At 39.2% G+C, this 115,343-nt stretch carries 116 protein-coding genes, 4 tRNA genes and 4 pseudogenes; 39 read left to right on the top strand and 85 right to left on the bottom strand.

All coding sequences use genetic code 11. The features are described from left to right. Positions 1–199: 199 nt before the first annotated feature. From ACLBWE_RS02270 to ACLBWE_RS02280, 3 genes and pseudogenes are all read right to left on the bottom strand, one after another. Positions 200–1,277: pseudogene (locus tag ACLBWE_RS02270) on the bottom strand (DUF6670 family protein). Between the two features lie 17 nt (positions 1,278–1,294). After that, the gene (gene pssA / locus ACLBWE_RS02275) at positions 1,295–2,128 is read right to left on the bottom strand and encodes a CDP-diacylglycerol--serine O-phosphatidyltransferase (RefSeq protein ID WP_005043810.1); all 834 of its coding nucleotides are present in this window, start codon (positions 2,126–2,128) and stop codon (positions 1,295–1,297) included. A 41-nt stretch (positions 2,129–2,169) separates the two neighbouring features. After that, positions 2,170–3,027, bottom strand: coding sequence for a 23S rRNA (adenine(2030)-N(6))-methyltransferase RlmJ (locus ACLBWE_RS02280; RefSeq protein ID WP_003653584.1), 858 nt, complete (start codon positions 3,025–3,027; stop codon positions 2,170–2,172). A gap of 117 nt (positions 3,028–3,144) precedes the next feature. Between ACLBWE_RS02280 and ACLBWE_RS02285 the strand changes: the two genes are divergently transcribed. After that, on the top strand, positions 3,145–3,750 hold the full coding sequence (locus ACLBWE_RS02285) for a 2OG-Fe(II) oxygenase (protein WP_017388328.1): 606 nt from the start codon (positions 3,145–3,147) through the stop codon (positions 3,748–3,750). Between the two features lie 67 nt (positions 3,751–3,817). Further along, on the top strand, positions 3,818–4,345 hold the full coding sequence (locus ACLBWE_RS02290; RefSeq protein ID WP_026057113.1) for a hypothetical protein: 528 nt from the start codon (positions 3,818–3,820) through the stop codon (positions 4,343–4,345). Between the two features lie 58 nt (positions 4,346–4,403). Here the strand turns inward: ACLBWE_RS02290 and ACLBWE_RS02295 are convergent, their stop codons facing one another. The 4 genes from ACLBWE_RS02295 to ACLBWE_RS02310 all read right to left on the bottom strand — a co-directional run bounded on the left by ACLBWE_RS02295 (position 4,404) and on the right by ACLBWE_RS02310 (position 8,687). Beyond that, positions 4,404–4,649, bottom strand: coding sequence for a DUF2789 family protein (locus tag ACLBWE_RS02295; RefSeq protein WP_003653589.1), 246 nt, complete (start codon positions 4,647–4,649; stop codon positions 4,404–4,406). Between the two features lie 176 nt (positions 4,650–4,825). Beyond that, complete coding sequence (locus ACLBWE_RS02300) at positions 4,826–5,812, bottom strand: malate dehydrogenase (RefSeq protein WP_004639466.1); 987 nt, start codon at positions 5,810–5,812, stop codon at positions 4,826–4,828. Positions 5,813–6,023: 211 nt separating this feature from the next. After that, entirely contained in the window at positions 6,024–6,686 is a 663-nt protein-coding gene (locus ACLBWE_RS02305; RefSeq protein WP_045433029.1) for a ribonuclease T2 family protein, read from the bottom strand. A 57-nt stretch (positions 6,687–6,743) separates the two neighbouring features. Beyond that, positions 6,744–8,687 (bottom strand): transglycosylase SLT domain-containing protein, encoded by a 1,944-nt coding sequence (locus ACLBWE_RS02310; RefSeq protein WP_446090740.1) that lies wholly within the window; start codon positions 8,685–8,687, stop codon positions 6,744–6,746. A 287-nt stretch (positions 8,688–8,974) separates the two neighbouring features. On the opposite strand from ACLBWE_RS02310, the gene miaB reads away from it, so the two are divergent. From miaB to ybeY, 3 genes are read left to right on the top strand one after another with little or no spacing between them, the layout of a single operon-like run. Continuing rightward, positions 8,975–10,426: a tRNA (N6-isopentenyl adenosine(37)-C2)-methylthiotransferase MiaB gene (gene miaB / locus ACLBWE_RS02315; protein WP_199989512.1), complete on the top strand. Its 1,452-nt coding sequence runs from the start codon at positions 8,975–8,977 to the stop codon at positions 10,424–10,426. A 37-nt stretch (positions 10,427–10,463) separates the two neighbouring features. Then, positions 10,464–11,552, top strand: a complete 1,089-nt coding sequence (locus ACLBWE_RS02320) for a PhoH family protein (protein ID WP_017388325.1) — start codon at positions 10,464–10,466, stop codon at positions 11,550–11,552. A gap of 9 nt (positions 11,553–11,561) precedes the next feature. Continuing rightward, positions 11,562–12,044, top strand: a complete 483-nt coding sequence (gene ybeY / locus ACLBWE_RS02325) for an rRNA maturation RNase YbeY (RefSeq protein ID WP_003653597.1) — start codon at positions 11,562–11,564, stop codon at positions 12,042–12,044. Between the two features lie 101 nt (positions 12,045–12,145). Here the strand turns inward: ybeY and ACLBWE_RS02330 are convergent, their stop codons facing one another. Beyond that, positions 12,146–13,030: a TonB family protein gene (locus tag ACLBWE_RS02330; protein ID WP_447600984.1), complete on the bottom strand. Its 885-nt coding sequence runs from the start codon at positions 13,028–13,030 to the stop codon at positions 12,146–12,148. A 232-nt stretch (positions 13,031–13,262) separates the two neighbouring features. Between ACLBWE_RS02330 and ACLBWE_RS02335 the strand changes: the two genes are divergently transcribed. The 3 genes from ACLBWE_RS02335 (at position 13,263) to ACLBWE_RS02345 (ending at position 15,453) form a co-directional block, all read left to right on the top strand. Beyond that, entirely contained in the window at positions 13,263–13,934 is a 672-nt protein-coding gene (locus ACLBWE_RS02335) for a hypothetical protein (RefSeq protein WP_080027817.1), read from the top strand. 158 nt (positions 13,935–14,092) lie between these two features. After that, entirely contained in the window at positions 14,093–14,806 is a 714-nt protein-coding gene (locus ACLBWE_RS02340; RefSeq protein ID WP_199989508.1) for a DUF3108 domain-containing protein, read from the top strand. A gap of 71 nt (positions 14,807–14,877) precedes the next feature. Then, positions 14,878–15,453, top strand: coding sequence for a xanthine phosphoribosyltransferase (locus tag ACLBWE_RS02345; protein WP_004639480.1), 576 nt, complete (start codon positions 14,878–14,880; stop codon positions 15,451–15,453). Positions 15,454–15,502: 49 nt separating this feature from the next. Here the strand turns inward: ACLBWE_RS02345 and wrbA are convergent, their stop codons facing one another. Continuing rightward, positions 15,503–16,111 carry an NAD(P)H:quinone oxidoreductase gene (gene wrbA / locus ACLBWE_RS02350; protein ID WP_447600987.1) on the bottom strand — a complete coding sequence of 203 codons (609 nt, stop codon included), beginning with the start codon at positions 16,109–16,111 and terminating at the stop codon, positions 15,503–15,505. A 360-nt stretch (positions 16,112–16,471) separates the two neighbouring features. Here wrbA and ACLBWE_RS02355 point away from each other — a divergent pair, with 360 nt between their 5' ends. Continuing rightward, on the top strand, positions 16,472–17,719 hold the full coding sequence (locus tag ACLBWE_RS02355) for a YihY family inner membrane protein (protein WP_045433045.1): 1,248 nt from the start codon (positions 16,472–16,474) through the stop codon (positions 17,717–17,719). A gap of 108 nt (positions 17,720–17,827) precedes the next feature. On the opposite strand, the gene ACLBWE_RS02360 is transcribed toward ACLBWE_RS02355, so the two are convergent. Both ACLBWE_RS02360 and ACLBWE_RS02365 read right to left on the bottom strand, forming a co-directional pair. Further along, positions 17,828–18,469, bottom strand: coding sequence for a fumarylacetoacetate hydrolase family protein (locus ACLBWE_RS02360; protein ID WP_447600989.1), 642 nt, complete (start codon positions 18,467–18,469; stop codon positions 17,828–17,830). 39 nt (positions 18,470–18,508) lie between these two features. Then, positions 18,509–19,006 (bottom strand): YcxB family protein, encoded by a 498-nt coding sequence (locus tag ACLBWE_RS02365; RefSeq protein ID WP_003653610.1) that lies wholly within the window; start codon positions 19,004–19,006, stop codon positions 18,509–18,511. Positions 19,007–19,228: 222 nt separating this feature from the next. On the opposite strand from ACLBWE_RS02365, the gene ACLBWE_RS02370 reads away from it, so the two are divergent. Further along, positions 19,229–19,921 carry a nitroreductase family protein gene (locus tag ACLBWE_RS02370; protein WP_447600992.1) on the top strand — a complete coding sequence of 231 codons (693 nt, stop codon included), beginning with the start codon at positions 19,229–19,231 and terminating at the stop codon, positions 19,919–19,921. Positions 19,922–20,036: 115 nt separating this feature from the next. Here the strand turns inward: ACLBWE_RS02370 and ACLBWE_RS02375 are convergent. Next, a tRNA-Arg gene (locus ACLBWE_RS02375) sits at positions 20,037–20,113 on the bottom strand. 141 nt (positions 20,114–20,254) lie between these two features. After that, a pseudogene (locus ACLBWE_RS02380) lies at positions 20,255–20,353 on the bottom strand (hypothetical protein); the annotation flags it as partial. Between the two features lie 339 nt (positions 20,354–20,692). Here ACLBWE_RS02380 and ACLBWE_RS02385 point away from each other — a divergent pair. Further along, positions 20,693–22,930: a beta strand repeat-containing protein gene (locus ACLBWE_RS02385; protein ID WP_447600994.1), complete on the top strand. Its 2,238-nt coding sequence runs from the start codon at positions 20,693–20,695 to the stop codon at positions 22,928–22,930. A gap of 69 nt (positions 22,931–22,999) precedes the next feature. Here the strand turns inward: ACLBWE_RS02385 and ACLBWE_RS02390 are convergent, their stop codons facing one another. The 4 genes from ACLBWE_RS02390 to ACLBWE_RS02405 all read right to left on the bottom strand — a co-directional run bounded on the left by ACLBWE_RS02390 (position 23,000) and on the right by ACLBWE_RS02405 (position 23,993). Then, positions 23,000–23,593: an HAD-IB family hydrolase gene (locus ACLBWE_RS02390; protein ID WP_198496974.1), complete on the bottom strand. Its 594-nt coding sequence runs from the start codon at positions 23,591–23,593 to the stop codon at positions 23,000–23,002. Positions 23,594–23,700: 107 nt separating this feature from the next. Then, positions 23,701–23,777, bottom strand: a tRNA-Arg gene (locus ACLBWE_RS02395). A gap of 39 nt (positions 23,778–23,816) precedes the next feature. Beyond that, positions 23,817–23,893, bottom strand: a tRNA-Arg gene (locus ACLBWE_RS02400). Positions 23,894–23,902: 9 nt separating this feature from the next. After that, positions 23,903–23,993: transfer RNA gene (locus ACLBWE_RS02405), tRNA-Ser, on the bottom strand. 261 nt (positions 23,994–24,254) lie between these two features. Here ACLBWE_RS02405 and rnr point away from each other — a divergent pair. From rnr to ACLBWE_RS02425, 4 genes are all read left to right on the top strand, one after another. Then, the gene (gene rnr / locus ACLBWE_RS02410) at positions 24,255–26,669 is read left to right on the top strand and encodes a ribonuclease R (protein ID WP_447600996.1); all 2,415 of its coding nucleotides are present in this window, start codon (positions 24,255–24,257) and stop codon (positions 26,667–26,669) included. Positions 26,670–26,803: 134 nt separating this feature from the next. Then, positions 26,804–28,858 carry a M3 family metallopeptidase gene (locus ACLBWE_RS02415; protein ID WP_447600998.1) on the top strand — a complete coding sequence of 685 codons (2,055 nt, stop codon included), beginning with the start codon at positions 26,804–26,806 and terminating at the stop codon, positions 28,856–28,858. Positions 28,859–28,898: 40 nt separating this feature from the next. Next, the gene (locus ACLBWE_RS02420; protein ID WP_004639498.1) at positions 28,899–29,108 is read left to right on the top strand and encodes a YheV family putative zinc ribbon protein; all 210 of its coding nucleotides are present in this window, start codon (positions 28,899–28,901) and stop codon (positions 29,106–29,108) included. Positions 29,109–29,119: 11 nt separating this feature from the next. Next, the gene (locus ACLBWE_RS02425; RefSeq protein WP_447601001.1) at positions 29,120–29,545 is read left to right on the top strand and encodes a hypothetical protein; all 426 of its coding nucleotides are present in this window, start codon (positions 29,120–29,122) and stop codon (positions 29,543–29,545) included. A 162-nt stretch (positions 29,546–29,707) separates the two neighbouring features. Here ACLBWE_RS02425 and ACLBWE_RS02430 read toward each other — a convergent pair whose 3' ends face one another. The 5 genes from ACLBWE_RS02430 to ACLBWE_RS02450 form a co-directional block, all read right to left on the bottom strand. Then, complete coding sequence (locus tag ACLBWE_RS02430) at positions 29,708–31,903, bottom strand: TRAP transporter large permease subunit (protein WP_348948809.1); 2,196 nt, start codon at positions 31,901–31,903, stop codon at positions 29,708–29,710. A 178-nt stretch (positions 31,904–32,081) separates the two neighbouring features. Next, positions 32,082–32,657, bottom strand: a complete 576-nt coding sequence (gene rrtA, locus ACLBWE_RS02435) for a rhombosortase (RefSeq protein ID WP_004639503.1) — start codon at positions 32,655–32,657, stop codon at positions 32,082–32,084. A gap of 83 nt (positions 32,658–32,740) precedes the next feature. After that, the gene (locus tag ACLBWE_RS02440) at positions 32,741–33,829 is read right to left on the bottom strand and encodes a hypothetical protein (RefSeq protein ID WP_003653630.1); all 1,089 of its coding nucleotides are present in this window, start codon (positions 33,827–33,829) and stop codon (positions 32,741–32,743) included. A gap of 770 nt (positions 33,830–34,599) precedes the next feature. Then, the gene (locus tag ACLBWE_RS02445) at positions 34,600–34,989 is read right to left on the bottom strand and encodes a hypothetical protein (RefSeq protein ID WP_348948805.1); all 390 of its coding nucleotides are present in this window, start codon (positions 34,987–34,989) and stop codon (positions 34,600–34,602) included. A gap of 6 nt (positions 34,990–34,995) precedes the next feature. Then, the gene (locus ACLBWE_RS02450; RefSeq protein ID WP_017388310.1) at positions 34,996–35,253 is read right to left on the bottom strand and encodes an FAD assembly factor SdhE; all 258 of its coding nucleotides are present in this window, start codon (positions 35,251–35,253) and stop codon (positions 34,996–34,998) included. A gap of 189 nt (positions 35,254–35,442) precedes the next feature. On the opposite strand from ACLBWE_RS02450, the gene ACLBWE_RS02455 reads away from it, so the two are divergent. Further along, positions 35,443–36,615, top strand: coding sequence for an acyl-CoA dehydrogenase family protein (locus ACLBWE_RS02455; protein WP_017388309.1), 1,173 nt, complete (start codon positions 35,443–35,445; stop codon positions 36,613–36,615). Positions 36,616–36,666: 51 nt separating this feature from the next. Here ACLBWE_RS02455 and ACLBWE_RS02460 read toward each other — a convergent pair whose 3' ends face one another. The 30 genes and pseudogenes from ACLBWE_RS02460 to ACLBWE_RS02605 all read right to left on the bottom strand — a co-directional run bounded on the left by ACLBWE_RS02460 (position 36,667) and on the right by ACLBWE_RS02605 (position 52,878). Then, complete coding sequence (locus tag ACLBWE_RS02460; RefSeq protein WP_348948802.1) at positions 36,667–38,157, bottom strand: flavin-containing monooxygenase; 1,491 nt, start codon at positions 38,155–38,157, stop codon at positions 36,667–36,669. A 181-nt stretch (positions 38,158–38,338) separates the two neighbouring features. Continuing rightward, the gene (gene rplQ / locus ACLBWE_RS02465) at positions 38,339–38,716 is read right to left on the bottom strand and encodes a 50S ribosomal protein L17 (RefSeq protein ID WP_004934563.1); all 378 of its coding nucleotides are present in this window, start codon (positions 38,714–38,716) and stop codon (positions 38,339–38,341) included. A gap of 18 nt (positions 38,717–38,734) precedes the next feature. Further along, positions 38,735–39,742 carry a DNA-directed RNA polymerase subunit alpha gene (locus tag ACLBWE_RS02470; RefSeq protein WP_003653641.1) on the bottom strand — a complete coding sequence of 336 codons (1,008 nt, stop codon included), beginning with the start codon at positions 39,740–39,742 and terminating at the stop codon, positions 38,735–38,737. A gap of 17 nt (positions 39,743–39,759) precedes the next feature. Beyond that, a complete protein-coding gene (gene rpsD, locus ACLBWE_RS02475) occupies positions 39,760–40,386 on the bottom strand; it encodes a 30S ribosomal protein S4 (RefSeq protein ID WP_003653643.1) in 627 nt (208 codons plus the stop codon). 12 nt (positions 40,387–40,398) lie between these two features. Further along, positions 40,399–40,785 carry a 30S ribosomal protein S11 gene (gene rpsK / locus ACLBWE_RS02480; protein WP_001040166.1) on the bottom strand — a complete coding sequence of 129 codons (387 nt, stop codon included), beginning with the start codon at positions 40,783–40,785 and terminating at the stop codon, positions 40,399–40,401. A gap of 19 nt (positions 40,786–40,804) precedes the next feature. Beyond that, the gene (gene rpsM, locus ACLBWE_RS02485; RefSeq protein ID WP_003653646.1) at positions 40,805–41,161 is read right to left on the bottom strand and encodes a 30S ribosomal protein S13; all 357 of its coding nucleotides are present in this window, start codon (positions 41,159–41,161) and stop codon (positions 40,805–40,807) included. Between the two features lie 105 nt (positions 41,162–41,266). Continuing rightward, complete coding sequence (rpmJ, locus tag ACLBWE_RS02490) at positions 41,267–41,383, bottom strand: 50S ribosomal protein L36 (protein ID WP_000867907.1); 117 nt, start codon at positions 41,381–41,383, stop codon at positions 41,267–41,269. 20 nt (positions 41,384–41,403) lie between these two features. Continuing rightward, entirely contained in the window at positions 41,404–42,723 is a 1,320-nt protein-coding gene (gene secY / locus ACLBWE_RS02495; protein WP_170834093.1) for a preprotein translocase subunit SecY, read from the bottom strand. A gap of 45 nt (positions 42,724–42,768) precedes the next feature. Next, positions 42,769–43,209, bottom strand: coding sequence for a 50S ribosomal protein L15 (rplO, locus tag ACLBWE_RS02500; protein ID WP_348948798.1), 441 nt, complete (start codon positions 43,207–43,209; stop codon positions 42,769–42,771). 3 nt (positions 43,210–43,212) lie between these two features. Beyond that, positions 43,213–43,389 carry a 50S ribosomal protein L30 gene (gene rpmD, locus ACLBWE_RS02505; protein WP_003653652.1) on the bottom strand — a complete coding sequence of 59 codons (177 nt, stop codon included), beginning with the start codon at positions 43,387–43,389 and terminating at the stop codon, positions 43,213–43,215. 6 nt (positions 43,390–43,395) lie between these two features. Continuing rightward, on the bottom strand, positions 43,396–43,893 hold the full coding sequence (rpsE, locus tag ACLBWE_RS02510; RefSeq protein WP_003653653.1) for a 30S ribosomal protein S5: 498 nt from the start codon (positions 43,891–43,893) through the stop codon (positions 43,396–43,398). A 2-nt stretch (positions 43,894–43,895) separates the two neighbouring features. Further along, positions 43,896–44,246, bottom strand: a complete 351-nt coding sequence (gene rplR, locus ACLBWE_RS02515; RefSeq protein ID WP_003653654.1) for a 50S ribosomal protein L18 — start codon at positions 44,244–44,246, stop codon at positions 43,896–43,898. A 14-nt stretch (positions 44,247–44,260) separates the two neighbouring features. Beyond that, positions 44,261–44,794: a 50S ribosomal protein L6 gene (rplF, locus tag ACLBWE_RS02520; RefSeq protein WP_003653655.1), complete on the bottom strand. Its 534-nt coding sequence runs from the start codon at positions 44,792–44,794 to the stop codon at positions 44,261–44,263. A 13-nt stretch (positions 44,795–44,807) separates the two neighbouring features. Continuing rightward, positions 44,808–45,203 carry a 30S ribosomal protein S8 gene (gene rpsH / locus ACLBWE_RS02525; protein WP_003653656.1) on the bottom strand — a complete coding sequence of 132 codons (396 nt, stop codon included), beginning with the start codon at positions 45,201–45,203 and terminating at the stop codon, positions 44,808–44,810. Between the two features lie 11 nt (positions 45,204–45,214). After that, positions 45,215–45,520 (bottom strand): 30S ribosomal protein S14, encoded by a 306-nt coding sequence (rpsN, locus tag ACLBWE_RS02530; protein WP_003653657.1) that lies wholly within the window; start codon positions 45,518–45,520, stop codon positions 45,215–45,217. Positions 45,521–45,529: 9 nt separating this feature from the next. Next, positions 45,530–46,066, bottom strand: a complete 537-nt coding sequence (gene rplE, locus ACLBWE_RS02535; RefSeq protein WP_003653658.1) for a 50S ribosomal protein L5 — start codon at positions 46,064–46,066, stop codon at positions 45,530–45,532. Between the two features lie 15 nt (positions 46,067–46,081). Continuing rightward, entirely contained in the window at positions 46,082–46,399 is a 318-nt protein-coding gene (gene rplX, locus ACLBWE_RS02540; RefSeq protein ID WP_002116820.1) for a 50S ribosomal protein L24, read from the bottom strand. A gap of 9 nt (positions 46,400–46,408) precedes the next feature. Continuing rightward, on the bottom strand, positions 46,409–46,777 hold the full coding sequence (rplN, locus tag ACLBWE_RS02545; protein WP_001982634.1) for a 50S ribosomal protein L14: 369 nt from the start codon (positions 46,775–46,777) through the stop codon (positions 46,409–46,411). Positions 46,778–46,869: 92 nt separating this feature from the next. Then, positions 46,870–47,127 (bottom strand): 30S ribosomal protein S17, encoded by a 258-nt coding sequence (rpsQ, locus tag ACLBWE_RS02550; protein WP_001291845.1) that lies wholly within the window; start codon positions 47,125–47,127, stop codon positions 46,870–46,872. Next, the gene (gene rpmC / locus ACLBWE_RS02555) at positions 47,124–47,321 is read right to left on the bottom strand and encodes a 50S ribosomal protein L29 (protein ID WP_000849928.1); all 198 of its coding nucleotides are present in this window, start codon (positions 47,319–47,321) and stop codon (positions 47,124–47,126) included. The genes rpsQ and rpmC overlap by 4 nt, the downstream gene beginning before the upstream one ends. Next, positions 47,321–47,734 carry a 50S ribosomal protein L16 gene (gene rplP / locus ACLBWE_RS02560; protein WP_002049688.1) on the bottom strand — a complete coding sequence of 138 codons (414 nt, stop codon included), beginning with the start codon at positions 47,732–47,734 and terminating at the stop codon, positions 47,321–47,323. Before rplP ends, rpmC begins: the two co-directional genes overlap by 1 nt. Then, a pseudogene (gene rpsC, locus ACLBWE_RS02565) lies at positions 47,674–48,490 on the bottom strand (30S ribosomal protein S3). The gene rplP and the pseudogene rpsC overlap by 61 nt, the downstream one beginning before the upstream one ends. Position 48,491: 1 nt before the next feature. After that, the gene (gene rplV, locus ACLBWE_RS02570; RefSeq protein ID WP_004639524.1) at positions 48,492–48,821 is read right to left on the bottom strand and encodes a 50S ribosomal protein L22; all 330 of its coding nucleotides are present in this window, start codon (positions 48,819–48,821) and stop codon (positions 48,492–48,494) included. An 11-nt stretch (positions 48,822–48,832) separates the two neighbouring features. Beyond that, positions 48,833–49,108 (bottom strand): 30S ribosomal protein S19, encoded by a 276-nt coding sequence (gene rpsS / locus ACLBWE_RS02575; RefSeq protein ID WP_001138119.1) that lies wholly within the window; start codon positions 49,106–49,108, stop codon positions 48,833–48,835. A gap of 13 nt (positions 49,109–49,121) precedes the next feature. After that, positions 49,122–49,946: a 50S ribosomal protein L2 gene (gene rplB / locus ACLBWE_RS02580; protein ID WP_004789629.1), complete on the bottom strand. Its 825-nt coding sequence runs from the start codon at positions 49,944–49,946 to the stop codon at positions 49,122–49,124. An 11-nt stretch (positions 49,947–49,957) separates the two neighbouring features. Further along, on the bottom strand, positions 49,958–50,278 hold the full coding sequence (rplW, locus tag ACLBWE_RS02585) for a 50S ribosomal protein L23 (RefSeq protein ID WP_003653662.1): 321 nt from the start codon (positions 50,276–50,278) through the stop codon (positions 49,958–49,960). Then, positions 50,275–50,877, bottom strand: a complete 603-nt coding sequence (rplD, locus tag ACLBWE_RS02590) for a 50S ribosomal protein L4 (RefSeq protein WP_003653663.1) — start codon at positions 50,875–50,877, stop codon at positions 50,275–50,277. Before rplD ends, rplW begins: the two co-directional genes overlap by 4 nt. Positions 50,878–50,888: 11 nt before the next feature. Continuing rightward, positions 50,889–51,527 (bottom strand): 50S ribosomal protein L3, encoded by a 639-nt coding sequence (rplC, locus tag ACLBWE_RS02595; RefSeq protein WP_004639526.1) that lies wholly within the window; start codon positions 51,525–51,527, stop codon positions 50,889–50,891. A 58-nt stretch (positions 51,528–51,585) separates the two neighbouring features. Then, positions 51,586–51,897, bottom strand: a complete 312-nt coding sequence (gene rpsJ / locus ACLBWE_RS02600; protein WP_000070912.1) for a 30S ribosomal protein S10 — start codon at positions 51,895–51,897, stop codon at positions 51,586–51,588. Positions 51,898–52,149: 252 nt separating this feature from the next. Continuing rightward, entirely contained in the window at positions 52,150–52,878 is a 729-nt protein-coding gene (locus tag ACLBWE_RS02605) for a type 1 glutamine amidotransferase (protein WP_005038489.1), read from the bottom strand. A gap of 168 nt (positions 52,879–53,046) precedes the next feature. Here ACLBWE_RS02605 and ACLBWE_RS02610 point away from each other — a divergent pair, with 168 nt between their 5' ends. From ACLBWE_RS02610 to ACLBWE_RS02640, 7 genes and pseudogenes are all read left to right on the top strand, one after another. After that, positions 53,047–54,237 (top strand): PLP-dependent transferase, encoded by a 1,191-nt coding sequence (locus ACLBWE_RS02610; RefSeq protein WP_447601021.1) that lies wholly within the window; start codon positions 53,047–53,049, stop codon positions 54,235–54,237. A 43-nt stretch (positions 54,238–54,280) separates the two neighbouring features. After that, entirely contained in the window at positions 54,281–55,828 is a 1,548-nt protein-coding gene (locus ACLBWE_RS02615) for a helicase HerA-like domain-containing protein (RefSeq protein WP_348948788.1), read from the top strand. Beyond that, positions 55,818–55,969 (top strand): annotated as a pseudogene (locus tag ACLBWE_RS02620) (hypothetical protein). Before ACLBWE_RS02615 ends, ACLBWE_RS02620 begins: the two are co-directional and overlap by 11 nt. 2 nt (positions 55,970–55,971) lie before the next feature. Further along, positions 55,972–56,736, top strand: a complete 765-nt coding sequence (locus ACLBWE_RS02625) for a globin domain-containing protein (RefSeq protein ID WP_447601023.1) — start codon at positions 55,972–55,974, stop codon at positions 56,734–56,736. Between the two features lie 87 nt (positions 56,737–56,823). Then, positions 56,824–57,261, top strand: a complete 438-nt coding sequence (locus ACLBWE_RS02630) for an RrF2 family transcriptional regulator (protein WP_004639536.1) — start codon at positions 56,824–56,826, stop codon at positions 57,259–57,261. Between the two features lie 100 nt (positions 57,262–57,361). Continuing rightward, complete coding sequence (yihA, locus tag ACLBWE_RS02635; RefSeq protein ID WP_003653671.1) at positions 57,362–58,138, top strand: ribosome biogenesis GTP-binding protein YihA/YsxC; 777 nt, start codon at positions 57,362–57,364, stop codon at positions 58,136–58,138. A 123-nt stretch (positions 58,139–58,261) separates the two neighbouring features. Further along, complete coding sequence (locus ACLBWE_RS02640) at positions 58,262–59,212, top strand: metal-dependent hydrolase (RefSeq protein WP_092710358.1); 951 nt, start codon at positions 58,262–58,264, stop codon at positions 59,210–59,212. A gap of 48 nt (positions 59,213–59,260) precedes the next feature. Here ACLBWE_RS02640 and ACLBWE_RS02645 read toward each other — a convergent pair whose 3' ends face one another. Then, positions 59,261–60,526 carry a dicarboxylate/amino acid:cation symporter gene (locus ACLBWE_RS02645; RefSeq protein ID WP_005038480.1) on the bottom strand — a complete coding sequence of 422 codons (1,266 nt, stop codon included), beginning with the start codon at positions 60,524–60,526 and terminating at the stop codon, positions 59,261–59,263. Positions 60,527–60,635: 109 nt separating this feature from the next. After that, positions 60,636–61,508, bottom strand: a complete 873-nt coding sequence (locus ACLBWE_RS02650) for an acyl-CoA thioesterase (protein ID WP_003653674.1) — start codon at positions 61,506–61,508, stop codon at positions 60,636–60,638. A 276-nt stretch (positions 61,509–61,784) separates the two neighbouring features. Between ACLBWE_RS02650 and plsB the strand changes: the two genes are divergently transcribed. Further along, complete coding sequence (gene plsB / locus ACLBWE_RS02655) at positions 61,785–64,349, top strand: glycerol-3-phosphate 1-O-acyltransferase PlsB (RefSeq protein ID WP_045433169.1); 2,565 nt, start codon at positions 61,785–61,787, stop codon at positions 64,347–64,349. 46 nt (positions 64,350–64,395) lie between these two features. Here the strand turns inward: plsB and ACLBWE_RS02660 are convergent, their stop codons facing one another. Together ACLBWE_RS02660 and ACLBWE_RS02665 are read right to left on the bottom strand one after the other, a co-directional pair. Continuing rightward, a complete protein-coding gene (locus ACLBWE_RS02660; RefSeq protein WP_447601028.1) occupies positions 64,396–65,379 on the bottom strand; it encodes a putative solute-binding protein in 984 nt (327 codons plus the stop codon). A 79-nt stretch (positions 65,380–65,458) separates the two neighbouring features. Further along, entirely contained in the window at positions 65,459–66,274 is an 816-nt protein-coding gene (locus ACLBWE_RS02665) for an NAD-dependent epimerase/dehydratase family protein (protein ID WP_447601030.1), read from the bottom strand. Positions 66,275–66,294: 20 nt separating this feature from the next. Between ACLBWE_RS02665 and recG the strand changes: the two genes are divergently transcribed. Continuing rightward, on the top strand, positions 66,295–68,340 hold the full coding sequence (gene recG, locus ACLBWE_RS02670) for an ATP-dependent DNA helicase RecG (RefSeq protein ID WP_311085644.1): 2,046 nt from the start codon (positions 66,295–66,297) through the stop codon (positions 68,338–68,340). Beyond that, positions 68,333–68,962 carry a ComF family protein gene (locus tag ACLBWE_RS02675; RefSeq protein ID WP_447601437.1) on the top strand — a complete coding sequence of 210 codons (630 nt, stop codon included), beginning with the start codon at positions 68,333–68,335 and terminating at the stop codon, positions 68,960–68,962. Before recG ends, ACLBWE_RS02675 begins: the two co-directional genes overlap by 8 nt. A 5-nt stretch (positions 68,963–68,967) precedes the next feature. Here the strand turns inward: ACLBWE_RS02675 and ACLBWE_RS02680 are convergent, their stop codons facing one another. Both ACLBWE_RS02680 and ACLBWE_RS02685 read right to left on the bottom strand, forming a co-directional pair. Beyond that, on the bottom strand, positions 68,968–69,366 hold the full coding sequence (locus tag ACLBWE_RS02680; RefSeq protein WP_005038468.1) for an NUDIX hydrolase: 399 nt from the start codon (positions 69,364–69,366) through the stop codon (positions 68,968–68,970). A 13-nt stretch (positions 69,367–69,379) separates the two neighbouring features. Next, on the bottom strand, positions 69,380–69,961 hold the full coding sequence (locus ACLBWE_RS02685; RefSeq protein WP_005038465.1) for an LOG family protein: 582 nt from the start codon (positions 69,959–69,961) through the stop codon (positions 69,380–69,382). A 158-nt stretch (positions 69,962–70,119) separates the two neighbouring features. Between ACLBWE_RS02685 and ACLBWE_RS02690 the strand changes: the two genes are divergently transcribed. After that, positions 70,120–71,133 carry a magnesium and cobalt transport protein CorA gene (locus ACLBWE_RS02690; protein ID WP_004639553.1) on the top strand — a complete coding sequence of 338 codons (1,014 nt, stop codon included), beginning with the start codon at positions 70,120–70,122 and terminating at the stop codon, positions 71,131–71,133. Positions 71,134–71,205: 72 nt separating this feature from the next. Here ACLBWE_RS02690 and ACLBWE_RS02695 read toward each other — a convergent pair whose 3' ends face one another. The 9 genes from ACLBWE_RS02695 to dxs all read right to left on the bottom strand — a co-directional run bounded on the left by ACLBWE_RS02695 (position 71,206) and on the right by dxs (position 80,101). Further along, on the bottom strand, positions 71,206–71,493 hold the full coding sequence (locus ACLBWE_RS02695; RefSeq protein ID WP_003653685.1) for an STAS domain-containing protein: 288 nt from the start codon (positions 71,491–71,493) through the stop codon (positions 71,206–71,208). An 11-nt stretch (positions 71,494–71,504) separates the two neighbouring features. Further along, complete coding sequence (locus ACLBWE_RS02700) at positions 71,505–72,146, bottom strand: MlaC/ttg2D family ABC transporter substrate-binding protein (RefSeq protein WP_004639556.1); 642 nt, start codon at positions 72,144–72,146, stop codon at positions 71,505–71,507. Between the two features lie 26 nt (positions 72,147–72,172). Next, positions 72,173–72,856, bottom strand: coding sequence for an outer membrane lipid asymmetry maintenance protein MlaD (mlaD, locus tag ACLBWE_RS02705; RefSeq protein WP_447601035.1), 684 nt, complete (start codon positions 72,854–72,856; stop codon positions 72,173–72,175). After that, positions 72,856–73,632 carry a lipid asymmetry maintenance ABC transporter permease subunit MlaE gene (mlaE, locus tag ACLBWE_RS02710; protein WP_045433193.1) on the bottom strand — a complete coding sequence of 259 codons (777 nt, stop codon included), beginning with the start codon at positions 73,630–73,632 and terminating at the stop codon, positions 72,856–72,858. Before mlaE ends, mlaD begins: the two co-directional genes overlap by 1 nt. Next, positions 73,629–74,447 carry an ABC transporter ATP-binding protein gene (locus tag ACLBWE_RS02715; protein ID WP_447601038.1) on the bottom strand — a complete coding sequence of 273 codons (819 nt, stop codon included), beginning with the start codon at positions 74,445–74,447 and terminating at the stop codon, positions 73,629–73,631. Before ACLBWE_RS02715 ends, mlaE begins: the two co-directional genes overlap by 4 nt. A 90-nt stretch (positions 74,448–74,537) precedes the next feature. Beyond that, a complete protein-coding gene (locus tag ACLBWE_RS02720; RefSeq protein ID WP_026055540.1) occupies positions 74,538–74,747 on the bottom strand; it encodes a hypothetical protein in 210 nt (69 codons plus the stop codon). Between the two features lie 108 nt (positions 74,748–74,855). Continuing rightward, positions 74,856–76,841, bottom strand: coding sequence for a DEAD/DEAH box helicase (locus ACLBWE_RS02725; RefSeq protein WP_132070377.1), 1,986 nt, complete (start codon positions 76,839–76,841; stop codon positions 74,856–74,858). Between the two features lie 406 nt (positions 76,842–77,247). Further along, a complete protein-coding gene (locus ACLBWE_RS02730) occupies positions 77,248–78,078 on the bottom strand; it encodes an inositol monophosphatase family protein (protein WP_003653693.1) in 831 nt (276 codons plus the stop codon). A gap of 118 nt (positions 78,079–78,196) precedes the next feature. Further along, complete coding sequence (dxs, locus tag ACLBWE_RS02735) at positions 78,197–80,101, bottom strand: 1-deoxy-D-xylulose-5-phosphate synthase (protein WP_092710761.1); 1,905 nt, start codon at positions 80,099–80,101, stop codon at positions 78,197–78,199. A gap of 303 nt (positions 80,102–80,404) precedes the next feature. Here dxs and ribA point away from each other — a divergent pair, with 303 nt between their 5' ends. From ribA to aroE, 3 genes are all read left to right on the top strand, one after another. Further along, positions 80,405–81,007: a GTP cyclohydrolase II gene (gene ribA, locus ACLBWE_RS02740; RefSeq protein ID WP_003653698.1), complete on the top strand. Its 603-nt coding sequence runs from the start codon at positions 80,405–80,407 to the stop codon at positions 81,005–81,007. A 128-nt stretch (positions 81,008–81,135) separates the two neighbouring features. Then, positions 81,136–82,086 carry an oxygen-dependent coproporphyrinogen oxidase gene (hemF, locus tag ACLBWE_RS02745; RefSeq protein WP_447601042.1) on the top strand — a complete coding sequence of 317 codons (951 nt, stop codon included), beginning with the start codon at positions 81,136–81,138 and terminating at the stop codon, positions 82,084–82,086. 180 nt (positions 82,087–82,266) lie between these two features. Then, positions 82,267–83,055 carry a shikimate dehydrogenase gene (gene aroE / locus ACLBWE_RS02750; RefSeq protein ID WP_005038442.1) on the top strand — a complete coding sequence of 263 codons (789 nt, stop codon included), beginning with the start codon at positions 82,267–82,269 and terminating at the stop codon, positions 83,053–83,055. A gap of 49 nt (positions 83,056–83,104) precedes the next feature. Here the strand turns inward: aroE and ACLBWE_RS02755 are convergent, their stop codons facing one another. Next, entirely contained in the window at positions 83,105–85,459 is a 2,355-nt protein-coding gene (locus ACLBWE_RS02755; protein ID WP_447601045.1) for a hypothetical protein, read from the bottom strand. Between the two features lie 256 nt (positions 85,460–85,715). Here ACLBWE_RS02755 and ACLBWE_RS02760 point away from each other — a divergent pair, with 256 nt between their 5' ends. Next, on the top strand, positions 85,716–87,539 hold the full coding sequence (locus ACLBWE_RS02760; RefSeq protein WP_003653705.1) for an acyl-CoA dehydrogenase C-terminal domain-containing protein: 1,824 nt from the start codon (positions 85,716–85,718) through the stop codon (positions 87,537–87,539). Between the two features lie 74 nt (positions 87,540–87,613). On the opposite strand, the gene ACLBWE_RS02765 is transcribed toward ACLBWE_RS02760, so the two are convergent. Beyond that, positions 87,614–88,261: a hypothetical protein gene (locus ACLBWE_RS02765; RefSeq protein WP_348948766.1), complete on the bottom strand. Its 648-nt coding sequence runs from the start codon at positions 88,259–88,261 to the stop codon at positions 87,614–87,616. A 251-nt stretch (positions 88,262–88,512) separates the two neighbouring features. On the opposite strand from ACLBWE_RS02765, the gene ACLBWE_RS02770 reads away from it, so the two are divergent. Then, a complete protein-coding gene (locus ACLBWE_RS02770) occupies positions 88,513–88,767 on the top strand; it encodes a PspC domain-containing protein (protein WP_004639576.1) in 255 nt (84 codons plus the stop codon). A gap of 65 nt (positions 88,768–88,832) precedes the next feature. On the opposite strand, the gene ACLBWE_RS02775 is transcribed toward ACLBWE_RS02770, so the two are convergent. The 4 genes from ACLBWE_RS02775 to ACLBWE_RS02790 all read right to left on the bottom strand — a co-directional run bounded on the left by ACLBWE_RS02775 (position 88,833) and on the right by ACLBWE_RS02790 (position 92,654). After that, on the bottom strand, positions 88,833–89,933 hold the full coding sequence (locus tag ACLBWE_RS02775; RefSeq protein ID WP_348948764.1) for an HPP family protein: 1,101 nt from the start codon (positions 89,931–89,933) through the stop codon (positions 88,833–88,835). 132 nt (positions 89,934–90,065) lie between these two features. Further along, positions 90,066–90,863, bottom strand: coding sequence for a TIGR03915 family putative DNA repair protein (locus tag ACLBWE_RS02780; RefSeq protein WP_447601048.1), 798 nt, complete (start codon positions 90,861–90,863; stop codon positions 90,066–90,068). Between the two features lie 2 nt (positions 90,864–90,865). Beyond that, complete coding sequence (locus ACLBWE_RS02785; protein WP_348948760.1) at positions 90,866–92,128, bottom strand: putative DNA modification/repair radical SAM protein; 1,263 nt, start codon at positions 92,126–92,128, stop codon at positions 90,866–90,868. A gap of 109 nt (positions 92,129–92,237) precedes the next feature. Beyond that, positions 92,238–92,654 carry a lysozyme inhibitor LprI family protein gene (locus ACLBWE_RS02790; RefSeq protein ID WP_447601051.1) on the bottom strand — a complete coding sequence of 139 codons (417 nt, stop codon included), beginning with the start codon at positions 92,652–92,654 and terminating at the stop codon, positions 92,238–92,240. A gap of 805 nt (positions 92,655–93,459) precedes the next feature. Here ACLBWE_RS02790 and glyQ point away from each other — a divergent pair. Both glyQ and glyS read left to right on the top strand, forming a co-directional pair. Then, positions 93,460–94,437, top strand: coding sequence for a glycine--tRNA ligase subunit alpha (gene glyQ / locus ACLBWE_RS02795; RefSeq protein ID WP_002044989.1), 978 nt, complete (start codon positions 93,460–93,462; stop codon positions 94,435–94,437). After that, complete coding sequence (gene glyS / locus ACLBWE_RS02800; protein WP_447601053.1) at positions 94,437–96,506, top strand: glycine--tRNA ligase subunit beta; 2,070 nt, start codon at positions 94,437–94,439, stop codon at positions 96,504–96,506. The genes glyQ and glyS overlap by 1 nt, the downstream gene beginning before the upstream one ends. A gap of 45 nt (positions 96,507–96,551) precedes the next feature. Here glyS and ACLBWE_RS02805 read toward each other — a convergent pair whose 3' ends face one another. The 3 genes from ACLBWE_RS02805 to ACLBWE_RS02815 all read right to left on the bottom strand — a co-directional run bounded on the left by ACLBWE_RS02805 (position 96,552) and on the right by ACLBWE_RS02815 (position 99,863). After that, positions 96,552–98,351, bottom strand: coding sequence for an AAA family ATPase (locus ACLBWE_RS02805; protein ID WP_447601055.1), 1,800 nt, complete (start codon positions 98,349–98,351; stop codon positions 96,552–96,554). Between the two features lie 269 nt (positions 98,352–98,620). Further along, positions 98,621–98,905 (bottom strand): YciI family protein, encoded by a 285-nt coding sequence (locus ACLBWE_RS02810; RefSeq protein ID WP_003653718.1) that lies wholly within the window; start codon positions 98,903–98,905, stop codon positions 98,621–98,623. 55 nt (positions 98,906–98,960) lie between these two features. Further along, the gene (locus tag ACLBWE_RS02815) at positions 98,961–99,863 is read right to left on the bottom strand and encodes a DMT family transporter (RefSeq protein ID WP_447601058.1); all 903 of its coding nucleotides are present in this window, start codon (positions 99,861–99,863) and stop codon (positions 98,961–98,963) included. 108 nt (positions 99,864–99,971) lie between these two features. Here ACLBWE_RS02815 and ACLBWE_RS02820 point away from each other — a divergent pair, with 108 nt between their 5' ends. Together ACLBWE_RS02820 and ACLBWE_RS02825 are read left to right on the top strand one after the other, a co-directional pair. Then, entirely contained in the window at positions 99,972–100,838 is an 867-nt protein-coding gene (locus ACLBWE_RS02820; RefSeq protein ID WP_447601060.1) for a LysR family transcriptional regulator, read from the top strand. Between the two features lie 237 nt (positions 100,839–101,075). Beyond that, on the top strand, positions 101,076–101,786 hold the full coding sequence (locus ACLBWE_RS02825) for an aspartate/glutamate racemase family protein (protein ID WP_447601062.1): 711 nt from the start codon (positions 101,076–101,078) through the stop codon (positions 101,784–101,786). Between the two features lie 37 nt (positions 101,787–101,823). Here the strand turns inward: ACLBWE_RS02825 and ACLBWE_RS02830 are convergent, their stop codons facing one another. After that, the gene (locus ACLBWE_RS02830; protein WP_447601064.1) at positions 101,824–102,720 is read right to left on the bottom strand and encodes a LysR substrate-binding domain-containing protein; all 897 of its coding nucleotides are present in this window, start codon (positions 102,718–102,720) and stop codon (positions 101,824–101,826) included. A gap of 171 nt (positions 102,721–102,891) precedes the next feature. Between ACLBWE_RS02830 and ACLBWE_RS02835 the strand changes: the two genes are divergently transcribed. Further along, on the top strand, positions 102,892–103,311 hold the full coding sequence (locus tag ACLBWE_RS02835; protein WP_003653724.1) for a hypothetical protein: 420 nt from the start codon (positions 102,892–102,894) through the stop codon (positions 103,309–103,311). 98 nt (positions 103,312–103,409) lie between these two features. Beyond that, positions 103,410–103,841, top strand: coding sequence for a hypothetical protein (locus ACLBWE_RS02840; RefSeq protein WP_447601067.1), 432 nt, complete (start codon positions 103,410–103,412; stop codon positions 103,839–103,841). Between the two features lie 102 nt (positions 103,842–103,943). Here ACLBWE_RS02840 and ACLBWE_RS02845 read toward each other — a convergent pair whose 3' ends face one another. Together ACLBWE_RS02845 and ACLBWE_RS02850 are read right to left on the bottom strand one after the other, a co-directional pair. After that, on the bottom strand, positions 103,944–105,299 hold the full coding sequence (locus tag ACLBWE_RS02845) for a S8 family peptidase (RefSeq protein WP_447601069.1): 1,356 nt from the start codon (positions 105,297–105,299) through the stop codon (positions 103,944–103,946). A gap of 36 nt (positions 105,300–105,335) precedes the next feature. Next, complete coding sequence (locus ACLBWE_RS02850; protein WP_447601071.1) at positions 105,336–105,644, bottom strand: hypothetical protein; 309 nt, start codon at positions 105,642–105,644, stop codon at positions 105,336–105,338. A 594-nt stretch (positions 105,645–106,238) separates the two neighbouring features. Between ACLBWE_RS02850 and ACLBWE_RS02855 the strand changes: the two genes are divergently transcribed. Further along, the gene (locus tag ACLBWE_RS02855; RefSeq protein WP_447601073.1) at positions 106,239–107,063 is read left to right on the top strand and encodes a hypothetical protein; all 825 of its coding nucleotides are present in this window, start codon (positions 106,239–106,241) and stop codon (positions 107,061–107,063) included. 60 nt (positions 107,064–107,123) lie between these two features. Here ACLBWE_RS02855 and astE read toward each other — a convergent pair whose 3' ends face one another. The 6 genes from astE to ACLBWE_RS02885 all read right to left on the bottom strand — a co-directional run bounded on the left by astE (position 107,124) and on the right by ACLBWE_RS02885 (position 114,612). Beyond that, a complete protein-coding gene (astE, locus tag ACLBWE_RS02860) occupies positions 107,124–108,098 on the bottom strand; it encodes a succinylglutamate desuccinylase (protein ID WP_447601075.1) in 975 nt (324 codons plus the stop codon). 12 nt (positions 108,099–108,110) lie between these two features. Beyond that, complete coding sequence (astB, locus tag ACLBWE_RS02865) at positions 108,111–109,454, bottom strand: N-succinylarginine dihydrolase (RefSeq protein ID WP_447601077.1); 1,344 nt, start codon at positions 109,452–109,454, stop codon at positions 108,111–108,113. 17 nt (positions 109,455–109,471) lie between these two features. Further along, the gene (gene astD, locus ACLBWE_RS02870; RefSeq protein ID WP_133747443.1) at positions 109,472–110,941 is read right to left on the bottom strand and encodes a succinylglutamate-semialdehyde dehydrogenase; all 1,470 of its coding nucleotides are present in this window, start codon (positions 110,939–110,941) and stop codon (positions 109,472–109,474) included. After that, entirely contained in the window at positions 110,941–111,972 is a 1,032-nt protein-coding gene (astA, locus tag ACLBWE_RS02875; protein WP_003653733.1) for an arginine N-succinyltransferase, read from the bottom strand. The genes astD and astA overlap by 1 nt, the downstream gene beginning before the upstream one ends. A gap of 17 nt (positions 111,973–111,989) precedes the next feature. Beyond that, complete coding sequence (locus ACLBWE_RS02880) at positions 111,990–113,204, bottom strand: aspartate aminotransferase family protein (RefSeq protein ID WP_281836117.1); 1,215 nt, start codon at positions 113,202–113,204, stop codon at positions 111,990–111,992. A gap of 136 nt (positions 113,205–113,340) precedes the next feature. Then, a complete protein-coding gene (locus ACLBWE_RS02885) occupies positions 113,341–114,612 on the bottom strand; it encodes a Glu/Leu/Phe/Val family dehydrogenase (protein ID WP_004639628.1) in 1,272 nt (423 codons plus the stop codon). Between the last annotated feature and the right edge of the window lie 731 nt (positions 114,613–115,343).

The raw sequence follows: 115,343 nt of genomic DNA on the forward strand, positions 1-115,343 counted from the left end.
ATTTTTAAAACTTATTCTCAAAACCAACTCCTCATCAAATTCATCACTTAAAGTAATCAACTCAATTCCAAGTAACTGTTTTTCAACAAGTTCTTATCTGCATCACCGCCGATGGATGTGCATTATAGACCATTAAATCCTCTTGGCAATACCTTTTTTAACATTAGTAAAACAACAGTTCACTTTTTAATCAAAAATACTAAAAATAGTCATTTTTTATATAAACATGGTTGTAAAAGCATCAATTTATCTAATATTTTTTCGTCTTGGTTCTTTTCCTGCCACCTAAGTGGGCGACAATCAATATATTCACAATATCCACCTTCACCTTGTAGACATTGTTCATTCCAACTTAATTGATATTGAAAGCTTCCCACATATCCAGCAGCCAATCCAAACTTGTAGTCACCACGGCTTTGTGCATAAAGTTCAAAAATAATTTTTCCATTTTTTTTACACTGCCAAGAAAATTCTCTGGGCAAATACATCTCTTTATCATTGGGTGTTCTAACTTTTGGATAAACGCGATGAATATGTAAATTTACATCTTCAGTAAAGCTTTCAACAGGCTTACCAAATTCTTGAATATCTAACCGTGAACATAAAATGATATTCCACTGATTTCTTATTTGTGTAAATGTAAGCTGAGTCGTTTCATTTAAATTAATAATTTGGCACGTATAGAAACATAAAGATAAAAACGGTAAATGTAGAGCCCTTGCGTGTTTAAATCTTCCTAATCCTTCAACTTTATACTTTTGTCCTTTATAAAAAACTTCACCTTCACATAAACATAGTGTTGACCAATAGTCCGAAACTCCCCACTGCAATGCAGAGGTATTAGAGATATTTTCTGAAATCTGAATAGTAAGATCACACCCCATTTCAGAGTCTAGTCGCTGAAGATGGATCTTTGGGATTTTCCACTCAATCAAATCTGTTTTATCAAACTGATATTGTTTTGAGTCAAACTGGCATTGCCGCCGAATAGAATAAGTTTTTAAATGTCCCACACTATGTTGGCTATTACTTACAAGTACAGTTGCAGTATCGATTGCCGAAGTCGTAATTGAGTGAGTGTTATAGCAAAGAGGAATGCGCGGCTGTCCAACCATACTAATGTAATTAAAATAGCGCAGTGGAGCCGGTAGATTTGGAAGGATTAAGCCTTGATAAACAATTTTAAAGAAGCCGCGAGAAGGTTGATAAACAACCCCCTCTTTGGCATTAAGGCCCAGCTGCTGTAATTGATTAATTTGATTCATCAACATAGGCATACCGAACCTCTTCTATTTTATGTTTTTATTGTTTCGTTACTCTTACGTGCAAATAATGTAGTAACAAAACCAGATAGAGCATAGATTATTGAAACGGTCAAAATGCCCATTGGAATATTATAAGTGATTGCTGCAAAAATCAGTACTACTGGCAACATAACTACAAAAGGAACTCTTTTACGGTCCATTTGTTTGAAAGAGTAATATTTGATATTGGAGATCATGAGTAATCCCACAACAACCATAAGAACAGCATTAATGGTTTTAATCGCAATATCACGTAAATCAAAAATGAAAGGATAGTCGCGAGCAACCCACACTAATGAAATAATGATTATGGCAGCCAGTGGACTTGCAATTCCGATAAAATAACGCTTATCAACCACACCAATTTGCACATTAAAACGTGCTAAACGGAAAGCTGCACATGCTGTATAAACAAAACAACATGCCAAACCAATACGCCCTAAATCATGCAAACTCCAGCTATACATAAGCATTGCTGGAGCTACACCAAAAGCCAATAAGTCTGAAAGTGAGTCATATTGCTCGCCAAAAGCACTTTGTGCACCAATAGCTCGAGCAACTCGGCCATCTAAACCATCGAGTAAAGCTGCAATAAAGATGGCATAAATAGCTTGGGTGAAATCCCCATTCATACTCGCAATGATGGAATAGAAACCAGACAACAAAGCGGCTGTCGTAATTAAGTTAGGCCAAAGATAAATTCCTCGGCGCTTCACTTTTTGTCCTTCCGGATTATCTTCTTCTTCAACCACTTCGAATGTAATCCCATCAAATGAATGTTCATTATGAGTTAAATCTTGCTCTGGTTTAGGCGCATTTGTCATTATTTTCTATTCCAAACATGTGCATTGATTTAAGTTAACTGTTATTCACCTACTAACCAGCGAACAGCAGCATGGCCACCAATTTCTTGCATACGTAGATGCGGGAATAACCACTGTAGGGCTTGGTCGGCTTGTTCAGAGAACTGCCAAGGTGGATTAATCACCAATAGACCACAACCATTTAAGCCTACAGGTGTATCATCTGGCCATACACAGATTTCACAAACCAATTGACGGCGAATACCTGTTTTGAACATTTTCTTTTCAAAACGCTCAATCATCGCTCGGTCTTTAATTGGATACCAAACTGCAAAAACACCTGTTGGCCATTTTTTATAAGCTTGTTGTAAAAGTTCAACTAATTGCGGAAAGTCTTTACGCTCTAATTCGTAAGGCGGGTCAATCATGACCAAACCACGTTTTTCTTTCGGTGGAATAACGCCGAGCAAGCCCTCGTATGCATCACGCTCATGTAAACCTGCACGTTTATCATAAATGTTATGTCGCAATTGCTCAAAAACATCACGTTGCATTTCAAACACGGTTGCTTTATCAATCTCACGCATACCTTGCAAAGCAAACCATGGTGACCCCGGATAACTACCCTTACCTTCTTCAGAACGTAACTGTTCTACTAACTTCAAATATTGCTGGATTGCTTCAGGTGCCTGACGCTTTTCCATTTCAGATATCTGAACTAGTCGATGAATGCCTGTAAGAAACTCTCCAGATTTTTGTGAAGGTGCCAGAGATAAATTATATTTTCCTGCACCTCCATGCGTATCGATATAACGATAAGGTTTATCTTTAGCATTTAAACGGTTGAGAAGCTGTAGCAAAAGCACATGCTTCATAACATCTGCAAAGTTGCCCGCATGGAAATGGTGACGGTAATTCATGTTGACTTTAATTCCTCAATTCAACAAATAGTTTAACATGAAAAAAATATTCTTTCGTAAGGTTGTGATCATCTAAAATAGAGCAGCTTGATATTTTTACGATCTACTCGAGGTTATATGCTCTCTCACCTGCTTCCGGACTCATGGGATCTGGATCAAATTCTGGATGACTTAAATACGCATGGCTTTGCTATTATTAATCAAGCCTATTCGGATCAATATCGCGCGCAAGTCGCCAAAGAGTGTAGCTATCATATTGATGAATTTAGAGAAGCTGGTATTCAAAATGGTGTGGTGAGCAATATTCGTAGTGACCATATTCTCTGGATTAATGATCAACTCCCTATTGCTCAACAACATGTTGAAACCTTAACTTCATTTTCGCAAAGTCTAAATCAAGCATTCTATTTAGGAATTAAAGAAGTTGAAGCTCATTTTGCCCGTTATAATTTGGGTGAGTTTTATGCTTTACACCGAGACAATCCTCAACAAAAAAATGATCGTATTATCTCAACCGTTTATTATTTACATGCAGAATGGCAAGAAGATTGGGGTGGTCAATTGCGACTGCAAGATAAAAATGAGAAATGGCATATTGTTAACCCAGAACCCAATCGACTGGTGATATTTCAAAGCAACTTATTGCATGAAGTATTAACTTCAAAGCAACAAAGGCTTTCGATTACAGCTTGGCTTCGTAGTGGAAATTCTATCTGGGTTTAAAAGCTACTCTTTAAATTTAGTAAATGAACCCGATATAAATGCTATTGATCAAGAAGGACTAGGGCGTATGTCTATTGAAAGTAAAACGATTGTGAACAGAATTGGTGAGACAGATCAACTTTATTTGACTGAAAATACGCCTGAACTTGCTTTGGAGCGTGCCGATTTACGCTTACAACTTGTCATATTAAGTCATGTTCGCCAAGAGCAGCTTCATTTTTTACAAGAGGCGATTGTTTTACTTGAACAAGCTCGTATGGAATATGAAGAAATGCCATTGAGTTTATATCTGAATTTATCTTTGCAGTTGGCTAAAGCCTATATGCTTTATTTTGAATTAAATAAAGAAAAACGTTTTGCGTTGATTACTCAACAAATTTTGAAGCCATTAGCCCACTATGAACATGCAGATATATATTTCTTCTTGGCTTATGCATCAGCAGCGCGAGAAGAGTCAGCACTAACCAGACATTGGTTAACTAAATATTTATCAACAACCCAATGTGATCTTGAGCTGCTTCACGCACACCCTGTCTTTAATTCGGTTCGCCAAGAATCATGGTATAAAAATTTAGTAAAATCAAAAACGCACTAAATATTTAATTTGAATCGGCCTGTTCTATATCTTATGTAAAACAGGCCTTATTTTTAATTTATCTCTTTACACTATCTTCATGTAGTTGTTCATTCAGCTCATCAATAACCACAATCCACTCATCATCTTTTTCCCAATGGCTCTTTAAAAAATCGCTTTGGCCTTTTGACCAAAAAGAGGCTTCATGTAGTTTCTGATCAGCTGGCAATTGATGTGTTTTGATAAAGTTTTCGATACTTGCTTCATCCGAATCTAAACCCAACTGATCAAATAAAAGCTCTAAAGTAGGTTGCTGCTCAAACATTGTTATTCTCCTATAACTTTTTTTAAATCATCTATTAACTAATCTAACAATAAAACCTTTTTATATGCATGATAATGTTTATATTTTCTTGTTGTTTTTTGTGTTTTGTTTCAAATGATTGAATATAAAAAAGCACTCTAAAAAGAGTGCTTTTTTTAACTTATCAAAAAGATAAATTATTTCAACATGTCAGCAATCGCTGCACGTTCTTCTTCAAGCTCATTTAACGTAAAGTTAATACGTTCACGGCTGAATTCATCAATTTCTAAACCTTGAACGATTTTGTATTCACCATTCTCAGTTGTTACAGGGAAACCGAACATAACGCCTTCTGGAATACCATAAGAACCATCAGATGGAATACCCATAGTTACCCATTTGCCGTTTGTACCAAGTGCCCAGTCGCGCATATGGTCAATTGCAGCGTTAGCAGCAGAAGCAGCAGAAGACAAACCACGTGCTTCGATAATCGCAGCACCACGTTTACCAACAGTTGGAAGGAACACATCTTTGTTCCATGCCGCATCGTTGATTTTGTCTTTTAAGCTTTCGCCATTTACAGTTGCAAAACGGTAATCAGCATACATTGTTGGAGAGTGGTTACCCCAAACTGTTAAGTGCTCGATATCAGCAACTGCAACACCAGCTTTTTGAGCAACTTGAGTCAACGCACGGTTGTGATCAAGACGCAACATTGCAGTGAAGTTTTTCGCTGGAAGATCTGGAGCAGAGTTCATTGCGATATAAGCATTTGTATTTGCAGGGTTACCTACAACTAATACTTTAACATCACGACTAGCAACTTCGTTTAATGCTTGACCTTGACCGATGAAAATTTCACCGTTAACTTTTAACAAGTCAGCACGTTCCATACCAGGACCACGTGGACGAGAACCTACCAATAAAGCGTAGTCAGCATCTTTAAATGCAACTTTCGGATCATCAGTCCCGATCATGCCAGCCAATAAAGGGAAAGCACAGTCATCAAGTTCCATCATTACGCCTTTAAGCGCTTGTTGAGCTTTTTCAACTGGAACTTCAAGCAATTGTAAAATAACAGGTTGATCTTTACCTAACATTTCACCGCTTGCGATACGGAATAATAAGCTGTAACCAATTTGACCTGCAGCGCCAGTCACGGCAACACGAACGGGTTGCTTCATGTAATTGTCTCCAATGAATGTCCTTAATCTAGCTAAATAGGAATTCCATCTAACTAAATCATCATAAACGGCAAAGATTGTACTCTAAAGATGTGGCAGATGCATGTAAAAGCGACTCATTTTCACCAAAAGTCTGATAGAAAATACAAATTAATATTTACAAAAAGATTCAATGCATGGTCAGCATTTTTTTACGAAATGACCGTCATCTTTAGTAACTACCTTTAATCGTGATTTCACCTGGGCAATTCGATACCACATGATTTGCACATTGTTTATATTGGCCTTTTACCGTGTAACATACCTTCACTTCAGTCAAAACAACATCTGAACGCGATAACTGACAACTTAAACGAATACCATTTTGAGGTAAGGTCGGATTAAGACGAGTAAATTGCTGTTTTAAAGCTGACTGCTGAATTTCAACATTCGTCGAACTTGTGAGGCTAGCTGGAATTTTTAGACGTTCAGCAAAGTTAATGACTGTCCGGAAATATTGACTTGCATTCATAGGAACACACCCCCCTACACTTTTCCAAAGCTGCACACGGGCATTGTTGTCAGGCATGACCCGAGCTACGACTTTAGATTGTAATGGAGAGAGAGCGGCCGAACTTTCTGTTGAACAATCTGTTTGATTTGTTTCTGGCATGAGGCCTGTAATTGTCAAAGAATATCCTTCAAGACATTTACGTTGTTTTTGTTTAGAAGGATCTAACGCACATGCGGCAGGTGTCATTTGTACATGCATAACATACCCCTGTAAATTAACAGGTTCGGCATGTAAAACGGAACTCATCAATCCTACCCCTGCACAGATAAGCCACCATGCAAGTTGCAAAATTGAACGAAGTTCCAAATATCTATATTTCATTTAATTAAAACTTGAATATGCCAATTAAAAGAAGATCCATCATCAACCACCTTAAACTTAAGGCGATGTACGCATTGGAATGACTTTCATACGTTGTGATAATGATTGAGCCCCTTGCCCCAATATTACACCGTAATGTGTTGCATTAGTCATGACATGCTTGACATAGTCTCTGGTCTCTAACAATGGAATTGTCTCTGTATATTGGTCAGCCGAAATTGATTGAAAGTCCGGTTGCCAACGTCTTGCCCGATTAGGCCCAGCATTATAACCTGCCGTTGCCAAAACTGGATTATTGCTTAATTGCCCCTGAATCATCGACAAATAAAATGTACCATATCGAATATTGGTATTCATTTCATTTAATGCCGCTGGATTATAGGTTTCGCCCATTTGACGTGCAATCAACTTCGCCGTATCAGGCATAATTTGCATAAGACCTCCCGCTCCAACATGAGAACGTGCAGAGGTAACAAACCGACTTTCTTGTCGCATTAAACCATAAGCCCACGCTGGATCAATTCCTGCATTGTAACTATGACTTACAACATTAGTCTTATGAGGCGTCACATAGCGATACGTATCATTATGTTTATTTGTTGTACGATCTGCTGCATAAATTGCACGGTCATACCACCCCATATCATGAGCACGCTTTGCCGCAGCTAACAACACACCATCATCATGTTGAAGATAAGCTTGTCGAACTGCCCAGTTCCATTCTCGGTTGGTATAGGTTGGATTTGCATTAATACGTCTTAAAGTAAAAGCACGATTAAAGTGAACATTCTGATCTAAACGTCTTAAATCACTTGAAGTGGGCTGGTCATCATAGGGTTGATGATTATAACGTTCACCCAAACGATCTTTTGCTAAAAGGTTGTGATAGTCATCACCACTTTCAGCCAATTTTTTATAAATACGTTGCGCAGTATTTTTCGAACCACTATCACCGCGCTGCTCTGTTGCACGAGCAAGCCAATATTGCCAGCGATCTTCTTGTTTTTGTGTCACGCTCATAGCATCAATGGCACGAATTAAACTTTCCCACGCACCAAATCGAATTGCCTGACGCGCATAAATTTCAGCTTCTTCAGGACTTAGAGGATAACCGTAACTTGCATCAAAATATTGAAGAACTTCACGATTGAAATTATTTTTCATGACCGTGGTGCCACCAATATAAGCCACCGTTCTATATAAATACTTTTGTATATTCTCTGGTGTACCTTGAGCGACACGTTGTACGTTCGAAAAAGCGTTGCTTAAGTCATTATTAGCCAAACGACCTAATGCAAAAATCAAATAAGCATAGTCTGTATCATTGGTTTTAGGCGCACTCCACAAATAATTGAGTGGATTAGCCTGAATTTGGTTAAGCTGCGCCAACGACAAATTCATTCCCAAAGTCTGTGCGGTAGCAAGGGCCTGCCCTGTTAAACCAGAACGTAACTGCACCCAAAGACGTTGTTGTTTATCTTGCTGACTCATTAATGGGCTAGATAACATCAAGCGTCCTAAGCCCACACAAGATTCAGGTTGCGATTCGGTGGCTAACCATACATCTTTGTATTCAGCAAAAACTAATGCGTCACCGGTTTTCGCTCGCACCTGTGCCAATGCGCAATTTTCGGCCTGATCAGGATTAGTTACATAAGATAGTAAAGGTTGTGCAGATGCGAAGTCAGCTTGTTTAACTTTTTCTTCCACATAATCGGCGGCTAATTTCTCAGCCATTGCTGATTGAGGATAACGTTGAGCAAAACTTACAATCGAGGCTGAAGGTTGAAAGCCTAGATTGGTATTAAGTTTCCAATATTCCGGATAGTATCCCAATACATCATTTTGCATAGCAAGCTGATATTGGTCTAATAATGCTGTATTACCACTATTTGCAGCGTTTAATGCGTCATTAAACTGCTCTTCAGCAGCATAGGTAAATGAACAACCAAGTAAACACATAGCTCCTAACCAGCTACGATGCATATATTTATTTTTCATTACACGACTATGGATTGATGAGCTCTTTCTACTTGGTCTCATAAATGTGTTAAACCCTGACTATTCACCTTCAGAGCATAGTTTAATTAGTCTTCGTGCTTTCTTTTGTTGTGTTATGTAACTCTCTGATTCAACATCATTAAAATTTACATAATTTACTTCAAAAAAACCGTGTCATGTTCTGAAGGTTTACTGTTATCGGTTCGGTCCAAATACTGCTATAATGAATGGTTTGACCCATTTTGGGCAAATTTATTCTTTTTTAGATCGATCTGTTAGGAGCCTGCATGACGGTTCAAACCTTCATTCCCAATGGTGCCAAAGCTGCCTCAGAAAACACTGTTACCCAGCCAACGCACACCACTGATGTTTCAATAAAAAAACTTTATATTGAAACTCAAGGGTGTCAGATGAATGAGTATGACAGTCACCGTATGGCAGACCTTTTAGGGGACTCTCACGGTTACATTTTAACGAGCAACCCTAGCGAAGCAGACATCCTGCTCATGAATACGTGTTCTATTCGTGAAAAAGCACAGGAAAAAGTATTTAGTGAATTAGGGCGCTGGCGCAAATTAAAAGACAAAAATCCTGATCTTGTGATTGGTGTTGGTGGGTGTGTTGCCTCTCAAGAAGGTGACAATATTCAAAAACGTGCGCCTTATGTAGACATGATTTTTGGCCCTCAAACATTACACCGTTTACCGCAAATGCTTGATCAACATAATGCTCAAGTAGAAAAACCTAAAAAAGATAAAATCAAACTGGTTGATATTTCTTTCCCAGATATTGAAAAGTTCGACTTTTTACCAGAACCACGTGTAGAAGGCTTTAAAGCATTTGTTTCTATTATGGAAGGCTGTTCTAAATACTGTTCTTTCTGTGTAGTTCCCTATACACGCGGTGAAGAAGTTTCTCGACCATTAGACGATGTACTTGCAGAAATTGCAGGACTTGCTGAAAAAGGTGTCCGTGAAATTTCTCTTCTTGGACAAAATGTAAATGGTTACCGCGGTGAAACCTTTGAAGGTGGTATCTGCACTTTCCCTGAATTGTTACGACTCGTTGCAGAAATTCCGGGTATTGGACGCTTACGCTATACAACTTCGCACCCACTTGAGTTCTCTGATGAGCTTATTCAGTGTTATGAAGATTTACCTCAAATGGTGTCACATTTACACTTGCCGGTACAAAGTGGTTCAAATGATGTTTTAAAAGCAATGAAGCGAAATCACACGATTGATGTCTATATTGATAAAATTGCGAAGCTACGCAAAATTCGTCCAGATATGCATTTATCAAGTGACTTTATTATTGGCTTCCCTGGTGAAACCGATGAAAATTTTGCAGAAACATTGCAATTTATCAATGATTTAGATTTCGATCATTCGTATAGTTTTGTTTATTCAAAACGCCCAGGTACGCCAGCATCAGACTTGCCAGACACCACACCTGAGCAAGTTAAAAAAGAACGTTTAGCTCAAGTTCAAAAAGTAATTAAGCAGTCTAGTATTGAAAAAACAGATGCCATGTTAGGTAAAATTGAACGTGTACTTATTGAAAAAGTATCTGATCAAGACCCTAATATTTTAATTGGTACTGCTGACAATACACGTCTGGTCACTTTCGTTGGTGATGCGACTTGGGTTGGTCGTTTTGCAGAGATCGAGATTACTGAAATTAAAACTTTAAATTTTGTTTACGGTGAGCTCTTGAATCTTGAACCTGACGTGGCGTAATGTAGAGGTATTCTAAAGTCTACTGAAAGGTTTTCTCTTGACTGCAGCGATTCGACGTACCGTAACATTTCCTGAAATTTCAATGGAACGTTTAAAGAGCATTCTGGGTGCCTATAATGGGCACCTGAAGCAAATTGAACAGCGTTTAGATGTCAAAATTACTCATCGTGGAGATGTTTTTCACATAGATGGTGAAATTGATGCTGTTGGGAGAGCCGAAGCATTATTGCAACGACTCTACGAAGAGTCTGAGCTATCCCAGCAAATCAGTGCCGATCTATTACACCTCCTCATTCAATCTTCACAAACTGAACGCAATTTCGAGTTGGTTGGTGACGAAATGGATGAACATGATGCGCCGCTCGATGTCTATTTCCAGACACGAAAAGGCCGTATTAATCCACGTGGTGCCAATCAAAAACGTTATGTACAACGTATTTTACAAAGCGATATTTCTTTTGGTGTTGGTCCTGCTGGTACAGGTAAAACCTATTTAGCAGTTGCCGCCGCCGTAGATATGCTAGAACGTAATGAAATCCAGCGGATTTTACTTGTACGTCCTGCTGTAGAAGCTGGAGAAAAGCTGGGTTTCTTACCTGGTGATTTAACCCAGAAAATTGACCCATATCTACGCCCTCTTTACGATGCCCTTTACGAAATGCTTGGCTTTGAAAAAGTTGCCAAGTTAATTGAGCGTCAAGTAATTGAAGTTGCGCCTCTTGCATATATGCGTGGTCGCACACTTAACCATTCATTTGTAATTTTGGATGAAGCTCAAAACACAACACCTGAACAAATGAAAATGTTCTTAACCCGTTTAGGTTTTGGCTCTCGTGCAGTAATTACAGGGGATATTACTCAAGTCGATTTACCTAAAGGTCAACAATCTGGTCTGGCACACGCACTTCGCGTACTCGAGAATATTACCGAAATTCATATTACCCGTTTCCATTCCCGCGATGTTGTACGTCATCAACTGGTTCAAAAAATTGTTGAAGCGTATGAAGGTTGGGATGGAGAACAACATCGTCTTAATGCTGAAGCTCGTGCTGAACGCAAAGCACGTCAAGAAGCGTTAATGACTGAAAACGATACAGCAGCAGACTTGCAACATCAGGATGCTTAAGGATTCATTTTGAAAATCAGTTTAACTTTACAACAAGACTTCCTATCCCCTGAGTTAGAGCTCAAACGAGCTCAACTCAAAAAAATCATTGAAACAACCTTACGCCACGTTGGTTATAACGAAGATTGCGAAATTGGCGTTGCTTGTGTCGATTTAGCAGAAAGCCAACAACTTAATCTGCAATATCGAGAGAAAGATAAGCCAACCAATGTTTTATCTTTTCCAAGTGATATTCCTGAAGAAGTTTTACCAATGCTCGATGCCTTTCCTCTGGGTGACTTAGTCATTTGTATTCCAGTTGTATTGCAAGAAGCGGTTGAACAAAAGAAAACAGCTCAAGAACACTTTGCACATTTATTGGTACATGGTGTTTTACATTTACTGGGTTATGACCACGAAACTAGTGACGAAGAAGCTGAAGAAATGGAAGGGCTTGAAGTTGAAATTCTAGCAAAGCTGAATATAGACAATCCCTACCAAGAACAGATCTAATCATTATTGATTAGATGAAAAACATAGTCTGCCTTCAGGTGAGATGTTGTTTAATGAACTAAAATCAATGTGGATAAGCCAAAACTTATCCACATTTTTTATTAATGCACTTCAAATTCTGCTTGAGCGGGATCGAAACGCCAAGTACGTACAATACGCAATTCAGAAATGTCTTTCATATTGGTATCAAAATGCCCAAATGGTGCGCCGCGACGTACTGAAGACTTTGCAGCTTCATCCAATACCGAATGCCCTGAGCTCTCAAGCAACCGAATTGCACGAATCCCTCCTTGTGCATTTAAAATAACCATTAAACGGACTTCGCCTTTTAACTGTTGCAGTTTGGCTTCTTCTGGGTAATAGCGATTACCATACAACTCCACTTTTTCACGGAACTTATCTAAATAAGCAGCCGAGGCATCTTTTTTTGCCTGAATTCCATCTACTGTTTTTATTTTTTGCTGGCGGCTGAAATCTTGTCTGCGTTGTAAATATTGTGCTTCAAGGCTCGCAACCATCGCAGCTTTTGCCTGAAATTGACTTTGTAATTGTTCTAATTCTTTTTTCCTTTGACTGGCGTCAGCTTGTTTTTGCCAACTCAAAACAGTCATTAAGACTTTTTCTTCAAATTTAAGCTGTCTTTGTTGCTGAACCTTTTGCAAAGTTTCTAACTGCGCATCTCCAGTTGAAGCATCATTAGACATGGGATTTGGAGTATCACTAGAGGTACGGTGAGCTTCACGAAATGCGCCTGAACCTTGCTGGTCTGCTTGCGCCAAAAAGTCTGCCTGCTGCACTGGCTCATTGCTTGATCGAATTGAAATTGCAATTTCTTTAGTAGATTGCTCTGATGGACTAGGCATCGCAAAGTGAATGAGCAACACAAAAATATGCAGTAAGACTGCCAATATTGTCGCAACAATAAAGACTCGGTCTTGCCACCAATGATAAAAAGGCTCTATCAATAGACTTCTTTTGTTCAACATAATTTTAAAAGCATATAAATGCCTTATCCCCACGGTTTAATACCGAATAAAATATAAACTGATATTCAAATCTGGATAAAAATGTGATTCACTTCAAATATAGAGTTTTATCCATTTTCATTTTGTCAAAATGTATCAATTAAATTTGTTACACTGCAATATCAAAACTCGTTTTTTATCATAATAAAGATTGTGTTGGTTCTTAAGTAAATTATCTTCTGGAAGTTCTTTTATGCAAACGCTATTTTCCTCATTAGTCAGACGCCTTCAAAAAGTCTACCAAAAAGCTGAAGCATTCATTGAAGAAGAAAGAGATTTTACGTTATCACAAACCTTTCTGAATGCGACTTTACAACGTTATGTCACCAATAATGTTGCGTTTTTAGATGACCTCCATGCTGATCTTTATCATGACTGGTTAAGATTATATGCAACTTTGCATGTAAAAGGCCTAGAGACGACATTATCTGTTGATTTAAAACTGATTCAGATGGAGTTTAATAAAGAACAACAGCTTTTGGTTTTTGAACAAATTAGTAATACACAAATTATTGAAGCAAAATATAAAAACTTTTGGCAAAAAATTGCCGTAAAAGCCGCAGTTTTTTACTACCATAAAATTTTGAAAAAAGATCCCTTGGGAATGATTCTTCAACGTTTTAATGTAGCAGAAGAACGTGATGAACTCATATTTCTTGACCTCAACCGCTGGTTTGGGAAAAAAGCCAGTATCATTGAGACACTAGGTAAAGTACATGTAAATTACGCACGAGTTCGTGAAGCCGAGTTAGTCGTATTTGGAAACGTTAATTTGGCAGCTCTGCTTTATCGTGATCAGGACGATGATTATGAAGATGAATTAGAAGATTCTGAAATCACGCCAATCCAGCAAAAAGATGTATAAAGCTGTAATGAATAAAAATGAATAAACCGCCAAAAAACACAAATAGATTACACATTTAGCATAAATCCTGATTTTTTCTCCATGATCAACAGGCATAATATGTTTAAGTTATAGATGCATCAGCACTGACTTTTCAGTCTGTACAAGGATATTTACTTATGGCAACAAAATTTCTGAAATCGTTTGGCATCGCAACAGGTATTTCAACAACTTTGCTTTTTGCAGGCGTCTCAAGCCATGCACTTGCCATGAGCCCATTTCAGGCAAATTATCAGTTTACTTATAATAATAAAGGTATGGGTTCGGCGACACGTGCCTTAAGCCAACAAGGTAATAATTGGACTTATAATTTCACTGCAAAAGCAGGTGGAATTGCTTCTGCAAGTGAAACAAGTAAATTTAGTTTTGCTAATGGTAAAATTGGATCTCAAAGTTTTAGCCGTACCAGCAAAATTTTGATTCATAACAACACTATGAATATTAACTTCAATCCAAACAGCAAAACTATTTCTACCAAGAAAGATGATAAAGCTCGTTCATTTGCTTGGCAGGCCGGTGTACTTGACGAGTTAAATGCAGAATTACAAGTTCGTGAAGATTTAAAAAATGGTTCACTTAAAACTTCATACCCTCTTGCCGATGCAAAAGAAGTTGAAAATCGTCGTTTTGTAAAACAAGGCAATGAAAAAATTAAAACCTCTTATGGCACCTTTGATACTGTAAAAGTTGTTTTAGAACATGGTAAACCAGACCGTAATACTATTTTCTGGTTAGCACCTAAACTGGACTATTTACCAGTTAAAGTCAGCCATGTTGATGGTAAAACTTCTTATGGCCTATTATTAACAAGTTATACGGGTAAAACGAATTAAAGCTTGCATTTTTTCGGATGCTTTTTAAAATACGCATTTGCTTTAAAAGCATCCGTCTAGAGGATTCTCCCGTGCACGCACTAGAACAGAAAATCTTAACAGAAGGTATCGTTCTATCTGATCAAGTCTTGAAAGTCGACGCTTTCTTAAACCACCAAATTGATCCTGTACTCATGCAGCAGATTGGTAAAGAATTTGCTGCTCGCTTTAAAGATGCAGGGATTACCAAGATTATTACCATTGAAGCATCAGGTATTGCACCTGCAATCATGGCAGGTTTGGAACTTGGTGTACCTGTAATTTTCGCTCGTAAATATCAGTCATTGACGTTAAAAGACGACTTATATCGCTCTAAAGTATTTAGTTTTACTAAACAAACTGAGAGTACGATTGCGATTTCAAACAAACACCTTCATTCAACTGATAAAGCATTAGTTATTGATGACTTCTTGGCGAATGGTCAAGCAGCATTAGGACTAATTGATTTAATTCACCAAGCAAATGCAGAAGTTGTCGGTGTAGGTATTGTGATTGAAAAATCATTCCAATCAGGTCGTGATTTATTGCTTGAAAAAGGCTACCGAGTTGAGTCATTAGCACGTGTTCTTTCTCTTACAGATGGCAAAGTTACCTTTGTAAAAGAATAAATTGTGCAAATAAAAAAAGAGCGGACATCCGCTCTTTTTTTATTTGTTTTTAAAGTACCCCTGAAAGCTTCTTAACAACCTCACCCAAACGCTTACCTTGAGCTTCACACAAAATCTTTTCATCCTGACTTAAGTTCTGGTCATGGCGGGGTCCGCTTACATGACTTGCCCCATACGGTGTTCCACCTGTTTTAGTATTAGATAAAGCTGGAATTGCATTTGGTAATCCCAAAATCATCATTCCGTGATGAAATAACGGCGGTAGCATCGTGAGTAAAGTACTCTCCTGCCCACCATGCATCGATCCAGAAGAAGTAAAAACACAAGCTGGTTTATCATGTAATGCCCCATTGAGCCAAAGGCTAGTCGTTTGGTCCCAAAAATATTTCATTTCACTTGCCATATTGCCGAAGCGAGTTGGGGAACCTAATGCCAGACCCGCACAATTCGCTAGATCATCTAACGTACAGTAGATATCACCTTCTTCCGGAATGCTTGGCTCAGCTATTGTGACGACTGGAGCAATATTTGGCACTGTCCGAATTTTCACTGACATACCCGCAGACTCAACACCATTGGCAATTAAATGTGCCATTTCTTTTGTAGAGCCATATTTACTGTAATAGAGTACAAGAATGTAAGGTTGCATCGGTTTCATAAATTTTGTTAAAAAGAACACTATACGGTATTTTTTATTTTTTTGGCGAAACCAATCTTATGAAATTCTAGAGGTGATTGATTGTGTAGCATGAAAGGTAACACGAGCAAATTTCTCAAATTCGTTGGGTAAAAGGTTTATCGACTTTGATGAATTTTATGCTCAGACAACAGAAAGCCAACTTTTTTGAAAAAGATTAGGGCTACAATTTTTTCTATAGCACATAGTAAACTTACAGAACGACTTTAATTCTATAAGTTATTATTTTGCTTTAATCTATGATTTGAGTTGTTAAGCTCATATTTTGATAAACTATTAATCGCCCAACATGATGATTAAAAAAATCGGGATAGACGACGCATGTTACAACGTTTTTTAAGTAAGCTTCCTTTTTATAATAAAACCTGGTTTCAATTCGTTTTATATGTATTTAAGCGTTTTGAAGCTGATCGGTGCCGCGAACAAGCTGGCTCTCTCACTTACACAACTCTATTCGCAGTTGTGCCGATGTTAACGGTTTTTTTAGTAATTATTTCTTCAATTAAAGCGTTAGAACCTGCAAGACAACAGCTCCAACATTTAATTTATAGTAATTTTTTACCTAAGAGCACTATCGCATTTGATAAAGCGCTAAATGCTTTTACAGAAAAATCCAGCAACTTAACTGTTATCGGTGTGCTGTTTTTATTCGTCACAACCGTCTTAATGCTCACATCAATTGAAACTGTCTTTAATCGTATTTGGCGCGTAAAAGAAACTCGTAGTGGCATTATGGGCTTTATGCGTTATTGGACGATCATCTCTTTAGGTCCAATTATTTTAGGAAGCGCATTCGTCATTTCTTCAACTGTAGCTTCCATGAACATTCTCAGCAATAATTTTGCAGGATATCAACTTGATGGATCATTCATTCTCTGGATGATTTCGTTTGTATTGACTATTGTTGGCTTTTTTATTTTGTATTGGACTATTCCGAATCGAACAGTTCCAGTTTATGCAGCCGGTATAGCGGCCTGCTTAAGTGCTGCACTTTTTGAAATTCTCAAAAACTTATTCAGCTTCGTAATGTCAAACTTCACTAGCTATGAACTGATCTACGGTGCATTTGCCGCAGTGCCTATTTTCCTGTTATGGATCTTTCTCTCATGGAATATTATTTTGCTGGGGGTAGAAGTCAGTTTTGCTTTAACTGCTTTTCATTCAGGTAAAGAGCAAAAACGACACCCTGTGCTCATGTTATTAGATATTCTTGAATTGTTTTATAAAAAGCAAAAACTGGGTGAAAGTGTAAGTGACAAAGAAGCCTTAGAAATTTTAGGCCGAGGAGAAATTGGACGCTGGCCCTCTTATGTACTTTTACTCGAAGAGCAAAATTTGATTAAGCGTACAGATAAAGATGAATATGTCTTAGTTCGTAATTTGTCTCAAGTCGACTTCTGGAGCTTTTTTACGGCTCTTCCATATCCGCTCCCTTTACGCCAAGATGTCCAAAATGTGCATGATGACGATGAATGGATGGAAAAAATTGGTCCAGCTTTAGTAGAGTCTAATGACTATCTAGCTGCAAAACTTTCTATTCCCCTCTCTACAATTCTTGAAGAGAAATAAGTAGGTAGCAGCTTCTCATTTAATTAGTTGTACTCTAATTCTTAGCTCATAAAAAACCCTATTATTGAAAAATAATAGGGTTAAAAATATGTAGCAGCGTAAATGGGATTACGCTTTTACAAAAGTTTCCCACACAAAATCTTGTTTTGCACCCTTTAATGTCATTTTCAACTGATCACCCGAGTGTAATGGCCCAACACCCGCAGGTGAACCTGTCATAATCACATCACCTGGTTCTAGTGAAAAGACCTGATTAATATCAACTAATAGATCGCCAATGGTAAACATTAACAGTGCAGTATTTCCATCTTGACGTAACTCATCATTAATATGGAACGTGAATTTAGTTTCTTGCCAATCTGTAATTTCGCTCAAATCGACCCAGTCTGCCAAAACACAAGCACCATCAAAAGCTTTTGCACGCTCCCATGGGTGACCTTTAGTTTTCAGGTCATTCTGTAAATCACGCATTGTTAAGTCAAGACCTAAAGTCACTGCCCCAATCGCTTTTAATGCTTTCTCAGGGTCGGTTTCACCTTTTAAAGGCTGATCAATACGTAAAACTAATTCACACTCAAAATGACAACTGCCCCAAGCTGGATTCCATGAAATACCGTCATTTAAACCAATCAAGCTACTAGGTGGTTTAATAAATAATATAGGTCTGTCAGGCATAGCATTATTTAATTCTTTGACATGATCGGCATAACTTCTGCCTACGCAAACGATTTTTGAAGGACGTGTATTCATGAGGCTTCCTTTGTTGTTGCGGCTGATAAGTCCAATAATTTATTTCTTAAATGTATTTTCAAATATAGTTTGATCTGAAACCTGTGCAAATGCTCGCTTTGGCACAATAATTACAGTTTTATTTTTTAGCTCAAGCATGTAAGTCAGCTTGCCTTTAGCAAAGGTTTGCACATCTGAATATTGCATCACTTGTTTACGACCGCTGGCATAAAGCTCAAAATAATCTTGATAGAGGTCGATTCCCTGCTCACTCTTTCCAAACTGGTAACGAACAAATTGACGTTTAAATAACATCGGTAAAAGCCAATAACGCATCAGCCCTTGCATCACCAGAAAAAAAATACCTAGCCCAACATAATATCGACCAACCCCAGAGAAACCTAAATAAAGTCCCCAAATAATAATTGCGATACTAATCGCAGGTGTTAGAAAACGGGTAAATTGTTTTTTCCCAAATGTCACTAATGAAAATCCATCTTGTGACTCTTCTAAATTCAAATAGTAACGTAAAGATAAAGCTGTTTTTTGCTCGGTCATTGCACTGCATCGATACTCAATAAATCGGAACTATTAGAGCATATTCATTTCAGCTTTAAAATGAATCAAAGGCTATTTTTTGTTTTGCTCAAAAGTAGCCTTAGTAGCGAGATTAAAAATATTTTTCGTTGCATATATGGAACGTAGATTCATATTTATTGGGCTTATTTCACTTTTTAAAATTTCTACAATAAGAGCATCACCTTCTTAGTGGAATGTCTCATGTCTTTTTTTGCAAAATTATTTGGCTTAAATCAAAAAGCAACTGTCTCAAAAGATGTGGTTACGCAAACCACTCTAGAGATGAATCCTTCCAATGAACCAAGCTTTTTAGAATTAATTAAAAAACGCCGTTCTATTTATTCAATAGGAAAAAACTTAAAACACTCTCCTACTGAAATTGAAAAACTAATTCAAGAGGCTGTAAAACATAGCCCATCGGCGTTTAACTCCCAATCTTCTCGCATTGTGGTTTTATTTGACCAATCACACCAAAATTTCTGGAATATAGTTCTAGATGTATTAAAAACGATTATTCCGGCAGAAGCCCTAACTGGAACTGAACAGAAAATTCAAAGTTTTGCATCAGGTGCAGGTACAGTTTTATTTTTTGAAGACCAAGATGTGATTAAAGGTCTACAAGAGCAATTCGAGCTATATGCCGATAACTTTCCAATCTGGTCTGAGCATTCAACAGCAATTGCACAATTTGCAGTATGGAACGTCCTAGCTGAACAAGGCATTGGCGCTTCATTACAACACTATAATCCAATCATTGATGAGAAAATTAATGCAGCTTTTAATATTCCTACTCACTGGAAATTAAGAGCTCAATTAGTATTTGGTTCAATCGAAGGCGAAGCAGGTGAAAAAGCTTTTATTGAAGATGAAAGCCGTTTTAAAACATTTGGTTAATCTTTTTCACCTTTAATTCTTTTCAAAGCTGATTTCTATGAACACCGGCTTTTAATAAAGATGATAAAAATCAGACACAAAAAAACCGCTATATAATAGCGGTTAATTCTTCAAGTGGTGCGCTCAGAGAGATTCGAACTCCCGACCCCTTAGTTCGTAGCCAAGTGCTCTATCCAGCTGAGCTATGAGCGCGTACTTGATGTTGCGCATTATACGCATTTTTCAAAGCTTAGGAAGTCTTTTTTCATCTTTCTGCCATCAACCGTCTAGTTCTTAGCCACCCCCTATTTTATAAAAAATGGGAGCTAAAATTATTGATGTTTTTCTCACCTAAGATGTATTTGAAATATTTTTTTTCAAATAAGTTTTATAGGTTTTTTGAAGCATTTGGCCATCTACCTACAAGATAAAGGCTACTGTTTTAGTCAACATTATATAAATAATATATTTCTAGTTGAACTTTAACATTATAGGCACGAGTAGAACTTATCTAAGATAATGCTTCAAATGAGTGAAAATATGATGAAAAAAATAATTACTTAAAAAAATATTATATAAAAACCATTATTATTTTTACGTCTAAATTAAATGAATTATTATTTCATTAAATATTATTTAATATCAAAAAATGTGACTAAAAATACACATTGACAGCTTTTGAGATCTAACCAATACTTAATTTCAATTATTGAGATATATATCTCAATAATTACGTAGCGCAATAAATAATACTTACTTAAAAATACATAATTATATAGGAAATAGACCAACATGTTTTTACTAAAAAATCTCGTATCTTCGATATCAAAAGTTACTCAAGACTTGGGTAATGTTGTATCGGTAACTACCACTGTAAACACGGGTTCCTCTGTTGATGCGAATGTTTCAACATCAGGCTTACTTTCAAATGTACTTTCAACCGTAACTAATACCGTTACCCACACAGCAACAGGCTTAGTTTCTGATGTCCTTGGCACAGTAACAGGTACTGTCGGCTCTACAAATCCATTAGGAACCATCACCAATATAATAGGTGGCGTAACTGGTGGTGCTACTGGCGGCACCCCAGTTGGTGTCGTGACTGACATTATTGGCGGTGTGACTAGTGCTATCGGTGGAGTAACTAGTGGTGTGGGCGGTAATCCTCTTGAAGCCGTGACTGACATCATCGGCGGTGTAACGGGCGGCATCGGCGGTGGCACATCTCCAATTTCTCCAATCATTGATGTAGTTCAAGGCGGTATCGATATTCTTCAGGGTGTAGAAAGCCTAAAAACTGAAATTATCAACACTGGCATTGAAACTGTTGCAGGGACAGTAATTGGAGTACTTCCACAAACAGAACATCCTGTTTCTGAAATTGCAGATCTCGGTACATTAACTTTCGAAACTTCCCGTGACACTGTAAATGGTGCACTTGAAGTTGTTTCTGATTTAGTCGGTGGTGACATCCAAGGCGCAACTACTTCAGCAACAGGTATTGTTGATACACTTATCACTAATGGTACAACTGCTACAGGTATTGTCACTGGCGTTGTTGGAAGTGTTACAGATGTAGTCGGTGGTGTAACTGGTGGTGTTGGTGGCAACCCTCTTGAAGTCGTGACTGATATCATCGGTGGTGTAACTGGCGGTGTTGGTGGTAATCCCCTTGAAGTCGTGACTGACATTATTGGTGGTGTAACTGGCGGTATCGGCGGTGGCACATCTCCAATTTCTCCAGTCATTGATGTAGTTCAAGGCGGTATTGATATTCTTCAGGGTGTAGAAAGCCTAAAAACTGAAATTATCAATACTGGGATCGACACTGTTGCAGGGACAGTAATTGGAGTACTTCCTCAAACTGAACATCCTGTTTCTGAAATTGCAGACCTTGGTACATTAACTTTTGAAACTTCTCGCGACACAGTAAATGGTGCTCTGGAAACTGTTTCTGACTTAGTCGGTGGCGACATTCAAGGTGCAACTGAATCAGTAACTGGTATTCTGGGTACGCTTATCAATAATGGCACAACTGCTGCTGGTATTATTACTGGTGTTGTTGGAAGTGTTACAGATGTAGTCGGCGGTGTAACTGGTGGTGTGGGAGGCAATCCTCTTGAAGTCGTGACTGATATTATCGGTGGTGTAACTGGCGGCGTTGGTGGTAACCCTCTTGAAGTCGTGACTGACATTATCGGTGGCGTAACTGGTGGTGTTGGTGGCAATCCTCTTGAAGTCGTGACTGACATTATCGGTGGCGTAACTGGCGGCGTTGGTGGTAACCCTCTTGAAGTTGTTACTGATATTATCGGCGGTGTAACAGGCGGTATTGGTGGTGGGACATCTCCAATCTCTCCAGTGATTGACGTAGTTCAAGGCGGTATTGATATTCTTCAGGGTGTAGAAAGCTTAAAAACTGAAATCATCAACACTGGTATTGATACAGTAGCAGATACAATTATCGGTATTCTTCCACAAGTAGAGCATCCTGTTTCTGAAATTGCAGACCTTGGTACATTAACTTTCGAAACTTCTCGTGACACGGTAAATGGTGCACTTGAAGTTGTATCTGATTTAGTCGGTGGTGATATTCAAGGTGCAACTGAATCAGCGACTGGCATTCTAGGTACACTTATTACTAATGGCTCTACTGCAACGGGGTTATTAACAGAAATCCTTGGCGGAGTGACAGGAACTATTGGTGGCGCAACTGGTAGCGTTGGTGGTGATAGCCCTCTTGGTGTAGTAACTGACCTTGTAGGTGGCTTAACTGGCGGGATTACCGGCGGTGTGGGTGGTGACAATCCAATTGGTATCGTAACAGATATCGTGGGTAGCTTAACTGGTGGTGTTACGGGTGGAAGTGGTTTAGATGTTATTTCTAATTTACTTGGTGGATTAACGAGTGGCGGATTACTCGGTGGAGTAACTTCTACAGTATCTAGCGTAACAAATACAACGCATACTATCGTACCTCAGTCATTACTAACTGATAACTTCTTAGATAATTCTTTCCATACTGTTTAATATTATTAAAAGAAAGCCACTTTTATAAGTGGCTTTCTGCCTTAATATAGTTTTAAATATTAATTAATACTAATCAATCTCTTGCCATCTATAATATTTTTTATGTGCTAACTCTAACATTGCATAATCATTAGGCGTATCACCATAGGCATAAATTGTAGAATATTGGCTTAAATCATATTTATTTTTTATTCTATTTACTTTTTCTAAATAACCACAATCACCATCAATAAAATGACCTGTTAAAATACCATTATGTATTTCAAGTTGATTGCATATAACATCTAAACCTAAAGAATGGCACCAACTTTCTAAATAAACGCCTAATGATGCAGATACAACAACAATCTGATCACCTTGCTCTTTATGCCAGAGAATACGCTCCAAAGCATTTTCACGAACGCATGTAGGAAGCACCTTTTTAGCAAACTCTTGTCCCATATATTTTATGGAGTTCGCATCATAGCCTACATACCCTACCTGACAGAGCTTAGTCCGAATAGTTTTATCCGTTACCCAACCAAGTTTATAACCTGCTATATACGGCGCAAGTCGGATACCACCGACGATTTGAGTTTTTCTATTCAACGAAAACTTAAGAAATAAGCTAAATGTGTCGTTGTGAGTGATCGTGCCATCAAAATCAAATAAAGCTAGATTCATTTATGATTATCTCTAATATAATTAAAAAGTTATAAATTTAGATTTTTTTAAAATTACTAAAAAACAAGCACAAAAAAACCGCTATAAAAGCGGTTAATTCTTCAAGTTGGTGCGCTCAGAGAGATTCGAACTCCCGACCCCTTAGTTCGTAGCCAAGTGCTCTATCCAGCTGAGCTATGAGCGCGTAACTTGTGTGCCTTTCAGCGATTCGTTCTATTTTACTTGGTGCGCTCAGAGAGATTCGAACTCCCGACCCCTTAGTTCGTAGCCAAGTGCTCTATCCAGCTGAGCTATGAGCGCATTAAGTAATGGCGGTGAGAGAGGGATTCGAACCCTCGATACCAGTAATAGGTATGCTTCCTTAGCAGGGAAGTGATTTCAGCCACTCATCCACCTCACCGGAACGAGCCGCCATAATACAAACTAAAACCACATTGATCAAGTCATCATACTGAAATTTTCTTGTTTTTTAGTTCAATGAATTACTTTTTAAGCAATTTACTCATTATTTTCGTCTTTTTCGATCAAACGCTTGTTAAGATAGATATTATTTCTTCATCAAAATACTGTAGTGCATAACACATTATTGCAAACCTAAACGTGCAGTTCGGGTCTGCATGGCTTATGCTAAACTTATCTGCCAAGCGTGAAACCAAACGACATGACAAAAAACTGGGCTGACCCTGAAGCGAAAGCTGAAGCTGAACGTTATGACAATCCTATTCCAAGCCGTACTCTTATTTTAGATACATTGGAGCAGGTGCAAACACCACAATCTCATGCAGAGCTTGTCGATCATTTTAATATTCATGACCAAAAAAGTATCGAAGCGTTAAGTCATCGTTTAAGTGCTATGGTTCGTGATGGTCAAATCATGAAAGACGGTTTTAAATTTCAGTTGGTGGCAGATCAACCAACATATGAAGCAACTGTTTATATTAATAGTAAAGGTTTAGGTACAGCACATATTGATGGTCAAACTGACCTTTTACTTCCTGAACGTGAATTACGTTTAGTATTTAATGGCGACCGAGTTAAAGTCCGCCAGACTTCAGTAGACCGTAAAGGTAAACCTTGGGGTTTTATTACAGAAGTTTTACAACATCGCGTCAAACAAATGATCGGTAAATTGTCAGTTCATGATGGCGAATATTTTATTCAACCCAACAGTCCTAATCAGCACCAACCTATTCCTTTAGAAAAAGAACTCGTAAAACACGCTGAAGCAAATGTTGGCGATATGCTACGTGTTGCAATTGATAGCTATCCGACCCGCGAAGAGTTTTCAACGGCGCATATTATTCAGTCTATGGCCGATAAAGCTGATACAGAAATTATCATTCCACAAACCATTCTTGAATTTGGTTTGCCATATGAGTTTCCAGATCAGGTATTAAAAGAAGCTGAAAGCTTTAAAGAGCCATCAGCTCAAGACCGTGAAGGCCGCATTGATTTAAGAGATTTAGCATTAGTTACGATTGATGGTGAAGATGCACGCGATTTTGACGATGCAGTTTATGCAGAAAAACGTCCGGGTGGTGGTTACCGTGTTGTGGTGGCAATTGCCGACGTAAGTCATTATGTACGCTTAGACTCAGCCCTCAATGAAGAAGCTGAGGAACGAGGTACTTCTGTATACTTCCCTCACTTTGTATTACCAATGCTGCCAGAGGCCTTATCAAATGGTCTGTGCTCTCTGAATCCGCATGTAGACCGTTTATGTATGGTCTGTGACCTTAAACTCTCTCGTACAGGCCGTGTAACTGGCTTTGAGTTTTATCCATCGGTTATGCACTCAAAAGCGCGTTTGACCTATACCCAAGTAGCACAATATTTTGAAGGCGCAACAGATGCGATTCCAAAAGATCGCGATGTTCATAAATCCTTAAATACGCTTTTCCAGCTTTATCAAATTTTGAAAAACTTACGTGCCGATCGTCATGCAATGGAATTTGAAACCATTGAAACGTACATGACTTTTGATGAGCTAGGCGGGATTAAAGAAATTTTGCCCCGTACACGTAATGAAGCACATAAGCTCATTGAAGAGTGCATGTTGCTTGCTAACGTCGCTGCTGCTGAATATGCATTAGAAAATGATATTCCAATGTTGTATCGCGTACATGAAGCTCCTGAGTTTTCACGTATTCAGAAAGTAAAAGACTTTGTTAAATTACTTGGTCTACCCTTCCCTGACCAACCAACTCAAGCAGATTATCAACGAGTAATTGAGGCAACTAAAGATCGTATTGATGCACCAAGCATTCATGCCGTGCTATTACGTTCGATGATGCAAGCTTATTATGGCGCAAAAAATGCGGGGCACTATGGTTTGGCTTATGAAGCCTATACGCATTTCACTTCGCCAATCCGTCGTTACCCAGATCTATTGTTACACCGTGCCATTAAAGCTCATCTAAAACAAAAACCTTCTCCACTTTCTGGTGCTGCACTAGATGACGCTGGTGAACATTTCTCTAAAACTGAACGCCGTGCAGATGAAGCATCTCGTAGTGTAACGACTTGGTTGAAATGTCACTATATGCAACAGCATTTAGGCGAGGAATTCATTGGTATCGTAAGTGCCGTAACTGAATTTGGTTTGTTCGTGACACTAAAAGACTTATATGTCGATGGCATGATTCATATTAGCCAACTCGGTGATGACTTCTTTATTTATGACCAAGCGAGTCAAAATCTTGTAGGCCAAAATAGAGGTCAAGTTTTTGGTTTAGGTGATGAAGTTAAAATTCAGGTTGCTGGCGTAAATCTTGAAGAACGTAAAATTGACTTCCAACTTCTTCAACAAGTCACACATGCAGGACGAGTAGTTCGTAGCCGAGCTCCACGCACAACCAAAACATCTTCACAGGCAACTGAAGAAGTTTTTAGCAAACCAACAAGTAGTGATGGCGAAAAGCCTGTTCACAAAAAGAAAGAAAAAGCCAAGCCTAGTTCTTATACTAAAAAACCTGGTAAAAAAACTTCTGCGAAAGCCGAAAGTAAACCAGAAAAAGTAAAGAAAAAGTCTAAGCCCAAAAAGAAAAAGGCGAATGCAAAATCAAAGGCTGAATAATTAAACAATATATGTTGTCAGTTTAGAAATAAGCTCCGATTTGGAGCTTATTTCTTTTTAAAAAGCTTATTTTGCAAATTAAACTTGATTTCCTACCTGACAGGACCTACATCTAATACCATGTTTAAAAAATAATGTGGCTAACAGCAATGACTTTTCAACAAGCGACCTTACCAACTCCGCGTTTTGATCAAATTGAATTAGAAAATTTAAAAGAAGACATCCAACAAGCGATTCAAGCAGGTCAAGAATTTTTAAATACGCTTACAGTTGTACCTAGCGATACCGTTCAACAACTTGCCGTACTTGAACAAGTCGATACACTTGAAAATAACCTCAGTGAATCATGGGGTGTTTTATCGCATTTAAACGCGGTGATGAACAATGCTGAAACCAGAGAAGTCTATCAATCGTTATTACCAGCGTTGAGTGAATACTATACTCAGCTTGGTCAACACACGGCGCTCTATCAAACGTATCAACATATCCATGATGGTCAGGGCTATACGTCTCTTAGTCCAGCCCAACAAAGTGCTATTCGCCTTGCTTTACGTGATTTTAAACTTTCAGGTGTGGCTTTAGAGGGCGAAGAGAAAAAACGTTATGCAGAGATTTCTGCACGTTTGTCACAAATTTCTTCTGATTTTTCTAACCATGTACTTGATGCAACACAAGCTTACTTTAAACCACTTACAGAAGCTGAGCTAAAAGGCCTTCCAGAAAGTAATATTGAGTTATTAAAACAGTACGGTAAACAACGTGAACTCGATCAAGCTGTAGCAACTCTGGACTTCCCCGCTTACTTTGCCATTATGACTTATGCAGATGATCGAGCATTACGTGAAGAACTTTACAGAGCGTATGTGACTCGTGCTTCTGATCAATCTGAGCAAGCTGAATTTGATAACAGTAAAATTATGGAAGAAATTTTGAGTCTTCGTCAAGAAATGGCGAAGCTACTCGGTTTCAATAATTATGCTGAATATTCTCTTGCAAGCAAGATGGCGCCAGATGTAAAAACAGTACATGAGTTTTTGGTGGATCTAGCCGAACATGCACGTGCCCCTGCTCTCCAAGAAGTTGCTGAACTTCGAGATATTGCCAAACAAGATGGTGTCGATGAACTTCAACCTTGGGATACCACTTATTATTCTGAAAAGCTTAAACAACAACAGTTCAACTTATCTCAAGAAGCGTTAAAACCTTACTTCCCTGCGCCTAAAGTCATTCAAGGATTATTCCAGATCGTACAACGCTTATATGGTATTAACATCATTGAGCGACAAGCACCTGTCTGGCACCCAGATGCACGTTATTTTGAATTAGAAGACCAAGGCCAAGTTATTGGTGGATTCTTCTTTGACATCTATGCACGTACAGGCAAACGTGGTGGTGCATGGATGAACGGTTTCCGCTCACGCATGCAGACTCTTCACGGCTTACAAAAACCAATTTGCTACATGGTATGTAACTTTACACCTCCAGTAGGTGATCAGCCTGCTTTACTGACTCATGATGAAGTCATCACCTTATTCCATGAGTTTGGACATGGTTTACATCACATGTTGACCGAAGTAGATAACATTTCGGTTGCAGGTACTCATGGTGTTGCTTGGGATGCGGTAGAACTTCCAAGTCAGTTCATGGAATTCTGGTCTTGGGATAAAGAAAGTCTAGATGTATTAAGTGAGCACATTGAGAGTAAACAGACCTTACCGCAAGAATTACTCGATGCTTTATTAAATGCCCGCTTCTTCCAATCTGGCATGCAGACTTTACGTCAACTTGAATTTGCCTTGTTTGATTTAACAATTCACACGAAAACACCAGCACTGAACAGTGAGCAAATTCAGCAGACTTTAAATGAAATACGTAGCCAATATGCTGTCGTTCCTACTGTCGGATACAACCGTTTCCAACATAGCTTCAGCCATATTTTTGCTGGTGGTTATGCGGCTGGTTATTACTCTTACAAATGGGCAGAAGTGTTAGCTAGCGATGCATTTGACCGTTTTGAACATGAAGGCATTTTCAATACTCAAACGGGTAAAGAATTCCGTCAGGCGATTTTAGCTGTAGGTGGAAAAGACACTGCTCTTGAAGCATTTGTTAATTTCCGTGGCCGTGAACCTAAAATTGATGCATTGTTACGTCATCAAGGTTGGACGAATGACAGCAAAACCGCTTAAACTATGGGCCTAAATTGATCGTGTGGTTAGGGTGATAAAGATGAAAAAACGTTTCATTGCTGGGGCTAAATGTCCAAAATGTGAAGCAACAGATCGGATTGTCATGCTAACCACCGCTGAAGACGAATGGATTGAATGTATCGAATGCGGTTATAGCGAAAATCGTCCGACTCATATTGATGAGCCTGAGGCACCTGCTGTACCTGATGAAGTTGGAGTAATACAGTTCAAGCCTCGTCGTCCTGACTAAAGGTCTTAGAGATGCCACTACAAAGAAAACAAAACTCAAAACTATTGTGGATTTTAATTGGGGGCTTAAGCATTCTCGTAGTGCTTTTTTTCGCTGCACAATGGTTTTTCAAAAAAACCGAGTCATCCACACCAATGGTTGATCCTCATCCTGTTTCGACACCTGCGCCTGCTAAAACCAATGATCCATCATCAGGTTCTGAACCCATAGCAGAGGCTGCGATTTCACAACAACTGGTGAATGAAGATGTACTTAAACAGCCTGTACCTGCTCAAGAATCTTTAGCTAAAGAAGAAGTGTCTAAACTCGATGACATCCACCGTCAGTTGCAAGATCAAGAAAGTTCATTAAAAGCTCAGCATGCAGATGCAGATCAATTAACAAAACTCAAAGAAGAACAAGTTAAATTGCTTGAAGCTCAGCTCAAACAGCAATAATTTTTCAATGGGAACTTAAAAAGCTAAAGTTATTCATCTTTAGCTTTTTTATTCTAATTAAAATAATTCTAGTCATCTTTTTCCTAAATTTACTGAATTCTACTACTAAAAAAGCCCTTCATTTAGGAGGGCTTTTTTGTATAACAGATATTTTAATTTAAGTTATTTATACCAATCGAATAACTTGAACACATACGGTACATAAGTAACCAATACCAATGATGAGAACAAGACAATAATTGGTAGTAACCAGCGCTCATAACGGAAGTAGAAACTTGTATATTTCTCTTTCGCTTCAGCATCCGCCGCATTAACTTCATCATCTCCGACGGACAACCGCGTGAGTAGATGGTTCAAGGCAACTGGTGGCGTTACATAACCAAACTCGAATGCAACTAATACAATCATCCAGAAGTGAATTGGATGAATACCATTTTCGTATGCCACAGGCGCAATGGTTGCAGCAACTAAAATTACAGCACCAAATGGATCGGTACACATACCAATAATGGCAAGCAATAGTGCAATACATGCCAGTGATATATAGATACTGCCTAAATGAGTCGGCAATAATTCAACCACTTCGGAACGTTCAATTAAACCACCTACACTTGCAGACAATGCCATCAAGATAATTAGTGCACCAATATGGCCGACTGTTTCTGAGGTTGCAAAACGAAGGGCTCCACCAAAACCAAGACGGTATTGAGAACTATGCGGATCATGTGACTGCAAGAATGGTGATTTTTGTTCATGTTCACGAACAATTGCTTCATGAATATTGATTGCAGGAGCTTCTTTTGTAGACACCAATTTGTCATACAAGATCATTGCGATCAGGACTAATGGCAAAATTACTGGTGCAGTAAATTCATTCATTCCTGTGTCTAGCGCATATTTATAGATCGCAAGAACAACAACAGTAATCAGAATGTATGGAATCACGGGTACAAAGGCACGTAACATACCCGGAATCGCTACTTTTGGTGAATTCACGCGGAATTTTTCTTCAGCCAATAGTAATGACACACCCAAGAAAATAAATGCTGTTAGCCAAAATACATAAATACCATGGCCAAACAATTCATCGGACGTTACATGACGGCTATCAAGCATGGCAATTAAAACGACCAGTAAGCATGGACGTACAACCACACCTAAAGAACCTGACATTGCAGATACAGCCAAAGCATATTGACGGCGAGCACCCGCATTCCAAACTTCTTTATAAATAATTGCACCCGCTGCGATAACGAAGATACCTGATGCGCCTGTATAAGCCGTTGGTACCGCAGCTGCAATTAGAATTAACCATGTTAAGGTTTCTGGTGCCAAATTCCATGGACGAAGCACATTAAGGAATAAATCCATAACACGTGTTTGAGTTAGGAGCATACCTGCCCAAATAAACAAGGCAAGGTTTAAGAAAATACCTGAAAACTCAACCAATAAACCAAGGTAAATCCCTTGCCCCATTGGATAATCCATAAAGAATGTGAATACGATACCCGTAATCAACCCCATATAAGCATATAAAGGCACGCTTAGTAAGGCTAAGCCAATATTGCCGCCTTCACGTTTTGGTGGAGGTGAAACAAATAGTTGATAAAGACTAATTAAAGTCAGAACAACAAATAGAATCATCCATATCCAGTAAATAGTTACTGTTTCGTAGGTTGGTGTTACCCCAGAATTAATAACTGAACGATACTGGCTAATTACAGAGAAACTGAGTAGCGCATTAGCAACCACCATAAAGATGGAATAGACTTTGTAATCTATTTTTGTTGCCGGATTACGTAAGCCAATATGGTGAAATTTTAACGATGCTGTAATCGCAGAAATCAAAACCATAAAAATCAGTAAAATTGCGCGATTTTCTGTACCAAATTTAAAAATACCAAAGAAACCTGTTTCGACAGCACGGTAAGTACGCACCCCTGGGTTAGCTTCGATATATTTAATTGTCTTGTCATATGCCTGATATTTCTCGTCACATTGTTGCTGCGCAGCGAGTAGCGATGCACGGACATCACTTTCCGATGCTGCACCAAAGAAACTCGAAAAATCATCAGATGCATTCGCTTTCATTTGTTCTTTTACTTGGGCATCGATATTTGGATGTCGATCACAAGTCGGCTTTTCAGGTTCAGCACGCAAAAATGAATATTGCATGCCTATAGCAGGGTCACCATAAAGACGCTCCCCGATACGTAATAATTGTCCGTGGATCATTTCCCCGGTACCAATTATTAAAGTCATTAATAGCAGAGTGAGGATGACAAATGTTGAGATCCATTCGTTCCAGATATAACCCAGCAGACCTAATCCAGATCTTTTTTCTTGATATTCTTGCATAAATATTCCAATTTTGTTCTCTCAAATCCTTAAAAAACAAAGACTTAAGTCATGCAATTTTCTTGGTCAGGGGTTAAATCCATACCCCTTCTACCAATCCCTTTATTCAACGATCAAATTTGCATCAAACTTTATTAATAAAGAATGACTAAAATCACTTTTTTAACAGTTCGTATTGTCAATATTTCTTTTTTAATCTCTGTACCAGCCAATAGCATCCCCCAAAAACTGCGCCACCAATCGCGCCATAGAGATGAGCTTCAGTTAAAACTGGGCTTCCTATTAACTGAGCCGTTCCTGTTTGCCCAAAGGTATTTTCCCATATCAGTTTTGCAATAATTAATCCTAAAACCAGAAAAGCAAAATTCCGTTCTTTACGATATTGCAAGTAAACTAAAGCAACTGCTGTATAGAGCCCATGTAACACACCAGACAGCCCCGCATACGCTTCGATATAAGGCAAATAGAAATAGAACACCAGACTAATGAACGGTGGCAAAAGCAGAAGCAGACTTAAAAGATGCCACGCTTTGGTATGCGGGAAGATAAAAGGCAAACAGGCGAATGCCATCATATTTAAAAGGAAATGAATCCACCCAACGTGTACCCAGTGCGCTGTCCACAAACGCCAGAATTCGCCAAGTAGGCTTTCACGCCAATAAATAAATGTATCAGGAAACACCTGTAGACAGGCAGACACAGAAATGCACACTGCGACCAAAAGCACTTTATGATTCAGTACATGATCCTTCATGGCACACTCCTTGAAATTAAACTTCTTGCTACCATTGTAAAACTTAACAACAGTCTCGCAAGAAGTTAACCTTTCAAATATTTTTACTGCGCTGCTGGTGGAGCAGATGAGTCTGCAGGAGCTTCAGATGCGGCCCCTCCATCAAACAATTCATCTAACTCTGCTGCACCTTCATTCTTATCATCCCAGAAATGTGACATACCATCATCTCCGGTACGCACACCTGTATGCTCAGTCCAGTAACGGTCAGAAATACCACGTACAATAAGTCCAGCCATACTATCGATTAACTTAAAGTTCGGATTGACAGGCTTATCATCAGCTTGAGATGCGGCATATGATCTTAATGCATCACGGATTTTTGCATCATCACCACTTGCTTGGGCAGCTACCGCATACAAAGCATGGGACAGGCGAACACCCTTTTGTTCACCAATTTGAACTGACTGTTTTAAAGTTTGATATGGGTCAGGTTTCCCTTCATCAGCCCCAGGCAGTAAGGTCCAAATAACAGCACGTGTTGCGTTAGGTGCGCCCCAGAATTTTTCATTATCTAGACAAACCATGCCGCGCTCTACAATAGCAGCGATATCTTTTGGAACATTGACTGCACCACCAGAGTTAATGTCGTTGGTTACAGCCTGAAGGCCACTAATCATTCCAAGTAAATAAACAGTTTGATCAGTATCACTGCGCATCGTTGGGCAAGAATCACCTAAATGATATTTATATTTAGATTCCCAACGGTCAGCGAACAATTTATAGCCCGTATATTGACGCTCAGCAGCAATTGCTGCCCAACGTTTCTGTGCAATACGAGCATCTTGAGCTTCGGTTACTTGACCCGCTTTTGATGCACGTAAATAACGTAATTCCTGTTCTAACGCTTGATTTTCCGCACATACACCTGATGCGGCATACATTAATACAGCAACACGAGTTGGATCTGCACCCATACCTTTGGTAGACATAATTGCAGGTGTTAATGCACTACCCGTATTACAAACCATTTCAGCATCTTGCATTGCTAAAATAGGTGGAACGACGTGCTTTTCCGTAAAACCTAAAGCAACATTTGCTCCGGTTTTCACGACGTATGAACAACCTGATAAAACTGAAGCTGCAAGCAAACTTACCGCCAAACCTTGGCTTATTTTTTGGACTTTAGACATCTTCCTGTCCTCTATGTAATTTGTTTTTTCCTTTTCAGATGTACATTAGCAGATGCATATCTTGAATAAAAGAGTAATTACTCTAATTGTCGCGCTTATACTTTGACATACTTCACAGTAGATAAAATTGACAGTTTTTTCAGAAAACAGAAATTTTAGGCAAAAAAAAGTAGCATTGCGACGGTTCAGCACATGCTACTTATTAACTGAGATAAGCTTTTAACGGCTTATATTATTTTTGTTCTAGATAATCCTTAAGTAAAGTTCCTGCTCTTCCTACTACCACAGCCATAAGCACTGCAATTAACAGAAACATCCACATTGAAATCTCCATGAGAGACCTCCTTTACTACAATCGCACCCAGTTATAAACTGGACACTTGATGAAATTAATCGACTAACCAATTTAATAATTGACTGATCGACGACCTTGCATCCTCTGTCTCTTAACTTTGTTAAAATTAACTTTGTTAAGATGTTCCCTGAGTAAAGTTCCTGCTCTTCCGATCACCACTGCCAAAATGATGGCAATGACCAAGAACGACCATGTTGGCATCTCCATTTTGAGACCTCCGACACACTTTACGTTGGTGTTTGTACTTTAACCGATCAACTAGATACCCATAGGTGAAATTGTCAGACAATTGTATTTCCTTAGCTTTTTTCTAATTTTTAATTAGACAATCCTAAACTCAAGCAAAAAAATAAAGATTAAATTATTGTTTTTTATAATTTTTAAATAAATATACAAATGTAGAATTGTCTAACAATTAATGAAGTTTCTGTAAGACTTTTAACTTTTTCCAATACAGTAAAGGAAGTTGATCAAACCAAATTATGGCTACCTTTATGGATGCCCCCTCAAAATAAATAACCATAAACAACTGATAATCAATTATTTTAGAAATTTCCACACGAGAAATTATCTTTTGCGAGGAGTATGCAATTGACCACGATTTTTGGTCTAAATATGCAATTTGAGAAATTTGTGATTGTCTTAAAAAAAATAGAAAACTAATAAATAAAAGGATGAAAGCAATCAACCACCAAATGGGTGATAACAATTGATAAAATAGGATGGCTAAACTCAAGCCAATAAAAAGCTGAAATATTATCGAGAAACGACTATATTTCAGCTCAAAATTAAATTCTTTTATCAAAACAGTTTAGCCATGAACGTACTGTTTTAATTTATAAATAAATTCACGTAACTCTGTGCGTGGAGGTTCAGAAACTTCCATGAACCAATCTAGTAAATCAGGATCTTCTTGTTCAACTAACTCTGCAAATAAGGCCTTCTCTGCCGAATCCGCTTTTAGATAATAGTTTTTTACATAAGGGTCAAAATAGACGTCAATTTCTTTTAAGCCGCGGCGTGCTCGATAAATTACTTTACGTTCTTCCAAGGTCATTTCGTCAGACATTTATTTCCCCATCTGCGTTGATAGTGCGCTTAGTTTACCTGATCACATTCCAAAGATCGCTAAAAATATCAAATTGACCAAATTTATCATCTTGTACTCATAATTGAGCATTCATCACATTGTTACATAAGCAAGGCTTCCGTATGTTTAAGTTCATAACATCACACCTGAACCAAGGAAGAAATACAAATGCAATCTGGTGCTATCCGTCCCATTCCAAATATGTTACCGAGACAACTATTTAACGAAGAGCATGAGGCCTTCCGCGAAACAGTTCGTAAATTTTATGAAAAAGAAGTTGTTCCCAATATTGAAAAATATGAAAAACAGCAACATGTTGATCGCGATCTTTGGAATAAGGCTGGAGAATTAGGCCTCTTGTGTACCACAATGCCAGAACAATATGGTGGTTCCGGAGTAGACCGCCTGTACAGTATGATCTTAATCGAAGAACAAGCTTATGCTATGGACTCTAGTACGGGCTTCTCTTTGCATTCAGATATTGTTGCCAATTACGTGAATAACTTTGGTAATGAAGAACAAAAACAAAAGTGGCTACCGAAGATGGCAACAGGAGAAGTGGTCACAGCTATTGCCATGACTGAGCCAGGCACTGGTTCTGATTTACAAGCAGTAAGAACCACAGCCGTTCTTGATGGTGATGATTATGTGATTAATGGTTCAAAGATTTTCATTACTAATGGTTATTTATGTGACATGGTCGTAGTCGTTTGTAAAACTGGCAATAACGACAAAGGTTCAGCGAACTTATCACTCATTATTGTTGAAGCAGACCGAGCTGGTTTTAGCAAAGGTAAGCCTCTTAATAAAATTGGAATGAAAGGCCAAGATACCTGCGAATTGTTTTTCGATAATGTCCGTGTTCCTAAAGAAAATCTTTTAGGTATGGAGGGCATGGGCTTTATTATGCTCATGAAAGAGTTAGCTTGGGAACGAATGCTAGTTGCTATTATTTGTCAGGCAGGCGCTGAAGCAGCATTTGCACATACGGTTCAATACACAAAAGACCGTAAAGCATTTGGCAAACATATTGGTGCTTTTCAAAATACGCGTTTTAAACTTGCTGAACTGAGAACAGAAATAGATTTCTGCCGTACTTATTTAGACCGTTGTATGGAATTACAACTTGAAGAAAAATTGAGTGTGGAAGCTGCCGCAGCTGCTAAATATAAAATTTCAGACATGTTCTCAAAAATTGTAGATGAGTGTCTTCAATTACATGGTGGTTATGGTTACATGCTTGAATATCCAATTGCACGGGCATACATTGATCACCGCGCAAATCGAATTTATGCAGGTACTAATGAAATTATGAAAGAGTTAATTTCAAGAACACTTTAATACCTTCATAAGAAAAGGGGCATTACGCCCCTTTTATTTATCTAATACCTATTAAGATACTAATTTTGGCTTACGCTCATTAGTTTCTGAACGTTTATGAAAATGTAAAACACCATCTTCAAATTTTGAATTTTTCAGCGACTTTCTATCTTCTAAATAGTTATTAGTCACTTGCCATGGAGCATGCTTACCCTGTTTTGGAAGTTCATGGGCCGCACGGCTAATATAACCTGAAGACAATTTACCCATTACAGTATCTTCTTCCATTTCAGTTTTATCACCAGATGGAATCACTTCATCATAGTGATTTTTATCCATATAATTTAACAAGCGACAAATATATTCCGCAGCGATATCAACTTTAAGGGTCCACGATGCATTTACATAACCAATAATCATAGCCATGTTTGGTACATCACTTAACATCACACCGTTATAAAGCATATGCTCAGATGAATTAATTGCTTTCCCATCAATAGTCGCCTGAACACCACCCATAATCTGAACTTGTAAGCCTGTTGCAGAAACAATAATATCAGCATCAAGGTGTTTACCAGATTTAAGTAAAATACCTTTTTCGGTAAATTTCTCAATCTGATCAGTTTCTACGCTTGCTTTACCTTCACGCAAAATTTTAAACAAATCGCCATCAGGTACCACACACAAACGTTGATCCCAAGGGTTATACGAAGGTGTAAAATGCTTCATATCTACCTTACCCTTCAACTGCACTTCAATTGCTTTTAAGAGTAAACGACGAACAGTCTTTGGATGTTTCTGCGATAACGCATAAATAGCGCGCTGCATACCAATATTACGTGCGCGGGTAAATTTATAAGCTGTTTCTTCAGACATAAATTTACGCGTTTTTTCATAAACGAAGTCGATAGACGGTACACTAGCAATATACGTTGGTGAACGCTGCAACATAGTGACATGACCAGCGCCACCTTTAGCCATTGCCGGTACTAAAGTAATTGCAGTTGCGCCACTACCAATAATAACGACTTTTTTGCCTGTGTAATCTAAATTCTCAGGCCAATGCTGTGGGTGAATAAGCTGCCCTTTAAAAGCTTCTTGATTTGGGAAAGAAGGAGCATATCCCTGATCATAATTATAATAACCAGTACAACCTACAACAAAATTAGCAATCCAAGTCTGTTGTTTTTTCTTACCATCTTCAATTACAACCTGCCATTTCTTTGATTCAGAATCATAATTAGCAGAAAGCACACGATGACCAAAGTGAATTTTTTCTTTTAATTTATATTCATCAATGACTTCGCCCAAATACCCTTTAATAGAAGCACCATCAGCTAATACATTCGCTTTACACCATGGTTTAAAATTAAAACCAAATGTGGACATATCTGAATCTGAGCGAATGCCTGGATAACGGAAAAGATCCCATGTTCCACCAAAAGATTCACGACGCTCTAAAATTTCAAATTCGCGTTGTGGAGAATTTTTTGATAAATGGGCAGCAATTCCAATTCCTGAGATACCTGCGCCAATGATTAAAATATCAACTTGCTTTTCCATTTTATTTTTATACCCATTGTTGAGAATATAAGTTTATTAAAGCACAATTTTGACAATACACAATGTCAAGTTTGACCGTTTATCCGTTTTTTTATGTCACTTGGGGACATTTTTATAATTTTATCAATTAACAAAAATAAAAAAGACCGGTATAAAACCGGTCTTTTTTGAATAAAATCAATTATTCAGCTGAAGTATTCACTTCACGATCTACAAGCTCAACGTAAGCCATCGGCGCTGCATCACCAGCACGGAAGCCCGCTTTAAGAACACGTAGATAACCGCCGTTACGTTCTTTGTAACGAGGGCCAAGTACTGTAAATAATTTACCTACAGTTGCAGCATTACGAGTACGAGCAAATGCTAAACGACGATTTGCTACAGTATCGTTTTTTGCTAGAGTGATTAAAGGCTCAGCAACACGACGTAATTCTTTAGCTTTAGGCACAGTTGTTTTGATCAACTCGTGTTCAAATAAAGAATTAGCCATGTTTTGGAACATCGCTTTACGATGGCTGCTTGTACGGCCTAATTTCACACCACTATTACGATGACGCATGGTGATAGTCCTACTTAATTAACGGCTACGATAGGCAAAACGGTCGTCCATACGAAGACTAGCTGGTGGCCAGTTTTCAAGACGCATACCGAGTTGTAAGCCTTTCGATGCCAAAACATCTTTGATCTCTGTTAACGATTTTTTACCAAGGTTAGGAGTTTTTAACAACTCAACTTCAGTACGTTGAACAAGATCACCAATGTAGTAAATATTTTCTGCTTTCAAACAGTTAGCAGAACGAACAGTAAGCTCTAGATCATCTACTGGGCGAAGCAAGATTGGGTCAACTTCTTCACGAGGCTCTTGAGCAACTGGAGTTTGGTCTTTCTGAAGATCAACAAAAATTGCAATTTGTTGTTGCAAGATTGTTGCCGCTTTGCGGATTGCTTCTTCAGGATCAACCGTTCCATTTGTCTCGAGGTCGATTACCAGTTTATCTAAATCGGTACGTTGTTCTACACGCGCATTTTCAACGGTGTAAGAAACACGCTTAATCGGGCTATAAGAAGCATCTAATTGCAAACGACCAACAGGACGTGTTTCACCTTCAGGGAAACGAGAATCAGATGTTTCATAACCACGACCTTGAGCAACCTTCAAGCGCATTTTTAATGAGCCTGAAGCACTCAAAGTACCTATTAAATGTTCTGGATTAACCACTTCAACATTATGAGGTAAACGAAGGTCAGCAGCAGTAATTTCGCCAGGACCTTGTTTCTCTAATGTTAAATATGCTTCATTTTGATCGAACAGCTTAATAGACAATCCTTTTAGGTTCAGCAAGAGCTCGACGATGTCCTGCTGCAAGCCTTCTAAAGTACTGTACTCGTGCTCGACACCTTCTATCTCAACTTCAACCACAGCAGCGCCAGGTAAAGAAGACAATAGAATGCGACGTAAAGCATTCCCTAGAGTATGGCCAAAACCACGCTCTAAAGGTTCTAGAATCACTTTTGCCGAGGTCCCGCTAACCGCTTCGACCTTGATCGCTTGCGGAGTTAGAAACTCGTTTGCAGTACGCGTCATTATTGCTACCTCAAGGATTATTTAGAATACAATTCTACAATCAAGCTTTCATTGATTTCAGCAGGTAAATCAGCACGATCTGGTGCAGCTTTAAACGTACCTTCAAGCTTAGAATGATCAACATCCATCCAAGCTGGAATACCACGTTGTGCAGCTAACTCAATCGCGTTTTTAATACGCAATTGTTGTTTAGCACCTTCGTGAACCGCAATTACATCACCAGCTTTAACTTGAATAGATGCGATGTTTACACGACGACCATTCAAAGTAATGCTACGGTGACTTACTAACTGACGAGCTTCTGCACGTGTAGAACCAAAACCCATGCGATAAACAACGTTATCAAGACGGCTTTCAAGCAATTTCAACAAGTTCTCACCTGTTGCGCCTTTAACACGAGCTGCTTCTTTATAGTAGTTACTAAATTGACGTTCTAACACACCGTAAATACGACGGACTTTTTGTTTTTCACGTAATTGTAGTGAATACTCAGATTGCTTACCACCGCGTGCCTGACCATGTTGACCAGGTGCTTTGTTAGCTTTTTTAGTTTTGACGTCAAATGGTTTAACGCCAGATTTAAGTTGCAGGTCTGTCCCTTCGCGGCGAGAGAGTTTGCATTTTGGACCAATATAACGAGCCATGAATGTTTCTCCTTACACGCGACGTTTTTTAGGTGGACGGCAACCGTTGTGAGGAATTGGCGTCACATCGGTAATGCTGTTAATTTTATAACCCACTGCGCCTAATGCACGAACCGCAGACTCACGACCTGGACCAGGACCTTTTACAAGGACATCCAGATTTTTCAAACCGTAATCTAAAGCTGCTTTACCAGCAACTTCAGCAGCTACCTGAGCAGCAAACGGAGTTGATTTACGTGAACCACGGAAGCCTTGTCCACCAGAGGTGGCCCAAGCCAATGCATTACCTTGACGATCAGTAATCGTAACAATGGTGTTATTAAAAGACGCGTGAATGTGTGCAACACCTTCAGAGACGGTACGGGTGACCTTCTTGCGTGTGCGAGTATCTTTAGCCATCTTTTAGCTTCCAGAAATCTTACTTTTTAATCGGTTTGCGCGGACCTTTACGGGTACGTGCGTTAGTTTTGGTGCGTTGACCACGGACAGGCAAGCTGCGACGATGGCGAAGGCCGCGATAGCAACCCAAATCCATTAAACGTTTAATGTTCATGGAAATTTCGCGACGTAAGTCACCTTCGGTAGGAACCTTAGCAACTTCTGCACGAATCGCATCAAGCTGAGCATCGTCCAACTCACGGATCTTAGTAGTTTCAGTAATACCAACTGCTGTTAAGATATTCTTAGCAGTATGGCGACCGACACCAAAGATGTAAGTGAGGGAGATAACAGCATGCTTGTTATCCGGAATGTTTACACCGGCAATACGAGCCATTCACTTTCTCCAAAAAGGCAGTAGAGATAATCAACCGCCCCACAAAATCTTGAGGGGCGGATATTAACCCAATTCGCCTACTGAAATCAACAGGTCTTGATTAGATTAACCTTGACGCTGCTTATGACGAGGTTCTGCGCTACAAATTACGCGAATAACCCCATTACGACGGATAACTTTACAGCTACCACAAATTTTCTTTACAGAAGCTTGTACTTTCATGATGAAACCTCTAAGTGCGCTTATCCCTTAGGATGAGCAGTCGTTTTTCTCATTAATGTTTGATTATCATATTGATGAGATGTTAAGTGCGCTTGTAGCTGAGCCATAAAGTCCATAACAACGACAACTACGATTAGTAATGATGTACCACCCAAAGAGAATGGGATCCCAAAAGAACTTTGTAGAATCATTGGCATTAAACAAATGACCGTAATATAAATCGCACCAATAAACGTCAAACGATTAAGAATATGATCTAAGTAACGAGCAGTTTGCTCACCTGGGCGAATACCAGGCACATAAGCTCCGCTGCGTTTTAGATTTTCTGATACTTCCTTAGGGCTAAATACTAAAGCCGTATAAAAGTAACAGAAAAAGATAATTAACGCACCAAAGAGCACCAAATACAAAGGCTGTCCAGGCGACAATACTAAAGCTAAATCTTGTAAGCTACGCTTAATTAATCCAGCATTTGCATCTGCACTTCCTACCCATTGTCCAAGACTCGCTGGGAACAATAGTAAAGAACTTGCAAAAATCGCAGGAATCACACCAGCCATATTAATTTTCAATGGCAAATGTGTCTGCTGTGCCGTAAATATACGACGACCTTGCTGCTTTTGTGCATAGTTTACTGGAATACGACGTTGTGCTTTTTCAATAAACACAATGGCAGCCAACACACCTAAAGACAAAAGACCAAAGATCACAAGACCTATTAAGCTTGTCTGACCATTATCTACTGATGAAACTGATTGCATAATTAATTTAGGCAAACCAGAAACAATACCAGCAAAAATAATCATTGAGATACCGTTACCAATACCTCTTTCAGTGATTTGTTCACCTAGCCACATTAAGAACATAGTTCCAGCGACAAGTGATGTAACTGCTGGTATATAAAACTCAAGACCAACTGACAGAGTAATACCCTGACCAATCAAACCTGCGCACATACCAACTGCCTGAACCACTGCAAGCAATAATGTACCCTGACGCGTATATTGATTAATTTTACGCTTACCTTGCTCACCTTCCTTTTTCAAGGATTCTAGTGAAGGAATTACCGTAGACATTAACTGCACAATAATTGATGCAGAAATGTAAGGCATAATTCCTAAAGCAAGAATAGACATTCGCTCTAAAGCACCGCCAGAAAACATATTGAATAGCCCAAGAATAGTTCCTTGGTTCGCATGAAATAAATTTTCTAACGCAGCATTATTAATGCCTGGTACTGGAATATGCGCTCCTAGTCGAAAGACCAGCAATGCACCGATTAGAAAACTCATCCGGCGAATAATTTCACGATATTTCACGTGAAATGGCTGACCTTTCATCATGTTGACATGACCTGAAGAACTAGGAGACATAGACACTCGAGATTACTCCTCGACTTTGCCGCCAGCTGCTTCAATCGCAGCTTTAGCGCCTTTAGTCAATGCAACACCTTGAACAGTGAATGCACGAGTGATTTCACCAGAAAGTACGATACGAGCACGAATTTGGTCACGACGAACAACATTCGCAGCTTTCAAAGTTTCTAGGCTAACGATTTCGCCTTCAACTTTGCTTAACTCAGATAAACGTACTTCAGCAGTTTTTAAAGCGATTTGGCTAGTGAAACCGAATTTAGGCAAACGACGATAAATCGCTGTTTGACCGCCTTCAAAGCCTGGACGAACGCCACCACTTTTACGTGACTTTTGACCTTTGACACCACGGCCACCGGTCTTACCAACGCCAGAACCGATACCACGGCCTAAACGACGGTTTTCACGTTTTGCACCTTCTGCAGGCGCAAGCTCATTTAAACGCAGAGTCATGGCTTATTCCTCTACACTAACCATATAGTAGACTTTGTTGACCATACCGCGGTTAGAAGGCGTATCTTGCACTTCTACAGTATGACCAATACGACGCAGACCTAAACCTTGTAAGCAAAGCTTGTGATTTTTCAAGCGATGTGAAGAAGATTTAGTCTGGGTAACTTTAATCGTTTTCATGATTGATTACCCTTGAATTTCTGCTACTGATTTACCACGTTTCGCAGCGACTTTCTCAGGAGAAGTCATATCACGCAAACCTTTGAAAGTTGCGTTTACTACGTTAGCAGCATTAGTAGAACCATAACATTTAGCAAGTACGTTATGCACGCCTGCAGCTTCTAGAACGGCACGCATTGCGCCACCAGCGATTACGCCAGTACCTTCAGAAGCAGGTTGCATGTATACACGGCTTGCACCATGACGAGCATTCACAGGGTGTTGTAAAGTAGTACCTGCAAGGTCTACAGTAATCATGTTGCGACGTGCAGCTTCAAGTGCTTTAGAAATAGCAGCTGGAACTTCACGCGCTTTACCACGACCAAAACCAACACGACCATTACCATCACCCACAACAGTTAATGCTGTGAAAGAGAAGATACGACCACCCTTAACAACTTTGGCTACACGATCAACGGCAACCAGCTTTTCAACAAGACCTTCGTTTTGTTCAACTTTAGCCATGATTAGAACTCCAAGCCGTTTTCACGAGCAGCATCAGCCAAGGCTTTGATACGACCATGATATTTAAAACCAGAACGGTCAAATGCAACTTTAGTTACACCAGCTGCTTTCGCGCGCTCTGCGATTAAAGCACCTACTTTAGTAGCCGCATCTACATTACCTGTAGTACCGCTACGTAAAGATGCATCCAAAGTTGAAGCTTGAGCTAAAACTTTGCCACCATCTGCTGAAATAACTTGAGCATAGATGTGACGCGGAGTGCGGTTTACACACAAACGAGTCGCACCCAATGCACGGATGTGCAAGCGTGTGCTTTTCGCACGACGCAAACGGGTTTGTTTCTTTTCGTTCATAAGAACCTCGCGCCTTATTTCTTCTTAGCTTCTTTACGAAGAATGACTTCATCCGAATAACGAACACCTTTACCTTTATATGGTTCAGGAGAACGATACGCACGGATTTCTGCCGCTACTTGACCTAACAACTGCTTGTTTGCTGATTTCAAAATGATTTCAGTTGCAGTTGGAGTTTCCGCTGTTACACTTTCAGGTAAAGCGTAGTCAATTGGGTGTGAAAAACCAAGGTTAAGGTTTACAACAGTACCTTTAACCGCAGCTTTATAACCAACACCAACTAGCTGCAACTTACGTTCGAAGCCTTCACTAACCCCTTTTACAAGGTTATTCAATACAGCGCGAGCAGTACCAGCTTGCATCCAAGCATCTTTCGATTCTTTAACTGGAGCAAGTTGAAGTTTACCTTCTTCCTGTTTTAGCTCGACCAGCGCATGCAGGTTGAAAGACAACGTACCTTTGCTGCCTTTCACTTCGACCTGCCGGCCGTTCTGAGTAACTGTTACACCATTCGGTACAGTTACTGGGGCTTTAGCCACACGAGACATGAGGAATCACCTATTAAGAAACAAAAGCAATAACTTCACCACCAACGCCCGCAGCACGTGCAGCGCGATCAGTCATGATGCCTTTGCTTGTAGAAACAATTGCAATACCTAAACCTTGCTTAACGCTTGGAAGTTTATCTTTACCGCGGTATTGGCGAAGACCTGGACGGCTTACGCGCTTAACCACTTCGATAACTGGTTTGCCTTCGAAATATTTTAAAGTAATTGTCAAAGTAGATTTTGTCTCTTCTTGAGCAACTTCTACATTTGAAACATAACCTTCTTGTTGAAGAACGTTTGCAATTGCAACTTTCAACTTAGAAGAAGGCATAGAAACAGTTTGTTTCTTAGCCATTTGTGCGTTACGAACACGTGTTAGCATGTCGGCAACGGTATCTTGCATACTCATTTAGTCGCTCCTTACCAGCTTGCCTTAACAACGCCTGGTACATCACCCTGCATTACTGTGTCACGTAATTTGTTACGGCTTAAACCGAACTTACGGAAGTAACCATGAGGACGACCAGTTAAACCACAACGGTTACGAAGACGTACCGGAGATGCATTACGTGGCAATGCTTGTAACTTTAACGTCGCTTCGAAACGCTCTTCTTCAGTTGCGTTTACATTTGCAATCGTAGCTTTTAATTCAGCACGTTTTGCAGCGTATTTAGCAACTGTTTTTTCGCGTTTCAATTCGCGATTAATCATACCTTTCTTAGCCATATCGACCTCTTATTTGAACGGGAAGCCGAATGCACGCATAAGCGCACGGCCTTCGTCATCGGTGCGAGCAGTCGTAGTAATAGTAATATCCATACCACGAATACGATCAATCTTATCGAAATCGATTTCAGGGAAAACGATTTGCTCTTTCAAACCCATTGAATAGTTACCACGACCATCAAATGATTTCGAAGAGAAACCACGGAAGTCACGGATACGAGGGATTGCGATTGAGATCAAACGATCCAAGAATTCGTACATTTGGTCGCCACGTAAAGTAACTTTACAACCAATCGGCCACCCATCACGGATTTTAAAACCTGCGATAGATTTACGAGCAAGTGTAATTACTGGTTTTTGACCAGCAATTAATTGCATGTCGACTACAGCACCATCTAATAATTTCTTATCAGTTGCAGCTGCGCCTACACCCATGTTTAGGGTGATTTTTGTGATGCGTGGAATTTCCATCACGTTCTTAACGCTAAGTTCTTCTTTTAACTTGGCTTTAAGTTCATCATTGTAACGTGCTTTAAGTCTGGCCATCGCCTTTTCAACCTATTACTTCGCTACCGCCACTGATTCACCATTTGATTTATAAACGCGAGTTTTCACGCCATCAATCACTTGGTAACCAACACGGTCAGCCTTCTGGGTTGTAGCATTTAAAATTGCCACGTTTGAAATATGAAGCGAAGCTTCTTGAGTAACAATACCGCCTTCAGCGCCAGTTACACGATTCGGCTTTTGATGCTTCTTCACTAAGTTAAGGCCTTCAACCTTAACGCGGTCTTCAGAAACAGACAATACAGTACCCTGTTTGCCTTTTTCTTTACCTGCGATCACAATAACTTGATCGCCTTTTTTAATCTTAGCCATGATTGCCTCTTATAGAACTTCAGGAGCCAATGAAATGATTTTCATGAACTGTTCAGTACGAAGTTCACGAGTCACTGGTCCGAAGATACGAGTAGCAATCGGAGCTTTGTTGTTGTTCAGGATAACTGCAGCATTATCATCAAAACGGATCACAGAACCATCTGGACGACGAATGCCGAATTTAGTACGAACTACAACCGCATTCATCACGTCACCTTTTTTAACACGTGCGCGTGGGATTGCTTCTTTTACAGTAACTTTAATAATGTCGCCAACAGAAGCATAACGACGATGTGAACCACCAAGTACTTTAATACATTGTACGCGGCGAGCACCACTGTTGTCTGCTACGTCGAGCATAGTTTCGGTTTGAATCATTGCCCTACTCCAAAACCGAGCATCACCGGTCACAATTTCGAAAGGCTCAAAGAGTACTCGAAATTGACCGATGATGCAACAAGAACGTCGAATTACTCAGCAGCTGCTTCAACTACTTCCACTAAAGTCCAAGCTTTAGTTTTAGAAATTGGGCGGCTTTCTTTAATGGTCACAACATCACCAATTTTAGCGACGTTATTCTCATCATGAGCGTGTAACTTAGTTGAACGGCGAATTGACTTGCCATACAACGGGTGTTGAACGCGGCGTTCAATAAGAACAACAATAGATTTATCCATTTTGTCACTTACGACTTTGCCGGTTAACGTGCGGACTGTTTTTTCACTCATTGTCCGTTCCCCTGTTTTTCGGTAAGGAGTGTCTTAATACGAGCAATTGTCTTACGAGCAACTTGCACTTCGTGCGATTTACCCAACTGACCAGTTGCTTTCGCCATACGAAGACGGAATTGGTTAAGCTGTTGCTCATCAAGCAAAGCTTTCAACTCTTCTACCGACTTTTCACGTAAATCTTTAGTTTTCATTACATTACCGTCCGAGTCACGATAGTGGTTTTAAACGGAAGTTTAGCAGCAGCTAAAGCAAATGCTTCACGCGCTAATTCTTCGTTCACACCTTCAATTTCGTACAGGATCTTGCCTGGTTGGATCTGGCAAACCCAGTATTCCACGCTACCCTTACCTTTACCCATACGCACTTCAAGAGGCTTTTGAGTAATTGGCTTATCCGGGAATACGCGAATAAAGATTTTACCACCACGCTTAATACGGCGGCTAATAGTACGACGTGCAGCTTCAATCTGACGCGCAGTCATACGACCACGTTCAGTTGCTTTAATTGCAATCGAACCAAATGATACTGTACTACCACGATGCGCTAGACCAGTATTACGGCCTTTGTGCACCTTACGGAATTTGGTACGTTTAGGTTGCAACATGGATTATTCTCCCTTGTCAGCAGCACGGTCACCGCGACGACCACGACGCTCTTGACCTTCACCACGACCACGACCACGTTTAGCTGGACGATCTTCAGCAGGAGCAGGGTTCATGACTTGTTTCATGCCACCTAAAATCTCGCCACGGAAAATCCAAACTTTAACACCAATCGTACCGTAAGTTGTTTCTGCACGCACAGTTGCATAGTCAATGTCTGCACGCAATGTATGCAAAGGTACACGACCTTCACGATACCATTCAGTACGAGCAATCTCTGCACCACCTAAACGGCCAGACACTTCAACTTTGATACCTTTAGCACCAGCACGCATAGTGTTTTGAACCGCACGCTTCATAGCACGACGGAACATTACACGCTTTTCTAATTGAGAAGCAATTGCTTCAGCAACCAAACGCGCATCTAAGTCTGGGCGATCAATTTCGTTGATACTTACTTGCGCAGGAACACCCATAATGCTAGTAAGTTCGCGCTGTAATTTCTCAATATCTTCGCCTTTTTTACCGATTACGATACCAGGACGAGCTGTGCTAATTGTTACTTTAGCAGCGCCTGATGGACGTTCGATAAGAATGTTGCTGATCATCGCATTCTTAAGTTTTTTATTTAAAAACTCACGAACTTGAAGATCTTTAAGCAAGTATTCAGCGTATTGTTTCGGACTCGCATACCAGTTAGCGTTATGACGTTTCACAACACCTAGGCGGATACCGATTGGATGAACCTTCTGACCCATATCAAACCCCTACCTTAACGGTGATGTGACAAGTACGCTTAGTAATACGATCTGCACGGCCTTTAGCACGTGGCATAATACGTTTAAGGCTAACGCCTTCATCAACGTAAATCGTAGAAACTTTAAGATCATCAACATCTAAACTGTTATTGTGTTCAGCGTTTGCAATCGCAGATTCCAATGCTTTTTTTACTAAAACAGCAGCTTTTTTATTGCTGAAGTTTAAAATATTTAAAGCATGCGCAACAGATTTGCCGCGAATAAGATCTGCAACCAAACGTGCCTTTTGTGCCGAGATAGCGGCACCGCGTAATTTAGCAGTTACTTCCATCATGACACCTATTAACGTTTAGACTTCTTGTCAACACCGTGACCACGATAGGTACGAGTTGGCGCGAATTCACCGAGTTTATGACCAACCATATGCTCAGTAACAATTACTGGAACGTGATTACGACCATTATGAACAGAAATTGTTAAACCAACAAAATCTGGAAGGATCATCGAACGACGAGACCAAGTTTTAATCGGCTTGCGAGAGTTACTAGCAACAGCCGCTTCAACCTTAGCGAACAAGTGCGCATCGACGAATGGGCCTTTTTTCAGAGAACGAGGCATTAGTCAGATTCCTTTACTTGACGCGACGGTCGCGAATAATCATCTTAGTCGTACGCTTATTGGTACGTGTCTTGTACCCTTTAGCTTTTTGACCCCATGGGCTTACAGGTTGAATACCTTTATTACGCCCTTCACCACCACCGTGCGGGTGATCAACTGGGTTCATCGCCATACCACGTACGGTAGGACGAACACCACGCCAGCGCGCAGCACCAGCTTTACCCAATGAACGAAGGTTGTTTTCTTGGTTAGAAACTTCACCAATTACAGCGCGGCATTCAACATGAATTTTACGCATTTCGCCTGAACGAAGACGAACAATTGCGTAAGAACCATCACGACCCAACAACTGAACAGAAGCACCAGCAGAACGCGCTAATTGCGCACCCTTACCGATTTTAAGTTCAACGTTATGAAGTGTAGAACCGATCGGCATGTTACGAAGTGGCAAGCAGTTACCTGGACGAATTGGAGCATCGTTACCAGATTGTACTTTGTCGCCAGCACGTAAGCCTTTAGGTGCAATGATATAACGACGCTCACCATCAGCATATTTCAATAAAGCAATATGTGCTGTACGGTTAGGATCGTATTCAATGCGTTCTACAACAGCTGGGATGCTGTCTTTATTACGCTTAAAGTCAACGATACGATAGTGTTGCTTATGACCACCACCAACGTGACGAGTTGTAATGTGACCGTTATTATTACGACCACCAGTACGTTTTTTTGCTTCAACCAACGGTGAGTAAGGCGCGCCTTTGTGAAGGTGATCATGAACCACTTTCTCTACAAAGCGACGTCCTGGAGACGTTGGCTTACATTTTTGAATCGGCATAATTTTCGTCCTTATTCCGCTGCGCTTTCAGCGGTATCGCCCAAGTCAGCCATTTCAACATCTTGGCCGGCTTTCAGGGTGACGTATGCTTTTTTAACATCAGAACGACGTCCCAATGTTTTACCAAAGCGCTTAGTTTTACCTTTAGTAATAGTAGTGTTAACTTTAACAACTTCTACGCCAAAAAGTTTTTCAACTGCTTTTTTAACTTCAAGTTTAGTAGCATTAATATCTACTTTAAATACTTGAACGCCAACAGTATCACCTAAAACTTGTGCCTTTTCTGAGAAGACTGGTCCTTTAAGGACTTGATAGATACGTTCGTTGTTCATCCGAGTTCTACCTCAATTTTCTTAGCAGCAGCTACAGACATAACAACTTTATCAAACGCGATCAAGCTTACAGGATCGATTGCAGTTGCATCCACCACATCTACATGCGGAAGGTTGCGTGCTGCAAGATATAAGTTCTCATCTACAGCTTCAGTAACGATCAATGCACGAGCGGCATTTAAATCGCCAAGCTTAGCAAGCAATTCTTTAGTTTTTGGAGCTGCAATAGCAAACTCTTCAACTAATACAAGACGATCTTGGCGAACAAGTTCAGCTAAGATACATTGCATTGCACCGCGGTACATTTTGCGGTTTACTTTTTGAGACCAATCTTGTGGGCGAGCAGCAAAAGTTTTACCACCACCAACCCAGATAGGGCTACGAGTAGAACCCGCACGAGCACGACCAGTACCTTTTTGACGGAATGGTTTTTTACCACCGCCAGAAACGTCTGCACGTGACTTCTGAGCACGAGTACCTTGACGACCACCTGCTAAATAAGCAGTAACAACTTGGTGTACAAGAGCTTCGTTAAATTCACGTCCGAAAGCAACTTCAGACAATTCAACAGCAGAGCCGGAAACAGTTTTCAAATTCACGGTATTTCCCCTCAGGCCTTGATGGTAGGACGTACAATCACGTCACCGCCAGTTGAACCAGGAATTGCACCTTTAACAACTAAAACAGAACGTTCAGCGTCAATAGATACGATTTCAAGACCTTGTACTGTTACGCGTTCATCACCTAAGTGACCAGCCATTTTTTTGCCTTTGAACACGCGACCAGGAGTTTGGTTTTGACCTGTAGAACCTAATACACGGTGAGAAACTGAGTTACCGTGAGTAGCGTCTTGGGTACGGAAGTTCCAACGTTTAACACCACCTTGGAAACCTTTACCTTTTGATTGACCAGTTACGTCAACAACTTGACCAACTGTGAACAAATCAACACCAATAGTACCGCCAACTTCACGACCTTCAAGCTCAGCTTCAGTAACACGGAACTCTTTAACCAAACGACCAGCAGCAACACCAGCTTTCGCAAAGTGACCTTTCTGAGCGTTAGTTACGCGAGATTCGCGACGTTCACCAGTAGTTACTTGAACAGCTTGATAACCATCAGTTTCAAGTGTTTTGATTTGCGTAATGCGGTTTGGATCGACTTCGATGACTGTAACAGGTACAGAAACACCTGCATCTGTAAAGATGCGAGTCATACCACATTTGCGACCGACTAAACCAATAGCCATGTGCATAAACCTCTAAAAAAGCGGCCTAATTAACTTAAAAGTTAATCAACCGAAAGCCTTAACCCAAAGCGATCTGAACATCAACACCAGCCGCAAGATCTAATTTCATCAATGCATCAACAGTTTTATCTGTAGGTTGAACGATGTCGATCAAACGTTTATAGGTGCGGATTTCGTACTGGTCACGCGCATCTTTGTTAACGTGCGGTGAAGTAAGAACGTTGAAGCGTTCGATGCGAGTAGGCATCGGAATTGGACCACAAACTTGTGCGCCAGTACGCTTAGCGGTTTCTACGATCTCTTGAGCAGATTGATCAATCAGACGATGATCAAAAGACTTCAAACGGATACGAATTCTCTGGTTAGACATACCAGTAAACTCCAAGCCAAACATATAAAGAATCACCCTTGACGCATCTCACCCATTGGTAAGTGTCAAAGGCAGTGAAAATCACTAAGGTCATGATCGATGCCACGACTGTAATGCACATTTACCACTTTCTTCGCAGTAAATGCCCCTCCTATTGAGGGTCGCTCATTATAACGATTGTTTAAGTCTTATGCAATTCTCTTTTTCTATTTTCTCCACAAAACCTGCTTTGATCGAGCATTCAGAGTTCATCTAGGCATTTATTACAAACTCAATAGCTTTATTTAGGAGTTGATTACCTTGCTCAAATTTTTGTGCTTCTGAATACTGTAGTTCACGCGTAGATTGAACATATTCTCCGTCAAAAATAGACAATTCCTCTTCATCTTCAAGTAAGAGCGCTAAAGCTGCTGGTGTCATCTCTGGATGAAACTGAAAACCAAGCACATTTTTTCCAATCTGATACATCTGATTGCGACAAGCTCTATTCTCCGCCAAGTGTATAGCGCCTTTAGGTATTTCAAATGTCTCACTATGCCACTGCATAACATTTATCTTTTCAGGTAACGGAAAGCTTTCTTGAGGTAAATTTGCAACTCTCTGGACTGTTGACCAGCCAAGTTCCTGATAGCGATTACGGCTCACCGCCGCGCCCAATGCATTAGCAATCAGTTGCCCCCCTAAACAAAGACCAATAGCAGGCTTTCCTGCTGCCAAATAACGGCGCAACCATCTTTTCTCTATCTTAAGCCATGGAAAATTTGCCTCATCATTTACACTCATCGTTCCACCCATGACCAGTAACAAATCAACTTCTTCGATTCTGGGTAAAGCCTCTATTTCAAGTGATCGATCAACTGGAAGTGCAAAGAACTCCGTAGAGCTAATGGTCGCGTGATGGGCTTTTAAAAATGAGTAACAACTTCCAAATCCCTCACCTGCAATATGTTGAAAATAGTGAACTCGTAAATGCGACTTCATGCGCTTAAACCTATTGTTGTTAGAATGTTGTAGTGGTCTTTGCAAAAATAAAGCCAAGTTTTTATTTTATGGGTCTACTGTAACGAAACGTCTTATAAAACTTCGTAAATCTAGCGAAGAATTTAAATTTCTCTTAATCTAACTTTATTATCTAAAATGCAACGCACTATGAAAAAGCATAACGACTTCCAGACTCGCCTCATTCACGCACCAAGAAAGGCTCCGCAATTTATCGAAACAGTGCAACCACCCTTATTTCGTGCATCGACTATTATTTTTAAGTCAACCTCGCACCTTTTTGATCGCCATTGGACTGATGATTACGACTATAGCTATGGGACACATGGCACCCCCACTACCTTCACCTTAGGCGACAATATTGCGCAAATTGAAGGTGGATTGCATTGTTTGCTTGCACCGAGTGGTCTATCAGCAATTAATGTTGTGAACTCAGCATTTTTAAGCACTAATGATGAAGTATGGGTCCCAGACAACATTTATGGACCAAATCTAGAACATTTAAATCATCTACAAAATCAATATGGCATCATTGTTAAAGTATATAACCCTATTGACGCTTCAAGTTTTCAACCGACTGAAAAAAGTAAACTATTATGGTTAGAGGCTGCGGGTTCGGTTACTTTAGAATTCCCTGATCTTAAAAATCTAGTTAAAAAAGCTAAAAAACATGGTGTATTAACAGCCCTAGATAACACCTGGGGAGCTGGGCTTGCGTTTAATGCTTTTAATTTTTCTGATGAAGACCTATCAGTCGACTTAACCGTCCATGCTCTAACCAAATATCCGAGTGGTGGCGGTGACATCTTAATGGGTAGCATTGTAACTCGTGATGATAAACTCCATCATCGTCTGTTCCGTACACATGCCATTTTAGGTATTGCAGTTTCAGGAGACGATGCGGCTCAAGTCCAACGCAGTCTTGCTCATATGTCTTTACGCTATGAACAACAGTCAGCCAATGCACAAACTTTACTTAAATGGCTAAAAGACCAACCTCACTTTGCACAAGCTCTACATCCAAGTGATGAGACCGCCCCAGGCTATCAATACTGGCAAGAAATCTGCACAAACGGTCAAAGTGCTGGCTTAGTCAGTGTTATTTTCAAACCAGATTATGACATGACCGCAGTACGTCGCTTTTGCGATGCATTAGAGTTATTTAAACTTGGATTTAGTTGGGGAGGACCAGTTAGCTTGATCATGCTTTATGATTTAAAAATGATGAGAAAACTTGAGAATACACATTTACAACAAGGTTTATTAGTTCGCTTCTGTATAGGACTGGAAGATCCGCAAGATTTAATTCAAGATATCGAAAATGCACTGAAACAACTGTAAAAACGACAACATTATAGTGGCTCGAACCAAAGGATAAAAATATATGGGTACACCGATTGTTATTGCTAAAAATCTGAATGACACATCAAAAGAAATTGTTTTGCTTTCTCAGTTTGCTAACCGCCATGGCCTAATTGCAGGTGCAACAGGTACAGGTAAAACAGTTACTTTAAAAGTTCTAGCAGAAAGTTTCTCTCGAATCGGCGTTCCTGTATTTCTTGCCGATGCTAAAGGCGATGTTTCGAGTCTCGCAAAATCAGGTGAGGCTTCAGATAAGTTTAATGAACGTCTAAAATTATTACAGATTGATAGCATTCCTTTTGCTGCTAACCCTGTCATTTTCTGGGATCTGTTCGGCCAACAAGGCCACCCTATTCGCACTACTATTTCTGAGATTGGGCCAATTTTATTGGCTCGTATGCTCAATTTAAATGACACCCAAGAAGGTGTATTAGCTGCAGTTTTTCGAATTGCGGATGACCAGGGCCTACTGTTAGTAGACTTTAAAGACCTAAAAGCCATGATCACCTTCGTTAGTGAACATGCAGCAGAATTTAAAGCAGAATATGGCAATTTATCTCCGGCTAGCTTAGGTGCTATTCAGCGTAACTTGCTTGCTCTTGCAGACCAAGGTGGAGAACAATTTTTTGGTGAGCCAGCTTTAAACATTCTAGACTTTATACAAACCGATGCAAATGGACATGGTTATATCAATATTCTTGCTGCTGACAAGCTCATGAATACGCCTAAGCTATATGCCACTTTCTTGTTATGGATGCTTTCGGAGTTATTTGAACAGCTTCCAGAAGTTGGCGATATGGACAAACCAAAACTCGTGTTTTTCTTTGATGAGGCTCACTTATTATTTGACAATGCCAGTCAAGCATTACAAGAAAAGATTGAGCAAGTTGTACGCTTAATTCGCTCTAAAGGTATTGGCATCTATTTTATTACTCAGAATCCACTCGATTTACCAGAAAGTGTTCTCGGTCAACTTGGCAATCGTATTCAACATGCGCTACGTGCATTTACCCCTAAAGATCAAAAAGCAGTAAAAACCGCAGCAGATACTTTCCGTGCCAATCCAAACTTTAAAGTTGATGAAGCCATTACCGAACTGGCTGTTGGTGAAGCGCTAATTAGTTGTCTTGATGAGCAAGGTACGCCACAGATTGTAGAACGGGGCTGGGTGATGCCTCCTTACTCTGCTTTTACACCAATCACTCCAGAAGAGCGCCAAACTCTAATCTCAAAAAGTATTATTGCTGGTATTTATGAACAAGCTGTAGATCGTGATAGCGCTTATGAAATGCTACAAAATAAAGTCGCTGAACGTGAGCAACAGCAACAAAATACTGAACTTGCTAAACAACAAGAAAAAGAGCAAGAAACTTTAGCAAAGCAGCAAGCAAAGGAACAAGAGCGATTAGCACGTGAACAGCAAAAAGAAGAAGAACGAGCAGCACGTGAACGAGCCAAGCTTACGCAAGATATTGTGGGTACTTTTGCAAAAAGTGCTGCACGCAGTCTAGGAGGAAGTACAGGTCAAAAATTAGTAAGGGGCCTGCTTGGTTCACTATTTGGCAAATAACTTTCTTCGATATATCGGTTCTAAATTAGGGAATTTTATATTCCCTAATTTTTTTATGGTTTTTATAAAAAATCTATTGCGATTGTTTTTTTAAAGATGTATTTTAAATACATCTTATATAGCCAGATAAATAAGGTCTAGCCATGACTCCACAACAAATCGAACTCGTTAAATCCACAGTACCTGTTTTACGTGAACACGGCGTTACGCTGACCACATACTTTTATAAGCGTATGCTTAATAACAATCCTGAATTAAAAAATGTTTTTAACTTGGATGACCAAACTAGCTTACGTCAACCTCGTGCTCTTGCAGCTGCCGTTCTTGCATATGCAGAAAATATTGAGAACCCTACTGTTTTAGCGAAAGCAGTTGAGCGTATTACGACTAAACATGTGAGCTTAGATATTCAACCAGACCAATATGCAATTGTTGGCGACAACTTACTTCATTCAATTAGTGAAGTACTCAACGTGCCATTTGAATCAGAACTGATTGAGGCGTGGAAACAGGCTTATTTACAATTGGCAGATATTCTAATTGGCGTTGAAAAACAAAAATATGAACAACTTAAAAACTTAAATGGTGGATGGGCTGGATGGCGTTCATTTGAAATTACTCAAATTGATCCTCTTGAATCCGGCAAACGTTTCACCTTAAAAGCAACTGACCATGAAGACGTACTTAGCGGACCTGCAAATGCTTTTATCTCTGTTAAAGTGCAAGTTCCAGATGAGCAGCTTGAACAACCGAAAGCTTTTAAATTTACAGAAGTTCAGGAAAACAACTCATATCATTTTGAAGTTCAGCCTGAAGAAAACCATACAGAGTTCTCAGTAGCGAACATCTTGCTTGAACATTATAGAGTTGGCGATCAAGTTCAAGTTTCAGCGCCTTTAACGCTCTAATATAAAAACCTCTTGCCTGAAAGTTTTCTTATTTAGACTTTCAGGCTAAGATGATCATCCTTTTAATCTCTTCCATTTTTGGTGATCATGCAGCTTAATAAATTTACCGATTATGCATTACGACTATTAATGTATGTTGCACGCCCAAGTGATGCACCCTACACGATTGCAGAAATCGCGAAAGATTTGCATGTTTCACAAAACCATCTGGTTAAAGTTGTTCACTTCATGGGTAAGCAGGAATGGATTATTACCATTCGTGGAAAAGGCGGTGGAATTCGCTTAAATCCAGATGCACTTAACTCAAATTTAGGTTCAATTGTCCGAATATTACAGGGTGACAATCAAATCGTTGAATGCAATACGCCACCTTGTGTATTGCGAAGTCACTGTGGTTTAAAAGGTATTCTTGACCAAGCTTTAGAAAGCTTTTACCAAAGTCTAGACCAATACACGCTTGGAGAGGTTTTGCAACAGTCAAAGTCTGCTCCACCTGACTCTCCTATTGCCTTTTTACAAATCTGACTTCTATTGATTTTCATAAGTAGATTTATTGAAAATTAGCAAGAATAACCAAGCTCCTTTATACTAGGCACGAGCCCTCTCATCTAAAAAGTTATTTTTTATGCGTCGTAGTGAAAAATCGAAAGACACCAAAGCCAGACTCGCACCCAAGCAAAAGATCAGCTATGAAAAAGCACCAGATCCGGCGATCACAGCCTATGCTGTGCAATCACTAAACTGGTTACGCCAAGCTGAGTTTCTAATGAGTGCACCTAAATTGGCACTTTGTGTTGAAGATAGCGGCTACGAGATTGCTTTTGCAGGGCGCTCAAATGCTGGTAAGTCGAGTGCGATTAATGCATTAACCAATCAGAAACAACTTGCCCGCGCTTCTAAAAAGCCAGGCCGTACCCAGATGATTAACTTTTTTAGTCTAGGCAACCCTGATCAACGCTTGGTCGACCTTCCAGGTTACGGTTATGCAGCGGTTCCCGAAGATATGAAACGGGTGTGGCAAAAAGAATTAGAAAACTATCTGATCCATCGCCAAAGCTTACAAGGTTTAGTATTACTTATGGATATTCGCCATCCTCTACAGCATTTCGACATGATGATGCTAGAGTGGGCTTATTCACGTCATCTCTTTGTTCATATTCTATTAACAAAAGCAGACAAACTTAATCGCGGTCCTGCAAATAAAGTCCTGCTTGAAGTTAAGCAACAGCTGAAAAAAATGAAGCTTGATTTTTCTATTCAGCTTTTCTCTTCACTTAACAAAATAGGCTTAGAAGAGTTAGCAAGTGTTATGGCAGGGCGTTTACATTTCACACTGGATCAACAGCCAGAATTTGATGTCGATTCAATCCCTGAAGCGACAGATGAGGATGCTGAAAGCTAAATTATCCTCACAGATACAATTTCTTCATTAAATTTATACTCAATTGTCCCCTATTGCTAAACACAAATGTAGGGGCTTTTTTTATACTCGTTATAACTTCATCGAGTTAAAAATCAGGACTAAATGATGAAATTGTTATCTTTTTTGAAGGCCAAGGCTTTAGGCTCTTCTATTGATTATAAAATTCTTCCACGTAAAGTAAAATTTGACTGGAAAGATACCCCTGTCGACTGGATTCCTAATCAGCCTTTCGCAAGTTATTTTATTAATGAAATTAATAATATCTTGCCTGCTGGAGAGTTCTGGTTTTGCCGTTTGTATAATAAGGTTTTACCGCAAATCACAGATGAAAAACTCAAGCAGGATGTACAAGCATTTATCCGCCAGGAAGCTATGCATGCCAATGCCCACACTTCTGCAAACAAAGAATATTTAAGCGCACGTAATATTGATATCCAGAGAAATCTGGACATTATGAATTATGTATTTACTATCGCTTTGGCAGACAAACCTTTTGATAGAGAAGTTCCAAAAATTTTAGAAAAACAGTGGGATTTATTCCGTTTAGGAGTTATTGCAACTGTTGAGCATATGACCTGCGTGTTGGGTAAATATGCGTTATATAACGAGCGATGGGAAGAACTAGGCGCAGATCCAGAAATGGTGGATCTGGTTAAATGGCACGGTTCAGAAGAAATTGAACACCGCACGGTTGCCTTTGATTTATATCGTCATCTTGGTGGCGGTTATATTCCACGTTACTATATGAGTCTTGCTGTTATCACACTTGTACTTGGATTATGGGTAGATGGCGCTGCACATATTATGAAACAAGATCCACGTTTCGCAGATGCAGCCAAATCTAGATTTTTTCCAGTGTGGGTTACTTTAGAGTGGTACAAAATTAGCCGAAAAGATAATCAGGTTTTACCTAACCCTCTCTGGCTTATTGCCCAGCAAATTGATTACCTCATGCCTTGGTATGATCCAGTCAAAGAAGGCAGTACTGAAGATGCGGTTAGCTATTTATCGCAATCTCCAGCAGCAAAAAGAGCAGAACTTCAAGCTGCTTAAAATAAAAAAGCAGGATTTAAAATCCTGCTTTTTTTGATCTATAGATAGTTAGACACTGATATCTTTATCTTTCGTATAACGGTCTACAACCACACTAATCATCATATCGCCCTGCACATTTACCACTGTTCTGACTGTATCTAACAAACGGTCAATCGGAAGTAAAATTGCAATTGCCTCAGCTGGCAAACCCACAGACTGTAAAACCATAATCATAGTGACCATGCCCGCGCTAGGTATTCCTGGCGCACCGAGTGATGCAATCATTGCTGTTAAGCACACTATAATTTGTTGTGTCAGGTTTAAATCTAGACCCACCAAATTTGCCACAAACAATGCAGCTGCCGCTTCATATAGTGCAGTACCATCCATATTCAACTGTGTGCCTAATGGAATAACAAATCCTGCTGTTTGCGGGCGCACGCCTAAGTTTTCTTGCGCACACTTCATACTAAGCGGCATAGTGGCAGAGCTAGAACTGGTTGCAAATGCGGTAATCAGTGCTGTACGCGTCCCTTTAAAAAAGGTCCACGGGCTCATACGACCAAAAACCCAAAGCAGTAGTGGTAACACAACGGCGCCATGAAAAATAGTTGTGCCCGTTACAACGACTGCAAACTCAGCCAAACGACTTAATACCGAAATATCTTCTGTTGCCATTAACTTTGCTAACAAAGCAAAAATACCCAACGGCGCTAATTTCATCACCCAGCCAACCAGCAACATCATCATTTCAAAGAACTGGTGACTCAATAAACGAATACTTTTGAAACGTTCCCCACCCTGCACCAAAGCGACACCGACAAATAAAGCAAAGACTACGACGGCTAAAACGTTACCATCACTAAACGCTTTAAATGGGTTAATTAAAGTATTTTGAATAAAATTAGTGAAAAAACTTGCAGGGTTTAAACTATCTGGTGCTTGATAATTTTGCATAGATGTCTGGAAAATAGAAATATCTATGCCACGTCCAACTTCAAATAAATGAGCACAACTGATGCCTAAAATTAAGGCTAAAGTGGTTGTAGTTAAACAGCATAAAAATGTGATTTTCCAGACTGGCCCTAACTGTCCGCCTGCTTGTAGATTTGATACCCCCACAACAATCGAACTAAAAATTAAAGGTACCAAAAGCATTTTAAGGAGCCCAATAAAAACACTACTTAATATTCCAAGCCCATATAAACTATGTTTTACAAAAGCTGTATCTGGATACATTGTGAGTAGGAAACCAAAGGCTAAACCTAAAATGGCGGCAATCAGAATTTGTGTATTTAAGTTCATATCAGCATTATTTTTTTCAGTTGGCATACCTTTTTACAATATGACATGAGCTTGCTTTTCATTCGAGCAATTTTTTGTCACATCGATCCCATTAAAAAGAAAAAAGCCATCTGGTTAGATGGCTTTTTCGAGGAATCTATTGCGTTTCAATTTCCCGCAAACGGATTAAACCCTCTTGTACTGTACTGCATACAAGCTGACCATTTTGCCACATACGACCGAAGTTTAAACCGCGTGAAGCCGCGCTCACTGTGGCTTCCATGTCATACAACATCCACTCATCCGCACGAAGTGGACGATGGAAATAAATCGCATGATCAATGCTTGCACATTGCAAACTTGGAGAAATATAACTTAAGCCATGCGGTCTTAAAGCCGTTGTCATTAAAGTAAAGTCTGAATAAAAGGCAACAATCGCTTGATGCAGAGCAATATCATCTAATTGTTTTGGAATACGATCATGCGTGCGGATGTAGTGCGCATTATATGGAGCTTCGGGTTGCGGCTGAAACGGGTTTACCGGATCAATTGGACGAATTTCTACATGACGCTCACGCATGAAACTAGCACGAACATTTTCAGGTACAAAGTTTAGAATACCCTGTTTCAGTTCATTTTCAGATTTAAGCGTTTCTGGTGCAGGATACTCAGGTTCTTGATGTTGATAGTTCAAACCTTCTTCTGGGTTGGCAAAAGAAACCATCGCTGAAAATATTACTCGCCCATGCTGAATTGCACGGACTTGACGACTTACAAAGCTCTTCCCATCCCGTAAACGGTCTACTTCATAGATAATTGGGGCATTAATATCACCACCATACAAAAAATATGCATGCAAAGAATGCGCTGGGCGATCAGTTGTATAAGATGCTGCACGTAAAGCCTGACCCAAAACCTGTCCACCAAAGACACGTTTACCGACAAGATTACGGCTCATGCCACGGTAAATATTTTCTTCTAGCTTTTCTAAAGTGAGAAGCTCGACTAGTTCTTGGGTTAGCGCATTCATGAGAGATACCTTCATATTTCAGGTAAAAAATCGTATTAAAGGACAGGTGTGTAGAATCTATTGTGCCATAAAAAACTATTTGAACATGGAACAATCAGTCAACTTATGACGAACATTGCTCATATAACAGCTAAAAATACGATTTTTAACGATAAAATATGCCAAAAGCATTATAATTTATACGCTATTAGCATATTGTTTTTTTCAACAAATGCCTCAAAATAATTACCCTCCGCATTTGGTGCTGGGATTTGTCTTTAAGAAGTAGGAGTTCTTATGTCCAAGAGTGGGTTTGGTCAAATGTATCGTCGGCTTTCGAGTAAACTACTTGACCTCGTGGTAACACCACATGTTCTTGGGGAAGTTCCTACTGAACCAGTATCAGAAACAGAAGCAAAAACTGACCGCCAGAAAGTGGTGTGCTATGTCTTACAAAACCATTCTCGAAGCAATGCTTTGGTGGTTGATGGAGAAACGCGTCGTTTAAATTTAAAACCTGCGTTAGACCCATTAGTTGTTGGCACTCATCAGGAAAAAGCATCGGTTTTATTTTTACAGCACAATGATGAAAATAATTTACTGAATCCTCCTCCTCATGCTTTTCCACCACGCTTACTAAAATTAATTGAAGTCTTACAAGAAAATCCTGAACTAGATATAGAGCTTGTTCCGGTTACCGTTTTATGGGGCCGTACACCAGATAAAGAAGATTCTTGGTTTAAGCTCTTATTTTCAGATACATGGGCTACACCAAGCACCGTTAAGCAATTGGTCAACATTGGCTTACATGGCCGCCAATCATATTTAGAATTTCATGAACCGCAATCGCTACGTGAACTGGTTGAATATGCACAACAGCATTATCCAAACCTTTCACCAGCTACATATATTGTAAGTACGTTAAATGATTACTTAGATCGTCAACGTGAAGTGGTCTTAGGCCCCGATTTATCGGATCGCCGTAATGTCATGCAGTCGGTTGTAAAATCTCGCGATGTGCAAGAAGCGATCCGCCGTGAAAGTATTCGCGGAAAAGTGAGTATGCTCGAAGCTGAACGTCGTGCGATTGGTTATGTAAATGAAGTCGTATCTGATTATTCACACTCAGCTGTACGCTTTGCCGATCTTGCTTTAACGCGCTTATGGACCCAACTTTATGACGGCGTAGAAGTGCACAACTTCAGCACTGTTCGTGAACTGGCAAAAGATTACGAAGTGGTTTATACACCTTGCCACCGCAGTCACATTGACTATTTATTATTATCCTATGTGATTTATAAACGTGGCTTAATGGTTCCGTATATTGCTGCCGGTGATAACTTAAATCTACCATTTGTAGGGCAACTTTTACGTGGAGGTGGCGCATTCTTTATTCGTCGTTCTTTCCGTGGAAATGGCCTTTATACAACGGTATTTAAAGAATATTTATATAGTATTTTGTCACGCAACACCCCTCTTGAATACTTTATTGAGGGTGGTCGTTCACGTACAGGACGCCTATTACCGCCTAAAACTGGTATGCTTGCCATGACAGTTCACAGCCATTTACGTGGCCGTGCTAAACCGATCGTCTTCTTACCAACTTATATTGGTTATGAACGATTGATGGAAGGCTCGACCTACGTGGGCGAAATGCAAGGTAAACCGAAAGAAGCCGAATCAATTTTTGGTATTGTAAAAACCTTACGAAAAATTGAACGTATTTTCGGCAAAGTCCATGTGAACTTTGGTGAGCCTGTTTTCCTTGATGATCTGCTTAAGCAACATAATGCAGAAAATGTTCATATCGAAAAGAATGACGACCCAATTCCTCAAGCGGTTTCAGATGCAGTAAATAGCTCTGCACATGCCATTTTAGAAAATATTAACCGAGCTGTGGTGATTAACCCTGTCTCTTTACTTTCTATTATTTTGCTTGCAACTCCAAAGCATACGCTTGATGAAGAAATCTGTATTAAGCAGCTTGAAGCTTACCGCAATCTGGCATCAAACTTCCCATATGACCAACGTATGGAAGTAACACCACTTTCTGGTAAAGAAATTATTGCTTATGGTTTAAAGCTTAAACTCATTAAACGAGTTCAGCATGCACTCGGCGATATTATTGGGATTGAAGATAACCAAGCTGTTCTTCTGACCTATTTCCGTAATAACATTTTGCACGCCTTTGTTTTACCGTCATTGGTTGCATCACTTGTTGAACACAATGGAAAAATCAGCCGTTCAGATTTAACCAATGTCATCTATACCCTGTATCCATTCTTGAAGGCAGAGTTATTCCTTAAATGGAAGAGTAGCGAGCTTAAAGAACAAATTGAGCAATATGCAGATGCATTGGTTCAATCGAAACTTATTCAACAAGACGATGAAGGTAACTTGATTAGCTCTGCACCAAATACTGAAGAGCATAATCAACTCGTTGTTTTAGCTACTCCTGTTAAGCAAAGCCTTGAGCGTTACTACATGACGCTTGCGCTCATTACTCAACGTGGTTCGGGTAATATTTCTGCTAAACAGGTTGAAGAATTAAGTCATTTACTCGGACAACGTTTGTCTGTTCTATATGAATTTAATTCGCCAGAGTTCTTCGACAAAGCTTTATTCCAAAGCTTCTTAAAAGTACTTACACAGCAAAATTACATTCGAACCAATGACCAAGGCCAAATCGAGTTTGATGATAATTTCCGTCAAATGGCTGCGGGTGCACAATTGGTTCTTGATGAAGTAACCTTACAAATGTTGCAACACATCACGACCTTTACCGATGAAGAATTAAAAGATGCGCTTGAAGCTATGGCATCTCAACAAGCAAAACGACGTTTAAAACGTAAAAAATCTTAAGATTTTTAGTCAAAATAAAAGGCAACGAAAGTTGCCTTTTATTTTATTAGCGAATTGGACATTCAAAATAGCGTGGATCATCCATGCAACGCAGACGCTTCATAAGTTGAACAAAATAAGCATCGTAATAACCTGAAAGAACGTACTGATTACGTATTTTTGCAACCATAACGTCATAGCTCTGCTTTTCATAAAAAGAGACATCTACCCAGTAATAGGCAGGTAAATGGTTTTCCCACTGGGTCGCACGGTTAGTCAGTAATTGGCTGTTTTGAACAAACCATCCTCGAATTTTTCGGCCAAAATTAGCAGGATAAGCTTGTGGTTTAATAATTAAATTGACGCCGAAATATGCCAAAGGAAAGTTAATGACTTGGACATCTGGTCCAAATTCTTTTTGTAAGTTATATGGCAATAGTCCATATATGGGGGCAGGAACAATATCGATTTTGTCTTGTTTAAACTGAACAATCGCATTAGATAAATCAACATAAACTGGCTGACCACCCACACTTCGTACCAATGCCTGTTGTGGTGGATTGTTTGGTAACACCCCAATACGCTGATTTCTTAATTGAGCCACTCTAGAGATTTTCTTATTTTTTAGGACCATATAGGCAGTGCCAATTGGAATCATCCCTACCGCTTCATAGTCTTTAGAAATTAGCCTTTTCTCGACTGTTGGATGATTCAAAAGCTGCAATAAGCTTTTAGCGGTACGATTATTAGGAATAAGCCCGATACCTGAGGTGCTCCCCATAAACTGGTTATAACGATAAGTATTAAAATTAGATGCCGCTAAACCAGAACATTTACCCTCGTCAAATGCTTGTATGGCCTGTTGTTCCTTTTGATAGGTAACCACTTTAAATTTGACTTGATATTGCTGGGCATATAATCGAATGTCATTTAAACGACGTGTGATATCCCCTTGGGAGCCAATTGGATCATATGCACACCACACCTGATCCTCTGCCCAACTCGCGACAGCTGTTAAGCTCAAAATAAGAGCTAAGCAAATTTTTTTCACTTTCAACCTTTTTATCTTTATCGGCAATTTGGCTGCCTCATCAGGTATTTCTATTCTTATTTAAAGTTTAATCAAAATTTTATTTAGTACTATGAACATTTAAACATAATAAATAGTCATTAAAGCAAATTGGATGCTCTAATTGAAAACCTGTTTGAAGCAAATGTTTCGCATATATTCTTTTACCTGAAGTTTGGTTTGATTCTAAAGTTAACTCTGGTAATCCCAATTGTTTTTGGAACCACACGATAACTTCATGCAAAGGCAATGGTTCATTATTAGTCACAATATAGCTCGCTTGATGAGTTTCATAGTCGGCCATAAAAGCCAAAAATCTTGCTAAATCATCAATATGTATTCGATTGCTATAATGTATATTTGGATAACTTTGATTATTTTCAGCCATTTTTTTCAAACGGGCAACGGAAGTTCCATAAATGCCAGTTGGGCGAATAATTACACATTGGTTTGGATAATGCTTCTGCCAAAGCAACTCCATATTACGTAAGATATGGCCTTGTGCATCGCTTGGTTGAACTTCACTAAAATCATCAATGATCTCCCCTGCATTTTCACCATATACCCGCGTAGAAGAGACTACAATTATTTTTTTGACCGGATGTGGTTTTAATGCTTCTCGAATCGGTTCAATACTATCTACATAAGTATATTGATAACCCTCAACCGTACTCTCGTTTGGAGAAAGTAAAATATATACAACATCTACAGGTTCAATTTTACTTAAATCGAGTTTAAAGATATCTTGAACAAGATGGGTTGCGTAACTATCTGTTTTTACACTACGGCTGATTGTGGTAATTTGATGTTCTTTCTCAAATAGTTGTTTAGCAACACGCTGAGATGTTTTACCATAACCGATAAATAATATATGCATAGAAAACTCGTTGAGGGGACATGACTTCAGTCCATCAGTTACAAGGCGTTGGATCGGCTTCAGCAGCCCTGCTCGAAAAACTAAATATTTTTACCACAGATGATTTACTGTTTCATCTGCCACGTGATTATGAAGACCGCAGTACGATTATTGCAATGAATCAACTTGTGGTTGGGCGTAGCTATTTACTCGAAGGTGAGGTCAGATCAATTGATTTCCCTCCGGGAAAACGAAAATCTATGGCAGCCTTGGTTCAAGATGAATTCGGTAAAGTCACCTTACGCTTTTATCATATTTATAAAAACCTGACTGACAAAATAAAACCAGGTCATCGCTTACGTATTTTTGGTGAAGTTCGCGTAGGTGCTCGCGGCCTTGAGATGTATCATCCAGAAATTCAGCTCATTAATGACCATACTCCCCTACCCAAGACCCAGCTTACAGCAATTTATCCCAGTACAGATGGACTAACCCAACCCAAACTGCGCGAATATGTAAAACAAGCTTTAAAGCATCATAGTGATGCCTTACCAGAGCTACTCCCAAAACAATATACCAATGGCTATGCGCTTAAAGAGGCTTTGTATTACATTCATGAGCCTCCAGTTGATGCCAATATGGTTCAATTGGCTCAAGGTTCACACCCCGCACAGCAACGGCTTATTTTTGAAGAGTTGGTTGCACACCAAATTAGTTTACTTAATCGACGTGCTTATATTCGCCAAATCGCCTCCCCAGCTTTTTCAAGCAGCAAAATATTAGCCAAAAAACTATTAGAAGCTTTGCCTTTTCAAATGACCAATGCACAAAAGCGTGTATCTAAAGAAATTTTGAATGATTTAAAACAGCACCAACCAATGCTTCGATTAGTGCAAGGCGATGTAGGCGCTGGAAAGACCTTGGTTGCAGCTGTGGCCGCTTGCCATGCTTTAGAAGCAGATTGGCAGGTTGCATTAATGGCTCCTACTGAAATTCTTGCAGAACAGCACTATTTAAATTTTAAGCGTTGGTTTGAACCATTAGGCATTACTGTTGCATGGTTGTCTGGAAAACAAAAAGGTAAAGCTCGCGCACAAGCAGAGCAACAAATTAAAGAAGGTCATGCTGAACTTATTATTGGTACACATGCGTTATTTCAAGATAATGTTGGATTTGCCAAATTAGGTCTAGTGATTATTGATGAACAGCATCGTTTTGGCGTAGATCAGCGCTTAGCTCTGCGTAATAAAGGTGCTGAGCAGTTCACCCCGCACCAACTCGTCATGACAGCCACTCCTATTCCAAGAACACTGGCAATGAGTGCGTATGGTGATTTAGACACATCAATTATTGATGAGTTACCACCAGGGCGTACCCCAATTCAAACAGTTACGATTCCGCTTGATCGTCGTGAGGAAGTACTCCAACGAATTGCTTCGAATTGCAGAGATGGAAAACAGGCATATTGGGTGTGCACACTGGTTGAACAGTCTGAAACTTTAGATGCTCAAGCAGCAGAAGCAACTTATCAAGAAATGAAAGAGCGCTTTCCTGAGCTCAATATTGGCTTAGTGCATGGCAAAATGAAAGCCGACGAAAAGCAAGCGGTCATGCAAGCATTTAAGAATAATGAATTACAGCTTCTTATTGCAACGACAGTCATTGAAGTTGGAGTAGATGTTCCCAACTCCTCTATTATGGTGATTGAAAATGCCGAGCGTTTAGGTCTTTCTCAGTTACATCAATTACGTGGTCGTGTCGGTCGAGGTGCTCAAGCCAGCTTTTGCGTACTTTTATATAAAACACCTCTTTCACAAAATGGCCAAGAGAGACTTTCTATTTTAAGAGAAAGTAATGATGGCTTTGTGATTGCAGAAAAAGATCTTGAGTTACGCGGGCCGGGTGAATTACTAGGTACTAAACAAACTGGAGATATGGGATTTAGAGTTGCTCGTTTAGAGCGAGATGACCACTTACTGAGTCAAGCTCATTATGTAGCTCAGCAAGTGTTAAAAGATTATCCAGAACAAGCAGATGCACTATTAAAACGTTGGCTTCCAGAAGCGCCTCGTTATGCATATGTTTAGTTTCTTAAATCCGCAGCATCTTATCCACTCACTCTCACCTTGCTTGTTGTGTGAGTCAGGTGTGCGAGAAAAACATTCGCTCTGTAAGGACTGTTGGGAACAGTTACCATGGCTTAAACAAATAATTCAACGTAATGATCAATCCGTTCTTGTGGCCTGTGATTATGCATATCCAGTCAATCGGATCATTCAGCAGTTTAAATATGAACAAATATTACATTATCAAATCTTATTAGGTGAAATTTTACAACAACTCAAATTTCCTAAGGTACAGGCTATTGTACCTATGCCAATTTCGAATCAACGCTTAATTGAACGTGGTTTTAATCAGTCACTATTACTCGCGAATATCTTAAGCAAGCAATTAAAAATACCTGTTTGGCAGCCAGTGCAACGCCTTGCTGAGCATTCACAAAAAGGGCTTTCTCGACTGGAACGCTTTGAGAACATCGAACAACAATTCATTGCATTTACTCAAGAAAAACGGCGTTATCGCCGTGTTCTGATTATTGATGATGTCGTTACCACCGGAAGTTCAATTTATGCCCTTAGTCAGGTATTAAAGCAATTAGGATGTACAACCATTCATGCCGCCTGTTTAGCGGCAACTTTAACGAGCTAAGATCATTAAACTGTAGATAAATGCTGCTCACACCAAGGAATAACAATTTCACGGGTTAACGGTGCGAGGTGAGTTTCTGAATCATTTAAATCCACCCATTTCATTTCTGCAATTTCGGCAGCAATTTTAGGAGCCTGATCGAGTTGAACAAGATATAAATGACTGACCAGAATGTGATCTGGTTCATTCGCCGCTGCTGTTTCAAAACGACCAAGAAATTGCTCAATTACACAAGAACTTCCAACTTCTTCTAAAATTTCTCGCTGCATTGTGATCTCTGGCGCCTCATTAGGTTCCAGCTTACCACCAACTTGCATAAAAGCATGGGTATTACGCTTTCTTACGAGCAATAACTGATTTTGCTCGTTCAAGATCACTGCAGCAGCGACCGTAATTGTTTTCACCTATTTAACCTCTTTATGGCTGTACATCAGCATTTGCCCATTTTGGAGCAGGGGCCTGATATTGTTCAAATTGTTGAAGAATATCTTCTATTTTGTCTGAAGCGATCAATTTATCAACGAACCGTGCTTGGCTAAATCCATTATCTACCGTTCCTTGGATCATTTTAAGTAAATCTTCATAAAAGCCAGCTACATTTAAGAAAGCACATGGCTTTTGATGAATACCTAATTGCGCCCACGTCCATTGTTCAAAGATTTCTTCCAATGTACCCGCACCGCCCGGTAAAGCAATAAAGCCATCGGAAAGATCTGCCATTTTGGTCTTACGCTCATGCATATTTTCGACAACATATAATTTGGTTAAGCCCGGATGAGCTAACTCACGATCGACCAAAGCACGAGGTATTACTCCAATGACTTGTCCACCTGCCCGTAAAGCACTATCAGCGACAACGCCCATCAAACCTGAGCGACCACCACCATAAACCAAGGTCTTACCTTGTTTTGCAATAGCCTCGCCTGTAGTTTGGGCAACTTGTTGGAAAATTGGGTTTGAACCAAGAGATGAACCACAGAAAATACAAATTGAATTCATAGTGTAAAAAACCGTTTTATTGAACTGTCATGCTGACAAACTAAACTATCGATAAAGTTTTTTTTTGCAAAATAGCGTATTAGCAAGTGTTTTTCGGCAAATCCTTGTCTAAAATACACCCATCCATTTCCATCAGACTGCGTGAGGAAAAAAGACACATGCTTGAAGCCTTTTATGCCACAGAACGCGGAAGTCTGGAAGATGCCACCATCAATGGTGGATTTGATCTACATCCCGAATTAGTCTGGCTTGATCTTATTGCCCCCTCGCAAGAAGAGCAACAATGGGTCTTAGATGCCTATGATCAAAACTTACCCACACTAAAGTCGCTTGAAGATATTTCATCCTCAGCACGATTTTACCGTGATGATGACGGTATTTTGCATATCAGCACCTATTTTTTAACGAAAAATAAAAATTATCAAGTTGATGGTGATGCAGAAGATTCATCACACATTTTAGCGATGGTGCAAACGGTTGCATTTATCTTACATAAAGACCGTCTCTTTACGATGCGGGGAGAAAAATTAGTTGCCTTTCGTGCCTTCCGTGCACGTGCCCGTCGAAATGACTATGACATGGACTATAAAGATCCAACATGGATTTTATTAGGCCTTCTTGAGGCAAAACTCGATGAGCTTGCGGATATCTTGGAAGATATCCACAAAGATTTAGAAAAATACTCTACTGAAGTTCTAAATAACCACCAGCGTGAACAAATTCTAGATCTTGACGATATGATTACGCGACTAGCTCAACAAGAAGATATGCTAGGAAAAGCGCAGCTCTGTTTAATTGATTTGCGACGTGTACTTACTTTTTTATCACGTCCACGCGCATTAGGCAGTCATATTTACGATGCAGATATTCGAGAACTCAGTGAAGATGTTCGCTCACTCGTAGAACATGATGCCTTCTTATTCCAAAAAGTACGATTCTTGCTTGATACAACGTCTGGATTCATTAATACCGAGCAGAATGACACGATCCGTCGATTCTCGATTTTACCAAGTATGTTAGCTCCGCCTATGCTCATTGCCAGTATCTATGGTATGAACACAGATGTACTACCTTTTGCACATGGTACGACTAGTTTCTTTATTGTTTTACTCATTATTATGGGCTTCTTTATTGGTCCTATTATTTACTTCCGCTGGAAAAAATGGATCTAAGCTTTGTAATAAAATGCTAATTCCAAGCATAAAAAAGCACCTATATTTAGGTGCTTTTTTATATTTTACAGATCAAATCAGATGTAGATCTTCCTGCAAATGGCAGGCTTGAATAATCTTCAGCATTTTTTCGGGTACATTTTTAAAATGTAAACCAGTATTCTGCGGAGTAACACGTAGCCATTGAACTAAAACAGCCAATGCCAAGGTACTACCATGCTCAAGCTGTGTTAAATCTACCACTAAAGGAAAGCTTTGTTGCTTCTTAATGATATCTAACCCAGCTTTATACTGTTGTTCGGCATTTTCAAAATCAATTTTTCCCGAAACAACCAATTGTTGGTTGAGATACTGAACCACTATTCACCTACTTATTTCTGTTTGTTCTGATTAACAGCAGCGTCTGCATCCGGCTGGAAGGTTGCAATTGCTTTATTTAAATCGCCACCATTACGCTTCACAGTTGCAGCAAACTGGTTACGGAACTGCAATCCTAAATCAATACCAGAAACATTGATATTACGGATTTTCCACTGAGTACCTTTATCAGCTAACTGGAAAGACACAGGAATTTTTTCACCATTGTGATTAAAGTCCAATGTCACTACAGGGTTTTTACCCGCAGTTGCTTTATAAGGACGCATTGTATAGCTTTGATTCGTATACTTAGCAAATGCACTACCGTAATTTTCAATTAACGTATTACGGAAGTTTGTTTCAAACTGAGCACGTTGTGCAGCTGTACTATACTGATTAGTCGCATAAGTACCCATTACAATACGTGTAAATGCTTGTGAATCAACATACGGGTCTAAATTCTGACGTACGATAGCCTTCACTAAAGCAGGATTTGCTTGCAATTTAGCATGGTCAGCTTTTAAACGAGCAATCAAACCATCAGCAACACGCTTGATAAAATCAGGTGCTGCTTCTGAAGGTGCAGCAAAAGCTGTACCTGCAATCATGGTAGACAAAAGACTTGCTGTCAGGGTTTGTTTAAACAACGTATTCACCAGGAACCACTCCTTCAAATAATCTTTTACTCAACAAATGATGCTTGTGCACTATCTTTATTAGTGCTTGCAGGAGCACTCGCTTCTGTTGAGCCTGAACTGGCAGCAACTTTACCAGCCCCACCACCAGTAATAAATTTACTAATTAAATCTTCTAAATCCATAGTTCCTTGAGTGTTTGAAATCGTGTCACCTCGTTTCAGGTAGTTCACACCGCCACCAGGTACAACTTTCAAATATTTCTCACCCAACAAACCATTCGTTGCTACCATTATATAAGCATCTTCATCAATACTGGTGATGGAGGTCATGTTACTGGTCAGTTGCTGTTCCATTGTTTTTTGTTGCGCTGGAGAAGCCTGCGTATAATCTGAGCTATAACGTAACTCTTCCAGTGCATTTTTCTGAACTTCTTTTAATTGTTCAGGATTGAAACTTGTCAATTTTCCATCTAAACCAAATGTTACGGTAGCCAAACGCGTAACCGGATCAAGCGTGATTGAATCAACACGACCAATTGTAACACCACTCATTGTCACTTTAGCACGAGGCTTTAGACCATTGACGTTATCAAACTGAGCCTTCATGGTATAACTATCACTTAAGTTCGTACCGACAAGACCACTGACTTTCATCGCTAAAAAAAACAACGCAATACCGAAGATAATAACAAAGATACCAACGGCCAGTTCACTACTACGTGATTTCATTAAATCCCTCCGAACATGACCGCAGTCAACACGAAATCAAAACCTAAAACACATAATGAAGAATATACAACTGTTCTCGTCATTGCAGTTGCGATTCCTTCTGGAGTTGGATCACACGCATATCCTTGATATACCGCAATCCATGTACATAGCAAAGCAAACACAATACTTTTAATAATGCCATTTACGACATCATGTCCAAATTGCACGTTGTTTTGCATTCCACTCCAGAATGAGCCTTCATCGACGCCAAGAAAATCGACACCTACCATTTTACCGCCCACAATACCAATCGCAGCAAAAATGACAGTTAGCATCGGTAAACTGACCACTCCCGCCCAAAGGCGTGGTGATACGATTTGTTTTAATGGGTCAACCCCAATCATTTCCATACTGGCAAGTTGTTCACTTTGCTTCATAGAACCAATTTCTGCGGTTAATGCTGAACCTGCTCGACCAGCAAATAATAAAGCTGCAACCACAGGAGCCAACTCGCGTAATAATGTTAACGACACCATTGTGCCGAGCATTGATTCACTGCCAATATTTACTAAGATTGAATATCCTTGCAAACCCAGTACCAAACCAATAAATAGGCCTGACACAGTAATAATCAACAAAGACATTACCCCTACCCGATGCATTTGGTAAATAAATCGTCCAAAACCACCCGATGTAGGAAAAGAAAAAACAATCTGTACGAGCATTAGTGCCGCAACACCAATCCCTCGAATCCGCTCAATAACGAGTCTACCTAACCAGGCAATCGCATTCATGGACGAACCTCGTTATTTAAATAGGCTTGAGGACTAAATTGATATTCAACCGGTCCTTCTGCCGAACCTGTTAAGAATTGGTGTACAAATGGAGAAGCATATTTTTGCAAATCTTCAGGTGTACCCTCACCCTGAATTTTTCCTTCTGCTACCACATAAATGTAGTCAGCAATCGATAATGTCTCTGCGACATCATGCGAAACAATAATTGTGGTTAAATCCAAAGCTTCTCTTAACGAACGGATTAAACGTGTTAAAACACCTTTTACAATCGGATCTTGACCAGCAAAAGGTTCATCGTACATGATTAAATCTGGATCAAGTGCAATCGCGCGAGCCAATGCTACACGACGATTCATACCACCTGAAAGTTCTGTCGGCATTAATTGTTCAGAACCACGTAGACCCACTGATTCAAGTTTTAACGCAACCAGTTCAGCAATGAGATTTTCAGGAAGCTTAGTATGCGCTCGAATTGGAAACGCCACATTTTCATAAACGGACATATCCGTAAATAAAGCTCCACTCTGAAATAACATTCCCATACGTGCACGGGCGGAAAAAAGTTCCTGACGAGACATTTTGGCAATATCTTTTGTGTCGAGTAAAACTTCCCCCTGATCTGGAACAAGCTGCCCACCAATCAGACGTAATAAAGTTGTTTTACCTGTACCAGAAGGTCCCATAATGGCCGTAATCTGGCCTCGACGTATATTTAAACTAATATTGTCATAAATGACGCGTTCCCCTCGATTAAAACTCAAGTTTTTCACTTCAATAAGTGATTGAGTCGAGAGAGGAGTTTTATTATTCATAATGGCAATCGTTCCTGCACTTTTATGCACGCATACTATAACACTGAAAATTAGCAAACTTGTTGTAATTTTGACAAAAGCAAATCTAACTTATTTTATAGAAATAGAAGAGGTATGTTCGTAAAAAGAGGTCAATTCAGAAGCTTGGAATTGCTCAACAGAACTTCCATTTATAAAAGCGTAGGCGAAGTAAACACCATTACACAAAACGAGTGCAATAAAGAGATAAGGCAAACCATGCTGAACCAAAAGGTTCTTCAATTGTGCCATTATTGTTTCTTTTCGCTTACTTTTACGCATTATTGAATAAAAAATTGAACCAATTCACATTTTGTTAGTTTATAACAAAACTGAAAAATAAAAAAGGCCAGTATTTTTACTGGCCTTTTTTTTCAAACTAAATATTGATTAGCGGTCGAATTTACGACGCGGTGGTTTATCATCGAAGCTACGACGCGGACGATCTTCACCACCAAAGCTACGTTTTGGACGATCATCACCACCGCCGAACGCTGGACGTTCACCACGTGGCTTGTCATCAAAACTACGGCGCGGACGATCTTCACCGCCAAACGCTGGACGCTCACCACGTGGTTTATCATCGAAGCTACGACGCGGACGATCTTCACCACCAAAGCTACGTTTTGGACGATCATCACCACCGCCGAACGCTGGACGTTCACCACGTGGTTTATCATCAAAACTACGACGTGGGCGATCTTCACCACCAAATGCTGGACGCTCACCGCGTGGTTTATCATCGAAGCTACGACGCGGACGATCTTCACCACCAAAGCTACGTTTTGGACGATCACCAAAACCAGCTTCGCGACGTGGTTTATAATCTACGCGATTACCACGGTTGTCATCATTCGATTCAAAACGCGGTTTATCATTGAAACCACCTTCGCGACGTGGACGATCTGAAGTGAACTCACGACGTGGACGATCTTCAAAACCACCTTCACGACGTGGACGGTCTGAATTGAATTCGCGACGCGGACGATCTTCACCACCGAACGCTGGACGTTCACCACGTGGTTTATCATCGAAGCTACGACGTGGACGGTCATCACGACCACCTTCACGGCGTTTAAAGTTGCTTTCGCCTTCAAAACGACGACCACCACCAAAACCACCGCCGCCACTACGACGACCATCACGACCACCGCCGCCATTACCACTACGGCCACGACCACCGCCATCACGACCTGAACGAGCAGGAGGTGGAGATGGCTCTAAGCCTTCAATTTCAGAAACACTCAAACGTGCTTCTAAATATTCTTCAAGTGCACGAATCTTACCGCGTTCACGATAAGTTGCTAAAGTAATTGCTTGACCAGTACGACCAGCACGACCAGTACGACCAATACGGTGTACATAATCTTCATGCTTCATCGGAAGACCGAAGTTAATTACGTGAGAAATAGTCGGAACGTCAAGACCACGAGCAGCAACGTCAGTTGCAACTAGGATTTTTGCACGACCTTCACGAATACTACGTAAACGACGGTTACGAACTGTTTGTGGCATTGCACCATGAAGTGCAACAACAGAATGACCTGCTTCAGCAAGTTCTTCTGCCAACATATCTGTATCTTCTTGCGTGCTAGCAAAAACAACAGCTTGATCTAAGTTTTCATCACTTAACCAATGTGTAAGTAATTTTTTCTTATGTTCGAAGCCATCAGTCCAATGCAATGTTTGCGTAATATCTGTATTGGTTGAATGACCTGTTTCAATTGCGATACGCATAGGATCTTTCATCATGCATGATGCAAGACGAATGATACGATCAGCAAATGTTGCAGAGAACATTAATGTTTGTTTACGGTTAGCTGCTAATTCGCTAATTGCTTCTAAGTCTTCAGAGAAACCTAGGTCAAGCATACGGTCCGCTTCATCAACGATTAAAGCATCTACTTGATCTAATTTAATTTGACGACGATTCACCAAGTCAAGTAAACGACCAGGTGTTGCAACAACAACTTGCGCGCCTTTTAATTGTTGAATTTGTTTTGCAAATGGCATACCGCCCATAATGGCAGCAATACGAACACCTTTCATGTGACGTACAAGTGCAATTGCATCTTGACTTACTTGCTGTGCCAATTCACGAGTTGGTGAAATTACCAAGATATTCGGTTGAGTCACTGCTTTCATACGGTCTTTGAACGGTACAACAGACTCTTGACCAGCTAAAGCATTTAATGTTGGGAGTAAGAATGCTGCAGTTTTACCAGAACCAGTTTGGCTTGATACGAGAAGGTCTTTACCTTCTAAAGCAGCAGGAATTGCTTGTTCTTGTACAGCAGTCGGGGTAGTAAAACCTAAACCTTCAAGCGCTTGTTGTAAGGTTTCATGCAAAGAAAATTCGGCAAAAGATTTGCTCATAGAGAGTTTCACCCTTGTGGGTGCTCCATTTTTAATAAATACAAAATAGACATCGGCAAAAAGCGGCAAAGCAAAATTAGCTGAAAGCTTTTATTCAGCAGCAATCCGAGTAACGACGATGTGGACTAAACGCATGCTTGATTACGGCCGAACCTGAAGAATCGCTGAGCGATCGGGGCGCAAGAAATGGTCCTCTCTATGGACGGCGTGCGCTTACAATGAATAGAACAGAATGTTCAGGTAATGAACGGAAATTTAAGTGCGTTGGCGGATTATAGCAGAAATAAATTAAAAGTCACCTGTTTTAATCAACTTTATCTATATTTCTTGAATTAATTTAATTTTACTCTTTACTTAAAACACAAAACCCTCTGATTAAAGAGGGTTTTATTTACAATACGCTAAATTATTTTGCAGCTTTATCCCAAGCTGGAACAACTGTTTGCATTAAAGGTTTTAATAATTTAAGCGAACATGCGAGTACTTGACCATTTTCAAATGAGTTATTACCACCACGTGCGTCAACAACTACACCGCCCGCTTCTTTAAGAATAAGTTCACCAGCAGCAATATCCCATGGCTTTAAACCAAGCTCAAAGAAACCATCAAAACGACCTGCAGCTACATACGCTAAATCTAGAGCAGCCGAACCGCCACGACGGATTTGTGCACCTGCTTGAGTAACCGCTAATAACGATGCGAAATGCTGCTCTGCATAAGATACGATTTCGCCAGCACGTTTAGCACGGTAAGGATGGCCTACTGCCAAGAATGTATTTTCTAAACTATCTTTTACATTTACACGAATACGGCGTTGATTCATAACTGCACCGCGACCACGGCTAGCAGAGAACAACTCATCACGTACTGGATCGTAGATTACGCCGTGTTGAGTAACACCTTTATGTTGAACTGCAATAGAAATACAGAAATGAGGGAAACCATTAATAAAGTTTTGTGTGCCATCAAGCGGGTCAATTACCCAGCACCACTCTGCATCATGGCCTTTGCCTTCTTGCAAACCAAACTCTTCACCTAAGAAGCTATGGTTCTTATAACTTTTACGTAATGTATCAATCGCTAATTGTTCTAAATAACGATCTACACGTGTTACCGGGCCATCAATGCCTTTCTCTTCAACTTGTAAATCGAGTTTATGACGATTTTGATGCGCTTTTAAAAGCTCTTGACCAACTGTTTGAGCCGCACGCGCAGCCATAACCACCATAGGTTCCATTGAACACCCACTAGACAAATTTGAAGATTTTGACAAAGAATAATGCATAAAAGCGCAGATATTTTAGCAAATATATGCGCTTTTAGGGGGAAAATGTTTCAAAAATTTTATTGGAGGCCTAAACCACCTGATTGAGCTTAAGCCAAACTCTCTCAATGGAGCTCAAAATACCTTTAGCATCCAATCCGCAGTCTTGTAACATTTGTCCGTGTGAAGCCTGTTGTAGGAACAAATCTGGCAATCCTAAATTAATGATAGGTTTCACAATTTGTTCTTGCGCCATAAACTCATTGACAGCGCTACCTGCACCGCCCATAACGGCATGCTCTTCAACTGTGACAAATAAATGAGTATTTTCAGCCAAATCACGAATCATTTTTTCATCAAGCGGCTTCACAAACCTCATATTTACAACACGCACGCCCACATCATGTTTTTGTGCAAATTGTTCAGCAGCCTCTATAGCAACCATCACTCTGCTACCAAATGCCAAAATTGTAATCTGCTCTTCACAGCTAGTCTTTATTTCAGCAACGATTTCAGCTTTCCCTAATTCAATAGTGGTCAACTCTTGCTGAATTTCAACACCTACACCAGCACCACGTGGGTAACGTACCGCAGCTGGTCCATTATAGACATAGGCTGTATGAAGCATCTGACGACATTCATTTTCATCTTTTGGTGCCATGATGACTATGTTTGGAACTGTACGCATGTATGCATAATCATATGCACCTGCATGAGTTGGACCATCTTCACCAACCAAACCTGCACGGTCAATCCCAAAAGTCACATCAAGGTTTTGTAATGCAACATCATGAATAAACTGATCGTAACCACGCTGCAAAAACGTTGAATAGATTGCAACAACAGGTTTTAAGCCTTCACAAGCCATTCCTGCTGCAAGTGTTACAGCATGCTGTTCAGCAATCGCAACATCAAAGAATCTCTGTGGAAATTCTTTAGCAAACTGAACCATGCCTGAGCCTTCACACATCGCAGGTGTGATCGCGAGTAGACGCTCATCTTGTGCCGCCTCATCACATAACCACTGACCAAATACATCAGAATATTTAGGTGGTGTTTTACCTGCTGAGATTGCATTAATTTTGCTAATTGCATGGTAGGTAATCGGATCCGCTTCTGCAGGAGTAAAACCTTTACCTTTTTTAGTATAGACGTGAACTAAACGTGGACCTTTACGCTTCTTCAGAGCATTAAATACTTGGGCCAATTGATTTACGTCATGACCATCAAATGGACCAAAGTAATCAAAACCAATTGCTTTAAATAAATTATCGGCCGCATCTGTTGCTGATTGATGCAAACGAGAGTTATAAGTCCATTTTGGATGTGGCTGTATATACGCTTCGCCATCTTCATTAACGTTAACTAAATGGCCTTTTTCCCAAATTGCAGCCAAATGTTTAGCAAAACCACCTGTACTACAAGAAATTGACATGTCATTGTCATTGAGCACAACAATTAAATCGGCATTATGTGCAACAGCATCGTTCATGGCTTCAAATGCCATACCCGCTGTCATTGCACCATCACCTACAATACAAACCACTTCACATGGGTCGTTTTGATAACGACGTGCTAACGACATTCCTAAACCAGCTGAAATTGCTGTTGATGAATGCCCTACACCGAATGTATCAAAAACGGATTCTTCTCTAGCAGGAAATGCTGCTAAACCATTTTTAGAACGAATCGTCGTCATTTGTTCACGACGACCTGTCAGGACTTTGTGCGGATAGGCCTGATGTCCTACATCCCAAACTAATCGGTCATTTGGTGTATTAAAGCAATAATGCAGCGCAACCGTCAGCTCAACCACGCCGAGATTAGCACCGAAATGGCCACCACTCTGGCCTGCTGCATATAAAATATATTGACGCAACTCATCAGCCACTTGAACCAATTGGCTATGCTCGAGCTGACGTAATTGTTGAGGATGATCAATTGCATCTAACAATGGCGTAACAGGGCGTTGAGTTGGAATTTCGGTATACAACATATGTGGCAAAGCCTTTATAAGCCTGGCAAATCCTAAGCTGGGTCAAAATGGGTCGATCATACAATCGAATGAAGTCACCTTCAATCAGCCACATTTGCGAACGAGGTCATGCAAAGCAGTCTCTCATACATCATGGGTATGGTTGGCAGATTATCCTGAATAATCTGACTATTTATCAACTATTATCGTCATCTTTATACAAAAAAGAAAACCTTAGTGTGCAAAATGATTATGACAATTCGACCAATCTCCCAGCATTACGCTATACTTTAAACCGTTTTCGGTTAAAAGATGAGTTAATCTGTGCCTATAGAGTTCATTGCAACATCAAAACTCCCGACCGCTTTTGGTGAATTCAATATTTCTGTGTTTCAAGATCCAGTATCAGGTGAAGAACATGTGGCACTTTCTAAAGGGTTAGAAAATCCACCTACAGGCCCTGTTTTGGTTCGTGTACATTCAGAATGTTTAACAGGTGATGCTTTTGCATCATTAAAATGCGACTGTGGTCCTCAATTGCAGGCAACTCAAAAGCTCATCAACGAAGCAGGTCAAGGCGTTATTTTATATTTACGTCAAGAAGGCCGTGGTATTGGGCTTACAAATAAAATTCGCGCCTATGCCTTACAAGATCAGGGGCATGACACAGTAGATGCGAATTTACTTTTAAATTTACCTGCCGATGCACGTCGTTATGACATGTGTAGCATTATGCTCGATCACTTAGCAGTGAAAGAAGTTAAATTAATTACCAACAATCCTTTGAAAATTCAGGCACTCAAAGATCAAGGAATTAATGTGGTTGACCGCGTTCCATTAACAGTTGGACGTAACCCTTTTAATGAACAATATTTAAAAACCAAACGTGAACGTATGGATCACCTTTATCAAAAAGATGATTTTTAAACCAAAATTATAAGTTTAAAAATAATTGGAAGGGATTTTTGAGACATTCCTCAAAAATCCCTTACTTTTTTTATGGTTTTGTGCTTTGATGTATCTATCTCCTATCTCAATCATCTTTGAGGGTCACTATGCAACATCCGACTTCAACAGATATTCAACGTGTCCGCGAATTTCTCCTCGATTTACAAGCCCGTATATGTGCGGGTTTAGAACAACAAGAAAAAGCTGGCGGCGGTACGGGTGAATTTATTATTGATGATTGGGAGCGTCCTGAAGGTGGTGGTGGTCGTTCGCGAGTTTTGCAAAATGGTACAGTGATTGAAAAAGGTGGTGTGATGTTTTCTCACATCAACATTAGTAAACTCCCCGCTTCTGCTACAGAAAGACACCCTCAAATTGCTGGTGCTAAAGCGCAGGCACTTGGTGTGTCATTAGTGATTCACCCTAAAAACCCCAATATTCCAACTTCTCATGCCAATGTACGTTTATTCGTTGCAGAGCCTGAAGGACAAGATCCAATTTGGTGGTTTGGTGGTGGTTTTGACTTAACACCGTTCTATCCAGATGAACAAGATGTTATCGATTGGCATCAAGCCGCTTACGACTTATGTCAGCCTTTTGGTGACAGTGTCTATGCTGAACATAAAAAATGGTGTGATGATTATTTCTATTTAAAACATCGCGATGAACAACGAGGCGTTGGTGGTTTATTTTTTGATGATCTAAATGGCTGGGATTTCGAAACTTGCTTTAAATATATTCAAGCAGTAGGTAATGGCTATTTAAATGCCATTCTGCCAATTTTTGAAAAACACCGTGAACAACCTTACACCGAAGCACAACGAGAGTTTCAGCTTTATCGCCGCGGCAGATATGTCGAATACAACTTAGTCTATGACCGCGGGACATTGTTTGGTTTACAAACAGGCGGACGTATCGAATCTATTTTAGTCAGCCTACCTAACCTTGCAGGTTGGTCGTATCGTCCTGAGTGGGATAAAGACTCTCCAGAGAAACGTTTAACTGACTATTACCTAAAACCACGTGACTGGCTAAATTTAAAAGAAAAAGTCGCTTAATTTTTTGCTTTTTGGAGATTCTTTGGCTTCCACCCTAGAGAATCTCCTTTTTTATTTTCACTTTTCTGAACCTCATTCAAATATTTTTTCTTATTCCAATTTGGCTTATAGTGAGGCCTGCTGAATATTCAGCACACGTTTTTAACTGCTTCACGCCATTTTAAAATTTTGGATATAAGAATGACCAAACAGTTTGCAGTAATTGGCAACCCAATCGAACAATCACGCTCTCCTGAATTGCATCATGCTTTCGCTCAAAAAACAGGTGTTGACCTCGACTATCAAAAACGTCTTGCCCCTCTTGATAGTTTTGAGCCGAGTATGCGTAGTTTCTTTGCAAATGGCGGAAGTGGCATGAACGTTACTGTGCCGTTTAAAGAACAGGCTTTCGCTTTGTGCGATGTGCTAACCGAGCGTGCTCAGATTGCAAAAGCAGTTAATACGTTATGGATGGAAAATGGCAAATTGCACGGCGATAATACTGATGGCCAAGGCTTGGTTGCCGCAATTCAAGCTTTAGATTGGAACCTAGAAAATACAACAATTTTAATTTTAGGGGCTGGTGGTGCAACTCGTGGTGTTATTTACCCACTGGTACAGGCTGGCGCAAAAAAGATTGTGATTGCAAACCGTACTCTAGCTCGTGCCGAACAACTTATAGATGACCTAAAAGTAGCCGTCCCGCAAGCTCAATTACAAGCAATTTCTCTAAATGAGCTAGAAGGGAAATTTGATATTGTAATTAATGCGACTTCTGCAAGCCTTTCAGGCGATGCTCTACAGCTTCCTGAAAATTTACAATTCGAACATGCCTATGAAATGGCATATGGGAAACCATCTAGCTTCCTTGATCAAGCTAAACAACGCAATGTGCCCTCTTCTGAAGGTTTTGGAATGTTAGTCGGTCAGGCTATTGAATCCTTTTCTATCTGGAATGGCGTAAGACCTGAATTAAAAGATTTTCTATAAATATAAAAAAAGAACCTACATGATGTAGGTTCTTTTTTTACTTCATTTATTATTTTTTGGTTGTAACCATTTGCTGATAAACATCTCGGAAAATCTCATAATCAATAAATTCATTATGCTCAGGTTTTAAATTCTGAATTGTTTTTTCCGTAAGTTGCTGTTTACGTGCAGCGACATAAGCCTTACCTAGAATATCAGCAGTTTGTGATAACAATGGTTTTTCTTCAGCAGAAGCACCATTTTGTTGTTCAAATTCTAATTGATATTGTTTCGAGAAAAGCTGCTCAGGCTGCTTATATTGTTTCTGTAATTTTTGCCATGCTTCACGCCCTGCCTTACCTTGCATTGTTGTAATCACAATATGGTCCACAGCACGGCCTAAATCATTATCAAACTGATCTTCTTGTTCAAGATGATGCTTTTTCTGCAATGCCTCGATACGCTCTAAAGCCTTACCTTGAGGATTATAGGTTTCTTCTTCAGAGAACCAATAAGCATAAACTTCGGCAATTTCTTGCAACTGTTGAACTGAATAATAATTAATATATGACGGTTTTTCGGCAGTCAATTTTGCAATAAACACAGCCTTATACGTTTTGTCATAGGCACGTGTTGCATCATAAGTTTGGTTAGCCAACAGCGCCAGATTCGAATCTAAATCTTGTACATCGCTATGTGAGCCAACTGGATGTTCAGAAACATCACTCTGCCCAAGTTTTTCACTAAAACCTTTTACGAAGTTTTCAAATAAAGAACCTTTGCTTGCCTCTGCAACTGATTTAGCTTGTTTAAGTTGCTGCTGATTAATTGAGGTTGCTTTACCATAATTTAGAATTTGCATGTCTGCTTTAATATTGAAGCGATGGTTAAATTCAGCTGGTGTATATGCAATATCGTAATCTACGTTGACTGCACGGCCTTTTTCATCGAGTCCAACATCAATCGTAATTGGATTTCTTTGTTTTGGTAAAGCTTGTTCAATCTCTGCTTTATGCTTTAACCATAAAGCTTTGAATGCTTCATCATTCACAAACTGGTTCTGATCATAAGCGGCAAAAGTTTGTTTTAAAGCAGCTTGACGAGACTTGATCTGAGTTTTTTGGGTACTCTCTACGCTTTGATCAAGAACATCAACACCATATATTTGACAGTAATTAATATCCCCTAAAACTACTGGTTTTTTAAGGGTCTGTAACTCAACACATTGTTCTTCTGTAAGGGCTGGGCCTTCTTCATCTTGGGTAGTTTGTTCTGCATCCGCTACCGCAACATCAGCAGCATCCTCATCTTGGCCTGAAGCAGAGGCTTCCTCTGCTGCTGCCGCTGCATCTTGAGCTGCACTTGATTGTTCTTCATCACCTTCCTCAGAAGCCAATGTACCACCAAAATGAGCATTAATAAGTGAGTAAAGTTGTTGGCTGACTGCTGCTGCATCTTCAGAAGAAACTTTCTGCCCTTCGGCACCACCTGACTTTTTCTTAGCTTCAGAAGCGGCAAGCTCGGTTGCTATAGATTCAGCAATCTTTTGATCATCAAATCCTAAAACACTTTTTTGCAGGTATTTTTCATTGACTTGGCCATATAAATCGACTTGCAGAAGCAACTCTTCAACCGTATCTTTTAAACGAATTTTTTCTACAATTCCCGCTTTACGGTCAGCGTCTGTAATTGGTAAACGTTGTAAATTTTGCGGATCAGCCAAACGATAAGACACGGCGCCAGAAGCCTTCGCATATTCAACAAACTTCTTCATATCGACGTTCGTAAACAGATCTTTATATTTCGAAAAATCGACATAGGCTAAGTTGTTTTGATTATCTTTATTCACCAAATAAGGCATTAATCCGAAATAATTAACGTAAAATTTATAATCCTTTAGATCAAGCACCATTGGCAATTTTGCCTGCACGAGCAAAGTCGGTTTTTCATATCTTGCAGTGAGGTTGAAAGACCCCATTTTTTGACGATAATGAACTGAACCATCGTAACTAAATTGGAGATCATTTAATAAATTGATTAAAACGGCATTCACTTTTTCTGAACGTGATTCGCCAGATACACCCGAAACAGATTGCTCATTTGCAATTGCGGCATAAAGCGCCTGCTTCTGCTTTTTATTCAAATTAATTTTTTGTTCACGTAAATATTGATCTACTTTTTTTTGCACTTCAGCATCAAGCTGAGCACTTTTCTCTACAGTGCTTATTTTGTTGGGCTGATTTGAATCAACATTAACTTTAAAATGCCCACGGTAATCATAGCTTGGGTATTCATACATTGCATTCATACCCTGAATGACTTTTTGATCTAAATGAGCAGATGCCACTGATGGACGTAGGCTATGCTGCGCACATGCGGTCAAACCCAAACTGAATAAACATAAACTGAGATATTTTAAATGCATAACCTTTTTTAAAACCTTATCGCTTTATCTTTTTAGCAAAACTTGCTAAAAATAAAAAAATAGTTGTTTTTTCACATAAAAGTATAAGTCCTGAATGTAGCAGAAAATGTATTTTCAGGTGTATTTATTTTCGACAAAATTCGCTTTTCTGACATTTCTTTCGGATGTGATTATCATTGTATTTTTATCATGCGAGTGAATAATCAAATCATCGATTCAGATAATCCCACAATGATTCAAAATTAGGATTAAAGCCATGCCAGCATATAAAGCCCCGCTACACGATATTCGCTTCTTAATGAATGAAGTATTAGATTACCCTGCTCACTACAAAACTTTATCAAATGGTGAAAATGCAGATCCAGATACCGTTGATATGATTCTTGAAGGTGCGGCAGATTATTGTGAAAACGTATTATCGCCACTTAACCAGTCTGGCGATGAAGAAGGTTGCCATTTTGACAACGGCGAAGTAACTACACCTAAAGGCTTTAAAGAAGCTTATGACCAGTTCGTTATGGGTGGTTGGCAAGGTCTTTCTTATCCAGAAGAATTTGGTGGTCAAGGCCTACCAATGTCTTTAAACCTCATCAAATCAGAAATGATGGGTACTGCAAACTGGTCATTCACCATGTACCCTGGCTTAAGTTCTGGTTGTATGAACACCATTTTGCAATTCGGTACCGATGAACAAAAACAAACGTATATGCCTAAGCTTGTAGAAGGTACATGGAGCGGCACAATGTGCTTAACCGAACCTCAATGTGGTACCGACTTAGGGCAAGTTAAAACTAAAGCTGAACCTCAAGCAGATGGCACTTATAAAATCTCTGGTACAAAAATCTTCATTTCTGCCGGTGAACATGATTTAACTGAAAATATTATTCACATCGTACTTGCACGTCTTCCAGATGCACCTGCTGGTACTCGTGGTATTTCATTATTTATCGTACCTAAGTTTATCCCAACTGCTGATAGTGGTATCGGTGAACGTAATGCAGTGACCTGTGGTTCAATCGAACACAAAATGGGGATCCGTGCTTCTGCAACTGCTGTACTAAACTTTGATAATGCCACTGGTTATTTAATCGGTGAAGTCAACAAAGGTTTACATGCAATGTTTACCTTCATGAATACAGCACGTATTGGTACTGCTGTTCAAGGTATTGCACACGCTGAGTTATCGTTCCAAGGTGCATTACCTTATGCGAAAGATCGTATGTCTATGCGTGCACTTTCTGGTAAAAAAGAACCTGAAAGAGTTGCAGATGCCATCATTCATCATGCTGACGTACGTCGCCTGTTGTTGACTCAAAAAGCAATTGCTGAAGGTGGCCGTTCAATGATCTATCATGCTGCAAAGCTTGCAGACAAAATGACAGATGCATTAACACGTGGCGACCAAGCTGCTTATGAAGACTACGATGATAAACTTGGTTTCTACACACCAATTTTGAAAGGTTTCTTGACTGAACTTGGTTTAGAAGCTGCAAACAATGGTATGCAAGTTTACGGCGGCCATGGCTACATTAAAGAATGGGGCATGGAACAAATCGCTCGTGATGCTCGCATCTCAACGCTATACGAAGGTACAACAGGCATTCAAGCACTTGACTTGATTGGTCGTAAAGTATTGCTTAGCTCAAAAGGTAAAGTGGTTCGTGACTACACTGCTGAAATCTTAAAATTCTGTGCTGCACACGCACGTAATAAATACTTACGCCGTTTTGCTTGGGATTTAACTAAGCTTTGTGCTCAGTGGAACACTTTAACAGTTCGTATCATGCTTGCTGCACGTAAAGACCGTGACATCGTATCTTCTGCTTCTGTAGATTTCTTGATGTTCTCAGGTTACGTGATGATGGCTTATTTCTGGGCGCAACAAGCAGTCATTGCTTCTGAGAAACTAGAAGCAGGTGATGGTGCAGAAACGCCTGAATTCTATAAAGCAAAAATCAAAGTTGCGGACTTCTACTTTGACCGTATGTTACCTCGCACTCAAGGTCACGCCGAGTCAATGGTGACAACCTCTCGCACATTAACATCATTACCAGTTGAACACTTTAGCTTCGACTACTAATGATTTTTAAATCGTGAAATGAAAAGAGCGCAATTCATATTGCGCTCTTTTTTATTCAAGTAAAAATTTAATATTTATTCTTTAGTCAGAACATAAGCTTGCTTTGGAACAAAATAGTTTTGTTCCAAAAACTCACGGTTTTTACCGTAGTCGCTATAAAACAGTTTTTCTAGATTCACGATCAATCTTTTGTTTGAATCAACATTAAAATAAAAATTAACATTAGATAAAGGACAGTGAATGGTTAACTCATGCTCTCTTTCATGTACTTTCCAATTTAAATCAGGACACAACTGATTTATAGCAGTACTTTTGGCTCCATCCTTACTTCCCACTCGGCCAAAATGAATAACATTCCAATAAGCTGATCCATTGGGTAATAAATTTAAAATGTACTCTGCCTCTCCAGACTCACAATCGGCAAACGCATCCTCACATGAAATTCGGGTGTGATATCGCCCTACATATTGCAATGAAATTGCGCTTAATTTTTTGGTTTGATCTAAATTTTCTTCAGGTAAAAAAGTACGTCCCGCCACATAATCTAATGTTTTTGTAGATGTACTATTTTTTATTAAATTTTCTTCATCGGTAGAACTAGAACTTGGACTAGAGTGATCTTTGGAGTTGGTGTGGTTTATGTCGCAAGCACTAAGTGTCAGGCACATCATAGTCCCTACAACCAAATGCTTAACTAAAAACCTAGACCGCTTCAAAGACATATACATTATTCACAGATAACAGCAACAACCATGTTTATATTCATTTCAGGCACGAGCCAATTGCTGCCATAAACCTTTAAGCCCTGAAAAGGTGCATTTTAGTTGATGTTGGTTTCCTTCATTCCAATCCTTTACATATTTTAACCATTTTACTTTTTAGAAGACTTTAAACCCGTTATTTCGTCTCCATATTTTTATTAAGCAAGAGAATAAACAATTCCTTGTAACTTTTTATTTTTAAGGAGAATTAGATGGCCAGTTCTGGTTTATATCGCTCGAACCGACATAGCATGATCGCCGGTGTAATGGGTGGTATTGCTGAACGTTTTGGTTGGAACGTAACTTTACTACGCATTATTTTTGTTGTGATTTCAATTATGAGTGCGGCCTTTCCCGGAATCTTAGTTTATCTGGTTTTGTGGTTAGTCATTCCGAAAAAACAGCCAGAACATATTGAAGGCTATCGACAATCCGTCCGAACTGTACATGAAGAGCAAACACGTTAATTAATTTTGGTCGCTACGGTTGCATCCCCTAATCAACCGTAGCTTTTTTTGCTCTGTTTTTTAGATTATATTTTACGGTTTAACTGCTGTTGTAAGGCAGCAATCATATCTGCGCGACTGATCATTCCGATTAACTTCCGCTCTTCGACCACTGGAATATAATTAAAAGATTTTTCGACAAAATAAGGCACAAGATCTTGAATAGGCTGTGTTGGTAATACTGTCACCACTCTATGACTCATAATCTGTTTCACATAATGCTGCCAAGAGTTTCTTGGGTCCGCTGCACCTTTAAACCATTCCACAACTTCATATAAAGCTAAAGTTCCTACTAGATGATTGTCAGCATTTACCACCGGTAAGCTCATGAGATTAATATGCTTGAACTTATCCAGCGCCTGATGAATATCATCATCTTCATGCAGCTTAATCACATCACGGCTCATAATATCCTGACAGGTATATTGATTGACTATGCGTTCGTTGGCATGTTCTTGTGCATCTAAAATAATTTTTTCTAAATCGTATTGGCTAATATCTAGCAATTCAGTGTGGTGCTCTAATGCGTACTCTATATCTTTCGGTTGAATCGATACTTTTTGAGTAGGTGTTGGATCTTTACTACGCTCATTGAGACGTGCAGTAACTGGATAATGTCTTCCAATTAATCTATTAAAAAAGATGGCGAAACCGAGTAAAAGTAACGAGTTGAGCAGCACCGGATAAAAAACGAAATAAAAGCCTAATTTATGAATTGCAGCACCACCTAATACGGCCGTAATCGCGACCGCACCACTTGGTGGATGCAAAGAGTCAGTGGTCATCATTAAGAATATGGCAAAGCCCACTGCCACACTAAAAGCAGTAGTTAAATCAGGAATCCACTGTGCACAGGCAACGCCAATAATTCCGGCTAGCGTATTACCAACAATCACATTCCACGGTTGAGCCAATGGACTGGTTGGCACAGCAAATAAGAGAACAGATGAAGCTCCCATGGGTGCAATGTACCAGGCATTAATTCCACCTAAAACATACCAGCTAATTAAGGAAGAAATTGCTAAACCACACAGTGCTCCAACACCACAAAGCAACCGTTCTTTTAAAGGCAAAACCTTAAAATTTGGTTTTAAAATCTGTAACCATTCTCGCTGTATAACACTCACAGTACACCTTTGGGGATATGCCGTTATTTATAACGGGCAAAAGTATACGCTCAAAGCCACATAAAATGCATTTAAATTATATCTTTCAAAGATAAGAAATCCTGTTGAATTATCTTTTGTTATTTTAAGACTTTAATATTCAATCAATTTTTCATTCAAATAGCGCCAATAACGTTTCGGCAAATATTGCACATGAAGTTTTATATTCTGACGTTCCGTAATGTTCACGCTCTTAAAATAATCTTTCCAAAGCTGGTCATATAAGACTTCTTGCTCATCTAACTCCAGCTGAAAGCTTTGGCTCCTTCCGTTATTTAAATTACGATCGATGTCGGGTGCTTCGAGTGAAACCTCATGTATTTCCCGTAAATCATAATAAAGTCCAAACTTACGTTTCTCATCATAAATGAGCCAACGTTGATCTTGATACCGCCGTTTAAAATGCGGCTGAATAAGCGGTAAAACATTAAAATCGGGACGTACCAAACTTAAAAAAAGCTCATCTTTGGTTTTCTTAAAACGAATAAAAGCTTCCATCCGATGCTTCTCTCGCCCGACCTTTTTCGTCCACTGCGAAATTGCTAAAACACTTGGGTGCGAATAATCTTTTTCTATCGATGAGTGACTAGTAAAAACGTAAATACAATAATTAAATAAATGCTGATAGGCATCTACAGATTCAGATAAATAAGCAAAATAAAATTGCCTTAAAGAAGACGAAGAAAGCTTTTTTTGCAGCGCGGACCACACACGTTCGGCATGTTGCTCATTATTTGAAACCTCAATTTTATCGGCAAATAAACCATGTTGAGCCGCATCATTTAAACAGAGTCTGACCTGTAATTCTTTAAATTGAAATGCGCGAAAAACGCAGCTCAGTAGCCCAACTATTGAACCATCAAAATAGTAAGCCACTTCATCATTAAACATGGCTAAAACCCAAGGCTTAATTGGGGCGAAAGCTGCTGCACATATTTCGATGAACCTTGCGTTAAAATTTGCTGTCGGATAAAGCTTGAAGATAATTCTTTTTGGAATTTTGGACTGTCTTCACAGTGGATAAAGAATTTTGCTCTCTGGTAGGCGACACCTAACTTTTTAAGTAAATCGATGTGGATTTTGCCAAAGCGACGAGCCTGAACAATTTTCTTGGCAGATTTCACCCCAATGCCGGGTACACGCAAAATCATTTGATAATCTGCACGGTTTAGATCTACTGGAAACTGCTCAGGATGCCTTAAAGCCCAACTTAATTTTGGGTCTACATCAAGATCTAAGTTTGGGAATTTCTCATTGACGATTTCATTGACCTGAAAACCGTAAAAACGCATAAGCCAATCACTTTGATAGAGTCGGTTTTCTCGAAGTAACGGCGGAGCAGAACCAACAGCTGGCAAGTAATTATTTTCGGTATTAATTGGGATATAACCCGAAAAATAGACCCGTTTGAGCTTAAATTCTTTATAGTGCCGGTCTGCCATAAACAAGACATCTTGGTCTGACTCTTGATGAGCACCCACCACCATTTGGGTGGTCTGCCCTGCTGGCACATATTTCGGTACATGCTTAATAATTTGACGTTCGTCTTTAAGCTGGATGAGCCTGTCACGTACTAACCCTAAATCTTTTTGCACTTCCTGATGAGATTTTTCTGGTGCAAAAGTTTTTAGCCCAATTTCAGTCGGCATCTCTAAATTAATACTCATCCGGTCAGCATATAAACCTGCTTCATGGATCAGTTCAGGCGATGCTCCCGGAATGGTTTTTAGGTGAATATAGCCATTAAAGTTTTCTTCAAGGCGCAACTTCTTCACGACTTGAAGCATACGCTCCATTGTATGATCGGCCGATTTAAAAATACCTGAACTTAAAAATAAGCCTTCAATATAATTACGTCGATAAAAATTAATGGTTAAGTCCACCACCTCTTGCACCGTAAATGCTGCACGTTGAACGTCATTAGAACGACGTGAAACACAATAAGCGCAGTCAAAAATACATACGTTGCTAAATAGAATTTTTAAGAGAGATACACAACGGCCATCTTCGGTATAGCTATGGCAAATACCTGAATGACTGGCATCACCCAAACCTTTATCTTTATTTTTACGGTCGCTGCCACTTGATGAACAAGACACATCATATTTTGCAGCATCAGCAAGAATCTGTAGTTTTTCTCGAATGCGATCAGACATATCAAACGACTCATTTATGGCATCGTTTAAAAAATATCATTTTGCATTCTTAAATTTAATCTAGTGAAGTACGCTATGCGTCATGAGGTGACGTTTAAAATAATCCGTCTTAATTAACGTATTCTTCTAGTTGCTTTACACGCGCTGCATACTCTTGCATTGGGCAATATGAATACATCGGTGAGCCAATGTATGAACCTGCATTATTACATTCCTGATCTACATAAGCTTTCCAAAGTCGCTGAGATTTTAAAATATCTTGGTAACGTTCTGGCTGTTTGTATTCTTCGCTTTGTGCACGAATTTGATCTAATAAAGCCACAATCTGATTTTCATAAATCTTTTTAGCTTGCTCAGAACAACTATGTACAACCATGTTGTTAATACTCTCAAGCTGCATTTCCTTAATAGTCTGATCTACACATTGGTTGTATTCATCTTGCTCATCAGCTTCCGTCTGCGCATATAGCCAGGGACTACAAAAAAGGCTGGATAAAACAATGAGTTTGCAGCAAAATTTCAGCATAATTAATTCTCGATTCTATAATTTTTAATATGCTTCAATATAACAAAAATTCTATAACGGTTGCCTATTAGCCCATGTTCAAAGATTAGAACATAAACATTGAATGAACACTCTGCTAATCGAATATAAAATCCTTATAAGCTGAAATATATTAATTAGACATTTTGATTTGATCGCATTCTTAAATACATTAACTTGCATTCATGTTATATATAGTTATAAGAATCAAATTTACATTGATTTATATGAAGAAAGCTATCTTTAATAATTTTAAAATCTTCACTCAAAATTTAGATCCAGATAAAGATCAAATTTGGCATTGTCTAATCATGACACCGATTCACCTATATATAATTGCTTTATTCCTATTATTAGGCCACATAACTATCTACGGAAGATTTGCTTTTGGAACTATAGGAAATATTCCTATAATTTTGCTTTTCATGACAGTAATTTATTACGTATTAGTTTTTATACCTGCATATTTTTTACAATTATTCTTGTTGAAATTCAATTTCCTTAATTTCTTCTCTATCCTTGCTAGTGCAATTATTCTCACCTTTTTAATACCTAATATCTTAATAATTTTTTTTCGCGACTCATGGGAACTAATGCCATTAGAAGGCTTATTTTTCTTCAGTTGTTTTTCTTTAATTTTCGCTATCACTTATTGGATTTTACTACTCAAAAGTATGAAAAAAGCTGCTAAATGATCAAATCTGAAATTCCCAAACTAGCCTTTGCCACTCCCCTACAAAATCCTTATACTTAGGGGCAATTTTTCTCATAAATTCGTGGATGCTACATGAGTCGCGCCATCTCGCACATTGATACATTTCAGGGCTTAATTCTTGCCCTACAAAACTATTGGGCCGAACAAGGCTGCGTCGTACTACAACCTTACGACATGGAAATGGGCGCTGGAACATTCCACACCGCAACATTCTTACGTGCTTTAGGGCCTGAAACTTGGAATGCTGCATACGTTCAACCTTCACGTCGTCCAAAAGATGGCCGCTATGGTGAAAACCCGAACCGTTTGCAACACTACTACCAGTTCCAAGTAGTACTTAAGCCAAACCCAGACAACATCCAGCAGCTCTATCTTGATTCTTTAAAGGCAATCGGGATTGATACGCTTACTCACGACATCCGCTTCGTAGAAGACAACTGGGAATCTCCGACGCTAGGTGCTTGGGGCTTAGGTTGGGAAGTTTGGCTTAACGGTATGGAAGTGACTCAGTTCACTTACTTCCAACAAGTCGGTGGCGTTGAATGTTATCCAGTAACAGGTGAAATCACTTACGGCTTAGAACGTCTTGCGATGTATCTTCAAGGTGTTGACTCGGTTTATGACCTTGTTTGGACCAAAGGCCAATTTGGTACAGTGACTTACGGCGACGTATTCCATCAAAATGAAGTTGAACAATCGACTTACAACTTTGAATATGCTCCAGTTGAAAAACTATTTGAACTGTTTGACTTTTATGAGTCAGAAGCAAATCGTTTAATTGAAGCAAAACTTTCTCTTCCTGCTTATGAGCAAGTGGTTAAAGCGTCTCATACCTTTAACTTGCTTGACGCACGTGGCGCGATTTCTGTGACTGAGCGTCAACGCTACATTTTACGTGTACGTACTTTAGCTCGTGCGATTGCACAAAGTTATGTACAAGCACGTGCAGAACTTGGCTTCCCAATGGCAGAACCACACTTACGTGATGAAGTATTGGCACAGCTAAAAGCACAAGCTGAAAGTGAAGCAGCAAAGGCGGAGAAAAACTAATGAGCAAACATACTGTTTTATTCGAACTTGGCTGTGAAGAGCTTCCACCGAAAAGCTTAAAAAACTTACGTGATGCATTACAGGCAGAAACGGTAAAAGGCTTAAAAGATGCTGGCTTAAATTTCGCATCTATCGAAGCTTATGCAGCTCCACGTCGTTTAGCGCTTAAAATTGTTGATATCGATGCTGCTCAAGCCGATACACAAAAACGTTTTGATGGTCCTGCTGTTCAAGCGGCTTACGATGCAGAAGGTAAACCGACTAAAGCACTCGAAGGCTTTATGCGTGGTCAAGGTATCACTGTTGATCAGCTTTCTACTTTCCAAGCAGGTAAAGTTGAAAAAGTTTGTTATTTAAAAGATGTGAAAGGTCAAAGCCTTGATGCTTTACTTCCACAGATTTTACAAACTGCATTAGACAACTTACCAATTGCTAAGCGTATGCGTTCTGCGGCAAGCCGTACCGAATTTGTACGTCCAGTTAAATGGGTTCTCTTACTCAAAGATGACCAAATTGTTGACGCGACTATTCAAGATCACAAAGCTGGTAATGTGACTTATGGTCACCGTTTCCACGCTCCTGAAGCTGTGACTTTAGCGCATGCAAATGACTACTTAGCTGCTTTAGAAAAAGCATATGTCGTTGCGAACTTTGAAAAACGTCAAGCAACCATTCAAGAACAAGTGAAAAAGTTAGCTGATGAAGTTAATGCAACTGCAATTGTTCCAGCTGACTTACTTGATGAAGTAACAAGCCTCGTTGAATGGCCTGTTGCCCTTCGTGCTAATTTTGAAGAGCGCTTCCTTGCCGTTCCTCAAGAAGCTCTTATTACGACAATGCAAGACAACCAGAAATATTTCTGTTTGATCAATAGCGAAGGTAAATTACAGCCTTACTTCATTACTGTTTCAAATATTGAGTCTAAAGATCCGATTCAAATTAGTGAAGGTAATGAAAAAGTTGTCCGTCCTCGTTTGTCTGATGCTGAATTCTTCTTCTTACAAGATCAAAAGCAACCGCTTGCATCTCGTAAAGAAAAATTGGCAAACATGGTATTCCAAGCACAACTTGGTACGCTTTGGGATAAATCGACACGTATTGCTAAACTTGCTGTTGCATTATCTTCAATCACTGGTGCAAACCCATCAGATGCTGAAAAAGCTGCATTACTTGCTAAATGCGACTTAACCTCTGAGCTTGTAGGTGAATTCCCAGAACTTCAAGGTATTGCGGGTACTTACTATGCACGCATTGAAGGCGAAAATACTGAAGTTTCAGAAGCTTTAGGCGAGCAATATTTACCAAAATTCGCTGGCGATGTTTTACCAAAAACCAAAACTGGTACAACGATTGCCCTTGCTGACCGTTTAGATACGTTGGTCGGTATTTTCGGTATTGGACAAGCACCTACAGGTTCTAAAGACCCGTTTGCTCTTCGTCGTTCAGCAATTGGTATCTTACGTTTAATCATTGAAAATGAATTGGATGTAACTATTGAAGAACTGGTAAATCTTGCACTTCAAGGTTATGGCGACATCGTTAAAGATCACGACAAAACGCGTGCTGATGCTGTTGCATTCTTGGAAGGTCGTTACCGTGCCAAGTATGAAGACCAAGGCGTTGCTGTTGATGTGCTTCAAGCCGTTCAAGCACTTGCACCAAAATCTCCACTTGATTTTGACAAGCGTGTAAATGCTGTAAACCACTTCCGCGCTCTGCCTGAAGCTGCTGCACTTGCTGCTGCAAACAAACGTGTTGCTAACATTCTTGCCAAAGAAGCAGCGCCAGAAGGTTCTGTAGTTGAAGCAAACTTAGTTGAAGATGCTGAAAAAGCATTATTTGCTGAGCTTCAAGCAGTTACTCCAGTAGTTGAGCCATTACTTGCGGCAAAAGACTACACCGCTGCACTTTCTAAGCTTGCAGCACTTCGTGCGCCAATTGATGCATTCTTTGATGGTGTAATGGTAATGGCAGATGATGCTGACCTAAAAGCAAACCGTTTACGTTTATTGGCTCAGTTACGTAACCTGTTTACTGCTATCGCTGATGTGAGTGTATTGCAGGGTTAATTAGTATTAATAAAAAAACCGCTTTAAAGCGGTTTTTTTATTTTATTAAGCTAAGAATTGTTCAATAATTGGAAAGACTAATTCTTCATATCTATCAAATACAGTTGGATCTGTAATATTTTCACAAATATAATTACAGAATCCGTTTTTATCAAAATTTTTCTTAATTATAACACCTCCATAATCATCTACTGATTCACGAGGTGGATAAAAATTTTCTGTAAATAATTCTTCTTTAAGCAGATTTTCAGAACCCTTTTTAATTTTAGTATTTTCAAAATTCATAGGAACTTTATCTTTAGTAATATAACCTATTGTTTCTCTCGAAATTTTTGTATCACAATCATATAGAAATAATACTTTTCGGTTTATTGCATTTAAATTATGTTTTAGAAAATCAAAACCTTTATCTAAACTGCTTTCACCACCAAATTTAACTTGCCCACCTTCTTGAGTAACACCAATTTCATCTATTTCTATATTTTCTAACCATTCATTTTTCCCTTTTAGCTCAAAAGCTTTCTTCATAAATTTAATATCTGTCTTGCCTTCAACGAGTATCAATGGTTTTTGTTGATCCTGAATTTTTTTATGCAGAGCTTCTTCAAATGTTATTGTTTCCTTATAAAAATTAAAAGATTCTTCAAACTCACCAAATCGTTCAGAAGTAATATTCATCCCAGATGGAAGATCAATTAACTGAATATTTTCTTTTCCAAATTCTTTTTCCATACCTAAAACAAAAAGTGGTGCATGAGAAGTCATGATAAATTGTATTTTAGGAAATAACTTAATAAGCTTTGGTAAGATTTCACTTTGATGTTTAGTATGCAAATGCGTGTCTATTTCATCAACAACAACTATTCCCTCAATATTCTCTAAACGAATACTATTATTTAAATCTTTATAGTCAGCATGTCTAATTATTGTAATGAACAAATTAAGTAAGACTAATTGACCTGTCGAAAGCTGTTCTAAGGTTGGTACAATAATCTTCCCCTTACTATGCAAAGATAATCGAGAATGAGCATCATTCCGCCAACCAATTTTTAAATATAATTCATTATTATCTAAAATTGTTTTAAATATTTTATTGATATTCCTATAGGAATTGTTAATAGCATGTTTATTCTGAATTATTTGATTCCTTTCATCGTCAGTATCAAAACACTCTAATTCTGCTGGTAGAATCGCAGAGTCCAAAACTACATCTAACATCCATTGAATATTTTTTTGAAAAGTGTCCACACACATTATTTCTTTATTCAATTTTCCTGAATATTTTGATTCAATATCAAATATCTCTTGCGTTTGGGCCTTCAAATTTAACCAATGTGGAATTATTTTACGAAAACTCGGAAAGAAGGTAATAGTATTTGAAAATAATTTTTCTATACCCTTTTCAGAAGCTAAAGTTTTTTTACCATTTTTATTTTCATTCTCAAAACCATGAATTTTGTTTCCATATAAATTTAATAATTCTTGGGTAGAGCGTATATTTCCGACTTTCTCGCAATAATGTATTTCCTGATTCTCTTGATCATTAAAAAAACGTAAATAAGCAGATGCACTTTTATCATCCGCATTTGTGTTTATATCGATACCTGAAATTACCCTAAAGTAAGGGGAATTCATATTTCCAGATTTAACCACAACATCATTATATTCTTGCTTAGCTAACTCATAAAAAGCATCTACGATATAAGACAAAGTATATGTTTTACCTGACCCATTTTTACCAATTAGAATTACTGGCTTAGGATTTAGATCCTCTTTAAGTTCTAGTTCTAAATCTAATTTTTCAATTGGCCCAATGTTTCTAATATGAATATTTCGTAAGTACATTTTTTATCCAAAGTTCACACTTATCTCCATACTATTAAAGTACAAGTTTCAACTCAAGGTATTTTCTAAAAATCCATAATAAATTTAAAGGTATACGTTTTATAGAGAAGGCAATACTTAAAATTATATCTATTATTTAATAGTATTCATCCATTCACCATCACCAAAATTTTTACAATGATTGGTACTCTCTAATCTAAAAAATAATTATTAGGTACATGCTGATAGATAATTAGTAAAAAAGTAAAGGGATCTCTTTATTTTTTAAATTAAACAAACTCTTTAATTTCTTCTAAACTTTTCGATGGCTCAAACCACATAAAATCATAATCAGCCACATCATGAATATAAAACGGATCATTTTTCATGATTTCTTCAGCCTCTTGAATCGAAGAGCTTAAAACTAAAATCACCCCACCTACTCTATTTTCTCGACGCCCTGATGCCAGAAATTTCTTCTGCTCATAGTAATGGTCTAAAAATGCAATATGCCCTTTCAGTACAGCATCAACTTCGGCTAATGGTTTTTTATAGGTCAAGGTAACAACAATCATTTCATTCTCTTAAAGGAAATAGTGCATGACATAGAAGGGTTAAACTACTGATAGCTTATTCGATAGTACGCCGATTCCCCCAATTCATCCACACTAAGCTCCCCACAATAATCACTCCACCTAACAGCACAATTATTGATGGTTTTTCATTTAAGAAAACAACTGCCAAACTCATTGCGACAATCGGCGAGCAATATAAAAAATTCGATGCAATCGTTAATGGCATATTTTTAAGTACATAGCCCCAAAGTACATAAGCCATCGCACTTGGAAAAATACCCAACAACACAATCGACATATTGGCTTGCCAAGTGGCATGTAAAATCTCATCAGGCAAATGAGCACTATAAAAAAGTAAAGGAATGGTCCCGAACCAGATGATGTAGCACATCATGCTCAAGGCATCATAATTTAAAGCAAATTTCTTATATAAATTAAAATAAAGTCCCCATGCAATTGCAGCTAAAACAATCAACAAACTATAAGGACTCGGTACACCAAAGCCTCGATCACCGCTAACCACTAAAACGGCGCCACAAAGACCTAATAAAATACACAACCACTGTTTGAAACGGATTTGCTCTTTAAAAAACAAAACTGAAACTATAAAGGTAAATAGCGGAATAGATTGACTTAAAATGCTAGATGCAACCGCACTCACATATTGCTGCCCCGTATTTATAAGTAAGTGATGCAAGGTCACAGAGAAAAATCCTAACAACCCAAGCGCAGGAACATCTTTCCACTTTAACGGCTGAATGCCTTTTTTCATGACCAAAAGTAGTAAGAAAACAGATGCAATCAAAAAGCGAAGCAAGGCAATATGCTGCGGTGTATATGAATGCAAAGCACTGTGTACACCAATAGGTGAATAACCCCAACAAAAGACGGTAATAGCAATACACAAATAAAGCTTAAATGCCGGAGGCTGTGTTTCGGCAGCAAGAGAAATTGCCATGTTAAATCTACGCTAATGAAATGGAACTCTTTCATCATATGCGCATGGATCATTGAATAAAATTAACTTATATTGAGCCTAATATTCATTAAAAGTGAATGATAAAACATGGATATCGCTCAGTTAAAAATGTTTCAAACGGTGGTTGAATGCGGCACGATGGCCAAGGCATCTTTGCAGTTGCACTGCGTTCCATCTAACATCACGGCGCGCATTAAACAACTTGAAGAAGAGCTTGGCGCACCTCTGTTCTATCGGGAAGGGAAAAGTTTAAAGCTCACTCCATCTGGTGAGATTTTCCTTAATTATTGCCAGAAAATTTTAGCGCTTTGTGATGAAGCAAAACGAAGTATTCATCCTGATGCACCACCCTCTGGTCCATTAAAAATTGGGGCTATTGAATCTTCTGCCACAACACGTTTACCTAACTTACTCGCGAAATATCATCAACGCTATCCAGAGGTTTCCATTCAAATTATTACTGGCACATGGAAACAACTATTAGTTGATATTTCTCAGCATAAGCTCGACGGAGCTATCGTCGCTGGTAATATTGAGTTTCCTATGCTGAATAAACTTGGTATTTATCAAGAAGAAATTATTTTAATTGCCCCCGAATCTTTCGGCGAAATTCACTGCCAAGAAGACTTGATTGGTAAAGAAATTTTTATGTGGACTGAAGGTTGCCCTTACCGCGCTGCTCTTGAAGAATGGCTTAAGCTCAAAAATATCTCGCTTCCAATTACCAGCATTACCAGTTACGCCACTATTATTGGTTGCGTGAGTGCAGGCTCCGGTGTGTCTTTAGTACCAAAGAGTCTTTTTGAGCAATATAAAAATTTAACCAATATTCGAGGCTATAAATTTGAACATCTTGCATTTATGCAGAACCAGTTTTTCTGGCACAAAAATGTGAGCAACCATAAAGCTCGAGATATGTTTTTAGAATTGGTTAAGTCAGAATTTATAGCTTAGCTGTGCATTCGAATGAAATTATCTATGTAAAACTCTATGCTTTACATAAAACAATGATGCATAAAACACATCACGACATTTTAAATATTTTAATTTTATTGATACAAAACAATATTTTAATGCTATTTAAAAATTAATTATAAAAACATAAACTGCATAACCCATCCGTTTTTTGCAACGAGCTCACTCAAAAGAAGCAGATGCTAAGTACATAACGTATTTTTTGAGTCATTCAGCATGAATAAAGCAATTGGAATTTTAGGTGGTATGGGTCCACAAGCCACGATTGATGCCATGGATAAAATTATTAAAAATACGCCAGCACATTGCGATCAAGAGCATATTCCTGTCATCACGGTTTCTATTCCAGACATCCCAGATAGAACACAATCGATTATCAATCATGATGATAAACCACTCGAAAAAATGGCTGAATATCTTAAAATTTTAGAAGCAGCGCAGGTCGGCTGTATCATTATTCCCTGTAATACTGCCCACTTTTGGTTTAACCAGTTACAGCAACGTACCCAAACCAAAATGATTAGTATTATTGAATCTGCGGTTCATTTTATTCAAGACAGCCAAATTGCTGAAGTTTGTATTCTTGCGACGTCTGCCACCATAAGCACTCAGCTTTATCAAAGCCAGTTCATCCAAAACAATATTCGTTTCTCTACCCCATCTGTTGAGATGCAACACAAAGTGATGCAAAGTATTTATCAATACAAAGCAGGAAATATCGAAAAATCAAAACAACTTATGAGTGAGGTTATTCATTTTTATAAACAAAACAAAAGTATAAAATTCTTATTAGCATGTACTGAAATTCCACTCATCTTACAAGACAGTATCCAAAACAATCCTGAACTGTTTGTTGATGCAACCGATTTACTCATAAAAAATGCGATTGCGTGGTATCAGAGTTCATTAACAGTATCGGCCGCATGATTAAATAAAATTTAATGCAAATTATGCATAATTAAGTTTAGGCAATGGTCCAATCAATTGCCTTCACAAAATTCCATAATCCTTCAGAAGTCGCATTAAGCCTTGCACTACTGCGATATAAATAAATATCGACAGACAGTACTGACTCTTTCATTGGCATGATCTTTAACTGATTTTGTTTTAATTCATCTTGAATGCTGTAATCGGGTAACCACCCTACGCCATAACCGCCTTTGATCATGTCCTTAAGTAATAGACTCATTGAAGACACAAAATTTGTCTCAAACTTGTCCGAATGATGATCTTGTAGAAATTTATTTACCTTTTTCCCCATGTAACTGTCATCGGTATAGTTCATGAGTGGAATTGAAGAGTCTTCGAGTGAAAATTTAGGTCGACCTAAATGATTTGGAGCCGTGACTAGATAAAGTTTTGCTGAAAACAACTTATGGCACAAAAATTGTGGATTCATTAAGTCATCATCATAAAAAGATGCAATAAAGTCACATTGACCATTTTTAAGAGAATCTACGGTTTCATTCACATTGATTGCTTCAACATGAAAAATCTTTTCTTGGTAATTTTTTAAATTTCCTAAAATTTTAGGAAAAATATATCCTGCCAAAGAATGCGCAGAAGCAATCGTGACTTTGCTTCGCACATGATTATCACCTTTAATTTGATCTATATTAAACTCAAAATCATCCAGTAAATTTCTAGCATGCAATATAAAAAGCTTACCCTGCTCCGTTAACTGCAAAGGAGAAGTCTCTCGATCAAACACTTCAAAACCAAGACTATTTTCCAAGGCTTGAATGCGACGACTCAGCGAAGACTGAGAAATATTTCTAATATCAGAAGCGACTGTAAAATTTCGGTATTTTTCTAGAACAATCAGGTCATATAACCATTTTAATTCAATGTTTTGGATCACTTGAGGCTCCAGATTATTCTAGAAATTTAGATACGGTATTTAATTATATTTGAAATGATGATTTATCGTAATCAAATCGTATCGGTTTTATCTCATTGCAGTACAAGCTGTATTTTTATCAGTAAGATCAGCACTTCATCTTTTGATTCTGGTTGGGGAGGTTTATCCAAAATGAAAACCCTAAAAACTCTATGTATTGCGACCTCTATATTGGCTTCATCAAGCTTATTTGCTGAAACAACGCAACCTCAACAAGTGAATGAAATAGCTCCTAAAACACAACCTTATGGTGATAATCCAAGCCTAGGGCGTGTACTGTTATATAAAACAGGAAAAGGCATACAAAATTTAGGAGACAATATTCAAGGTGCTTCTGAAAAGACCTCAAATAAAATTAGTGAAAAGTGGAAAAACACCAAAGAATTTACTGCTGAAAAGGCAGAAGTCGTTCAACAAAAAGCGGATACAGCAAAAGCTTTTACTGAAACAAAAATAGATCAAGCTAAGCAAAATATTACCAGTAGCCGAAACGGTGAAAACATCCCAATAGAACAAGGTGAGTTAAGTAAATCTAGCACTACGGTTAACTAACTTTTTGGATAGCGCGATAAATTCGCGCTTTAATATAAAATACAAATATCAATCTAGACATAAATACCACTCACTATAAAGAGCTAGGAATCTGCCTTATGAATAGTCAAAAACTTCTCTTTTCAACACTATGCTGCTTAGCATTAACTGCATGTGCAACATCAACGCCCCTTTCTTCTTATTCTCAAGCTCAAGTTTTAGAGCAAGACACCAATATTAAAGCCTATCCGTCTACGACAGGGAATGTGGCCAAGCTCATTAAACAAGATAATCAAGCTTGTATGATTGAATTTAAAGGTTATTTAGGTGGAGGACATGTCACCGAACATTGGACGTTTAATAATAAAGGTCTAATTTCAGCGACTTCTTCGACCCTACAATACCCTGATGAATCAGGCATATTAAATCAAGCAACCAACTCTACGACTAAGAGTTCTACGACCTTTAATATTCAAGATCCTGAAATTCAAAATAACTTCAAAAAACTCCAAAATAACTTTAATCCAGCAAATTTAGAAAAGTGTCATTAATACTTTTTCATAAAAAGCCCGTTGCAAAAGCTACCTTCTGCAACGGGTTATAGCTATTTTAAAAATTTCTTGGACCTAATTTAAAAAATTATAAATAAGCTATTAATTAATAGTTAAACCATTTGTTGCTGCCAGTAAATCAATACGCGGGAAAACCAAGCCCGTTCTTGAGTCAGTAATTGGTTTACCTGTCGTTTTTAAACGGCTAATCGTTTGATCAATACTTTCAGTTGGACTCACGCTATTTGCTCGTAATAAAGCAATCGCGCCTGCCACATGTGGTGTTGCTTGAGACGTACCGCCCATGGTGTAACCACCCGCGGTAATCATTGCACCTGGTGCTAATAAAGTCACAAGGCTACCACCATTACTAAAACATGCTACCTTATCTGCTGCTGTGGTTGGGTCAGAACATTTCACTGGATTCCCCCACGATACTCCTCCAATATTACTGTCATAAACAGCACCGACTCTCACTGCACCAGAAACACAGCCAGGAGATGAAATACCATCTGAAAATGCATCATTACCTGAGGCTACAACTGGTACCACACCAGCAGCACGTGCATTGGCAAATGCCGTTCCATAACTACTATCACTACACTCTGAAGTATATTTAACGCCAGGAACGCCAAGACTTAAATTAACCGCTTTAATATTATAGGTTTGTGCATTGTTTACGGCCCAGTTAATTCCCGCAAGAATATCACTATCGTAGGCTGTACTGACCCATTTACCTTGAGACCTCACTTTTCTAAAGACATCAATACCAATAATTTTAGTTTTAGTTGCGACTTTAGACACAATACCTGAAACATTACTACCATGTCCGTCATCATCTAATGCTCCATCATCTGGTGCACTATCAAAAGAATAGGCCACCCGACATGTGCTTGATGGTGTATTGACTGCTGTACAACCAAAATCGGAATGAAGATAATTCACCCCTGTATCAATCACTGCCACACTTGAACCCTCACCCGTAAAACCATTGGTGTTTGCTTGTGGTTGATTAATTAAAGGTAAGCTTTCATTGGTCGTGGTTTGATTAATCCGATTTGGGTAAACCGCTTTAACATTCGGGTCATTTAATAAAGAGACTAATGCTTCGCGGTTACTAATCCGATAAAAAGCTAAAGGTAAATTATTGTAGTCCCGCAGTACTTGCACACCGCCAGCACGGTTAAACCTTGCCTGTATATTCTTTTTATTTGTTGCAATATAACTCCGCCGTTCTAAACCAGAAGGTACGCTCACCGAAGGAATATTGTATTCAACAATTAAATCATTCGAAGCATTCGTTACCAAGGCATCTAAATCGATTTTACCCTGAAATACTTTTTGTTTTGCTGCCTGATTTAATCGCTGTTTAGCACCTTTAGAATCTAAAGGAAGAGCGGATGCAGTTGTACTTAATATCGTACATAGACCTAATAGAAATAACGTTTTACTTTGCATTATTTTTCTCCGTAGTTTTTTAAACTAACAATTTGCTTATTTCGCTTTTATTTCATTTGCTGGATCTTTTTCTGGATCAATCGGTTGAATAGAAAGATCACTTTTTGTGTTGTAAAAAGGAACGGTATCACCTGATACCGATTGAGGATGAGTTGAATCTAAAGATAGATTTTTAGCTTGAGTAGGCTCCTTAAGTTTAGAAAGAAAAGATGATGTGTCTGGTTGTGACGAATTCGATTCATGTAAAACCGAATTGAACACATCAGATGCACCGCTTGTGGGCTTAAAATAGAGAACAACGGCGATCAAGCCGACCAATACAAGAAAGGAAGCAATAATTTTCATCAGTTAAGATCTCTGTTCTTTTGTTTATAGACATCTATTTTTATTTTTGATTATTCGAAATAAATAGGTATTTCTTAAAATATATTTCATGTGAAAAATTTAATGAATGAAATATATACCCACAAAAGAAGTAGAAAGATCCACACCCGAATAAGCAAAAATGTTGTTCTGCCCTGTACATTTATATTTCTGGCAGAAGGTGGTTCAAAAAAGTGCTAAAAAGCATCTTATTCTCATAATAAGCAATAACTATGCCGTTCCCACTAATAAATAATGAGACTCAAATCATAATTAGAGATATAAGTACCTGATCAAAAGAAGAGAAACTTCAAGAAAATTTGAAATTTAATTTTTAAAAATAAAAAGATAAAATTAGCCCAACTTAATTAGAATAACTAACAAATAAACATTCTTTTTCACTTTATTATTAATTTTTATTAATCTCCACAATTTATCCCTAGTCTGTTTACTCAACGTAACACTGTTGTAACGTTTTGATGAAGTGAGTTCCCAAGCCCATAGTGCGTTAGCTATGATCCGTTTGCGTTTATGAAATACCTCACTAAAAGGGTATATTCTTTGAAGGATATCGCAATGAAAATGATGAAAACAGCTATCGTTACTGCAAGTGTTCTTGCTTCTGCCTCTATTTTTGCACAAAGTGCGGGCGTTAATGCAGGTGCTTCTGCCCAAGTAAATGTACAACCAGGCGGTCTTGTTAGTGGCGTAGCCAATACAGTCAAAACTACTGCACACACTGTAGGTAGCACAGCAAAGCATGCTGGTCATGTCGCTGCTGACACTACAGTTAAAGCAACTAAAAAAACAACAGGAAAAGTGACTGAACTTTCTTCTAAAGCTGCAAATGGTACAAAACACTTGGCAACTGAAGCTGCAACAGGTACCAAACACTTTGCTACCGAAGCTGCGACAGGAACTAAAAATGTAGCGACTAAAGCTGCAAATGGTACTAAACATTTTGCTACCGAAGCAGTAACAGGTACTAAAAATGTAGCGACTAAAGCTGCAAATGGCACTAAAAATCTAGCAGTTGAAGCTAAAGCTGATACGAAAGCAGGTTTTGATGCTGTAAAAACTAAAGTTGCAGAAAAACAAGCTGACCAAAAAGAATTTACTGCTGAAAAACAAGCTGATGCTCAAGCGCATGTAGATGCTGTAAAAACTCGCGTAACTCAAAATCAAGCTGAGCAAAAAGAGTTTGTTGCAGACACTAAAGCAGATGCTCAGGCAAAGTTAAATGCAGCTCAACCAGCGGCAATCAATGCTAATACTGGCGTAAATGTTGGTGTTAACGTTGCTCCTGTCGGAATTAATGCAAGTGTAAATGCAGATGCGCAAGCATCTACACAAAAAGCGGAAAAGAAATCTTGGATTAAAGGTCTTTTCGGTACTAACTAATACGTGATGCACAAAAAAGGGCGATTAATCGCCCTTTTTTATTTATTTGAAATCAATCATTCAGCTCATTTCAGTTAAAACTAAACCTGCACGTAAACCGAGCTTCACATTTGGATTTGGAAATAAAATCCAGACCTGATCTTGCTCAACAACATAATTACCAGAAGGTTGAGTCGCAATGATTTCACCTTTTGTAAAAGTCGAAAAATTCGGAGCTTCAGCTGATAAGTTCATCTGAAAATCTTCATCTTTTTTAATTAAAGAGTCCGATACTTTAAACACTCGAATTTTCGCTTTATTGCGTGCTGGTAAAGCTTGCTCAGAAACGACATGACGAATAACTTCATCAATTGCAGCAAACTGACTCAAGTCATTTTGCCCAAATGGCAAAGCTTTGCCCAACTCTAGAGTTGCACTGGCTGCTTTAAAATTCTCACTGGTAAAATGCGTAAACGTTTTACCTACCGCATTGTGATAAACCAAAGCATCTAAATCGGCCGATTCAAGACTTGCTGTTAAATTCGCATCATAAGCATGCGTTTGATATGGAAACAACGCAAAAGTTGGCAATAAAGAAGCGCGAATTGCGGTGTGCAAATCATAGTGATAACGTTTTGCTTGGTTTGAACTTTCATGAAAGAAAGTCGTGACAACTTGCTCTAAAACCTCAGCTCGCTTTGATTCTTCGGTCACAGGCAGAGTTTTATATCCACCACAAAACATTCGGTTCACATCGTCATGCACATAACGTTTACCTTGACGCATTGCATATGGATTACCCAATACAAACAGCAATCTCACAGCAAGGTTTAAACGTCCGGCAAATAAATCTGTGCAAAGATGAGACAACAATTCAATAGGTGCTGTTTCATTACCATGTACTCCAGCTGACAGTACGACGGCTTTGTCGTACTGTGCATGTGGCGTACATTCAAGAATTCCCTCACCTAACCAGCGCCAAGAAAAATTATCTTTTTTTCCTTCACGTATTGTAGGCTGCTCACCTTGTAAGGTTAATGCTAGAAAATCTTGCATGTCACCTCCTCCTTATTTTTGGAAAGGATAAACCAAACCCAAACCTAAAATTTTGGTCAGCTCATCGAGTGCCATACGGCTTTCCATCAATAAATGCGGATCAGCTAAATCTTCTTGAGCTAAACGATCACGATAATGTTTATCTACCCATTGATTGAGTGTGCCAAACAATTGATCATTCATTAATACTTTTGGATTTACAGCATTTAACTCGGTTTCATTTAAAGCTACGCGTAAACGTAAACATGCTGGTCCACCACCATTACGCATACTTTCACGTAAGTCATAAACCTGAATAGCATCAATTGGTGTGCCCATCTGAACCATATCGTTCAAATAACCCCACACTGCCTTATTCTGGCGCGACTCTTCTGGTACAACAATGGTCATTCCACCATCTGGACGAGTCAAAATCTGACTATTAAATAAATATGTTGCTACTGCATCATCAACGGTAACGCGATTTTCAGGAACTTCAATCGAGATAAAGTCTTCACCGATGCTTGCCATTTTTTGACGAATTTCAGCAAAAGCTTGATCTTGATTTAAGAATGCATGTTGATGATGGAATAAAACCTGTTGGTTGCTGACCGCAATCACATCATTATGAAAAACGCCTTGATCAATCACATCTGGATTTTGTTGAACAAAAACGGTATGTGCGTCATCTAAACGATGCAAACGCGCGATTGCTTCGCTTGCTTCACGTGTCTGACGTGCAGGATAACGTTTTGGTCCTGGCAACCCATTATTTAAATGTTGTTGACCGTAAACAAAAACTTGAACCCCACGCTTAGCATAATCACCACCTAAACGATTGTGATTTGCTGCACCTTCATCACCAAACAAAGCCACTTGCGGCAATGCTTCGTGGTGTACAAAATGACGTTCATTTTTAAAGATTGCTTGTAGGACCTGACTTGTAGTTTCAGCTTCAATTGAACGGTGAAACTTATTATTCAAGTTCGCTGCGGTAAAATGTACACGTTCATCTTGGCTATCTGCCGAAGGTGAAACAGTTGCCGCATTTGCAGTCCACATTGGCGAAGCTGAACTTAGCGATGATAATAGTTCAGGTGAATGACGCATTGCTTGAGCAACAACGCTAATGTCATCTCCTGTAAAACCTAAACGGCGCAACATTGGAACATGTGGACGCTCATGCGGAACAAGCACACCTTGTTTCATTCCCATGTCAGCCAAGGCTTTCATCTTTAGCAAACCTTGTTTAGCTGCTAATTTTGGATTAGAGGCGTTATTACGGTTTTTTGTCGATGCTTCATTACCAAATGACAAGCCCGCGTAGTGATGTGTTGGTCCCACCAAGCCATCGAAATTTACTTCATATCCTTTCATTTTTCTTTCCCTAGTGTTTAAGGCAACACAATCCCTGGAGATAATTTTTCTGGTAAGGTTAAGCTGTCACTTTCAAGTGAAGCCATTGGCCAAGCACAATAGTCAGCGGCATAAAAGGCACTCGCACGATGGTTACCCGATGCACCTACACCACCAAATGGCGCAGCACTTGAAGCACCTGTTAATGGCTTATTCCAGTTCACAATACCGGCACGCGCTTCAATAAGTACTTGATCAAATAATTCACGTTTTGGAGAAACTAAACCAACAGACAAACCAAAGCGAGTTGCATTTGCAATTTTCAATGCTTCATCAAAGTTGTCATAACGTTGAATAGTCGTAAGTGGACCAAAATATTCTTCATCCGGAATATCTGTCACACCTGTTACATCAACAATGCCTGGGGTAAGTAGCGAACTATCTTCTTGCGGACGCGTCATTGGCAATAAACTTTTTGCGCCAAGCTCAAGCAATTTTTGCTGAGCAAGCATCATGTTTGATGCGGCAACTGATGAGATAACGCCACCCATAAATGGTTGTTGTTCGTCGTTCCAACGACCAACTTTTAAGTTTTTAGCAACCTCAACAAAACGTTGAATAAATGCATCGCCTTCTGGGCCATTTTTTACCAAGATGCGACGTGCACATGTACAACGCTGACCCGCCGAAACAAAAGCAGATTGAATAGTGAGATTAACCACAGCATCAATATCGATAATTTCATCAATAATCAATGCATTATTGCCGCCCATTTCAAGCGCAAGAATTTTCTCAGGAGCACCCGCCATTTGTTTATGTAGGTGATAACCTGTGTTCGCACTTCCAGTAAATAATAAACCGTCAATTTCATGTGAAGCAGCTAACGCTTCACCCGTGGTACGACCACCTTGCACTAAGTTCATCACACCATTTGGCAAACCAGCTTGCTGCCAAAGTTTTACAGTTTCTTCAGCAGTCCAAGGCGTTAATTCACTTGGCTTAAATACCACAGCATTCCCTGCAAGTAATGCAGGAACAATATGTCCATTTGGTAAATGGCCCGGAAAGTTATATGGACCGAAAACTGCAAGCACACCATGTGGACGGTGGCGTAAAGATGCCACGCCATCAGCCATTTCAGTTGAGCTTTCACCAGTACGCTGGTGATAGGCACGAATTGAAATAGCAACCTTGCCAATCATTGATTGAACTTCGGTTAACGTTTCCCAAAATGGCTTACTAGTTTCTTGGCTAATGACTTCCGCTAAGTGCTTTTTATTTTCTTCAAGCAAAGCTGCAAATTTTTCAACAATCGCTACACGCTCTACAAAAGGTAAACGTGCCCATGCTGGAAATGCAGTACGTGCTGCTTGGCAAGCTTGCTCAACATCAGCAGCAGTAGCTTCAGCACCCGACCAGACAGTTTGGTTATCAACTGGATTTGTTTTTTCAAATGTTGTGCCGCTGCCTTGTAACCAGACACCGTTTATAAATAAAGAGTTTGACATCAGGATACTTCCATTGGATTGAGTGATAGCACACGAACAACATGACCTTCTTGTACACCGAGGTTTTCAGCTTGTTCATGCGTTAAATTTATAGTGTTATCAACAAGATCAAGCTTCATCAGCATTGCGCGATAGTCATGATAATTATCATTGGCAACGAGATATTGAGTCTTACCGACCGCAGCTTCACTTGTAATTTTGACGTTTAATAACTGACTTTCTTTTACTGCGCGTAATTCATCAATATTGGCTTCAACCGTTGGGCCAGCATCAAAAATATCGACATATCCTTGATAGCGTAAACCTTCCGACTCAAGCACATGATAGGCAGGCAAAGTTTGTGGATGCATTTTTCCAATCACCTCTTGCGCATCTTTTGGCAAGAGATCTACATAGACCGGAAAACGTGGCATAAGCTCTGCAATAAATACTTTTTGCCCAATTCCGCTTAAATAGTCGGCAGTTGAGAAATCCATATTAAAGAAATGGTGACCAATCGCATCCCAAAATGGAGAACATCCATTTTCGTCTGAGAAACCACGCATTTCGGCAATTAATTTTTTCTCGAAATATTGCTTAAAGGCAGCGATAAACATAAAACGGATTTTCGATAAGAATTTACCGTTTTGGTTTTCACGACGCTCTGGATCTAAAAATAATGTACAGAGTTCACTGCTACCTGTTCTGTCATTACTTAAAAACAAGGTTGGTAATGACTTATAAACATTTAGTGCTTTTGAAGCGTGTACTTGTGTTCCAACATGAAAGTTGTACCAAGGTTCCATGAGCCCTACAGCAACCTCAATTGCACTTAAACCAATAACACGTTGAGCTTCTGTATCTTCAAGAACAAATAAATAGCCTTGTTCACTTTTATGGACATTGCCATTTAAAGTATTGCGAGTACGTGAAATTCGAGCCGAAAGTGTATCCATATTTTGTGGCAAGGAAGTCAGGCCTACACCCGACTTACCTGCTAATTTATAAATATCTTCAAGGTCTCGAAACTCGGCATGACGGACAATCATCATGGCTAGCTTCCTTTTTTTTATTTAGCCAATTTTGCCAATGCTCTTTTTAAACGAGCAATCCCTTCATCAATATCTTGTTCAGGAATAATGAGAGACGGAGTAAAACGAACGACATCCGGACCTGCAATTAAAGCAAGTAATCCTTCCTCACCAGCCCAAGTCGTAATATCTTTAGCTTTTCCTGCATACTCAGCTTTTAATACGCAACCAATGAGCAAACCTTGACCACGAATTTCTTCAAAAATCTGATGTTCAGCATTTAAAGTATTCAAGGCATCAAGGAAATACTGATGACGATGCTTCACACCCTCAAGGACTTCAGGTGTATTAATAAATTCGAATACTGCACCTGCAACTGCACTCGCTAACGGGTTACCACCGTAAGTCGTACCGTGCGTACCAACTGAAAAATGCGGCGCAAATTTATCTGTTGTTAACATTGCACCAACTGGGAAACCACCACCTAGTGCTTTTGCAGTTGTAAGAACATCTGGAATAACACCAGTGTTCATGTAGGCATAAAGTGAACCTGTACGACCCACACCAGTTTGTACTTCATCAAAAATAAGTAAGGCACCAAACTCATCACACAGTGCGCGTAAGCCTTTTAAAAATTCAATGTCAGCTGGAATAACACCGCCTTCACCTTGTATCGGCTCAACAATAACCGCACAAGTCTGTTCATTAATCACCGCTTTTGCTGCTTCTAAATCATTAAAGGCAACATGGTTGATACCATTTGGAAGCGGTGCAAAGTCTTGTGAATATTTAGGTTGACCGCCTGCTGAAACTGTAAATAAGGTACGACCATGGAAAGCATTTTTAAATGCCACAATGCCACTTTTACCAGCAACACCACTATCTAAACCCACTTTACGTGCAAGTTTTAGTGCCGCTTCATTCGCTTCAGCACCTGAGTTACAGAAGAATACCTTGTCTGCAAATGTATTTTCAGTGAGTTGTTTTGCGAGGCGTAGAACAGGTTCATTTGTATAACCATTGCCCACATGCCAAAGTTTTGTCGCTTGTTCTGTTAAAGCATTTACTGCCACTGGATGCGCATGACCTAATGCGTTTACTGCAATCCCGCCTGCAAAATCAATATATTCTTTATTTTCTTGATCCCAGATACGCGAACCTTCACCACGTACAGGAATGAAATTTGCCGGTGCAAAAACTGGAACCATCCAGTCGTTAAAGTTGCTTCGAGTTACAGAAATTGGCTGTTCCATGCTTACCTCAGTATTTATTTAATATATTCGATATCACTTAAATTTTAATAATTCAGAAAAAGGGACTGAACAAATAAACCCTATAACATCCTTTGTATTTGCTCAGACCACTTTTTCTAAAAGTAATTTCCGCAGATTAGCCTGGGAAAATACCGCGCTCTTTACGAGCTTTTAAAATACGCTCACATGCCAAGATGTAAGCTGCTGTACGTAAAGTACAAGCGTTGCTGTTCGCTGCATTCCAAACGTCATCCATAGCTTGAACCATCAATTTGTCTAAACGCTCATTGATTTCTTCTTCGGTCCAGAAGTAGCTCGCCATGTCTTGAACCCATTCGAAGTAACTTACAGTTACACCGCCGGCGTTACATACAACGTCAGGTACTACAACAATGCCACGCTCAACTAACACATCTTCAGCTTTAGGATAAGTCGGGCCGTTTGCGCCTTCTAAAATCAACTTAGCTTTAAGTTTTTCAGCACGTTCAACAGTGATTTGACCTTCCAATGCAGCAGGAACAATAATGTCAACTTCTGCTGTCCAGAAATCTTCATCAGCAATTGATTGCGCGCCAGCGAAGCCACCAACACCTTGATTTGCATTTACGTGATCACGTAACGCTTCAAGATCAATACCGTCAGCATTGAAAATAGTGCCTGTATGGTCTTGAACGTGTGTAACTTTCGCTTTTGATTCAACAAACAAGAAAGCAGCTTCACTACCAACGTTACCAAAACCTTGAATAGCGATTTTTGCGCCTTCAATTGGTAAATTGATTTTTGCAGCTACTTCGCGGCCTGTAACAAATACACCACGACCAGTCGCTTTTACACGACCTAAAGAACCACCTAAGTGAACTGGTTTACCAGTTACAACACCTGTTACTGTGTAACCTTGGCTCGTAGAATAAGTATCCATCATCCAACCCATAATATTGGCATTTGTACCAACGTCTGGAGCAGGGATATCTTTTTGAGGCCCGATAATGTGACCGATTTCAGTCGTATAACGACGAGTCAAACGCTCTAATTCACGATTTGATAATTTACGCGGATCAACACGGATACCACCTTTTGCACCGCCAAATGGCAAGTTCAAAACAGCAGTTTTAATTGTCATCCATGCAGATAACGCCATCACTTCATTCAAATCAACATTTGGATGGTAACGAACACCACCTTTACCAGGACCACGAGACAAGTTGTGTTGTACACGGTAGCCTTCAAAGTGCTGGATAGAACCGTCGTCCATTACAATTGGCACGTCTACAATAAGCGCACGTTTTGGGCGTTTTAAAGTATCGATATACTCTTCCAAGTGACCTAAATATGGAGCAACACGGTCAATTTGTGCCAAGTAAGTTTGCCAAGCATCGCTGTGCTCATTTACGTATGAAAGATCTGCCATCTTTTTTCCTATATACCTTCATAGATTCAGATTTGATAAATCTGCAATCTTTATTATTTAGCAACTAAAACTTTGCAATAACAATGTCTTAGTTTATTTACCAAATCTTCTGCCCTTCTAAAGCATCAGACTTTTTAAATTCCATTTGTTGATACTAAAAGTATGATCTACTTTTATATATCGATATCTTTTACAAGTTTTCTTTTGTCTAAATTACTGTTTATAAAGATAGCTTTATAAAAGCAAAAACTAACCACAACCCACTAAACCAGCCGGCTGAAATATGAATACAAAAGAAGTGACATAACCGTTTGGGAGTTAAAAAGAACTATGATTTACAAAAATCATGAGTCCATAAAATTATTTTTGACTAATCGATAGATCCCTCCATTAGTCTTTTTAAAAATAAACTTTGTTCAATAATCCTACAGATTAATTATTTCCATACATACTGCTTAAAATTAAGCCGAAACATAGATATAAAATCTTCCAATAAATATAGCACAGAGCACGCTCATTTAGAACATTTTAAAATAAATAAGCAGAGAAAAAATAATCAAATCGCACTGTCTTTTATAATAAAAAAACAACAAATATTAAAAAAACCTTAACTCTAATAAAAAAAACTTATAGAAAATAAACTTCCATAAATATAAAAAATGTAAATATTTTTCACATTATATAACAACAACTTAATAAATTTAACTTTTTATAAAACTATCAAAAAATTA

Source organism: Acinetobacter sp. M5A5_2a, assembly GCF_053345265.1.

Excerpts from the sequence above, each read along its gene's own strand:
- pssA (WP_005043810.1), bottom strand. The coding sequence starts at position 2,128 with ATGACAAATGCGCCTAAACCAGAGCAAGATTTAACTCATAATGAACAT.
- ACLBWE_RS02280 (WP_003653584.1), bottom strand. The coding sequence starts at position 3,027 with ATGAATTACCGTCACCATTTCCATGCGGGCAACTTTGCAGATGTTATG.
- ACLBWE_RS02285 (WP_017388328.1), top strand. The coding sequence starts at position 3,145 with ATGCTCTCTCACCTGCTTCCGGACTCATGGGATCTGGATCAAATTCTG.
- ACLBWE_RS02290 (WP_026057113.1), top strand. The coding sequence starts at position 3,818 with ATGTCTATTGAAAGTAAAACGATTGTGAACAGAATTGGTGAGACAGAT.
- ACLBWE_RS02295 (WP_003653589.1), bottom strand. The coding sequence starts at position 4,649 with ATGTTTGAGCAGCAACCTACTTTAGAGCTTTTATTTGATCAGTTGGGT.
- ACLBWE_RS02300 (WP_004639466.1), bottom strand. The coding sequence starts at position 5,812 with ATGAAGCAACCCGTTCGTGTTGCCGTGACTGGCGCTGCAGGTCAAATT.
- ACLBWE_RS02305 (WP_045433029.1), bottom strand. The coding sequence starts at position 6,686 with ATGAAATATAGATATTTGGAACTTCGTTCAATTTTGCAACTTGCATGG.
- ACLBWE_RS02310 (WP_446090740.1), bottom strand. The coding sequence starts at position 8,687 with ATGAAAAATAAATATATGCATCGTAGCTGGTTAGGAGCTATGTGTTTA.
- miaB (WP_199989512.1), top strand. The coding sequence starts at position 8,975 with ATGACGGTTCAAACCTTCATTCCCAATGGTGCCAAAGCTGCCTCAGAA.
- ACLBWE_RS02330 (WP_447600984.1), bottom strand. The coding sequence starts at position 13,030 with ATGTTGAACAAAAGAAGTCTATTGATAGAGCCTTTTTATCATTGGTGG.
- ACLBWE_RS02335 (WP_080027817.1), top strand. The coding sequence starts at position 13,263 with ATGCAAACGCTATTTTCCTCATTAGTCAGACGCCTTCAAAAAGTCTAC.
- ACLBWE_RS02340 (WP_199989508.1), top strand. The coding sequence starts at position 14,093 with ATGGCAACAAAATTTCTGAAATCGTTTGGCATCGCAACAGGTATTTCA.
- wrbA (WP_447600987.1), bottom strand. The coding sequence starts at position 16,111 with ATGAAACCGATGCAACCTTACATTCTTGTACTCTATTACAGTAAATAT.
- ACLBWE_RS02355 (WP_045433045.1), top strand. The coding sequence starts at position 16,472 with ATGTTACAACGTTTTTTAAGTAAGCTTCCTTTTTATAATAAAACCTGG.
- ACLBWE_RS02360 (WP_447600989.1), bottom strand. The coding sequence starts at position 18,469 with ATGAATACACGTCCTTCAAAAATCGTTTGCGTAGGCAGAAGTTATGCC.
- ACLBWE_RS02365 (WP_003653610.1), bottom strand. The coding sequence starts at position 19,006 with ATGACCGAGCAAAAAACAGCTTTATCTTTACGTTACTATTTGAATTTA.
- ACLBWE_RS02370 (WP_447600992.1), top strand. The coding sequence starts at position 19,229 with ATGTCTTTTTTTGCAAAATTATTTGGCTTAAATCAAAAAGCAACTGTC.
- ACLBWE_RS02385 (WP_447600994.1), top strand. The coding sequence starts at position 20,693 with ATGTTTTTACTAAAAAATCTCGTATCTTCGATATCAAAAGTTACTCAA.
- ACLBWE_RS02390 (WP_198496974.1), bottom strand. The coding sequence starts at position 23,593 with ATGAATCTAGCTTTATTTGATTTTGATGGCACGATCACTCACAACGAC.
- rnr (WP_447600996.1), top strand. The coding sequence starts at position 24,255 with ATGACAAAAAACTGGGCTGACCCTGAAGCGAAAGCTGAAGCTGAACGT.
- ACLBWE_RS02415 (WP_447600998.1), top strand. The coding sequence starts at position 26,804 with ATGTGGCTAACAGCAATGACTTTTCAACAAGCGACCTTACCAACTCCG.
- ACLBWE_RS02420 (WP_004639498.1), top strand. The coding sequence starts at position 28,899 with ATGAAAAAACGTTTCATTGCTGGGGCTAAATGTCCAAAATGTGAAGCA.
- ACLBWE_RS02425 (WP_447601001.1), top strand. The coding sequence starts at position 29,120 with ATGCCACTACAAAGAAAACAAAACTCAAAACTATTGTGGATTTTAATT.
- ACLBWE_RS02430 (WP_348948809.1), bottom strand. The coding sequence starts at position 31,903 with ATGCAAGAATATCAAGAAAAAAGATCTGGATTAGGTCTGCTGGGTTAT.
- rrtA (WP_004639503.1), bottom strand. The coding sequence starts at position 32,657 with ATGAAGGATCATGTACTGAATCATAAAGTGCTTTTGGTCGCAGTGTGC.
- ACLBWE_RS02440 (WP_003653630.1), bottom strand. The coding sequence starts at position 33,829 with ATGTCTAAAGTCCAAAAAATAAGCCAAGGTTTGGCGGTAAGTTTGCTT.
- ACLBWE_RS02450 (WP_017388310.1), bottom strand. The coding sequence starts at position 35,253 with ATGTCTGACGAAATGACCTTGGAAGAACGTAAAGTAATTTATCGAGCA.
- ACLBWE_RS02455 (WP_017388309.1), top strand. The coding sequence starts at position 35,443 with ATGCAATCTGGTGCTATCCGTCCCATTCCAAATATGTTACCGAGACAA.
- ACLBWE_RS02460 (WP_348948802.1), bottom strand. The coding sequence starts at position 38,157 with ATGGAAAAGCAAGTTGATATTTTAATCATTGGCGCAGGTATCTCAGGA.
- rplQ (WP_004934563.1), bottom strand. The coding sequence starts at position 38,716 with ATGCGTCATCGTAATAGTGGTGTGAAATTAGGCCGTACAAGCAGCCAT.
- ACLBWE_RS02470 (WP_003653641.1), bottom strand. The coding sequence starts at position 39,742 with ATGACGCGTACTGCAAACGAGTTTCTAACTCCGCAAGCGATCAAGGTC.
- rpsD (WP_003653643.1), bottom strand. The coding sequence starts at position 40,386 with ATGGCTCGTTATATTGGTCCAAAATGCAAACTCTCTCGCCGCGAAGGG.
- rpsK (WP_001040166.1), bottom strand. The coding sequence starts at position 40,785 with ATGGCTAAAGATACTCGCACACGCAAGAAGGTCACCCGTACCGTCTCT.
- rpsM (WP_003653646.1), bottom strand. The coding sequence starts at position 41,161 with ATGGCTCGTATTGCCGGTGTAAACATTCCGGATAACAAGCATGCTGTT.
- rpmJ (WP_000867907.1), bottom strand. The coding sequence starts at position 41,383 with ATGAAAGTACAAGCTTCTGTAAAGAAAATTTGTGGTAGCTGTAAAGTT.
- secY (WP_170834093.1), bottom strand. The coding sequence starts at position 42,723 with ATGAAAGGTCAGCCATTTCACGTGAAATATCGTGAAATTATTCGCCGG.
- rplO (WP_348948798.1), bottom strand. The coding sequence starts at position 43,209 with ATGACTCTGCGTTTAAATGAGCTTGCGCCTGCAGAAGGTGCAAAACGT.
- rpmD (WP_003653652.1), bottom strand. The coding sequence starts at position 43,389 with ATGAAAACGATTAAAGTTACCCAGACTAAATCTTCTTCACATCGCTTG.
- rpsE (WP_003653653.1), bottom strand. The coding sequence starts at position 43,893 with ATGGCTAAAGTTGAACAAAACGAAGGTCTTGTTGAAAAGCTGGTTGCC.
- rplR (WP_003653654.1), bottom strand. The coding sequence starts at position 44,246 with ATGAACGAAAAGAAACAAACCCGTTTGCGTCGTGCGAAAAGCACACGC.
- rplF (WP_003653655.1), bottom strand. The coding sequence starts at position 44,794 with ATGTCTCGTGTGGCTAAAGCCCCAGTAACTGTACCGAATGGTGTAACA.
- rpsH (WP_003653656.1), bottom strand. The coding sequence starts at position 45,203 with ATGAGTATGCAAGATACCGTTGCCGACATGCTAACACGTGTTCGTAAC.
- rpsN (WP_003653657.1), bottom strand. The coding sequence starts at position 45,520 with ATGGCTAAGAAAGGTATGATTAATCGCGAATTGAAACGCGAAAAAACA.
- rplE (WP_003653658.1), bottom strand. The coding sequence starts at position 46,066 with ATGGCCAGACTTAAAGCACGTTACAATGATGAACTTAAAGCCAAGTTA.
- rplX (WP_002116820.1), bottom strand. The coding sequence starts at position 46,399 with ATGGCTAAGATTAAAAAAGGCGATCAAGTTATTGTGATCGCAGGTAAA.
- rplN (WP_001982634.1), bottom strand. The coding sequence starts at position 46,777 with ATGATTCAAACCGAAACTATGCTCGACGTAGCAGACAACAGTGGTGCT.
- rpsQ (WP_001291845.1), bottom strand. The coding sequence starts at position 47,127 with ATGAGTGAAAAAACAGTCCGCACGTTAACCGGCAAAGTCGTAAGTGAC.
- rpmC (WP_000849928.1), bottom strand. The coding sequence starts at position 47,321 with ATGAAAACTAAAGATTTACGTGAAAAGTCGGTAGAAGAGTTGAAAGCT.
- rplP (WP_002049688.1), bottom strand. The coding sequence starts at position 47,734 with ATGTTGCAACCTAAACGTACCAAATTCCGTAAGGTGCACAAAGGCCGT.
- rplV (WP_004639524.1), bottom strand. The coding sequence starts at position 48,821 with ATGGAAGTAACTGCTAAATTACGCGGTGCCGCTATCTCGGCACAAAAG.
- rpsS (WP_001138119.1), bottom strand. The coding sequence starts at position 49,108 with ATGCCTCGTTCTCTGAAAAAAGGCCCATTCGTCGATGCGCACTTGTTC.
- rplB (WP_004789629.1), bottom strand. The coding sequence starts at position 49,946 with ATGCCGATTCAAAAATGTAAGCCAACGTCTCCAGGACGTCGCTTTGTA.
- rplW (WP_003653662.1), bottom strand. The coding sequence starts at position 50,278 with ATGAACAACGAACGTATCTATCAAGTCCTTAAAGGACCAGTCTTCTCA.
- rplC (WP_004639526.1), bottom strand. The coding sequence starts at position 51,527 with ATGGCTATTGGTTTAGTCGGTCGCAAATGTGGTATGACTCGCATCTTT.
- rpsJ (WP_000070912.1), bottom strand. The coding sequence starts at position 51,897 with ATGTCTAACCAGAGAATTCGTATCCGTTTGAAGTCTTTTGATCATCGT.
- ACLBWE_RS02605 (WP_005038489.1), bottom strand. The coding sequence starts at position 52,878 with ATGAAGTCGCATTTACGAGTTCACTATTTTCAACATATTGCAGGTGAG.
- ACLBWE_RS02610 (WP_447601021.1), top strand. The coding sequence starts at position 53,047 with ATGAAAAAGCATAACGACTTCCAGACTCGCCTCATTCACGCACCAAGA.
- ACLBWE_RS02615 (WP_348948788.1), top strand. The coding sequence starts at position 54,281 with ATGGGTACACCGATTGTTATTGCTAAAAATCTGAATGACACATCAAAA.
- ACLBWE_RS02625 (WP_447601023.1), top strand. The coding sequence starts at position 55,972 with ATGACTCCACAACAAATCGAACTCGTTAAATCCACAGTACCTGTTTTA.
- ACLBWE_RS02630 (WP_004639536.1), top strand. The coding sequence starts at position 56,824 with ATGCAGCTTAATAAATTTACCGATTATGCATTACGACTATTAATGTAT.
- yihA (WP_003653671.1), top strand. The coding sequence starts at position 57,362 with ATGCGTCGTAGTGAAAAATCGAAAGACACCAAAGCCAGACTCGCACCC.
- ACLBWE_RS02640 (WP_092710358.1), top strand. The coding sequence starts at position 58,262 with ATGATGAAATTGTTATCTTTTTTGAAGGCCAAGGCTTTAGGCTCTTCT.
- ACLBWE_RS02645 (WP_005038480.1), bottom strand. The coding sequence starts at position 60,526 with ATGCCAACTGAAAAAAATAATGCTGATATGAACTTAAATACACAAATT.
- ACLBWE_RS02650 (WP_003653674.1), bottom strand. The coding sequence starts at position 61,508 with ATGAATGCGCTAACCCAAGAACTAGTCGAGCTTCTCACTTTAGAAAAG.
- plsB (WP_045433169.1), top strand. The coding sequence starts at position 61,785 with ATGTCCAAGAGTGGGTTTGGTCAAATGTATCGTCGGCTTTCGAGTAAA.
- ACLBWE_RS02665 (WP_447601030.1), bottom strand. The coding sequence starts at position 66,274 with ATGCATATATTATTTATCGGTTATGGTAAAACATCTCAGCGTGTTGCT.
- recG (WP_311085644.1), top strand. The coding sequence starts at position 66,295 with ATGACTTCAGTCCATCAGTTACAAGGCGTTGGATCGGCTTCAGCAGCC.
- ACLBWE_RS02675 (WP_447601437.1), top strand. The coding sequence starts at position 68,333 with ATGTTTAGTTTCTTAAATCCGCAGCATCTTATCCACTCACTCTCACCT.
- ACLBWE_RS02685 (WP_005038465.1), bottom strand. The coding sequence starts at position 69,961 with ATGAATTCAATTTGTATTTTCTGTGGTTCATCTCTTGGTTCAAACCCA.
- ACLBWE_RS02690 (WP_004639553.1), top strand. The coding sequence starts at position 70,120 with ATGCTTGAAGCCTTTTATGCCACAGAACGCGGAAGTCTGGAAGATGCC.
- mlaD (WP_447601035.1), bottom strand. The coding sequence starts at position 72,856 with ATGAAATCACGTAGTAGTGAACTGGCCGTTGGTATCTTTGTTATTATC.
- mlaE (WP_045433193.1), bottom strand. The coding sequence starts at position 73,632 with ATGAATGCGATTGCCTGGTTAGGTAGACTCGTTATTGAGCGGATTCGA.
- ACLBWE_RS02715 (WP_447601038.1), bottom strand. The coding sequence starts at position 74,447 with ATGAATAATAAAACTCCTCTCTCGACTCAATCACTTATTGAAGTGAAA.
- ACLBWE_RS02720 (WP_026055540.1), bottom strand. The coding sequence starts at position 74,747 with ATGCGTAAAAGTAAGCGAAAAGAAACAATAATGGCACAATTGAAGAAC.
- ACLBWE_RS02725 (WP_132070377.1), bottom strand. The coding sequence starts at position 76,841 with ATGAGCAAATCTTTTGCCGAATTTTCTTTGCATGAAACCTTACAACAA.
- ACLBWE_RS02730 (WP_003653693.1), bottom strand. The coding sequence starts at position 78,078 with ATGGAACCTATGGTGGTTATGGCTGCGCGTGCGGCTCAAACAGTTGGT.
- dxs (WP_092710761.1), bottom strand. The coding sequence starts at position 80,101 with ATGTTGTATACCGAAATTCCAACTCAACGCCCTGTTACGCCATTGTTA.
- hemF (WP_447601042.1), top strand. The coding sequence starts at position 81,136 with ATGCAACATCCGACTTCAACAGATATTCAACGTGTCCGCGAATTTCTC.
- aroE (WP_005038442.1), top strand. The coding sequence starts at position 82,267 with ATGACCAAACAGTTTGCAGTAATTGGCAACCCAATCGAACAATCACGC.
- ACLBWE_RS02755 (WP_447601045.1), bottom strand. The coding sequence starts at position 85,459 with ATGCATTTAAAATATCTCAGTTTATGTTTATTCAGTTTGGGTTTGACC.
- ACLBWE_RS02760 (WP_003653705.1), top strand. The coding sequence starts at position 85,716 with ATGCCAGCATATAAAGCCCCGCTACACGATATTCGCTTCTTAATGAAT.
- ACLBWE_RS02765 (WP_348948766.1), bottom strand. The coding sequence starts at position 88,261 with ATGTCTTTGAAGCGGTCTAGGTTTTTAGTTAAGCATTTGGTTGTAGGG.
- ACLBWE_RS02770 (WP_004639576.1), top strand. The coding sequence starts at position 88,513 with ATGGCCAGTTCTGGTTTATATCGCTCGAACCGACATAGCATGATCGCC.
- ACLBWE_RS02780 (WP_447601048.1), bottom strand. The coding sequence starts at position 90,863 with ATGTTTAATGATGAAGTGGCTTACTATTTTGATGGTTCAATAGTTGGG.
- ACLBWE_RS02785 (WP_348948760.1), bottom strand. The coding sequence starts at position 92,128 with ATGTCTGATCGCATTCGAGAAAAACTACAGATTCTTGCTGATGCTGCA.
- ACLBWE_RS02790 (WP_447601051.1), bottom strand. The coding sequence starts at position 92,654 with ATGCTGAAATTTTGCTGCAAACTCATTGTTTTATCCAGCCTTTTTTGT.
- glyQ (WP_002044989.1), top strand. The coding sequence starts at position 93,460 with ATGAGTCGCGCCATCTCGCACATTGATACATTTCAGGGCTTAATTCTT.
- glyS (WP_447601053.1), top strand. The coding sequence starts at position 94,437 with ATGAGCAAACATACTGTTTTATTCGAACTTGGCTGTGAAGAGCTTCCA.
- ACLBWE_RS02805 (WP_447601055.1), bottom strand. The coding sequence starts at position 98,351 with ATGTACTTACGAAATATTCATATTAGAAACATTGGGCCAATTGAAAAA.
- ACLBWE_RS02810 (WP_003653718.1), bottom strand. The coding sequence starts at position 98,905 with ATGATTGTTGTTACCTTGACCTATAAAAAACCATTAGCCGAAGTTGAT.
- ACLBWE_RS02815 (WP_447601058.1), bottom strand. The coding sequence starts at position 99,863 with ATGGCAATTTCTCTTGCTGCCGAAACACAGCCTCCGGCATTTAAGCTT.
- ACLBWE_RS02820 (WP_447601060.1), top strand. The coding sequence starts at position 99,972 with ATGGATATCGCTCAGTTAAAAATGTTTCAAACGGTGGTTGAATGCGGC.
- ACLBWE_RS02825 (WP_447601062.1), top strand. The coding sequence starts at position 101,076 with ATGAATAAAGCAATTGGAATTTTAGGTGGTATGGGTCCACAAGCCACG.
- ACLBWE_RS02835 (WP_003653724.1), top strand. The coding sequence starts at position 102,892 with ATGAAAACCCTAAAAACTCTATGTATTGCGACCTCTATATTGGCTTCA.
- ACLBWE_RS02840 (WP_447601067.1), top strand. The coding sequence starts at position 103,410 with ATGAATAGTCAAAAACTTCTCTTTTCAACACTATGCTGCTTAGCATTA.
- ACLBWE_RS02845 (WP_447601069.1), bottom strand. The coding sequence starts at position 105,299 with ATGCAAAGTAAAACGTTATTTCTATTAGGTCTATGTACGATATTAAGT.
- ACLBWE_RS02850 (WP_447601071.1), bottom strand. The coding sequence starts at position 105,644 with ATGAAAATTATTGCTTCCTTTCTTGTATTGGTCGGCTTGATCGCCGTT.
- ACLBWE_RS02855 (WP_447601073.1), top strand. The coding sequence starts at position 106,239 with ATGAAAATGATGAAAACAGCTATCGTTACTGCAAGTGTTCTTGCTTCT.
- astE (WP_447601075.1), bottom strand. The coding sequence starts at position 108,098 with ATGCAAGATTTTCTAGCATTAACCTTACAAGGTGAGCAGCCTACAATA.
- astB (WP_447601077.1), bottom strand. The coding sequence starts at position 109,454 with ATGAAAGGATATGAAGTAAATTTCGATGGCTTGGTGGGACCAACACAT.
- astD (WP_133747443.1), bottom strand. The coding sequence starts at position 110,941 with ATGTCAAACTCTTTATTTATAAACGGTGTCTGGTTACAAGGCAGCGGC.
- astA (WP_003653733.1), bottom strand. The coding sequence starts at position 111,972 with ATGATGATTGTCCGTCATGCCGAGTTTCGAGACCTTGAAGATATTTAT.
- ACLBWE_RS02880 (WP_281836117.1), bottom strand. The coding sequence starts at position 113,204 with ATGGAACAGCCAATTTCTGTAACTCGAAGCAACTTTAACGACTGGATG.
- ACLBWE_RS02885 (WP_004639628.1), bottom strand. The coding sequence starts at position 114,612 with ATGGCAGATCTTTCATACGTAAATGAGCACAGCGATGCTTGGCAAACT.